Annotated in this window: 86 protein-coding genes and 1 tRNA gene (2 of these 87 cut by a window edge); 35 read left to right on the top strand and 52 right to left on the bottom strand. The window is 59.1% G+C overall.

The features are described from left to right. On the bottom strand, window positions 1-412 hold the 5' portion of the coding sequence (locus DRET_RS00665) for a MarR family winged helix-turn-helix transcriptional regulator (protein WP_015750592.1). It extends 59 nt beyond the left edge of the window; only the first 412 of its 471 coding nucleotides appear in the window; the start codon lies at window positions 410-412; the stop codon falls past the left edge of the window. A 407-nt stretch (window positions 413-819) separates the two neighbouring features. Here DRET_RS00665 and betA point away from each other — a divergent pair, with 407 nt between their 5' ends. From betA to DRET_RS00650, 3 genes are all read left to right on the top strand, one after another. Further along, window positions 820-2463, top strand: coding sequence for a choline dehydrogenase (gene betA / locus DRET_RS00660; RefSeq protein ID WP_015750591.1), 1644 nt, complete (start codon window positions 820-822; stop codon window positions 2461-2463). Between the two features lie 8 nt (window positions 2464-2471). Continuing rightward, window positions 2472-3956: a betaine-aldehyde dehydrogenase gene (gene betB / locus DRET_RS00655; protein WP_015750590.1), complete on the top strand. Its 1485-nt coding sequence runs from the start codon at window positions 2472-2474 to the stop codon at window positions 3954-3956. Between the two features lie 133 nt (window positions 3957-4089). Next, window positions 4090-5043 carry an ABC transporter substrate-binding protein gene (locus tag DRET_RS00650; protein ID WP_015750589.1) on the top strand — a complete coding sequence of 318 codons (954 nt, stop codon included), beginning with the start codon at window positions 4090-4092 and terminating at the stop codon, window positions 5041-5043. A 512-nt stretch (window positions 5044-5555) separates the two neighbouring features. Here the strand turns inward: DRET_RS00650 and DRET_RS00645 are convergent. The 14 genes from DRET_RS00645 to DRET_RS00575 all read right to left on the bottom strand — a co-directional run bounded on the left by DRET_RS00645 (window position 5556) and on the right by DRET_RS00575 (window position 19898). Beyond that, window positions 5556-6332 (bottom strand): ElyC/SanA/YdcF family protein, encoded by a 777-nt coding sequence (locus DRET_RS00645; protein ID WP_015750588.1) that lies wholly within the window; start codon window positions 6330-6332, stop codon window positions 5556-5558. Between the two features lie 652 nt (window positions 6333-6984). Beyond that, window positions 6985-7641 carry a sulfotransferase family protein gene (locus DRET_RS00635; RefSeq protein WP_015750587.1) on the bottom strand — a complete coding sequence of 219 codons (657 nt, stop codon included), beginning with the start codon at window positions 7639-7641 and terminating at the stop codon, window positions 6985-6987. 206 nt (window positions 7642-7847) lie between these two features. Further along, entirely contained in the window at window positions 7848-8615 is a 768-nt protein-coding gene (trpA, locus tag DRET_RS00630) for a tryptophan synthase subunit alpha (protein WP_015750586.1), read from the bottom strand. A gap of 43 nt (window positions 8616-8658) precedes the next feature. Beyond that, a complete protein-coding gene (trpB, locus tag DRET_RS00625; RefSeq protein WP_015750585.1) occupies window positions 8659-9864 on the bottom strand; it encodes a tryptophan synthase subunit beta in 1206 nt (401 codons plus the stop codon). A 238-nt stretch (window positions 9865-10102) separates the two neighbouring features. Continuing rightward, window positions 10103-10756 carry a phosphoribosylanthranilate isomerase gene (locus DRET_RS00620; protein ID WP_015750584.1) on the bottom strand — a complete coding sequence of 218 codons (654 nt, stop codon included), beginning with the start codon at window positions 10754-10756 and terminating at the stop codon, window positions 10103-10105. A gap of 4 nt (window positions 10757-10760) precedes the next feature. After that, window positions 10761-11579: an indole-3-glycerol phosphate synthase TrpC gene (locus DRET_RS00615; RefSeq protein ID WP_015750583.1), complete on the bottom strand. Its 819-nt coding sequence runs from the start codon at window positions 11577-11579 to the stop codon at window positions 10761-10763. Then, window positions 11572-12579: an anthranilate phosphoribosyltransferase gene (gene trpD / locus DRET_RS00610; RefSeq protein ID WP_015750582.1), complete on the bottom strand. Its 1008-nt coding sequence runs from the start codon at window positions 12577-12579 to the stop codon at window positions 11572-11574. The genes DRET_RS00615 and trpD overlap by 8 nt, the downstream gene beginning before the upstream one ends. Window positions 12580-12604: 25 nt before the next feature. After that, window positions 12605-13177 (bottom strand): anthranilate synthase component II, encoded by a 573-nt coding sequence (locus DRET_RS00605; protein WP_015750581.1) that lies wholly within the window; start codon window positions 13175-13177, stop codon window positions 12605-12607. Then, the gene (locus DRET_RS00600) at window positions 13158-14579 is read right to left on the bottom strand and encodes an anthranilate synthase component I family protein (protein WP_015750580.1); all 1422 of its coding nucleotides are present in this window, start codon (window positions 14577-14579) and stop codon (window positions 13158-13160) included. Before DRET_RS00600 ends, DRET_RS00605 begins: the two co-directional genes overlap by 20 nt. Window positions 14580-14814: 235 nt before the next feature. Beyond that, complete coding sequence (locus tag DRET_RS00595; protein ID WP_083777249.1) at window positions 14815-15594, bottom strand: prephenate dehydrogenase/arogenate dehydrogenase family protein; 780 nt, start codon at window positions 15592-15594, stop codon at window positions 14815-14817. Window positions 15595-15602: 8 nt separating this feature from the next. After that, entirely contained in the window at window positions 15603-16937 is a 1335-nt protein-coding gene (gene aroA, locus DRET_RS00590) for a 3-phosphoshikimate 1-carboxyvinyltransferase (RefSeq protein ID WP_015750578.1), read from the bottom strand. A 2-nt stretch (window positions 16938-16939) separates the two neighbouring features. Then, on the bottom strand, window positions 16940-18073 hold the full coding sequence (gene pheA / locus DRET_RS00585) for a prephenate dehydratase (protein WP_015750577.1): 1134 nt from the start codon (window positions 18071-18073) through the stop codon (window positions 16940-16942). Window positions 18074-18076: 3 nt separating this feature from the next. Then, window positions 18077-19048 carry a 3-dehydroquinate synthase II family protein gene (locus tag DRET_RS00580; RefSeq protein ID WP_015750576.1) on the bottom strand — a complete coding sequence of 324 codons (972 nt, stop codon included), beginning with the start codon at window positions 19046-19048 and terminating at the stop codon, window positions 18077-18079. Between the two features lie 46 nt (window positions 19049-19094). After that, complete coding sequence (locus tag DRET_RS00575) at window positions 19095-19898, bottom strand: 2-amino-3,7-dideoxy-D-threo-hept-6-ulosonate synthase (protein WP_015750575.1); 804 nt, start codon at window positions 19896-19898, stop codon at window positions 19095-19097. 575 nt (window positions 19899-20473) lie between these two features. Here DRET_RS00575 and DRET_RS00570 point away from each other — a divergent pair. Beyond that, window positions 20474-21850: an ammonium transporter gene (locus tag DRET_RS00570; protein ID WP_015750574.1), complete on the top strand. Its 1377-nt coding sequence runs from the start codon at window positions 20474-20476 to the stop codon at window positions 21848-21850. Window positions 21851-21861: 11 nt separating this feature from the next. Beyond that, window positions 21862-22203, top strand: coding sequence for a P-II family nitrogen regulator (locus DRET_RS00565; RefSeq protein ID WP_015750573.1), 342 nt, complete (start codon window positions 21862-21864; stop codon window positions 22201-22203). A 143-nt stretch (window positions 22204-22346) separates the two neighbouring features. Here the strand turns inward: DRET_RS00565 and DRET_RS00560 are convergent, their stop codons facing one another. The 5 genes from DRET_RS00560 to DRET_RS00540 form a co-directional block, all read right to left on the bottom strand. Next, the gene (locus DRET_RS00560; protein WP_015750572.1) at window positions 22347-23138 is read right to left on the bottom strand and encodes an alpha/beta fold hydrolase; all 792 of its coding nucleotides are present in this window, start codon (window positions 23136-23138) and stop codon (window positions 22347-22349) included. Window positions 23139-23225: 87 nt separating this feature from the next. Beyond that, window positions 23226-25340 carry an AsmA family protein gene (locus DRET_RS00555; protein WP_015750571.1) on the bottom strand — a complete coding sequence of 705 codons (2115 nt, stop codon included), beginning with the start codon at window positions 25338-25340 and terminating at the stop codon, window positions 23226-23228. Between the two features lie 254 nt (window positions 25341-25594). After that, window positions 25595-26170: a flavodoxin family protein gene (locus DRET_RS00550; protein WP_015750570.1), complete on the bottom strand. Its 576-nt coding sequence runs from the start codon at window positions 26168-26170 to the stop codon at window positions 25595-25597. A gap of 225 nt (window positions 26171-26395) precedes the next feature. Then, window positions 26396-29497, bottom strand: coding sequence for an efflux RND transporter permease subunit (locus DRET_RS00545; RefSeq protein ID WP_015750569.1), 3102 nt, complete (start codon window positions 29495-29497; stop codon window positions 26396-26398). Further along, window positions 29494-30741: an efflux RND transporter periplasmic adaptor subunit gene (locus DRET_RS00540; protein ID WP_015750568.1), complete on the bottom strand. Its 1248-nt coding sequence runs from the start codon at window positions 30739-30741 to the stop codon at window positions 29494-29496. The genes DRET_RS00545 and DRET_RS00540 overlap by 4 nt, the downstream gene beginning before the upstream one ends. Window positions 30742-30861: 120 nt before the next feature. Between DRET_RS00540 and DRET_RS12785 the strand changes: the two genes are divergently transcribed. Next, window positions 30862-31557, top strand: coding sequence for a MerR family transcriptional regulator (locus tag DRET_RS12785; protein WP_015750567.1), 696 nt, complete (start codon window positions 30862-30864; stop codon window positions 31555-31557). 535 nt (window positions 31558-32092) lie between these two features. Here DRET_RS12785 and DRET_RS00530 read toward each other — a convergent pair. Further along, the gene (locus DRET_RS00530) at window positions 32093-32542 is read right to left on the bottom strand and encodes a MarR family winged helix-turn-helix transcriptional regulator (protein WP_015750566.1); all 450 of its coding nucleotides are present in this window, start codon (window positions 32540-32542) and stop codon (window positions 32093-32095) included. 206 nt (window positions 32543-32748) lie between these two features. Between DRET_RS00530 and DRET_RS00525 the strand changes: the two genes are divergently transcribed. The 5 genes from DRET_RS00525 to nifS all read left to right on the top strand — a co-directional run bounded on the left by DRET_RS00525 (window position 32749) and on the right by nifS (window position 37975). Then, window positions 32749-34068: an OmpP1/FadL family transporter gene (locus tag DRET_RS00525; protein WP_015750565.1), complete on the top strand. Its 1320-nt coding sequence runs from the start codon at window positions 32749-32751 to the stop codon at window positions 34066-34068. 516 nt (window positions 34069-34584) lie between these two features. Next, window positions 34585-34929, top strand: coding sequence for a DsrE family protein (locus DRET_RS00520; protein ID WP_015750564.1), 345 nt, complete (start codon window positions 34585-34587; stop codon window positions 34927-34929). 2 nt (window positions 34930-34931) lie between these two features. After that, a complete protein-coding gene (locus DRET_RS00515) occupies window positions 34932-35801 on the top strand; it encodes a DMT family transporter (RefSeq protein WP_015750563.1) in 870 nt (289 codons plus the stop codon). A 123-nt stretch (window positions 35802-35924) separates the two neighbouring features. Continuing rightward, the gene (gene nifU, locus DRET_RS00510; RefSeq protein ID WP_015750562.1) at window positions 35925-36776 is read left to right on the top strand and encodes a Fe-S cluster assembly protein NifU; all 852 of its coding nucleotides are present in this window, start codon (window positions 35925-35927) and stop codon (window positions 36774-36776) included. After that, a complete protein-coding gene (nifS, locus tag DRET_RS00505; protein ID WP_015750561.1) occupies window positions 36773-37975 on the top strand; it encodes a cysteine desulfurase NifS in 1203 nt (400 codons plus the stop codon). Before nifU ends, nifS begins: the two co-directional genes overlap by 4 nt. A gap of 188 nt (window positions 37976-38163) precedes the next feature. Here nifS and DRET_RS00500 read toward each other — a convergent pair whose 3' ends face one another. The 6 genes from DRET_RS00500 to DRET_RS00475 all read right to left on the bottom strand — a co-directional run bounded on the left by DRET_RS00500 (window position 38164) and on the right by DRET_RS00475 (window position 48042). Continuing rightward, complete coding sequence (locus DRET_RS00500; RefSeq protein WP_015750560.1) at window positions 38164-39276, bottom strand: protein-tyrosine phosphatase family protein; 1113 nt, start codon at window positions 39274-39276, stop codon at window positions 38164-38166. 169 nt (window positions 39277-39445) lie between these two features. Then, window positions 39446-41881: a PEP/pyruvate-binding domain-containing protein gene (locus DRET_RS00495; protein WP_015750559.1), complete on the bottom strand. Its 2436-nt coding sequence runs from the start codon at window positions 41879-41881 to the stop codon at window positions 39446-39448. 160 nt (window positions 41882-42041) lie between these two features. After that, window positions 42042-43388: a sigma-54-dependent transcriptional regulator gene (locus DRET_RS00490; protein ID WP_015750558.1), complete on the bottom strand. Its 1347-nt coding sequence runs from the start codon at window positions 43386-43388 to the stop codon at window positions 42042-42044. Next, on the bottom strand, window positions 43385-44962 hold the full coding sequence (locus DRET_RS12780; RefSeq protein ID WP_015750557.1) for an ATP-binding protein: 1578 nt from the start codon (window positions 44960-44962) through the stop codon (window positions 43385-43387). The genes DRET_RS00490 and DRET_RS12780 overlap by 4 nt, the downstream gene beginning before the upstream one ends. Then, on the bottom strand, window positions 44959-46548 hold the full coding sequence (locus tag DRET_RS00480; RefSeq protein ID WP_052293244.1) for a PhnD/SsuA/transferrin family substrate-binding protein: 1590 nt from the start codon (window positions 46546-46548) through the stop codon (window positions 44959-44961). The genes DRET_RS12780 and DRET_RS00480 overlap by 4 nt, the downstream gene beginning before the upstream one ends. A 594-nt stretch (window positions 46549-47142) precedes the next feature. Further along, on the bottom strand, window positions 47143-48042 hold the full coding sequence (locus DRET_RS00475; RefSeq protein ID WP_041281793.1) for a hypothetical protein: 900 nt from the start codon (window positions 48040-48042) through the stop codon (window positions 47143-47145). A 421-nt stretch (window positions 48043-48463) separates the two neighbouring features. On the opposite strand from DRET_RS00475, the gene queA reads away from it, so the two are divergent. From queA to aroE, 6 genes are all read left to right on the top strand, one after another. Beyond that, on the top strand, window positions 48464-49555 hold the full coding sequence (queA, locus tag DRET_RS00470; protein ID WP_015750554.1) for a tRNA preQ1(34) S-adenosylmethionine ribosyltransferase-isomerase QueA: 1092 nt from the start codon (window positions 48464-48466) through the stop codon (window positions 49553-49555). A gap of 191 nt (window positions 49556-49746) precedes the next feature. Next, window positions 49747-49989, top strand: coding sequence for a 4Fe-4S dicluster domain-containing protein (locus DRET_RS00465; protein WP_015750553.1), 243 nt, complete (start codon window positions 49747-49749; stop codon window positions 49987-49989). Next, entirely contained in the window at window positions 49979-51058 is a 1080-nt protein-coding gene (locus tag DRET_RS00460) for a 3-methyl-2-oxobutanoate dehydrogenase subunit VorB (protein WP_015750552.1), read from the top strand. The genes DRET_RS00465 and DRET_RS00460 overlap by 11 nt, the downstream gene beginning before the upstream one ends. Next, complete coding sequence (locus DRET_RS00455; protein WP_015750551.1) at window positions 51051-51821, top strand: thiamine pyrophosphate-dependent enzyme; 771 nt, start codon at window positions 51051-51053, stop codon at window positions 51819-51821. Before DRET_RS00460 ends, DRET_RS00455 begins: the two co-directional genes overlap by 8 nt. Next, window positions 51818-52375 carry a 2-oxoacid:acceptor oxidoreductase family protein gene (locus tag DRET_RS00450; protein ID WP_015750550.1) on the top strand — a complete coding sequence of 186 codons (558 nt, stop codon included), beginning with the start codon at window positions 51818-51820 and terminating at the stop codon, window positions 52373-52375. Before DRET_RS00455 ends, DRET_RS00450 begins: the two co-directional genes overlap by 4 nt. Before the next feature lie 77 nt (window positions 52376-52452). Then, on the top strand, window positions 52453-53268 hold the full coding sequence (gene aroE / locus DRET_RS00445; RefSeq protein WP_015750549.1) for a shikimate dehydrogenase: 816 nt from the start codon (window positions 52453-52455) through the stop codon (window positions 53266-53268). Between the two features lie 177 nt (window positions 53269-53445). Here the strand turns inward: aroE and DRET_RS12775 are convergent, their stop codons facing one another. Further along, window positions 53446-55308: a LysM peptidoglycan-binding domain-containing protein gene (locus DRET_RS12775; RefSeq protein ID WP_015750548.1), complete on the bottom strand. Its 1863-nt coding sequence runs from the start codon at window positions 55306-55308 to the stop codon at window positions 53446-53448. Between the two features lie 129 nt (window positions 55309-55437). On the opposite strand from DRET_RS12775, the gene rlmB reads away from it, so the two are divergent. Further along, window positions 55438-56172, top strand: coding sequence for a 23S rRNA (guanosine(2251)-2'-O)-methyltransferase RlmB (rlmB, locus tag DRET_RS00435; RefSeq protein ID WP_015750547.1), 735 nt, complete (start codon window positions 55438-55440; stop codon window positions 56170-56172). A gap of 559 nt (window positions 56173-56731) precedes the next feature. On the opposite strand, the gene DRET_RS00430 is transcribed toward rlmB, so the two are convergent. After that, window positions 56732-57439: a YggS family pyridoxal phosphate-dependent enzyme gene (locus tag DRET_RS00430; protein ID WP_015750546.1), complete on the bottom strand. Its 708-nt coding sequence runs from the start codon at window positions 57437-57439 to the stop codon at window positions 56732-56734. A gap of 27 nt (window positions 57440-57466) precedes the next feature. Next, window positions 57467-58405, bottom strand: a complete 939-nt coding sequence (era, locus tag DRET_RS00425; RefSeq protein ID WP_015750545.1) for a GTPase Era — start codon at window positions 58403-58405, stop codon at window positions 57467-57469. A gap of 49 nt (window positions 58406-58454) precedes the next feature. Here era and topA point away from each other — a divergent pair, with 49 nt between their 5' ends. After that, window positions 58455-60710, top strand: coding sequence for a type I DNA topoisomerase (gene topA, locus DRET_RS00420; RefSeq protein WP_015750544.1), 2256 nt, complete (start codon window positions 58455-58457; stop codon window positions 60708-60710). 84 nt (window positions 60711-60794) lie between these two features. Here the strand turns inward: topA and DRET_RS12770 are convergent, their stop codons facing one another. The 3 genes from DRET_RS12770 to DRET_RS00405 form a co-directional block, all read right to left on the bottom strand. Continuing rightward, window positions 60795-63635, bottom strand: coding sequence for a PAS domain S-box protein (locus DRET_RS12770; protein WP_015750543.1), 2841 nt, complete (start codon window positions 63633-63635; stop codon window positions 60795-60797). 267 nt (window positions 63636-63902) lie between these two features. Further along, window positions 63903-65669 carry an aldehyde ferredoxin oxidoreductase N-terminal domain-containing protein gene (locus tag DRET_RS00410; RefSeq protein WP_015750542.1) on the bottom strand — a complete coding sequence of 589 codons (1767 nt, stop codon included), beginning with the start codon at window positions 65667-65669 and terminating at the stop codon, window positions 63903-63905. Next, window positions 65659-66093, bottom strand: coding sequence for a 4Fe-4S dicluster domain-containing protein (locus DRET_RS00405; protein WP_015750541.1), 435 nt, complete (start codon window positions 66091-66093; stop codon window positions 65659-65661). The genes DRET_RS00410 and DRET_RS00405 overlap by 11 nt, the downstream gene beginning before the upstream one ends. A 434-nt stretch (window positions 66094-66527) precedes the next feature. Here DRET_RS00405 and DRET_RS00400 point away from each other — a divergent pair, with 434 nt between their 5' ends. From DRET_RS00400 to DRET_RS00385, 4 genes are all read left to right on the top strand, one after another. Next, entirely contained in the window at window positions 66528-67706 is a 1179-nt protein-coding gene (locus DRET_RS00400; RefSeq protein ID WP_015750540.1) for a pyridoxal phosphate-dependent aminotransferase, read from the top strand. 275 nt (window positions 67707-67981) lie between these two features. Then, window positions 67982-69409, top strand: coding sequence for an ATP-binding protein (locus DRET_RS00395; RefSeq protein WP_015750539.1), 1428 nt, complete (start codon window positions 67982-67984; stop codon window positions 69407-69409). A 24-nt stretch (window positions 69410-69433) separates the two neighbouring features. Next, window positions 69434-70807: a sigma-54-dependent transcriptional regulator gene (locus DRET_RS00390; protein WP_015750538.1), complete on the top strand. Its 1374-nt coding sequence runs from the start codon at window positions 69434-69436 to the stop codon at window positions 70805-70807. Next, window positions 70807-73695, top strand: a complete 2889-nt coding sequence (locus DRET_RS00385) for a DEAD/DEAH box helicase (protein WP_015750537.1) — start codon at window positions 70807-70809, stop codon at window positions 73693-73695. The genes DRET_RS00390 and DRET_RS00385 overlap by 1 nt, the downstream gene beginning before the upstream one ends. Before the next feature lie 476 nt (window positions 73696-74171). On the opposite strand, the gene DRET_RS00380 is transcribed toward DRET_RS00385, so the two are convergent. After that, a complete protein-coding gene (locus DRET_RS00380) occupies window positions 74172-75266 on the bottom strand; it encodes an NAD/NADP-dependent octopine/nopaline dehydrogenase family protein (protein ID WP_015750536.1) in 1095 nt (364 codons plus the stop codon). Window positions 75267-75537: 271 nt separating this feature from the next. Here DRET_RS00380 and DRET_RS00375 point away from each other — a divergent pair, with 271 nt between their 5' ends. Continuing rightward, window positions 75538-77433: a sigma-54-dependent Fis family transcriptional regulator gene (locus tag DRET_RS00375; RefSeq protein WP_015750535.1), complete on the top strand. Its 1896-nt coding sequence runs from the start codon at window positions 75538-75540 to the stop codon at window positions 77431-77433. A gap of 472 nt (window positions 77434-77905) precedes the next feature. Here the strand turns inward: DRET_RS00375 and dctP are convergent, their stop codons facing one another. The 4 genes from dctP to DRET_RS00355 form a co-directional block, all read right to left on the bottom strand. Continuing rightward, entirely contained in the window at window positions 77906-78898 is a 993-nt protein-coding gene (dctP, locus tag DRET_RS00370) for a TRAP transporter substrate-binding protein DctP (RefSeq protein WP_015750534.1), read from the bottom strand. 26 nt (window positions 78899-78924) lie between these two features. Continuing rightward, window positions 78925-80223, bottom strand: a complete 1299-nt coding sequence (locus DRET_RS00365) for a TRAP transporter large permease (protein WP_015750533.1) — start codon at window positions 80221-80223, stop codon at window positions 78925-78927. Further along, a complete protein-coding gene (locus DRET_RS00360; protein ID WP_015750532.1) occupies window positions 80216-80704 on the bottom strand; it encodes a TRAP transporter small permease in 489 nt (162 codons plus the stop codon). Before DRET_RS00360 ends, DRET_RS00365 begins: the two co-directional genes overlap by 8 nt. Before the next feature lie 968 nt (window positions 80705-81672). Then, window positions 81673-81960 (bottom strand): cysteine-rich small domain-containing protein, encoded by a 288-nt coding sequence (locus DRET_RS00355; protein ID WP_015750531.1) that lies wholly within the window; start codon window positions 81958-81960, stop codon window positions 81673-81675. Window positions 81961-82503: 543 nt separating this feature from the next. Here DRET_RS00355 and DRET_RS00350 point away from each other — a divergent pair. From DRET_RS00350 to DRET_RS00340, 3 genes are all read left to right on the top strand, one after another. Then, window positions 82504-83130 (top strand): anaerobic ribonucleoside-triphosphate reductase activating protein, encoded by a 627-nt coding sequence (locus tag DRET_RS00350; RefSeq protein WP_015750530.1) that lies wholly within the window; start codon window positions 82504-82506, stop codon window positions 83128-83130. Window positions 83131-83266: 136 nt separating this feature from the next. Continuing rightward, a complete protein-coding gene (locus DRET_RS00345) occupies window positions 83267-85360 on the top strand; it encodes a ribonucleoside triphosphate reductase (RefSeq protein ID WP_015750529.1) in 2094 nt (697 codons plus the stop codon). 947 nt (window positions 85361-86307) lie between these two features. After that, window positions 86308-86847 carry a ferritin-like domain-containing protein gene (locus DRET_RS00340; RefSeq protein ID WP_015750527.1) on the top strand — a complete coding sequence of 180 codons (540 nt, stop codon included), beginning with the start codon at window positions 86308-86310 and terminating at the stop codon, window positions 86845-86847. A gap of 263 nt (window positions 86848-87110) precedes the next feature. Here DRET_RS00340 and DRET_RS00335 read toward each other — a convergent pair whose 3' ends face one another. The 3 genes from DRET_RS00335 to DRET_RS00320 all read right to left on the bottom strand — a co-directional run bounded on the left by DRET_RS00335 (window position 87111) and on the right by DRET_RS00320 (window position 91429). Then, on the bottom strand, window positions 87111-88220 hold the full coding sequence (locus tag DRET_RS00335) for an NAD(P)/FAD-dependent oxidoreductase (protein WP_015750526.1): 1110 nt from the start codon (window positions 88218-88220) through the stop codon (window positions 87111-87113). 868 nt (window positions 88221-89088) lie between these two features. Continuing rightward, window positions 89089-90153 (bottom strand): IS110 family RNA-guided transposase, encoded by a 1065-nt coding sequence (locus tag DRET_RS00325; protein WP_015750518.1) that lies wholly within the window; start codon window positions 90151-90153, stop codon window positions 89089-89091. A 442-nt stretch (window positions 90154-90595) separates the two neighbouring features. Further along, on the bottom strand, window positions 90596-91429 hold the full coding sequence (locus DRET_RS00320) for a rhodanese-like domain-containing protein (RefSeq protein ID WP_015750523.1): 834 nt from the start codon (window positions 91427-91429) through the stop codon (window positions 90596-90598). Window positions 91430-91828: 399 nt separating this feature from the next. Between DRET_RS00320 and DRET_RS00315 the strand changes: the two genes are divergently transcribed. Both DRET_RS00315 and DRET_RS00310 read left to right on the top strand, forming a co-directional pair. Continuing rightward, complete coding sequence (locus tag DRET_RS00315) at window positions 91829-92653, top strand: MBL fold metallo-hydrolase (protein ID WP_041281790.1); 825 nt, start codon at window positions 91829-91831, stop codon at window positions 92651-92653. 41 nt (window positions 92654-92694) lie between these two features. Continuing rightward, window positions 92695-92770, top strand: a tRNA-Ala gene (locus DRET_RS00310). Between the two features lie 448 nt (window positions 92771-93218). On the opposite strand, the gene DRET_RS00305 is transcribed toward DRET_RS00310, so the two are convergent. Next, entirely contained in the window at window positions 93219-94991 is a 1773-nt protein-coding gene (locus tag DRET_RS00305) for an ABC transporter substrate-binding protein (protein ID WP_167317775.1), read from the bottom strand. 432 nt (window positions 94992-95423) lie between these two features. Here DRET_RS00305 and DRET_RS00300 point away from each other — a divergent pair, with 432 nt between their 5' ends. The 4 genes from DRET_RS00300 (at window position 95424) to DRET_RS00275 (ending at window position 102505) form a co-directional block, all read left to right on the top strand. Beyond that, window positions 95424-95846 carry a CBS domain-containing protein gene (locus DRET_RS00300; protein WP_015750520.1) on the top strand — a complete coding sequence of 141 codons (423 nt, stop codon included), beginning with the start codon at window positions 95424-95426 and terminating at the stop codon, window positions 95844-95846. A gap of 525 nt (window positions 95847-96371) precedes the next feature. After that, window positions 96372-98024, top strand: a complete 1653-nt coding sequence (locus DRET_RS12765) for a GGDEF domain-containing protein (protein ID WP_015750519.1) — start codon at window positions 96372-96374, stop codon at window positions 98022-98024. 249 nt (window positions 98025-98273) lie between these two features. Next, window positions 98274-99338, top strand: coding sequence for an IS110 family RNA-guided transposase (locus DRET_RS00285; protein WP_015750518.1), 1065 nt, complete (start codon window positions 98274-98276; stop codon window positions 99336-99338). Between the two features lie 1967 nt (window positions 99339-101305). Further along, window positions 101306-102505: a putative sulfate/molybdate transporter gene (locus DRET_RS00275; RefSeq protein WP_015750517.1), complete on the top strand. Its 1200-nt coding sequence runs from the start codon at window positions 101306-101308 to the stop codon at window positions 102503-102505. 451 nt (window positions 102506-102956) lie between these two features. On the opposite strand, the gene DRET_RS00270 is transcribed toward DRET_RS00275, so the two are convergent. Together DRET_RS00270 and DRET_RS00265 are read right to left on the bottom strand one after the other, a co-directional pair. Continuing rightward, window positions 102957-103973: an FUSC family protein gene (locus tag DRET_RS00270; protein ID WP_015750516.1), complete on the bottom strand. Its 1017-nt coding sequence runs from the start codon at window positions 103971-103973 to the stop codon at window positions 102957-102959. A gap of 208 nt (window positions 103974-104181) precedes the next feature. Further along, the gene (locus tag DRET_RS00265) at window positions 104182-105450 is read right to left on the bottom strand and encodes a PAS domain-containing protein (RefSeq protein WP_015750515.1); all 1269 of its coding nucleotides are present in this window, start codon (window positions 105448-105450) and stop codon (window positions 104182-104184) included. A 332-nt stretch (window positions 105451-105782) separates the two neighbouring features. On the opposite strand from DRET_RS00265, the gene DRET_RS00260 reads away from it, so the two are divergent. Continuing rightward, complete coding sequence (locus DRET_RS00260; RefSeq protein WP_015750514.1) at window positions 105783-106211, top strand: DUF4079 family protein; 429 nt, start codon at window positions 105783-105785, stop codon at window positions 106209-106211. Window positions 106212-106555: 344 nt separating this feature from the next. Then, window positions 106556-106897: a MerR family transcriptional regulator gene (locus DRET_RS00255; RefSeq protein ID WP_015750513.1), complete on the top strand. Its 342-nt coding sequence runs from the start codon at window positions 106556-106558 to the stop codon at window positions 106895-106897. A gap of 416 nt (window positions 106898-107313) precedes the next feature. Here the strand turns inward: DRET_RS00255 and DRET_RS00250 are convergent, their stop codons facing one another. The 8 genes from DRET_RS00250 to thrS all read right to left on the bottom strand — a co-directional run. After that, window positions 107314-107916, bottom strand: coding sequence for a LysO family transporter (locus DRET_RS00250; RefSeq protein WP_015750512.1), 603 nt, complete (start codon window positions 107914-107916; stop codon window positions 107314-107316). Further along, entirely contained in the window at window positions 107916-108209 is a 294-nt protein-coding gene (locus DRET_RS00245; RefSeq protein ID WP_015750511.1) for a LysO family transporter, read from the bottom strand. The genes DRET_RS00250 and DRET_RS00245 overlap by 1 nt, the downstream gene beginning before the upstream one ends. A 443-nt stretch (window positions 108210-108652) precedes the next feature. Further along, on the bottom strand, window positions 108653-111049 hold the full coding sequence (gene pheT, locus DRET_RS00240; protein WP_015750510.1) for a phenylalanine--tRNA ligase subunit beta: 2397 nt from the start codon (window positions 111047-111049) through the stop codon (window positions 108653-108655). Window positions 111050-111510: 461 nt separating this feature from the next. Continuing rightward, on the bottom strand, window positions 111511-112563 hold the full coding sequence (gene pheS, locus DRET_RS00235) for a phenylalanine--tRNA ligase subunit alpha (protein ID WP_015750509.1): 1053 nt from the start codon (window positions 112561-112563) through the stop codon (window positions 111511-111513). Between the two features lies 1 nt (window position 112564). Continuing rightward, window positions 112565-112918: a 50S ribosomal protein L20 gene (gene rplT / locus DRET_RS00230; RefSeq protein WP_015750508.1), complete on the bottom strand. Its 354-nt coding sequence runs from the start codon at window positions 112916-112918 to the stop codon at window positions 112565-112567. 40 nt (window positions 112919-112958) lie between these two features. Beyond that, window positions 112959-113156 carry a 50S ribosomal protein L35 gene (gene rpmI, locus DRET_RS00225; RefSeq protein ID WP_015750507.1) on the bottom strand — a complete coding sequence of 66 codons (198 nt, stop codon included), beginning with the start codon at window positions 113154-113156 and terminating at the stop codon, window positions 112959-112961. A 108-nt stretch (window positions 113157-113264) separates the two neighbouring features. After that, window positions 113265-113825, bottom strand: a complete 561-nt coding sequence (infC, locus tag DRET_RS00220; protein WP_052293242.1) for a translation initiation factor IF-3 — start codon at window positions 113823-113825, stop codon at window positions 113265-113267. Then, on the bottom strand, window positions 113758-115343 hold the 3' portion of the coding sequence (gene thrS / locus DRET_RS00215) for a threonine--tRNA ligase (protein WP_015750505.1). Its footprint extends 364 nt past the window's final position; only the last 1586 of its 1950 coding nucleotides appear in the window; its start codon lies beyond the right edge, outside the window; its stop codon occupies window positions 113758-113760. Before thrS ends, infC begins: the two co-directional genes overlap by 68 nt.

The raw sequence follows: 115343 nt of genomic DNA, 5'->3' as shown, positions 1-115343 counted from the left end.
ACCGCCACAACTGACGGACCTCCTCGTCACTGAGGCCGGCAAACACCTGGTCCCCGAAATCCTCCACCAGGGGCACCAACTCCTCCTTGATCTCCCGGCCCCGCTGGGTCAGAAAAATATTCGATCGACGGCTATCCAAGGGGTCCGGCTCGCGCCGGATGAGACCGTTTTTTTCCATCAGCCCCAGAATGCGGTGCATATTATGCCGATCCCGGGACGTCTTCTCTGCCAATTCGCTTTGGCACAGCCCCTCTTTTTCCCATAAACGATTGAGAATCGACCACTGTTCCGGTGAGACCCGGAGCCCGGACCCGAACAAGGTCCGGTACAAAGCGGTCTTCATGCGCATCGCCGTGCGCAGGACCAGATAATCCGGCGAGTTCTCCAACGGAACCACTTTAAAACGCGCCATAGCCCCTCCTTTTGTTGCCTTAACAACAAACTAGCTAAGCCAACCAGACCACGTCAACTCCCCTTTTCCCTTACGAACTGAAAAAACAGGTTTTTTTCTCCTGGAAACCCTCTGCCGCACACAAAGACTGTGTTGCTTTAGCAACTGAAAAAATTCACTATCCCCCCTTGACCCAATCTTGAATTCATGTATAAACAAAGCTCCTTTTTCAGCAAGTAGCTTGTATTTTGGCGCCAAAAAAAACTCTATACGTATTGCTACTTTGCAAACCTAAAGTGGATAGACTTCCTAAATTTCCGTTTTGATTACAGGACATCAGCAGCACAGTAGACCAAGCCTAAAGACATTTTGCACTGTATAACTGCTGCAAACGTGCAAAAATAAAATGTATTTTCCAGGAGAAGCGAATGGCTCAAAAAAAATACGATTACATCATCGTTGGCGGGGGTTCTGCCGGAAGTGTGTTGGCCAATCGGCTGAGCGCCAACCCCAAAAACAAGGTCCTCGTCCTCGAAGCGGGGCTTCCCGATTACCGTCTTGATTTCCGCATCCACATGCCCGCGGCGCTGACCTACCCCTTGCAAGGGAAGACCTACAATTGGTGGTACGAATCCGATCCCGAGCCGTACATGCACAACCGGCGCATCTATCAACCCCGCGGCAAGGTCCTGGGAGGGTCGAGCTGTATCAACGGCATGATCTATATCCGCGGCAACGCCATGGATTACGAAAAATGGGCCAGCTTTGAGGGATTGGAAGACTGGGATTACGCCCGCTGCCTGCCCTATTTCAACCGCGCCGAATACCGGCTCAGTGGTGCGGACGCCTACCAGGGCGTCGGCGGCCCCCTGTACCTGACCACGCCGGAATGCGACAATCCCCTGTTCGAAGCCTTTTTCAAGGCCGTCCAGCAAGCCGGGCACCCTGTTGTGGACAATGTCAACGGCTACCGGCAGGAAGGATTTTCCAAATTTGACGCCAATATCTACCGCGGCCGGCGGTGGAACGCGGCCCGGGCCTACGTGCACCCGGTCAAAAACCGCAAGAACCTGGACATCAGGTGCCGGGCGATGAGTACCCGGATCCTGTTCGAAGGCAAGAAGGCGATCGGGGTAGAATACAAGAAGGGCAACACTACCCATAAAGTCTACGGCGGCGAGATCATCAGCTGCGGTGGGGCCATCAATTCGCCCCAGCTCTTGCAGCTCTCCGGCGTCGGCGCCGGGGATCACCTGCGCCAGCTCGGCATCGACGTGGTCCAGGACCTGCCCGGAGTCGGTGAAAACCTGCAGGACCACCTCGAACTCTATGTCCAATGGGCGGCCAAAAAACCGGTCAGCATGTTCCCAGCCCTGAAGTGGTACAACCAGCCCAAGATCGGCATGGAATGGCTCTTTGCCAACAAGGGAGCGGCCGCGACCAACCATTTTGAGGCTGGCGGCTTTATCCGCGGCAACGACCAGGTCGACTATCCGAACCTGCAGTTCCACTTCCTGCCCTTGGCGATCCGCTACGACGGCACCGCACCCAACGAAGGACACGGCTTCCAGCTCCACGTCGGCCCCATGAACTCCGACGTCCGCGGTCGGGTCAAGATTACCTCGGCCGACCCCGGGGACTATCCGAGCATCCTGTTCAACTACCTCTCCACGGAACAGGAACGCCGTGAATGGGTTGAGGCCATACGCGCATCGCGCCACATCGTGGAACAGTCCGCTTTTGACGAATTGCGGGGCAAGGAACTCGCTCCGGGCAGCGACGCCCAGACCGACGAGGAGATCCTGGACTTTGTTGCCCGGGAGGGCGAAAGCGCTTACCATCCGAGTTGCACCTGCAAAATGGGCTACGACGATATGGCCGTGGTCGACAGTGATCTGCGCGTGCACGGCGTCGAAAACCTCCGCGTTGTCGATGCCTCGATCATGCCCACCATCACCAACGGCAATATCTACGCTCCGACAATGATGCTCGCGGAAAAGGCGGCGGACAAAATCCTGGGCAACACCCCCCCGGAACCGGCGCAAGCCCCGTTTTACAAAACCGAAGTCTAGGACAGCGGATGATGCGCACGACGCCGATGTATATCAACTCCACCTGGACTGAGGCCCTCTCCGGCGACAGCCGGGAGATATACAATCCGTTCGACGCCTCGGTCATCGCCCGCGTTCCCGAAGGGGGGCGCGGCGATGCCCATAAGGCGATCCAGGCCGCCCGGCGGGCCTTCGACACCGGGCAGTGGCCGGGGCAACCGGCTGTGGAACGGGCCAGGCTCGTCTTCACACTCGCGGAGGCCATCGACCGCGACCGGGAAGAACTGGCCCGACTCGAGAGCCTTGACTCTGGCAAGACCGTGGAGGAAAGCCGGTGGGACATGGAGGAGATCGCCGGTATTTTCCGGTACTATGCTGGCTTGGCCGATAAGGAGCACGGTGAGGTTATCGCCTCGCCGTTTCCTCAGACGACAAGCAAGGTGGTCCGGGAACCGGTCGGGGTCTGCGGTCTGATCGCTCCCTGGAACTATCCGCTTTTGCAGGCCTCATGGAAAATCGCTCCGGCCTTGGCCGCTGGGTGCACCATCGTGGTCAAGCCAAGCGAAATCACGCCATTGACGACGCTCAAACTCGCAGAACTCTGCCATGAGGCCGGTTTCCCCCCCGGAGTCGTCAATGTCATACTCGGCCCCGGTGCCGAGGTGGGGGCACAGCTCGCAGAAAGCCCGGATGTCGACCTGATTTCCTTTACCGGGGGGATCGCCACCGGGAAGACCATCATGCGTGCTGCCGCCGGGAACGTGAAGAAAGTGGCCCTGGAACTCGGCGGCAAAAATCCGAACATTATTTTCGACGATGCCGATTTTGACCTTGCTGTCGATTATGCCTTAAATGGAGTGTTCTTCCACGCCGGGCAAATCTGTTCCGCCGGAGCGCGCCTGCTCGTGCAGGACGCCATCCACGACCGATTCGTGGCCGCCCTGCGGGACCGGATGTCCCGCATTGTGCTCGGCAACGGTTTTGATGCCCAAACGGAAATGGGGCCGGTGATTTCCCAGGAACACCTGGACAAGGTCGAACACTACGTCGAAAGCGCGTGCCAGGAAGGGGCCAGTCTGCTTCTTGGGGGTCAACGGCCTTCTGCGCCGGAACTCCAAAACGGCTATTTCTTCGAACCGACCCTGTTCAGCGAATGCACCAGTGACATGCGCATTGTCCAGGAAGAGGTCTTCGGCCCGGTGGTCACCGTGGAACGATTTACCACGGAACAAGAGGCCATCGATCTGGCCAACGGGACGATCTACGGCCTCTCGGCCGGCTTCTGGACCCGGGATCCCGACCGGATGGAGCGCGTTGCACAGGGCTTGCGGGCCGGTACAGTCTGGATCAACGATTTCAACGTCTATTTTGTCCAGGCTCCGTGGGGCGGGTTCAAACAGTCCGGAATCGGCCGGGAATTGGGACGTTCGGGTCTTGAGGAATATACCGAGGTCAAACACATCTACCACAATTACGCCACCCGTCCGGTGCACTGGTTTGGAGCCGCTCGATAGACCGGGCCCCTGTTCGCATCAAGCACAAAGGGGAGACGTGCCCCATGACATATACCTAGTGGTGGCTGACAACGCCGCACCCCACCTCGGGGACCGTGCTGTCGGCACCCGAACTACAGACAAGGAGCTCCGCATGTCTGGTTTTTCCAAGAAAGTTCTTGTTGCATTGATCGCTTTTGCCGTTCTCACCATGAGCGCTTCACAGGTCCTGGCGGCCAAAGAAGTGCGCTTCGCCAGCGTCAGCTGGACCGGCGTGACCACCAAGACCGAACTGGCTGTGCGCATCCTGCGCAGCCTGGGCTACGAGGCCTCGAACACCATGGTTTCCGTGCCCATTGCCTTCAAGGCCCTGGACACCGGGGAGGCCGATATTTTTCTCGGCAACTGGATGCCCACCCAGGCCACAATGGCCAACAAATACTTCGACAAGGGCACCATCGAACCGCTCGTGGCCAGTATGCCCGGAGCGAAATACACCCTGGCCGTGCCCACATACGCCTATGAAGGCGGCTTGCAGCACTTCAAAGACATCGCCAAATACGCCGATAAGCTGGGGAATAAAATCTACGGCATCGAGGAAGGCAACGACGGCAACCAGATCATCCAATCCATGATCGACAAGGACATGTTTGGACTGGGCGATTTCCAGCTCATCCCTTCCAGTGAGGCCGGGATGCTCTCCCAGGTGCAGTCCTTCACCAAGGACGAACGCTGGATCGTCTTTCTGGGCTGGGCCCCGCACCACATGAACGAAATGATCGACATGAAGTATTTGGACGGAAGTACATCAGAGACCTTCGGCAAGAACGACGGTACGGCCACGGTCTACACCATCGTGCGCGACGGGTTTGTCGAAGAAAACAAAAATGTCGCCAAGTTTTTGAAAAACCTCATCTTCCCCATCTCCATGATGAACCAGATCATGACCACCCTCCACGAAAAGGACGGGTTGAAACCCGTGGATGCCGGCCTGGATTGGGTCAAGGCCCATCCAGAGGTCTACAAGGGATGGCTGGAAGGCGTGACCACCATTTCCGGGGAACCGGCTCTGCCGGCCTTTGAACAATACCTGGAAACCGTCAACTAAGATGCTTGCCGGAGGCAATGCTACAGCCTCCGGCACCAACAACACAGCCCCCCGTCGGACGATGTCCGTCGGGGGGCTGTGTCGTGAACGACGATCACACCACCGCATCGCTGCCGGGATACGAAAAAAAGGCTCTTCGTCACAGGGCATGGAATTTCAGACGCAAAAGTTTGCCGTCTCTTCTGTGTGCTTCGAGCGAAAGGCCCGCACATTTTCTTGGTCCCGCCAAAAGGGGGAAACCGGACCGCGAACTGAATGCTCCCAGGCGGATTTTGATGCAACAAGGGCCATCTTCGACACTTGGAGTTCTTTTCCACTTGAGAGTCCGGAGGGGGCAAGGATCCCCCTTTGACGGGATTGAGAAAATACCGGGCCGAAAGTGGGCACACAGAAGAGACGGCAAACTCCAAAAATCCACAGGATCCGTCAAAGAACCGAAAAAAATCGCCACAGCGTCAGGGAAGAACCGAGGTAAAAATCCCAAACACCGCCTTGCTCCCCCAGGGCGATTGTCATACGGGCTGTTCGAGTTGCCCCCGCAACCAGGCCCACCCAAGTCCAAGATATTCATAGACAGCGCGTTGGAGGCAATAGGCGTCTTGGGCATTGGGAAACCAGTCCCAGGCCTGTAAGGCTTCTCGGGGCGCCAAATGGCCGGTGGGCGCGGCAATCGGATGGGAGCCCTGTCCCTGAAACAGGGCCATGGCTCGTGGCATATGCGAGGCAGAGGTCACGAGCACGAAGGGGGCCTGGCCGAGGCGCTCGGTGATCATGGCCGCCTCTTGGGCCGTATCCCGCGGTCTTTCCTCCAGAACCAGCGGCCCTTCGTAGCCCAATGCCTTGGCCAGGTCCGCCTTGATCCGGGCATTGGAAACCGCCTCCTTGCCGGCATACCCGGAAAGCAGCAACGTGGCCCCCGGGAGTTGGCGGACGATCCGCACCCCCTCCACCAGCCGATACATGGTTGACGTTCCGACTTTGGCGCTGACCGGAAGCCCCGGGTCCGAGGCGTGCCCACCCCCGAGAACCACGACCCATTGCGCATCAGCGGCTTTGGCCGCAGTCATATCAATGGCGGGAAACCGTCCTTCCAGAGTCCGCATGGCCCATTGCGGCACCGCCGGAGTGGTGCTGACAAGCAACACTGCCGTCCCAGCCAGGACCAGCCAGCGTCCGGTTCGTTGCCAACGGCGGAAGCCAAACAGGATCACGAGCCCAGCGACGAGGAGTTCAAAAGCCAGAGGCAAGGGAAACACGAGCCGGGCCACCATTTTTTTCAGGACAAACACGCCTCCTCCTTGTGTTGGATATTCTCAGGAGGTCTATCGCCTCTGGGCGAGGCTTTTGTCCAGTCTGGCCGGTTGCACCGCGCCCGAGCACTGCTTTGAAAAACAGGGCAACGATGAAACACCCGCCCCCACTATACTCCGGGTGGGGAAAATTTACCGCAAGCGGACCCTGAATCGAAAAGGCACGTTCTATGCATTCCACAAAGAGGGTCTATCTCACACCTGTTTTTTGACCTTTTTGTCAAAAAAACAAAACGGAGAACCCGCCCAGGAGGCACCTATGAAACCACATCGCCCACCCCAAAAGGGTCCATCCTGCCAGGCTCAAGACAGATCAAAAGCCCGGTCCGAGCGCGCCAGCATGCCGGGAAAACCGCAATTTTCGCCGCAATGTGTGGAGACGATGCAGCAAGCGTTGCTTTCAGAAAAATGGAGTCAGCTCGTTTTGCATGGCGACTTTATCGCTTGAGCCGTCGGCCCGGCGGGAAAAACTCTTATATTCAAGAACTTACGCCTAAAAACCACACTTTTGGCAGACAAAAAACCCGGGATGTCCCGGGTTTTTCCATTTCTGCAACCCTATTTGCAATTTTGTCATTACCCCCTCCCTGCCACGGCCGGAGAGGCGCTCTCCGGTCGTAAAAACAGGGGATCAAACAGACGGATAGCCGAAGAAGTCCATTTCCGGACCAATGAGACGCTGAAACACGGCCCGTTGGGGCCCCGGCATTTTCGTTCTGTACCGCCCCACCGAACTCGACCGGACTCCGCTGGACTGGCAGATCTTGTAGTCGCCGCCATTGAGAAGACGAAAACGCTCAAACCGGTCCAGCCGCTCGTAGGGCAGTTCCAGATACTCCAGGATCGAGTTCATGGTCGCCTCTGGGCGGGTCACGAGATCTTCATACCGCACGAGGTGCCACTTTTCCGGGGCTTTCAGATACTGTCGCTGGATGCGCTGCCACCGGTCCACAAGACCGAGGTCGACGCCGGACATCCGTCGGCCCCTGGGCCAGAGCAGATACGCGTATCCAGATTCAATACTCGAGAGATAGGCGTCCCGCGGATCCCGCACCAGCCAGATAAAGCGGTCGAAGAACCGGCTCATAAGCCGCCATTGCTCCAAGAACAGGATATCCATGGGTTTGACACAGACCGCGCCCTGTTTGGGCCCCAGTCCGGTAAGCAGGCGGCTCAGCATGAGCCAGGACGAAAGATCGCTGGTCGAGCGAACGGCCGAATGTTGCCCCAGCATATGTTGCAGCAGGGTGCTGCCGCTACGCATGGAATACCCGATCAATATACGCATGGAGTCCTCCGTGTCGGCGCGATGTGCGGGTGTGTTTGCCGTAAGACCTGAAAGACGGCTGCTGTAGGCCTGCCCCCTTCTTCGCAGACGAGAGGTCTTTGGCCCGGGGGGACGAAAAGCTCCTTCGAGGTCTTCGACAAAAAGGGCCGACCATGTGCATGGTCGGCCCTTTTTGTCGTGAACGACAGTGACAGCTCCATGGCAAATCAGTGCCATCTCTGCAAAAATGTCCTGACCTCCCCGCCGCCTTGCACATGCCGGATCAAACTGCTGCCGAAGACCACCGCATCGACCAGGTCGCGTATCTCACCCAGTTGTTCCTTACGCTCCAATCCGAACCCCAGAGCAATGGGATCGTCAAAAATGTCCTGGGCACGGGAAAGCGCCTGAGGCAATTGCGGCGGGAACCCGGCTTGTGTGCCAGTGATGCCCAGTGCCGCAACCATATACACAAAACCGCTGCCATTTTTGGCATAGGCTCGCATCCGCTCTTCAGAGGTATTCACGCCGATCATGCGGATGAGGTCCATTCCTTGTGCATTGAGTACCTCTTGAAACGGCCCGGCCTCCTCCAGCGGCAGATCCGGGACAATGCACCCGGCCACCCCCGCCTGGGCGGCTCGCTCCGCAAAACGGGCCATGCCGTATTGCCAAAAGGGATTATAATACCCCATACACACGATCGGGGTCGCCAATTGCCCCGCCATACGCTCCAATCCGTCCAATATCCAGTCCAGATCAACGCCGTCGGCCAGGCACTGCAACGAAACGGCCTCAATAAGTGGACCATCGGCCACGGGATCGGAAAACGGGACTCCTATCTCAATAATATCTGCACCTTGCGCGTCCAGCTCCCGCAAAACCTCCCAAAACCGTTCCGGGTCGGGAAATCCGGCCGGAAGAAACGGGATCAGGGCGTGGCGCCCGGCCTTGTGAGCCTTGTCAACGGCCTCGGTCAACACTGATGTATGCATGACACGCTACTCCTTGTGTTCATGTCCTCGTTGGATCTTTTGCCTACGCCTTGGTCTCCGCAGCGCCTTCGCGCTCCCGGACGATGCCCAAATCCTTGTCCCCGCGCCCGGACAGCGTGACGACCACGCGGCTGCCGGATGGGATTTCTCCTTGCAGCGCCATGGCGTAGGCCAGGGCATGGGAACTTTCCAGGGCCGGAATGATCCCCTCGTCCCGGGAAAGGGTATAAAAGGCTTCCAGGGCCACATCGTCGCAGACACAGACATATTCAGCCCGACCTGAGGTCATGAAGGCCACATGTTCCGGGCCGACCCCTGGGTAGTCGAGCCCCGGGGCCACGGAATGCGAGGGCAGGATTTGTCCGGCCTGGGTCTGGAGCAGATAGGTTCGCGCGCCCTGCAACACCCCTTCGGTCCCCTGGCTCAACGTCGCGGAATGGGTGCACCCCTCTTCGCCGCTGCCCGCGGCTTCCACACCAATCAGGCGGACCTCCGGATAATCGGTGAACGGGTGGAACATGCCCATGGCGTTGGAGCCCCCACCAACACAGGCCAGCACCACGTCCGGCAGCCCGCCCATTTTCTTCTGGCACTGCGCAATCGTTTCCGTACCGATCACCGACTGCAGGTCGCGGACCAGGGCCGGGAAAGGATGGGGGCCGACGACGGAGCCGATACAATAGTGCGCCGTGGCCTGGTCCCGGATCCAGTGCCGCAAGGTCGCGCTGATGGCGTCCTTCAATGTCTGGGTCCCGCTGTCCACCGCTTCCACCTTCGCCCCCAGAAGACGCATCCGGTGAACGTTATGGGCTTGGCGCTGCACATCTTTGGCCCCCATATACACGATGCACTCCATACCCAGCATGGCCGCAGCCGTGGCTGTGGCCACCCCGTGCTGCCCCGCTCCGGTTTCGGCCAACAGGCACCGCTTGCCCATATGCTTGGCCAAGAGGGCCTGTCCGATGGTGTTGTTGATCTTATGCGCGCCTGTATGCGCCAGGTCCTCACGTTTGAGCCACAGGTCGAATCCAAGTCGCTTGGAAAGATTACGGCATCGATACAACGGCGTCGGTCGCCCCACGTAATCCTGGAGGACTTCAGCCAACTCCTCTTGAAACGCCTGACTGGGCAGGACAGACTGCATCGCCTCTTCCAATTCGATCAAGGGCGGCATCAGCAATTCAGGGACAAACTGGCCGCCGAATCCGTCGTAATATCCGGCATCCGGGAATTCTGTTTTTGTGTTCATTGTCGGTGTTCCTTTGTTCTTAAGTTTTCCACAGGATGTTCTTTTCTTTTATAACATATTGATATTCATTAACTAAAAACGAACATAGCTTGTTTTTTCCCACCCCACACCGCGTAGCTCGCAAAGGCCAATGCGCTGGCACAGCTCTGAGTGGAAAAGCATTCACCATGAAAAAGGGAGCCTACGTTGCCGTCAAACAGCAGGGCACCAAGCCATGTTCAAAACCCCCGGAACCGGTTCACTCCCCCAACTGGACGCATGACCGGCTCTGGCGCATGGTTTGGACCGCGGCGATGAGCTGCCCCCTGTTCTTTTCGCCGGGGGCGTTTTCAACACCGGAGTTCATATCTACCCCATCTGGCTGGAATTTCGTGATTTTTTTACGAACATTTTCTGCACCAATTCCGCCGGCCAGCAGCCAAGGACGGGGAAAAACGATCTGCTGCAAGGCCACGGCACTCTGCAGTTCCCGCCCGTGCCCGCCACCGGCAACCCCGCTATCGCACAGAAAGTACCGGCACGAATCCGCCCAGGCATCCAGATAGGCCTGTAACGCCGCTTTGGAGGCAAACCGCTCGGGCCAGACCACTCGGATGACCCGCTGCGGCCCGATCGCCGCTGCGTCGTGGTGATCCTGCTCGCCATGGAACTGGACCAGATCCAGTTCGGCCCGGTGCATGATATCAGTGATCGCCGCTGTCCTTTGCCGGACTACGACCCCAACCCGCAGAAATCGTCCCCGCGGCAACTCGGCGACCTGCTCGGGCCGGATGCTGCGCAAAGAGGGCTCATGAAAAATAAACCCCACCATGTCCACGCCCAAGGCGCCGCAGAGTTCAACATCCTGCTGCCGCTTGAGCCCACAGACCTTGATCAGCAACGTGTCTGCCATGATGTTATCCTTGTTCAAAAAACGGGGTGCTTTTGGCCGTAGCCATCCCCGGGCCAACACCGCGTAAATACCGCAGCGCAGCGGCTGGCTCCTTGTGTTGCATCAACCAAGTGCCCACCAAAACAGCATCAAAGCCGCGTTCGCCCAGGGCGACACAATGCTGCGGTGCATTGATGCCGCTGGCGCTGATCCAGACTTCACCGGCCTGCTTGCGCTTGCCCAAGGCGTAGGAGCGATCCAGGTCAACCTGCAGCGTGTCCAGATCGCGATTGTTGACCTGGATGATATCCGCGCCCGCCTGCCGCGCCAGGTCGATTTCAGCTTCGCTGAAAACCTCGACCACTGTCTCCAGACCATAGGCCTGTGCCTGCTCCACAAGCGTTTTAAGGGTCCCCGGAGTCTCCAGAAAATAGCGAACGATCAACAATACGGCGGCTGCCGGCGTCGCGGCCGATTCCGCAATTTGCAGCGGATGGAAGAGAAAATCCTTGCGCAATAGCGGCAAGCCCGCCACCTGGGCCCGTTCCAAAAAGGCCAGCGAGCCATGGAAATGCGCTTTTTCGGTCAAAACGGAAATCGCGGCCGCTCCGCCGGCCGCATAGGCCTCGGCCGCTTCCTTGGCCCCGAGCCTGGGGTTAATAATCCCCTTTGACGGGGAAGCCCGTTTATATTCGGCCACCACAGCCACGGACGGTGCCTCTTGTAACTGGCGCTTGAGCGAGGGGCGGTCAATCTCCAGCGGCGCCGGCAGAGTCCCGTTGGCCTCCTGCAGGCGCAGACGCTCGAGTTCCTCTTTTTTGGCCTCAATGAACCGGTCAAGCACAGGCCACCTCCTTGCTGATGCCCCGGCTGACGGCCTCGCAGGCCCTGGCTACGGCGGCGTCAAGGGACAATTCCGGCTCGAGAAGGAAAAGGGCCACACCCAGATTCAAGGCGAGCATACCCTGCATCGCCTGGGGCCCGCGTCCCTGGAGCAGGGCCCGAACCACTTCCAGGGCCTCTGTCTTGTCCCGGCAGGCCAGGGCCGCCTCGTCGCAGGTGGCAATGCCGAATGCGGCCGGGTCGATATCCCGGCGCACCACTTCGCCATTATCCACAACAAGGCACCGGTTGGGCCCCAATGGGGTCAGCTCGTCATACCCTCCAGCGCCATGCACCACCGCGGCGCGCTGGATGCCAGACAGGGCCAGGGCGTCGGCTACCGGCTGCATGAACTGGCTCCGGGGGACGCCGAGCAATTGGTGGGTCGGGCGAGCCGGATTGAGCAGCGGGCCAAGGAGATTGAACAGCGTCCGCACGCCGAGATCTTTCCGGATGGGCCCGAGCTTGGCGAACGCGGGATGGAAATGGGGAGCGAAAAGAAAGACGAACCGCGACCGGGCGAGCCCGGAATGGACATCGTTTTCCTGCTCGGCAAAGGGCAATCCCAAGGCCTCAACCACATCGGCACTGCCGCAGGACGAAGAGACGGCCCGGTTGCCGTGCTTGACAACATCGTATCCCATATCGGCCAGATACAGGGCCACCACCGTGGAGCAATTGAAGCTGCTCTTATTGTCTCCCCCGGTTCCACAGGTATCGATCCTGGGACGGGTCAGTCCGCTGACGGTCCGAGCCTGTTGCAAAGCCGCTTGCACCGCGGCGGCGAGTTCCAGCCCGGTTTCTCCTTTGGCCCTAAGCGCGAGCAAAAGCCCGCCAGCCTGAGCCGGTGGGCAATGGCCGGAAAACAGATGGTCAAAACAGGCCCGGGCCATCTCCGGCGCAAGATCCTGCCCGTCCGCGACATGGTCCAAAATGGTATTCATGGCAACAGCTGCGTTCATGATCCTTTCCTTTTCAGATTACAAGCTAACTGGATACGGCGAGAAAATTGGCCAACAAACGCTGTCCGTCAGGGGTCAACACGGATTCCGGATGGAATTGGACCCCCATCCAGGGCCGGTCGGTATAGCGCAGGCCCATGAGGTCGCCGTCTTCGCTCTGACAGGTCCTGGTCACGGCCGGACTCTTTTCGAGCCCGGAAACAAGAAGCGAATGGTAACGGCAAGCTTCAAAAGGATTGGAAACCCCGGCGAACAGCGGATCACCATTGTGGTGAATACGCGAGGTTTTGCCGTGCATCACCCGGGGCCCCTTGCCCACAACCAACCCAGCATGGGCCGCCAGGATCTGATGGCCCAGGCAAACGCCCAGCACCGGTGTGGCCGCGGCAAGGGAGCGGAGAAACGGGAGGCACAGGCCGCTGTCCGCCGGTCCCCCGGGGCCGGGAGAAATGACCACCCGTTCCACCTCGCCCGATGCAGCCAATTCCAGAAGCTCCGGTCTGTTGTTACGCAACACCACCGGATCAGCCCCAAGGACCTGAAATGCCTGGACCAGATTGAACGTAAACGAATCAAAATTATCGATGAGCAAAAACATCACTTTCCCCTTCTTCCTGAAGGACTTCCCGCAAAATGCGGGCCTTGTTCTGGCATTCCTGCCATTCCTTTTCCGGATCCGAGTCGGCCACGATGCCGGCCCCGGCCTGCCAGAAGATGGTCCCGGACTGGATCCACAAAGTCCGGATACAGATCCCGGTGTCCAGGGCGACCTGATCCGGATCAAGCCCGATCCAGCCCACCGCCCCCGCGTAGGGCCCCCGGGGCTGGCTTTCATGTTCTGCGATGGTCTCCATAGCCCGAATCTTCGGGGCTCCGGAAACAGTGCCGGCAGGAAACGTGGCCGCAAGGACATCCACGGCGTCCAAGCCAGTCTTGAGCTCGGCCTCGAGATACGAGGTCAGGTGCATGACATGGGAAAACCGTTCGACCTGCATGAGCCTATCGACACGGACACTGCCCGCTGCAGCGATCCGGCCCAGATCATTGCGGCCCAAATCCACAAGCATGACGTGCTCGGCCCGCTCCTTGGGATCGGCCGCCAACTCGTCGGCCAGGGCTGCATCTTCCTCCCGGGTGGTTCCGCGGTGCCTGGTCCCGGCAATGGGGCATTCCTCGACCCGTCCCTCCGAACACCGCACCAGGACCTCCGGTGACGAACCGACGATAGTCGTGCCCGGCAAGCGCAAAAAATACATATAGGGAGAAGGGTTGTACTGACGCAGGCGCCGGTAGACAGCAAAGGCTTCTCCGGAGAAGGAGGCCTGAAACCGGGTCGAAAGGACGACCTGGATAGCCTCTCCATTGTGGATGTCCTCCCGGATGCGACGCACGCTCTGACAGAATTGTTCCTTGTCCGGTCTGGTCTCCACCTGTCCCAGCCGCGGCTTGGCATCGAGGCTGGCGCCAACTTGCCGCCCGCCGCCGTGTTTGGGGAAGGTGTCGTCCAGGCTGAGTTGAACGCACCGGTGGTGCAGATGGTCGAATAAAAGGACATGGGCCGGCAGAACCAGACAGGCTTCAGCCTTTTCAGGAGGGAGCTGGTCGGCCAAGGCGGGCTCAAAACACCCGGCCAGGCCGTAGCCGAGATATCCGTAGACACCGCGGGAAAAAATGGGCAGATCGGCTAGCTCCTCTGGAGGCTGTACCGCCAGATCGGCCAGGAGCGCGCGCAATCCTTGTTCGAAAGGCAACCCCGTATAGCTCCGGAGCGCCTCAAGCCGGGCATCCTTGACCGTCAGCTCGAGATTTCCCTCATGGCAGGAGGCCACAAGGCGAAAATCCCAGGCCACAAGGCTGTAACGCCCCCAACGACCGTCGACTTCAGCACTCTCCAGGAGCAGCCCTGGTTTTTTGCCCACCATCTGCTGGTACAGACTGATCGGTGTCTGTGTGTCCGCCGGAAGAGTCCGGCCTTGTTGCTGTAATACCACCTGCGGCATTGATTCTCTCCTTTTTCTGCACATCCATGTCTGAAGACTGCAGCGTTGACGATTTCCAGGTTTACCGGCCGCGGTGCGAAATTGGTCCCCTGGGAGGAAAACCGCCCTCAGGCGTTTGTCCAGGCCAAAGCCACCTTGTCGAGCCGGGCTGCGGCTGCAGCATTGGCTATAAAAAAAGCCGCGCTCCCTTGAGAGGAGCGCGGCTTGGGCCATCATGATCGCTATTCGAACTGGACTAGATCTCGTAGCACTCCTCTTCATATGACGCACCACGCCACCACCAGGCGGCCTTTTCCACCAGAATGTCCATATCCCCAGCCGCGGCCAGATTGAGGTAGGAACGGAATTGGCGTACGGCGTCCTGGCTGTAGGGATTGGCCTCAAAAAGGGCCGTAAACAGAGGAGAATCTTCCAAAAGCATCTTTTTCGCCGCCTCCAGGCGCCGGGTAAACGAAGGGGTCATGAAGGTCGCCACAGCCTCCTGATCAGCGCTGCAAGCCAGGTAGGCCACCGACGTCACAAAATTGAGCCCCTGCAAAAGGGCCACACTGCGATCGTGGGCTTCAGCCGTGGACTCAAAGCAGACGAGCCCGGCGCGTTCAAAAACATCACGCACCCGCTCCAAGGCGTTCGCCCCGCGGCCGGGAACCAGAACTGTGCGCAGGGGAGTGGCCGCATCCGGAGCCGGGCCGAAAAGAGGATGGGTTCCAACCACATCCCCGGAAAAATAGTGGAGCATGTGCCGCAGGGGGGCGTCCTTTACCGAGCAGATATCCGCGAGGATGGCCCTGGCCGGCACAAACGGGACCACCTTGGCAAGTACTTCTTCGACCGCGGGCACCGGCACAGCCAGAATCACCAGATCCACCCCGCTCGCGGCTGTCCGGAGTTGCTCGCCGTCCAAGGGTTTATCCACGCCACGCACCGCATACCCGGCCTCTTCAAGCCGCGGTTGCAGAAAACGGGCCATGGCGCCGTTGCCGCCGATAAAAAGGATGGTCTGGATAGCACTCATGGCAGACATCAATTTCCAGGCCTTTCGGACGTTCCTTCCGATGCCTGACGGACCTTGTCCCATTGTTCCCAGAAGCGGGGAAAGGATTTGGCCACGCAACCGGGATTGTCTAATTGGAGATGCAACCCGGCCAACTGGAACAGGGAAAGGGCCATGGCCATACGGTGATCATCATAAGTCGACAATCGCAGCGGTTTGGTCCCCAGCGGACAGGGGATGATCGTCAGGGTATCCGCTTCAACGGTGACCTCGGCCCCGGCCTTGCGCAACTCATTGGCCACGCCATTGAGACGGTCGCTCTCCTTGAGCTGCAGATGCGCGATATTCTTGATCACCGTGGGGCCTTCCGCCAGACTGGCCATCACCGCCACCGTCGGGACGAGATCCGGGCAAGGGCCCATGTCCAATTCCTGCCCCTGAAGAGGTCCAGGAGCGACGACCAGCGACTCCCGCCCCCACTCAACGTACGCACCGAATTGTTTGACGATGTCCACAATGACCCGATCGCCCTGGCGAGAATCCTTATACAAACCACGCAACCGCACAGGGCGGGGCCCGATGGCACCAGCGGCCACGAAATAGGACGCGTTGCTCCAGTCGCCCTCGACCCGATAGCGTTGCGGCGAGTAGACCCCGGGATGGCAACGAAACCGCGTTTTACTTGGCTCGATGGAGGGATTGCTCTCAAAGGGCACGGAGTGCCATCTCTCGCCGTGCGCTTGTTCCAGGATCGGCTCCTGTCCAAAAAAACGCATCACTTCAAGAGTCAAGGCCACATAGGGCCAGGAGACGGCCCGCTGTCCGCCGATCCCAATAGTCAGAGGATCACAGGCCAGCGGCGAGGCCAGCAGCAACCCGGAGAGAAATTGGCTGCTTTCATCCAGGGCCACTGTCGTCTGCCCCCCTTTGAGCCCTGAGCTATGCACCCGGCAGGGCAGAAAGCCGTCCGCCTCGAGCCATTCAAAGCGGCATCCGAGTTGGTGAAGAGCCGAAGCCAGCGGCGCGATGGGCCGCTGGTGCATCCGACCTTGCCCGGCAAGGGAAAACACCCCTGAACCGGCTGCGGCCACAGCCGTGAGCAGGCGGCAGGTGGTGCCGGATTCGCCGACATCGAGACTCGCCTGATTGACCTGGCCGATACCGCCGCGCCCTCGGACCACAAGTCCGTCGGCCTCGACCTCGAATTGGGTGCCCAGCGCTTCGAGACAGGCACGGGTCCGGTCCAGGTCCTGACTGTCCAGGACGTTTTCCACCCGACTGACTCCAAGTGCCAGACCAGCGCAAATCAAAGCCCGATGGGAGAGGGACTTGCTTGCCGGGACCGTGACCTCCACATGGTACATGCCTATTCCTCCCGCCCCATATCCAGGGCTTGGCCGTTGGGGTAACTCCCCAGAACGCGAAAACTGTGACAGTTGGCCTCCAGGGCTTGCAAAAGCTGGGTATACTCCTCCCGTCCCAGGTCGCACTCCAGATCAGCGAAAAAGACGTATTTCCACCGTTCACCGCGCATGGGCCGAGATTCCAGCTTGCGCATATTCACACCTTCACGGGCCAAAAGATTGAGGACCCCGGCCAAGGCCCCGGGTTTATCCGGCACCGAAAACAGCAGAGAGGTCTTATCCCTGTTCCCTGCCGGCGGAGCGCCACGGCCGATGACCAAAAAGCGGGTCCAATTCTCCGGCAGATCTTCAATATGGGAGGCCACGACCTGGAGCTGGTACAAACCGGCCAGAGCGCTGTGGCCGATAGCGGCTTCTGAGGCGTTTTTCACTCGGGCCGCAGCCGCGGCCGTGCTTTCCACTGGCACGACCTTGGCCTGAGGGAGATGTTGGCGCAACCAACCGCCGCATTGCTGCAATGCCTGTGGATGCGAATAGACGGTGGTGATGCCGCCCTTGTCACCGTTGCAGCTGAGCAGGCTGTGGCTGATACGACAAAAGACTTCGGCCTGGATAAAGACTTCGTACATCAAAAACAGGTCCAGGCTTTGCCCCACCGTGCCCTGCAGGGAATTTTCCAAGGGAATGATCCCCAGTTCCGCGCGTCCGCAGGACACGGCGTGGAAGACATCCTCGAGTGTCGGCTGGTCATGAAATTCAGCACTGCCGCCCAGGGCATGCACCCCAGCAAAATAGGAAAAAGTGCCTTCCGGTCCGAGATAGACGACCCGTTGCGGTCGTTGCAGGGCGCGCGAAGACGAGAGAATCTCGCGATAAATGGATTCCAGATGGTCCTGGGGCAATGGGCCGGGATTGTGCGCGGACAGCCGCTCTAAAACGGCCTTCTCCCGAAACGGCTTGAAAATGGCGCCCTTGGTCGTGGATTTGGCCTCACCGACCTGCAGACTCAATTGCGCGCGCCGGTTGAGCAGGTGCAGCAGTTCCTGGTCGACACCGTCAATGGCGTCGCGCAAGGTTTCAAGAGAGATAGTGGAAGTATCGGTCATGGTCATTTCGTCCTGGTTGTTCAAACCCATGGCTTAGTGTTCCACAATCTCTTCGTCGATGCGCATCCCGAAATGGCGACCCGCCTTGTCCGTGCGGCACAAGATCTCATCGCCTTCGCGCAGGGAGACCACGCTCACCGGACTGCCGTCGGGGCGCACCAGACGGATCGTCTCCGCATTTTGCAAAAAAACCTGTCCGGAAGAACCGCCAACCTCGGCGGTGATCAGCAGCAACGGGCGGACTTCGGTCTTCACCCGTCCCACCGTAGCCACCTGTGTGGTCCCGTCATGTCCGACAACAAGGACCTCACTTCCAGCACGCAATTCTTCGAGATAGGAGGTCGTGTCCCCCGGCATGCTGACATAGGCGTGGACCCCGCCGGCATTGATCCGAAAAGGCCGCGCCGCAACGTACGGGTTCGACTCCGTCTCGGCATTGACGAGAAAGGTCAGTGCGGCCGAATTGCCGACCAAAAGCCCCTGGCCGGTGCGCATTAAACTGCAGGTATCCACGCAGACCCGATGCCCGAGGCCGACCTGGGCAATGGAGGTGATCCGGCCGATCTCCAGGTCCAGCTGCCCCTGACTGCGCTTCATCCCATCGACAATCGGCTTGATCGCCTCGCAGGCCTCCTGGGGCACGACGATAAAATCGACGCCCCGCTCCAGGATACCGGCGGCCAGCCGCGCCTGCTCCAGGCTGGTCACTTCCAGTCCCAGACGGCCGCCCTGGGCCAGAAGATTTTCAACAGGGATGATCTCCCACCCCTGGCGCAGAACAACATTTTTGCCGGCCCGCAATGCTGTGGCCGCTTCCTCCTCATCACCCTTGTCCGCAAGCGTGATTTCCTCCATCTCCTCGGGCGTGACCACGGCGGTCCGTCCCAGAGAGAGGACCTCCTCCTTATGCTCCTGGGCGACAAAGAGCCCATCAACACCGGATTCCAGGGCCAGGGTCACCACCTGCTTGTCGAAGGGCATCGCCTTTACATACACAGTCATCATACGCTTTCCACCACTTCCCAATACGTAAATACCATTTTTGTAAAGGCTACTCGCCGCTTTCCAGCAGGCTCAAGGCCTGTTCCACGCTGTAATCCTCATGCACAATCTGATGCAGGGCCCGTACCAGACGGTCCGGCGCTTCGGCCTGGAAAATGTTCCGGCCGACCGAGAGCCCGGCCCCGCCAGCTTCAATGGAATCGTGGACCATCTGCACCAGCTGGCGGGTATTTTCCAGCTTGGGGCCACCGGCTATAACCACCGGCACACAGCAGGCATCCACAATCTTTGAAAAACTTTCAATATCCCCGGTATAGACCACTTTGACCACGTCAGCGCCGAGTTCTTCGCCGAGGCGGGCGCAATGGGCGACGACCTGGGGATCGAATTCGTTTTCGATCTTTGGCCCCCGGGCATAGACCATTGCCAGCACTGGAATACCCCATTCAGCGGCCCGGCTCGAGACATTGCCGAGATCGGACAACATTTGCCGTTCCGATTCGTCCCCTATGTTCACATGCACGGAAACCGCATCAGCCCCAAGTTTGATGGCATCCTCGACCGACCCCACCAGAGTCTTGGCGTTCGGATAGGGTGACAGGGCGGTGCTGGCGGAGAGGTGGACGATCAGCCCGACATCGCGGCCGTGCTCCCGGTGGCCGCAACGGACCAGCCCCTTGTGCATCAGTACGGCGTTCGCTCCGCCCTCAGCCACTTTATCCACTGTTTCCCGCAAATCGACAAGCCCATAGATGGGCCCCACGGTCACGCCGTGGTCCAGGGGCACAATGATCGTCCGCCCGGTGTTCCGATTCACAATCCGCTCTAATCGCAGGGCTTTTCCCAAATGCATGGCATCCTCCTTTTGCCCCGGACCGAAACCGGCGCCCCTTGCCTGGATACAAAAAAAGGGCCGCCGGCTGTTGCCTGCGGCCCTAGGGTATCTGGGTATTTGGTTCTTTCTATGAAACCACGCCAGCACCTGGACCACAGGCCCTCATAAAAAACCAATACCAAAAATAGAAACCGGAGCCGGTTTCAGAAATGGAAGTGGCAATCATGGAGGTGTGGTCCTTGTGTGTCGTCATGGCTTAAGTACTAGCGGGCCCCTGGATTTTTTGTCAAGGCCAAATACGCCTCAAAACACGAAAAACAGACATTCCATTTTTGTAACAAAATATTAGAAAATCATCTCAATATCTTAGGTATTTTGCAATCAGAAGGCAACCCTTTTGCTTCCGGCCATCTGTACTGAACAACCATTCAGCGCCCCTTCGTTTTCAATTTTGTCAAAAGCTATCTGCGCCCCTCCGGGGCTTAAAAAACGATAAAAGCTTATATTTCAAGCTATTATAAAAATTGGCCCCATCCTTGCTACCTCCCTTTCGACACACCACACCGCAAAACATCTTCTAGGGAGGTACGACAATGCGGTCACGAAAAACTTCACTTTGCAAATCGAACGTGCTTCGCCCCTTGGCGTTTGCAGCCGTTCTGGGGTTCGTGCCCACGATGGCCCTGGCGGCCGAGGCCCCATTAAGTCAGTTCCACGGCAACATCCTTTGGACCCTGATCGCAGCCATCCTGGTCATGTTCATGCAGGCCGGATTTGCCGCGGTCGAGGCCGGCTTCACTCAGGCCAAGAACGCGGGCAATATTTTGATGAAAAATGTGCTCGACTTTTCCGCCGGCTCGGTCATGTTCTTCTTTTTCGGATTCGCGCTGATGTTCGGCACTGATGTCGGCGGCCTTCTCGGCGGCAGCGGCTTCGCCCTCGGCGGCGTCGACGCCACCTCTCCTGACGGACAGTGGACATTGACCTTCTGGTTTTTCCAGTCTGTTTTTGCCGCCACCGCCGCGACCATCGTCTCCGGGGGCGTCGCTGAGCGCACCAAATTTCCGGCCTATATCCTGATCAGCATCATTGTGACCGGTTTGATCTACCCCATCTCCGGACACTGGGCCTGGGGCAGCCTCTGGCTTGGTGACGCTGGTGCGGGTTGGCTGGAAAGTCTCGGCTTCGCAGATTTCGCCGGGTCCACAGTGGTCCATTCGGTAGGGGCCTGGATCGCCCTGGCCGGGGCCATCGTAGTCGGTCCCCGTTTGGGCAAATACACCAAGGACGGAACCGCCCGGGCCATCCCCGGCCACAACATTCCTCTGGCCGGTCTGGGTGTGTTCATCCTCTGGTTCGGCTGGTTTGGTTTCAATCCCGGCTCCACAACCACGGCTGACGGCACCATCGGCTACATCGCGGTCAATACGAGTCTGTCCGCCGGCACCGGGGCGCTGGGCGCCATGATCATGGCCTGGCTGCGTTTCGGCAAACCGGACGCGACCATGAGCCTGAACGGCATCCTCGCCGGGCTCGTGGGTATCACCGCCGGCTGTTACGAACTCTCCCCCATCGGCGCCATGATCGTTGGGCTCGGATCCGGTATCCTGTGTATCCTGTCCGTGGAATTCATCGACAAAGTCTTGAAGGTCGACGACCCGGTGGGCTGCGTCTCCGTCCACGGCACCTGCGGCGCTTTCGGAACCTTGTGTGTCGGTCTTCTGGCCGCACCTGGATACGGTGGACTGACCGGGCTGTTCTACGGCGGCAGCATCAATCTCCTGGGCATCCAGGCCTTGGGTGTCGCCTCGGTCTTCGTCTGGGCCTTCGGCGTTGGTTTTATGGCCTTCAAAGGAGTTGACGCCCTTATCGGCATCCGCGTCGATGAAGACGAAGAACGCAAGGGCCTGGATATCACGGAACACGGCATGGAATCCTACAACGGCTTCCAGATCTTCAGCACCGAGTAAGGAGACCCACTATGAAACTCATCATAGCCTATATCAGACCAGAGCGCCTCAATCCGGTCAAACAGGCCCTGTATGCCAAACGGGTCTACAATATGTCCGTGACCAACATCCTCGGTAGCGGTCGCCAGAAAGGGTTCACTGAAACCTACCGGGGCGTGGTCATGGAAGTGAATCTGCTCAAGAAAATCCGCCTGGAAATCGGCGTCAACGAGGAGTTCGTGGATGCGGCCCTCGACGCGATACGGGAAGGGGCGCAAACCGGCAGAGAAGGGGATGGGGTTGTTTTTGTCCTGGATATTGCCAAGTCCATGCGCATCCGGACCGAAGAAACGGGACCTGACGCCATCGGTTAATACACCCGTGGCCTCCTCTCATCCAGACGCCCCTGCGGGAAACCTTCCGCATGGGCGTCTGCCTATCGTGAAAGCGGCTCCATCCGGAGCCGCGAAAGGAGCGAACGGCTGTGCAAGCCTCCCATACGGCCTTCCCGGCCCCGTTAGCTCCTCCCGTCCCAAAAGGCGAGCAATTCCCGGACAAAGGCCTCGCTTTGTTCAATATTGCTCAAGTGTAATGCTTCGGTCAGGGTCGCCACCCGGGCTCGGGGCATCATGCGGGCCATGGCCTCAGCCTTGTCCCTGGGCATAAGGCCGTCCTGTTCCCCATGCAGGAGCAGACTCGGCACCGTGACCGACGAGAGCCGCTCGGAAAAATCGAATCCCTTGATGGCCGCGCAGCATCCGGCAAACCCTTCCACCGGAGTGGTCTGGACCATGTCACGGATACGCTGAGTCTCCTCCGGCCGCTCGGCCCGAAAGGCGGGAGACAACCACCGTTCGAGATTGGCCTCGGCCAAGGGCGCCATTCCCTGGCGTCGCGCGATTTCCGCCCGCTTGTCCCATTCCTGGGCGCCGCTGGCCGGAATGGCCTCCGTGGTGTCGCACAGGGCCAGCGACACGAATCGCTCCGGATACATCGCCCCGAGTACTTGGCCGATCATGCCGCCCAGCGAGAGCCCCACGAAATGGACCCGGTCCAGGTCGAGCGCATCCAGAAGGGCGATGGTGTCCTGAGCCAACTCAGACATGGAATAGGGGCCAGGCACCACCTCGGATTCGCCGTGTCCCCGGATATCGTAGCTCACCACCCTGTAGTCCTTTTTCAGGGCGTCCATCTGGGGAGCCCAAAGCGTCCGGTTGCCGGCCAGACAATGGCTGAAGACAACAACCGGAGCGGTTGCCGGCCCCTCCAGGTGGTAGGCTGACCGTATCGTTGCTGTTTGCACCTGCATGCAGACGTACTCCTTGTACAGATTTGTCGTTCAAAGCAGGAGGCTGGCCTTGTTCAAAACAAGGCATTGCACCATGCGGTTTGCGCCTCACTCAAAGAGCTTTTGCAGTTTACCGCCCAAATCTTCGAGCCCTTTTTCCACTTGCTCCTGGGGCGAGGAGGGTTTTTCTGCCTGCTGCTCTTGGGCAGCATCCGCCCCCTCCAGGGCTTGCAGACACGGATTGTCGGACGTATCGCTGGAACCCAGCAGCCCTGCAGCGGCCCCGGCCGGACCAAAGAGCAGTGTCCCGCCGATGCCTTTGCCCAAGGTCTCGATCGTTTTCGTCTTGTCCAACGCCAATGACGGCTTGGCCAAGGTCCCCCCGAGGCGGAAGGCCTGGGCCAGTTCGCTGAAGCTGAGGCTCAACTTGCCCAGAACCCCGGTCTGCAATCCTTCCTTGGGCTGCGGATCCAGCCCGATATCCAGGGCTTCTGTGCGCAGATTGACGGATCCCTGTCCCCGCAGGAGCATGCGCGGCGTATCCACGACCAAGGCCTGCACCCGGGCCAGTCCGGAATCGATCGGCACGACAAGAACAGCGCATTGGATGGGGGTAAATCGTCCGCGCTCTTCCAGCGGATTCAGGAGACGGAACAGACTCGCTCCCAGATCAGCGCCCCACTTCTCAAGCCTCGCATTCGCCAGCCGGCCCTCGCTCATGCTCGCCTGCAACTTGCCGTCCAGACCGGCCATGATCGCTGCCACGGAACGGCCCTGTCCGGTGACCGCCAAGTCGGTACTCACCGTGCCCTGGAGGAAACTGTCGGATTTCGTTTCCCGCAGGACCTGCTCCAGGGCAAAATGCTCGATCCGTGCCGCACATTCCAGCCGCGGCTGCTTGGAACGGGCGTCCACTGTCATTGTGGCGTTCAACGTCCCTTCGGCGCCGGAGCGGGCCGTCAAACGGGAAAGAGTGAGCAGACCATCTTTCAAGCCGAGTTCCAGCTGGGTATCAACAAGCTGCAATTTGGGGATAACCAGCGTCCCAACCTGGAGGGAACATTGGGCATTGATCTGCCTGAGCGCCTCCCACGGCAGTTCTGTGTCCGGAAACACGCGCTGGTCGCCGGCGGCGGACGAAGCCCCCTGTTGCTCCTGAGGAGGTGCGGTATCGCCAGAAGGCTGGGTGGTGATGGCGGTCACATCCAGAAGCGGACTGGTCAAATCCGCGGTCACTGAAAGGGGCGGTCCGAGAGCGAGGGAAACGGTGCCGCTCAAGCGATTTTCCCCTTGCCGCACCTGCAAGGAGTCGAGGCGAAACGTTTTTGCCGCGGTGTCGGTCAGCGTGGCTGTACACTCGATGGGCCCGGCCACCGGAATCTCCTGGCCAACAAGCGGCTTCAGGGCCGCTGGCTCGGGAATCGTCGCCGAAAGGTCCAGATCCAGGCCACGCTGGGCGAAGACGTCCCGAATAGCTCCTTCCAAAGCAACAGAAGCCGAACCGGATTGCACGGCAAGATCAACGGGCCATTGCTGCTGGGCATCGGTCAGTCCCTGCAGGGGACCGACGGTGCCGCTCATCGAAAGCGGCTGACCATTGAACTGGCCGTCAAACGTCATTTGGACGTCTTTATTGGGCAGGGTCTGCAACGCCAGACGCTGCACCGAGAAGGAGGTCACGGTTTCACCAGCAGCGTCGCGCACATCAATGGACCCGTTTTCCACAAGAACATTGTCGAGTTCCAATCCGGGCAGAGGGCCCTTTTGGGAAGCAGCATCGCTTGGCGCTTCGGGGCTGGTTTCCTGCTCGGGTTCAGCTGCGGCCTGCGGTTTGTGCAGCGTCAGATTGGAAACACCCTGTGTATTCGTCTCCACGAGAACCGAGGTGTCCCGGAGGACAACACGCTGGATCTCCACGTTGCGCTGAAAAAGGGGCAGCAAGGCCACCTGGAGTTCAAAGCGGCCCACTTCAAGCATCTGCGGCTTCGATCCCCATTGCGCATTGGCCAGGGAGACATCCTCGACCACCAGGGCCGGGGTCAGTCCGAGGGCCAGGGAGATATCCCCGTCCAAGGTCAATTTGCGGCCCGTGTTTTTCTCAACCGCGGCCTCAATTTGCGGCTTGAGGGCGTTGTAGTCATAGGTGACAAGAAAGACGGCAGCTCCGACCACCACCAGAAGAATCACTCCCAATACAATTGCTGTTATTTTTTTCCAGCCCATAGGTCCCTCCTGTGGTTTTAGCGCAGCCGCCGTCAGGGCTCCGAAAGGAGGCATTTCCTCCTCCAGGGTGCTGGGTGGCGGAGCCTGTCTCGTTTCAGAGCTTCTGCTCAATGAGCGACACATCCTGGTCCGAGTTCGCTTCCCGGATCGTGCCCCAGGGCTGGGATCTCTCCAGGCGCCAAGGAGGCGCCCACGTCCGTTGTCCAGGCCGAAGACACACTTCCGGGAAGCGGCTCACCGATTCGGATTGTATATCAATCGCGAAGCTTTTTCAAAAGCCAGGCCATGTTTTCTCCCAACAACTCCATTGTCTTGACCCCTTCAGCGTCCTTCATGACATCGCCTTCCTGGAGGCCGCAGGCGAGGTTCCAATAACTGGAACCAGGGACAATCATTTGGGAGATCAGGAAAAAATAGTTGATCGAACTGAAAACATGGGTCCCGCCGGCCCGGCGCATGGCCACCACAGGGGCGCCCACCTTGCGCCGCAGGGTGAATCCGCTGACCCTGGAGACACGTCCGGCCCGATCCATTAGCGATTTCATGTTTGTGGTCACGTTCGAGAAATAGGTCGGGGAGCCCAGCAAAATCCCATCTGCGGCGTTCATTTGAGCCAGGATGGTGTTCAAGGGATCGTCATCATAGACACAACGACTGTTTTTTTCTTTCTTGCACACACCGCAGTCCACGCATCCGCGCAATGGCTCGGTACCCAGTTGGATCGTTTCCGTCTCGACTCCTTGCGTATTGAGCTTGGCGCAAACGGTCTGCAATAATTGCGCGGTATTGCCGTTTTTACGAGGACTTCCGTTAATCGCCACAACCTGCATTGCCATTCTCCTTGTCTGTTTGACATCCTTTCAAAGACGAGGCCGATTCCCCGTCCTCCTCCAATTCAGCACAGAGTGCCTCCTTGTAGGCCTCCAGTATCTCCCGGCAATCCGCCAGCGGTCGCTCCCAGCCACATCCCGTGCAGCGCAGGCGGGCAGTGGCTCAGCGACCGCTGATTTCAATCGCAGCCCCACAGAGGTCACAAGAAATTGTTGTCTCGTGTATCATACCGTCCCCTTCCGCCGGCGCCGAAAATGCAAAGCGATATCATCGGTCACCGAATACATGGCCGGAACCACGAGTAAGGTAATGAGTGTAGCCATCATGAGTCCAAAAAAGATGGACACGGCCATCGGCGATAGAAATTGGGCCTGCCCTTTGGCCAAAAAGGCCAGGAAAAAGAGCCCGCCCATCGTTGTCAACGACGTCAGAAGCACCGGGCGAAACCGGATCATCCCGGCCTGAACCAGAGAACTCCGTCGGTCCTGGCCCTGCCTGCGCAAGCGGTTGACGAAATCGACCAGCACCAGTGAATCATTGACCACAATACCAGAAAGCGCCACAAGTCCGATCATGGACAAGATCCCCAATTGTTTGCCGGTCAGGATATGGCCCAGCAAAACACCGTCTATGCCCAAAGGGATGGCGGCCATGACGATAAGCGGCTGAACATAGGACCGGAACTGGGTTCCCAGAATAAAATAGATCAGGAACAGGGCCAATAAAAAGGCGAACTTGAGCGCCGTCATGGAGCGGTTGATATCCTGGACTTCACCACGCTGCGTGGTCAGACGGTATCCGGGGAAGCGTTCCGCGACATCGCCAAAACGGTCCTGCACGGCCTGGGCGACATCCGACGCCGTGGTCTTGGCCTGGTCCAGATCACCAGTGATGGCCACGGAGCGCTGTCCGTTGTCCCGTAAAATAGCGCTCTCGCCCCGCACCGGAGCCACGCGGGCCACCTCGGACAACGGAACCAACTCCCCGCCGGGGAGCCGCAGATGCATGCGGTACAAGGTTTCCACCCGATCTGCCACGGCTTCCGGGAAGCGGACCCGGATATCAATATCTTCAGCCGCGCTCTGCATACTCGTCGTGGAGGCGATGCCTGCGAATCCTGAACGCAACTGCCAGGCCACATCCCGTTCGCTGAGCCCCAGCGTCCGGGCCAAGGGGGTCAGTTCGACCTGAAACTCGGTTTTGCCCGGCTCCAGATTGTCGCTCAAATCGCGCACCCCTGGAATCTGACTCACAAAATTCTGAATCTCAAAGGAAATTTCCTGCAATACGTCAAGACGCGGCCCGGTCACCAGGATATAAATCGGCTTGCCTCCGGGACCGCTCTGGAGTTCCTGGACTTCGATGTGCCGTCCACCGCGCTGGAGATCCGCAAGGGCATCGCGCACATCGGAACTGACAACTTTGATCGGCCTGTCTCGCCCCTTTCCAAACTCCTTGAGTTCAACAATGATCTGGCCCAGATGAGGCCCAGAACGAAAGCTGTCCATGTCATCCATAATCGTGCCGACATTGGTCACCAGTGAAATAAGTTCCGCCTCGGGTATCGTCTCTGCTAAGCGTTCTTCGACTTGCTTGATATACTCTTCGGTATCTTCCAGAGAAAAGGACAGTGGGCATTCGACGTTGACGTAAAATTGGGCTCCCTCGAACTCGCCAAAGAGAATAAACGGCAGATGGACCGCACTGTATACGATTAAAACCGCGCTGAAACTGATCACCGCTGTCAAAAAGACATAGCGGCATTCAAGCACCAGATCCAAGAACCTGCCGTAGACATCAATCGCACTATCCACCCCCGCATTGAGTTTCCGGCGCAGGCGCGACGGCGGCTTCGGCCGCGCCGGCAAAAATTCCGCCAAGTGCGAGGGCAAAATGACCAAGGCCTCCAGCAGCGAAACCAGGAGGGCAAAGGTGACCACTTTGGGGATCACCCCCAAAAAAACGCCCATAGTTCCGGGGATGAGCAACATGGGTAAAAAGGCGGCTATGGTCGTAGCCACGGCGGAAACCACGGGCCAGGACACCTCTGAAGCCCCGCGCACAGCCGCCTCCGCCGGAGAAAGCCCCTGCTCGTAATGCCGGTAAACATTCTCCCCGATCACCACGGCGTCATCCACGACGAGTCCCAGCACAACAATCAGAGCGAACATGGCGATCATGTTCATCGTCATGCCGACATAGTACATCAGGACAATCGCCCCAAGAAAAGACACCGGAATGCCGAGGGTAACCAGTCCCGCCACCCTGGTATTCAGGGCCAATAGCAGCAAAATGAAAACAACGATCAGCCCCTGAAAACCGCTGGTTTTCAGGACATCAAGCCTGTTTTTGATATACACGGAGAGATCGTTGAACAGGCCGATTTGCACCGTCGGGGGCAGTTGGCCCTCGAACCGCTCGGTCACTTCCGTGATCGCCTGAGTGATCTTGATGGCGTCGCCGTCGTCATTTTTAAAAACGCTGAGATTGATGGCCCGCTGCCGATTGAACCGTCCCAGGGTGGATTTGTCAGCGAACCAGTCCCGCAAGGTGGCGATGTCGTCCAGGACCACCTGCCCCCCGTTGGGGCCGGTGGCCACGACAATCTCTCGCAAGTCTTCCAACGTGGCCGCCTTGCCCTTGGTCCGCAGCAGATAGGCTCCCTCGGTGGTGTCCATTGTCCCCCCAGGCAGATCGTAATTCTGTGCGTCGAGAATGCGTGTGACATCCTGGAGGGTGAGCTTATATTGCTTGATGGTTTCCGGCCGGATCTCGACCCAGACCTCCCGCTCCGGCAGGCCGCTGCGATTGACATTGGCCACGCCAGGCACTGCGGCGATGGCGTCCTCTAGATCCTCGACAAGGCGTTCCAGTTCCAGAAGATTGATCCCCCCGTAGAGGGAGACCGTGATGATGGGCAGATCGGAATCGAGTTCCTGGACCACCGGGTCTTCGGCGTCTTCCGGTAGATCGTCGATCTGGTCGATGGCCTGTTGGACATCGTTGAGCAGTTTGGCGGTATTCGAGACCTCTTTCGAGACTTCAAGCCGGACCGTGCTCCGTCCTTCCTGAGAAGTGGAAAAGATGTCCTCAATATCTTCCAGGTCCGCGAACGCATCCTCGATCTTCATGGAGACATTTTTCTCCATCTCCCGGGCCGAGGCCCCTCCGTAGACCGTCGTCACCTGGATAATATCCTGCGAAAAGGCCGGGAAAATCTCCTTCGGCATCCTGGTCACATACAGGACCACGCCCATGATCAGAATCGTGGCCATGATCAGATTGATACACACCGGATTGCGCACGGAGAAGGAGGCGAGGTTCATGACCGCCCCACTTTGACAGCAGTGCCTGAGCTCAAATCCGCCTGCCCTTCAACGACAACTCGGTCCCCGGGCTGGAGGCCGGTGACCAGGACCTCGCCGTCCTGAAACCAGAGCCGTTGAACCGAACGTCGCACCGCCCTCAGGGGATCCCCCTGAACGACAAAGACGTAATCCCCTTCGTCATCCTGGCCGATGGCGCGTAAGGGCACGGCCATATACCGTTTTGGGTCGCGCTCCGCGCACTCGACGGCGACGAATTGCCCGCCGAGCAGAAGCGGGGCAGTTGTGTTCTCCACCGCCACTTCAGCGGGGAAAAGGCGGGTCTCGGCGTCGCCCGACGGTGCCAGATGCACCAGTCGCCCCTCCCATTGGCGGGACGCCTGTGGTAAACGGACCGTGGCCTTCACCCCTTTATGCACCAGAGCGAGCCGACTGGACGGGATCTCCACCGCGACCCGGACTTCACGGAACTGCCCGAGATGAAACACTGGCTGTCCAACCGTCACCCGGTCGCCCGTATCCACCTCCCGGCGCATGACCCTGCCGGAGAACGGGGCCCGGATCGTGGTCCGTTCGAGGTCAGCCCGGGACCGGTCCTGCCGGGCCCTGGCCCCGGCCAACGCGGCTTCGGCCCGCTCCAATTGCGCAGCGGCCGTGCGAACCTGCTCGCGTTGCTGCACAAACCGGCTGACGACATCACTGACACGTTCCTGCTCCCGGTCGAGTTCCGCCTGAGAGATGGTTTCACGCTGGCGCAGGGTCGTAAACCGCTGCAGGCTGGCCCGGGCGGCCTGGACCTGCTGACGCAATTGTTCGAGGATTTTTTCCTGCTTGGCGTTGTCCAGGCGCTGCAGGGCCAGCGCGGCTTGCGCCTCGGCCACTTGCGCCCGGGCTTCTTCAAAAACGGCCCGGAAGGTTCGCTCGTCCAGACGGAGCAGGGCTTGCCCGGCCTCCACCATTTCCCCCGGTTCGCATTGCGGACTGACCCATTGGACGTCGCCGGCGACACCGGCTGCAACAGCTGCCTGGCGCTTGGGGTGGACAGTCCCCCACAACGTAAACTTGCGCTGGAACACGCGGGGTTGTATGGCTTGGACCTGCACTTCCACGCGAGGGTCCATGGCCTCGCCGGGAGTGGGTTGCTTGGGCGGGTGACGCAGGATATACAGGGCAACGGCGATACTGATGACAATCAGGCCGGCAATGAGCACCACACTGCGGACCACTTTACTGGAAAGAGCCATGGCGTGCACCTGTAGCTAGAAGGTGAAGTGGGCGTCTGCGAATCACAGCGACCGGCTGACACCAATGCAGGGGAAGGCCCACCAATCGCGTCGGGAGAACAGGCCGCCAGGGGGATGGATATGGAAGATGACCTGCTCAGTATCAAAGAAATCGCGCGTCAGCTCGAAGTACCGGAGAGCAATGTCCGCTATTGGCGGGATCGTTTTGAAGATTATTTACCGGTGGTTGGCGAAGGACGCAAGCGGCGGTACAAAAAGCAGGCCCTGGATATCTTCCAGGCCATTCGTGATGGCTATCAGGCCAATCAATCCACCGAGGACATCGCCCGAGACTTAGCCAGGAATTACCCGCGCACCATGCGGGTCGCGCCGGACGAGCCCGCCCAGGATCCCGCAGCAGAAATCCAGTCCGTCCACTCGCCTTTCGAATCCGTCCAGACCCTCGTCCAGAGTCAGGCCAAGACGCTGGAACATCTTGCCAGCTCCCTGAATGCTTCGCACAGCCTCGATCCCCGCCTCAAAGAACTCCAACACCGCCAGGAAGTGCTGCACAAGGCCCTTGCTTCACTCTGGAAACACCACAAGATGCAGCGCCGCCAACTCCATGAAGCCAGGATGGAAAGTGCCCAGGCCCGGGCGGAGCAGCAAAAATTGGAACAACGCCTGCAAAGCCTGGAACACGTAGTGGCAGAACACGCGGAGGCCCAGCGTGAGGAGCGGCACAAACTCGAAAAAGAAATTGGCCAATACCGGTATTGGCTCAAAAAACTGGTGGCCCACCTCGACCCGGAACGCCAAGGGAATTCTTGCTCATAATTTCCTGCCTGGCAATCTTTTCCAGATGACAAAGCCAGATCCTCTTTATGCAGGCACGTTCCTTTTTTGTCCGGGGCCGGGAGATCGTGGTCTTCTGCTTTTTGGTGCTTCAAGCCTCGCGGACGCTGCAATACGCCGCGCGCCTCCAGGCCAGATGATAAAAAAGCACCCCGAAAACCTGTTCCGGGGTGCCTCTTTGATCAGGAAACGGGACTCGTGTGTTCAAGCGGGGTGCATGGCCGGGATCCAGGCGCACAAGCCACTCACAAATCCCAAAGAAACGGCAATACCACCTCGCTGACTGGGAAAAATACCGTATCCTGCAGGTCGTTCACATATTCCAAAAGTCAAGATCCCGCGCACCTCTTCGTGCGCACGAATGTGAACGTCTTGCAGTTGTGCTGCCATTGGGAGATTTGCCACTCCCTGCCAGGAACACAGTCGCCACCTGCAAACCGCTTTTCTTTTCTGCAGGAGCGCAGGAATACGCCCCAGGCTGAGCGTCCGGGGCACAGCAGATGTTTTGAACTGCCAGTCAAGCGTCGCTTAAATTCGCGTAAACCAGATTCAATACTCGCCGCAATTCTTGCAGGTCGCTCTCGTCAATACCCTGATAGGCGTCGCGCCCCAGTTCGCTGGCAATGGCCGTAATCTTATCCTGCAAACTTGTGCCCTGCTCGGTCAGATACACGCGGCTCATCCGGCGGTCGTGTTCATCGCGAACGCGCCTGACCATGCCGCGGCGCTCCAGACCGTCCAGGATGCGGGTGATATTGGTGATATCCTTAAAGGTCTGTTCCGCCAACTCACGCTGGAAACACCCCTCCCGGCGCCACAAACTCCACAAAACTGCGCATTGCTCGGCCGTGACATCGAGCTCGGCTGCGGAAATGCGCCGCTGGAAATCCTTTTTGATCCGCAGCGCGGTGCGGTTGAGCAGAAAGCCCGGCGAGTCCTCTAAAAGGAATTCTTTGTCTTCGTACATGCCTGCCTCGTTCCTTGTAGATCCAATTGTGTCCCCATCAAGCATTTATTGACATTTTTGCGTCAATCAATCAAGGAGTGCCAAGCTCGGTCGTTGCGCTTCCGGAAAGGCCATTTTCAGGAACGGCAGGGACCTGGGGAACATTTTCCGACACATCCACAGACCACCAGAACACACAGGCCAATTCACAAGGGGAGGAGGGTTCCATGCGTAAGGTTGTGCTATTCACATTCGCGTTGCTCACACTGAGTTTTTCCACAGCCAACGGCGCCGGCTTCGCCACGTACGAGTGGAGCGCCCGCGGCAACGCTCTCGGCGGCTCCGTAGTCGGTATGGCCGACGATCCGGCCGCGGTGGCGTCCAACCCAGCCGGTATCACCCAACTCGAGGGCGGCCACGGCCTGTTTGGCCTGACAGCCATTTATCCCCAGGCCGAGGTGACCACGAAACCCCAAGGGGGACCTGAACAAACCACCAGCGGCGAAGACAATATCTGGACCCTGCCCCACGCCTATTACACCCGCCAGCTCTCCGACCGCTACTGGCTCGGCCTCGGCGTGTTCACCCGCTTCGCCCTGGGCACAGAATACCACGACGACTGGCCCGGCCGTTACAACACCCGCTACACCGGCATCAAGACCGTCTCCTTCAATCCCAACCTGGCCATGAAACTCACGGACACGGTCTCTCTGGCCGTGGGCGTTGAAGTGATGCATATGGATTTCCAGCAGCGGAAAGTTAAGGACGCCTCAGCTTTGGCAGGACAAAAAACTGATCCTGAAACAACCACATACGACTTTAGCGCTGACCTTAATGGTCAAAGTCAAGGTGTTGGATTTAATATCGGTTTACATTACAAGCCCCTGGATTGGATCCAAGCCGGGATTATCTACCGCAGTCCGGTAGATCAAAAAGTGGAAGGGGAGGTTAACTTCGATCGGTCTAATTTATCTAAGTTAACAGCCATTAATCCAGCATATGGTGGTTCTTTTCAAGACATGGATGCATGGGGAGAGATCACCTTACCCGACAGTTTTCAGGCCGGCATAGCCTTTAATCTTACCCAAAAGCTGACTGTGGAAGTGGGTGGAGCTTACACCTTTTGGAGCAAATACGACGAATTGACTTTCAATTACGAAAAACCTGTGATCTCAGTCAAACCTTCTTCAGATACATCAACTACCCCAAAAAGCTGGGAAGACACTTGGCGATTCAATATCGGCGCGGAATACGCCGTGACCCCGTGGTGCGATCTGCGGGCCGGGTATGTCTACGACCAGTCTCCTGTTCAGGATGAATACGCCGATTATCTCATCCCGGCTGATGACCGCCAGATCTTCTCCTTTGGCACCGGCTTCGCCCTGAACGAGCAATGGACCCTGGATCTTTCCTACAACTACATCATGATCCAAGATCGGACCGTTGATTACGACGAAGTACGCGTCGAAGACGAAGGCGTCTACGCTGCGGAATTCGACAACGCCAACGCCCACATGGTCGGCATGAGCCTCGGCTACGAATTCTAATCCAGCGATCGCCACCCACAACAGACCTGCCCAGCGGGACCGGTACCGGTCCCGCTTTTTTTTGAGGCCCTTCGTCACAGGGCATGAAATTTCAAACGCAAAAGTTTGCCGTCTCTTCTGTGTGCTTCGAGCGAAAGGCCCGCACATTTTCTTGGTCCCGCCAAAAGGGGGAAACCCCGCGAACTGAATGCTCCCAGGCGGATTCCGATGCAACAAGGGCCATCTTCGACACCTGGAGTTCTGTTCCTCTTGAGAGTCCGGAGGGGGCAAGGATCCCCCTTTGGCGGGATTGAGAAAATACCGGGCCGAAAGTGGGCACACAGAAGAGACGGCAAACTCCAAAAATCCACAGGATCCGTCAAAGAACCTTTTTTGAGCTGGATCAAGGCCTTCGGTCCACTTATGGGGCAATTGTCCTTGACACGGCCGCAAAAAACAGCTGCCGTGCCCAAAACGTCAAGCAACACCCCGACAAACCGTCTGCAACACGACCACGAGCCCACGCCAGGAGAGACCATGCCGAACACGCCCAATCTCGTACTCCTCTGGAGCAGCCGCGATCCGGAGGTTTTCCAGCAGCTCGTCGCCATGTACGCTCGCAACAGCCTGCGCAACGGATGGTGGGATCGGGTCCGCTTGATTATCTGGGGCCCTTCAGCCCAGGTCGCGGCAGAGGATGCGCCGGTTCAGGCACTGCTGGACGAGTTGCAAAGCGACGGCGTCGAGCTGTTGGCCTGCCAACGGTGCGCTGAGAACTACGGTGTGAGCGCTACCTTGGCCGATCTGGGGATCGATGTGCAGTACATGGGACAGCCCTTGACCGACATGCTCCAATCCGGCTGGCACTGCCTGACCTTCTGATCATGTCCGGCATCCTCGCTATCCTTACCGCCGCCGCCCTTTGGGGGCTGATCGGACCGTTGGCCAAATACGCCTTTGCTCACGGCTTCACGCCCATGGAGGTCGCCTTCTGGCGGGCGGCCCTGGCCTGGGGCTTTTTCGCCACCCACGCCGGTCTGCGCGGACAACTCCGCATCCAGTGGCGCGACCTCGGCCCGACAATCGTCTTCGGTTTTTTTTCAGTCAGCGTTTTTTTCGGCGCCTACCAGGTCGCTGTCGCCCGCAGTGGCGCCGCCGTGGCCGCAGTGTTGCTCTACACCGCGCCCTCCTGGGTCGCGCTGCTCTCCCGTCTGCTGTTCAGTGAGGCCCTGACCCCTATCAAACTCGCGAGTATCGCCCTGTCCACCCTGGGAGTGGCGGCCGTGGCCTTTGGCCGCGCCGATCTCGGGCCGGTCAACCTGGACTGGATCGGCGTCACCGCAGGACTTACCGCTGGCCTGACCTACGCCATCTATTACATTTTCGGAAAACACTACCTCGGCAGCTACCCCTCAGGCACCTTGTTCTTCTATGCCCTGCCCGTTGGGGCCTTCTTTCTCTGGCCTCTGGCCGATTTCGGATACCATCCCTTTCCGGCCTGGCTGGCCGTCGGGGCCATCGCCTTTTTCTCGACCTACCTCGCCTACGCCATCTACTGCCACGGGCTGAAGCGCCTCCAACCCGCCCGCGCTGCGGTCCTGGCCACCTTTGAACCGGTGGTAGCCGCGATTTTGGCCGTGATCTGGTGGGGCGAACGGTTTACACTGCTGGGCATCATCGGCGGGCTGTGCATTGTCGGCGGCGTCGTCTGGATGAGCTGCGCCAGAGAGCCTGGGCCGAAGAGTCGCCACTGAGAATCCCCCGGCCGCGTCCGCTGCCCCCTGTTCCAATGCACCCCCAGCCCAATCCGGCAACGAATTGACCCTATCGGCACACCGCCGTAGAAACAAAGAAATGATCCGAACCAAGGAGGTCCTATGTGGGAATATACCGACGCGGTCAAAGACCACTTCCTGCACCCCAAAAATGTCGGGGCCATGGAAAATCCCACGGCAGTGGGCGAAGTCGGCAGTCTGGCGTGCGGCGACGCCCTCAAGCTGTATCTGAAGATAAACGACGACGGCATCATTGAAGACGCGACATTCCAAACCTTTGGCTGTGCCAGCGCCATTGCCTCCAGTTCTGTGCTCACTGAACTGATCAAAGGCAAGACCATTGAACAGGCCAAGTCGGTGACCAACAAAGAAATCGCCGACGCCCTCGGCGGCCTGCCCAAAGAAAAGATGCACTGCTCGGTCATGGGCCAGGAAGCCCTGGAAGCGGCCCTGAAGCACTATTGGGGCGAAGTCGTCCCCGAAGTGCCGCTGGAGGGCGAGATCGTCTGCACCTGTTTCGGGGTCACCGACCAGCAGATCCTGCGGGCCATTGAGGAAAACGATCTCAAAACTGTCGAGGACATCACCGCCTACACCAAAGCCGGGGGCGGATGCGGGGAATGCCAGTCCAAGCTCACCGAGTTGCTGGAGAACAAACGTTTGAGCGAGCCCGCGCAAGTCCCCACCGGTCCCGCCGCTTCCACAAAAAAATTGACCAACATCCAGCGCATGCAATTGGTCAATGACGTTATCGAAAAAGAAATCCGGCCCAGCCTGCAAAAAGACGGCGGCGACATTGAACTCATCGACATCGAGGGCCGGGAGGTTCAGGTCGCCCTGCGGGGGATGTGCTCGGGTTGTCCCTCCAGCCAGCTGACCTTGAAAAACGTTGTCGAGCGCCGCCTGCAGGAACGGGTCGAACCTGAGATCACCATCAAGGAGATTGTCGAATGAACCCGGTATATTTAGACAACAACGCCACCACCAGAGTGGCCCCTGAAGTCGAGGAGGCCATGCGGCCCTACCTAGGGGAGTTGTACGGCAATCCCTCGAGCATGCACCGCTTTGGCGGACAGGTGGGCAAGGATTTGCGTATCGCCCGCGAACAGGTCGCAACAGGCCTCGGCGCCGATCCGGAAGAAATCATTTTCACCTCCTGCGGCACGGAAGGGGACAACACGGCCATCCATGCCGCCTTGGAAAGTCAGCCCGACAAGCGCCACATCGTGACCACCAAAGTCGAACATCCGGCCGTGCTCAATTATTGCAAGCACCTGGAAAAAAAGGGGTACGAGGTCACGTATCTCGGCGTCGACACCCACGGCCGCCTCGACCTCAATGCGTTGAAAAACAGTCTGCGCCCGGATACGGCCATTGTCTCCATCATGTACGCCAACAATGAAACCGGGGTCATTTTTCCGCTGGACGAGATCGCCCCGCTGGTCAAGGAACGGGGCATTCTCCTGCATACCGATGCCGTGCAGACCCTGGGCAAGATCCCTTTTTCAGTCGCCGATCTGCCGGTGGATTATCTCGTTGTCTCCGGCCACAAAGTGCACGGGCCCAAGGGCGTCGGCGTCTTGTACGTGCGCCGCTCCGCCCCCTATGCTCCTTTTGTCATTGGCGGGCACCAGGAGCACGGTCGGCGGGCCGGAACGGAAAACACGGCCTCGATCATCGCCATGGGCAAGGCGGTCGAGTTGGCCACCACGGATATCGCCGCGGAACAAAGCCGGATCAGCGCCCTGCGCGACCGGCTCCAGAGCGGTTTGCTGGAGGCGATCCCGGACACCGTGGTCAACGGCGAGGCCGCAGAGCGCCTGCCGAACACCCTGTCCATCGCCTTCAAATATATTGAAGGCGAGGCCATGCTCCTGCTGCTCGACGAGTTCGCCATCTGCGCGAGTTCCGGATCGGCCTGCACCTCAGGCAGCCTGGAGCCCTCCCATGTCCTGCGGGCCATGGGGGTTCCGTTCACATATGCCCACGGCTCACTGCGCTTTTCCCTTTCGCGGTACACCACCGAGGAGGAGATCGACACCGTCCTGCGCGAACTTCCGCCGATCATCGAACGCTTGCGGGCCATGTCCCCCTTTCGGCGCGGAGAAGAGGCTTTCGGAGTCTCCTGTGGTATCGAGCGGGACACGGTGTAGCACACTGCTCTGAAAACTCCCTTCCGCCCGGGCAGGGCACCAATCCCGCTGACGCTGGGGATGTGCTTCGTGACGAGGCTCCTGCCTCGTCACGCCATCTCCCGCGGCTCCTGCCGCATTTCGCCTTTCCCAACGGCAGATGCTGCTTGAGTCGGACGGCACCGCCGCAACAAATGAGACCCAGGGATTCAATCCGTCGCGGCTGTCTGCTCAGCCTCTTTGCGGGCGAGTTCGAGGAAGAGATTCTGGACAAACTTCCCGGAGACCACCGCATTGAGGTCAAACTCGAGTGGCGCCCCGGGCATGAAGTGTTCGGTCAAAGCCATAAACAGATTGTCTGAAATGCGTTGGAGCCCGCGTTGCAGGGGCACGCCCGGACCGGAGTTGACCTGGCGCAGATCAAACACCCGGCACGCGGCCGGGCGATAGGCAAAAAGCTGGCACTTGTTTGCTTCGCCGAGCAAGGGACAGGGAATGTCCAGGGCCTCGTACCGGGCATCCAGAGCGGCCTGCGACAGGCCGGGATTCTCCCTGACCAGGGCCTGACGGGTCTGGAGGGCCTCCAGGGCCGCGGCCATGCTCTGTTTGCGCTTCTCGCTGGTCACCGACTTATTGAACATATGGTGGAGGTAAACCGCCTCAGCCAGACTCATGCGCACTGTTTTGAAACAACATTTGGCGTGCTCCCGGCCACAACGCTCCGTTGCACTCTCCGCCCGATCCTCAATCTGGGCAAACAAGGCCTCGATATCGTCGAAAAACGGACTCAGATCCACAAGACACCGCGATTCAAGACACGGCTCACGAATGGTCAACTGCCCCTGGGCCTTGCCGTATTGGCGCAGAAAATGCCACTGGGTGAGATTGGAGGGCTTTGACCGCAGATCCTTGAGGTGCTTGTTGACCAATTTCTGGCCCAACCCTTTACGCAAGAGGTAGGAAGAGACCACCGTCCCGGTCCTCCCGATACCGTGCCGGCAATGGATCAAGGCCTTCTTGCCGAGATAGACGCACTCGTCCAGCCAATCCAGGGCCGCGTCCGTGGCCTGGACATCCGGGGGTTCCTCATTGGGCACCGGCAGAAAATAGACCTCGAATCCGGCGTCCCGCTCCAAAGTGACCAACGCATCAAGTTCTGCGCAGAGATTGAGGATGGCTGTAATGCCCTGGCGCTTGAGCGAATCAAACTCTTCGTAGGACATGGGCGCGTGCCCGACTGCGACCTGTCCCGTAACCCAGGACAGTTCATAGGTTTCCTCGGAATCGTTGCGCCCGAACATTTTTTGCAAAAAAGACCACATAACACGCTCAATGGTTTTGATTCGCATTCACAGGCCAAGAACCCCACACTCTTTTTCCAGGCCGGGGGCGCAATTCCAGGATCGGGGCCAGACCCCGCACCTGAACCCCCCGGTTCTGCGATTGCGCACATGGCCTGGAAGCTGCCTTGAGCGCCTGAGAGAGCGGGGATCAACGCTCAGGCAGGACGTTTTGGATCTCCTCCACCAGGTCGGCCACATCCTGATCAGAATGCAGACGCATATCCAGTTGGACGGTCTTGCCCAAAATAATCCCCAACTCATGCAGGGCCATCTGGAGACGGTGTTTTTCCTGGCGCGGCAACACACCTTCCAGCAGATCACCAGTGGTTTTCACCGAAAATCCGTGCCCGGTCAAAAGCTGCCGGAGCAGTTCAAGCCGATGCAGGCGCTGCTCGTCCAACCCGCCCCCGCCCTTGAACCTGACGTGGAGATAGTTGTGTTCCGGGACCTCCCCGACCACACAATCCACCACCGCGAAATGGAACCCGAACCGGAACAGGCCGTGCAGATAATCGTCGCCCAGCACGGCATAACTGCTGAACATGGTCGACTTCTCCACGTTGACAAACGAGGCCTGGCTCTTGTTGTAGGCGTCCCAATCGTAATGGACCACATTCGGATTCCAGGCCACCGCCGGGTCGGCAAGTCCGGCCCACAGCCAACGCATGGGGCGGTTGACGATATCCTCGGGGGTGATCTCCTTGCGCTTGCGGGCTTCTTCCTGCAGCCCCCGCTCCACATCCAGGACATGCAGGACCAGCGGGACATCGGAAACCAAACGCTTCACACCGGTCTGATTCAAGCCGCGCCCGCCGATCAGATCAAACATTTCCTTGACCCCGGCTTCGTGGGTAAAGCGGATGATATCGTGCATGCTCCTGCACCGCCGCAGGGAGAATTCCTCGTCATCAGGGTTGGTCAGGTGCAACGGCGAAATGTGTTCCAGGGCCGCAGCCAGTTTGCGCTGTACCGGTGGAAGATTGTCGTCTGCCTCCTCCCGCTCCCGGGGTTCCGGCTCAAAAACCACTGCATCGTTGAGCACGACACCGGCGTGGCTGTCCACGCTCACCGTGCGCCCTCCATCCAGCTGGTTGGCGCAGGCCGCCCCGTAAACAGCCGGCAGGCGCTGCTCGCGCGCCACCGAAGCGAAATGGCAAGTCGCACTGCCTTTGGCGGCGACCACCGCACAGATACGCCCGGCCAGGACGCTGAGATCCGGAGTCATGTGCTCGACGACCAGGACACTCCCCGGAGGCACGGCTTCCGGCTGACCATCATAAAGATGCACCGGCCCAGTAGCCCGGCCGGGGCTCGCCGAACGGGCCTGACAGAGCACCGCTTCCGGGGCATAGGAAAGGGCATCGGTGTCCTGCTCAGTGAACACCGGCTCCGGTGTCCCCCCAGGAAGCGGTCGGGATTGCAGCACCACCACCTCCCCCTCCTGGTCCACGGCCCATTCAACATCCTGGGGACCGGCAAAGACCGCCTCCAAGCCCTGACCGACACGAGCCACTGCGGCCACCGTAGAAGGCGCCAGGACCGGTTCCGCATTGTCGAACCGGACCTCCTCCTGCCTCGACACCGTGGCCTGTTGCCCGGACTCCCGGCCGTCGGCCAGATCAACGCCATACCCCGGGATCATGGACAGCTGGCTCTCGGTGCCCTGCTCGCCAGGCGTATACATGATACCGCTGACCCGGGGATGGACCATACCCATAACCACCACGGCCATGGGGACCATGGTGTCGGCCATACCGCTGCGGATACGGTAGGCGACGGCATTCGGAGCGTATTTGCTGGCCAGAATCGCTTTGTAGGTCTCCGTCCAGGAGGCGGGGTCCACGTTGAGGACACTCATGTATTGCCCGGCAAATGAGACCAGACTGTCCTCACCCACCGCACTGCTGCGCAAGGCGAGGGACATGGTCTGCAGCCCGGCACCGCTCATGGCTTTCTCGACTTCCCGAGCCACGCTGACCGGGACCTCGCCTGCGAGAACAGTCTGCTGCATCCGGTCGCACAATTCCCGCAAGGCTTCCGTGTCCTCCAGATCGACCTGGGCCAACAGGGCGTCGAGCTCGTGGCGCAGGTTGTTGACTTCCAAAAAATAGTGAAAGGCCCGGGTCGTGATGACAAAACCCGGTGGAACCGGGTAATCGGTTTCCCGTTTGATCCGGCTCAGATTGTTGCCTTTGCCGCCCAGCAGGTTTTCTTCGCTCTTGTCACCGATGCGCGCTACATACGGAGGCGAACAGCGGATTTCATCCGAGAGCAGGGCCAGTCGGACATAAAAATCCACCTTGGCCAGATAATCGCGCAGGGCGCTGTAGCGAAGCGGGTGCAGGACCACCAGATCCTCGACCATCCCTTCCACTTCCCGGCTCAAGGCCTTGGCCAGCGACTCGATACGAGCGAAATCCACCGGACGGTGCGACAGGGCGATGTCCTCCAACTCGGCCATGTATTCCAACGCCTTTTGATCGCGTTGCAACAGCTCTTTGAAGGCCTCGTATTTTTGCCGCACCAGCGTGCCGGGAGCAAAAACCTGATAGGTCCAGCGCTTGAAAAGTTGGGTGACAAACACGTTCTCGTTCTCCTGTGCCCTGAATCCGTAAAAATCCTTTGCGAGGGCCGGTTCAGGAATTCTGCCCGCGGTCTGAAAACTGGCTCAGCACAAAAACCGGCGACCTCCCGCCGGAGTGACGCCCGGCGGCGGGACGACTGTGTGCCCCGCGCAACGAGGCCTACAATAGACCGTGGTGCTTCATCTTGGTCCGCAATTGCTTGCGGGAAATCCCGAGTTCCCTGGCTGCGGCCGACTGGTTCTGCTCTGTCTTTTCCAAAGTCTGGACAATGAGCCGCTTCTCCATCTCCATGAGATTGACCCCGTCTGTGCTCGGTGCCGGTGCGCTGCGCTCCTGAAGCTTCGGGGGCAGACAGCTCATGGCGATGCTGTCGCCCATGCACAGCACGACGGCCCGTTCGATCACATTTTCCAATTCACGGACATTGCCCGGCCAGTCATAGGCCATGAAGACCTCCATGACCTCCCCGGTCATCCCCTGGATCGCCTTGCCGTTCTGGGCGTTGTATTTGGCCAGAAAATGGTTCACCAGCGGTGGGATATCGTCTCTGCGCTCCCGTAACGGCGGGATCTCAATGCTGATGACATTGAGGCGGTAAAAAAGATCCTCCCGCCATTGCCCGGCCGCGATTTCAGCTTCAAGATCCCGGTTTGTCGCCGCGATAATCCGTACATCGACCTTGCGCCGCCGCGTCTCGCCCAGGCGGACGATCTCCTTTTCCTGGAGAAAACGGAGAAATTTCTTCTGCAGTGCAAGCGGCAGTTCCCCGATTTCGTCCAGGAAAAGGGTGCCGCCGTGGGCCAGTTCGATCTGGCCTTTTTTCTGCTCCGCCGCTCCGGTGAAGGCACCGCGGCTGTGCCCGAACAACTCTGATTCCAGCAGGGTCTCCGGCACGGCCGCACAATCGATGGGCACGAACGGCAGATTCTCTTCCTGCCCGGCATAATGGATGCCGCGGGCCACCAATTCCTTGCCGGTCCCGGTTTCCCCGGTCACCAGGACATTGGCTTCGTACTGGGCCACCTTTTCGATCAGGTTGAAAAGCTCCTGCATGGCCTTGCTCTTACCGACCATGTTGCCCAGGCTGTAGCGGTCCCTGAGCTGACGGCGCATGGTCTGGTTCTCTTCCAGGAGCTGGCTGCGTTCGAACACATTCTGGACCAGCAACAGGAGTTCGTCGGGGTCGACCGGTTTGGTCAGGTAGTTAAACGCCCCGAGCTTCATGGCCTGGACCGCGTTGGAGATACTGCCGTAGGCCGTGATCATCACCACTGGTAGCTTCGGCCAGGTGGCCTTGACCTGCTCCAGGATGTCCAGCCCGGTGATATCCGGCAGCTTAAGGTCGGTGATCAACATATCCCAACCGCCTTCCTGGAGGTGATTGAGGCCACTGCGGCCGTCTTTTGCCGTGCCGACCTCATACCCCTCCTTCGTCAAAAAGGCCGAAAGGACCTTGAGGGTATTGGGCTCGTCATCGATAAGGAGAATGCGTTTCTTGGTGCTCATCGTGGATCAAAGGGGAGGGTTATAATGAAGGTCGTGCCCTGACCGGGCTGGCTGTCGACGTCGATGGTCCCTTTATGGGCCCGGATATATTGTTCGACTATGGACAACCCCAAACCGTTGCCTCTGTTTTTTGTGGTATAAAACGGCTTGAAAATATTTTCCAATTCCTGGGCGGTGATACCCTGCCCATCGTCCTGAATAACCAGTTGGCCCCGGTCTGGTTGCGCGATCGTGCTCACCTGGACCGTGCCGCCTTCGCGCACGGCGTGGACCGCGTTGAGGACCAGATTCAAAAGGCTCTGCCGCAGCTTGGCGTAGTCAAACCAAAATGGGGGCAATTGCGGGTCCAGAGTGGAATCGAGCCGGACGACGCCGTCCTGGGTGTCGCGGCTGGCCAGTCGCAGAGTATCGCGGACCAGAGCATTGAGATCCTCCCGTTCGAAATGCGGCACTCCTGGTTTCGAAAAATTCAAAAAATCCGTTAAGATATCACTGAGCCGCTCGCTTTCTTCCTCAATGACATGCAGGAATTCGTGCAGGATCCGCCCTTCAAAATTGGCCTTGAGATAGTGCGCCGATCCCTTGATCGAATTCAAGGGATTCTTGATTTCATGGGCGACCTGGGCCGCCATCTGCCCCAACAGGGACAACCGCTCCAGACGGTTCTTCTCCATGTCCGCCTGGTGCAGCTTGTCCAGATTGCGCTTGAGATCCCGGACCATCTGGTTGAAAGCGATGTGCAATTCTCCGATCTCATCGCCGCAGGCTCGCTTATAGACCAGGCATTCAAGGCAGTTTTTCTGGGGTTGCAAAAAGGACTGCCCCTGGGCCCAGCAGGCATCCGAGCCGTACCCGGGACACTCCTTGAGAGGGCAGTCCCAGAGGTCTTTGCATGAGGAGGCCCTGGGCAGGGGCAACTGCACGTTGAGGTCGCCCTGCTGCACCTGGCGCATGCTCTGTTTGAGATCCCCGATCCGCCGGGTCAGTCGCGAGGCGAGATAGGAGGCGGTCAGGGCGGTAAAAGCGAACAGGCTCACGGCTACAATCAAAAGCCGCAGACGCAGTCCATGCAGACTCTGCTGGATAACGGCCGTCTCCTTGTTGCGATCGATGCCGACCACGGCATACCCCAAAAGCTCGCCCCGGACCCGGATCGGCAGGAAATAATCCTGGTACATGACCCCAGCAACCTTGCGGTCCCGGATATATTGTTCCTCAGTGGAGGGGGGGGAATATTTCTGGCCCAGCCTGGACTTGTCGGAATGGGCCACGACACGGCCGTGGTGATCAAGGATATACGCGTACTTGCACAGCAAAGCTTCCTTGGTGCTCTGCACCAGGACGTCGAGTTGGAGATAATCGTGGATAAGCAGCGGATCCACCGACTCCCGGGCCATATTCCGGGCCAGACTGAGGTTGTTCTCCTCCTGGTTCTGGCTGATCCGTTTCTTGAAGTAATCGTCGACCACAAACGAAAACGCGGCCAGGACGACAATGATATTCGCCAGGGTAATGACCAGGAATTTATTCTTGAATTTGAGTTGATTGAAACGGTCAGCCACAAAGGACATCATTCCAGGACCACCTTCTCTTTGAGCTGCTGCAGCCGTTTCATCTGGCTCTGGGTGAAACCGTTGATCCGGGCTTCCTCAAGGAAAGCGGGGTCCTCGATGGCCAGCAGGGCCGAGCGGACCTTGGCCACCAGATCGGCATCGGTTTCGGTATACGCGGCAAAGGGCCAGTTGGGATAGTATTCCGTGGTCGCCAGGACACGCAAATCGCTGGTATCCACAATATCTTTGGCAACCTGCAAGGCGGCTTCGCGGACGAAACCGGCATCCGCCTCACCGCGGTAGACCGAAAGCACGACCTCCTCGTGTTTTTTGCCCTCTTCAAGACGCGCTTCTCGGGCGATGTCGATGCCGTGCTGGCGGAGCAGAATTTTCTGGAACCGGTACCCCCCGGCAGAACGGCGGGAAACGATCATGATATCCTTGCCCTTGAGGTCTTCCAGGCTGGAAATCGCCGAATCCTTACGCACCAGGATGACGCCCCGGAATTCTTCCCGTGAGGTCTCGGGTTCGGGACTGATCGTCGTCACCAGCGACTGGAGTTTGCCGCGCTGGCCGAGCAGGAGATAGACATAGGGATTTTGATAGGCGAAATCGACTTCGCCATTGCTGACAATGGAGACAAATTCCTCGAAATCCCGGGGGATAACCAGCCGGAACTCCCGCCCGGTCTCCTGCGTCAGATATTCGGCCAGGGGAGCGAACATCTTATCCAGGGTGATCGGGGAGTAGAGGGGTAAAAGCGCCAGTTTGACCGCTCCCTCCGGGTAGGCCAGATAGTCTTTGCCGGTGATATTTTTGAGCATGATCCGGACGACGTTGTATTCGCGGTCTTCGGCTTCAGCAAAGGAAACCGTATCGAAGTCCTGGGGCGTGTATTCCAGAAGCGCGGTCTGCAACGCATTACGTTCCTCCACGTCCATCTGCGGGGCGGACGAGATAATAAATTGCGGCAGTTTTTCGGACTTTTTAATAATCCGCAATCCGTAGGGCAGGTATTTCCGGGCGACCTCCTGACTCATGGCCCCGACATCATAATCGCGGACCAGAACCGACAAGGCCACCAGGTCTTCCTTTTGCAGGAAACCGACCTGGGAAAAATCTTCAAGGTCCAGCTTGATTTCCTGGAGCATGGCCAAGGGCATGAGATAGGCCGAGGAGGAGCGTGTATTGCCCAGGGCCAGACTTCTGCCCGGGATCTGCACGATTTTTTCCACCTGCGAATCGTCTCGCACCACCAGGACCGAACGGTATTGCCCCTCACCGTTCTTGACCACTTTGGCCACCGGGTGCAGCTGGTACATGCTCTTGCCCTCGCAATACGCCGAGGGGTCGAGGTAGGCCAGATCGACCTGCCCCTGCCCGAGGCGGTCCAGGGCCGCCTCGGCGTTGTGGGCGATATCAAGTTCCACGCGGCGGTTGAGACGCTTTTCGAGGTAGTGTTTCACCGGCAAAAATTGCCGGAAGACGACATTCTCCTCCTCCACCGGCACCAGGAGCAGGGTCAGCGGATCGTCCGCCGCCACGGCCCGGCTGGCTGGCAGAAAAAGAAAAAGGGCCTGCATCAGCCCCAAGATGCCAATACACATTTTTTTTCTTTGCATAGTATTCAACCTGGATACGGAAACGGCCATCCGGTCCTTAAGCCCGGAAACACGAATGCACTCCCGGCCTGAAATCTGTTCGAGGGACGCGGCGCCTCTGGAATCGTTTATGGGCACCGACTGTTGAAAAATTTCGTCTACCGCAACTCAGTCAAAACGTCCAAATACCAACACAAAAAACAGGCTCTTCGTTACAAGGCATGGAATTTCAGACGCAAAAGTTTGCCGTCTCTTCTGTGTGCTTCGAGCGAAAGGCCCGCACATTTTCTTGGTCCCGCCTAAAGGGGGAAACCGGACCGCGAACTGAATGCTCCCTGGCGGATTCCGATGCAACAAGGGCCATCTTCGACACCTGGAGTTCTGTTCCTCTTGAGAGTCCGGAGGGGGCAAGGATCCCCCTTTTGCGGGATTGAGAAAATACCGGGCCGAAAGTGGGTACACAGAAGAGACGGCAAACTCCAAAAATCCACAGGGTCCGTCAAAGAACCAAAAAACATTCAAGGTCGCTGTGTTCGTATCCTAGGCAAGCGTTTGAACGTCGTGCGACTTTGCTACCGCTGGGCGATGTGCAACGGCCTGTTACGAGAGCATACGCATAAGGGTAGCGACATCGTCCGCATTATCGGCGTCAAAGGCCCCCATATTCCATTGGAGTGGCTCCTGCGGCGCCGGCAATACAGCGCCGTACAATTGCAGGGCCAGTGTATCGAGCAGACCGAGCCGGTCCCGGTAGGCGCGGCGGTCAATAGCCAAGACCCGATTCCCCGCGCCCATCATCTGCTCCATGGTTTGTCGCTCAAGGAGCTTTTCCTGAAATTGATCGTGTTCAATGGCCTGCCGACACCGCTGACCTTCCTCGACCAGCAGGGCCCATAACCCCACGTCCGCATCGCGCTGTTGCCAGAGCTCGAGCAAAAGACGCAGTGCGGCGACAATATCTTCAGACGGCACGCCCTCGATGGCCTTGCGGCAAACCGCGATCTGCTCCGCACTCAGGGCAGCGGACACGGTGCGCAAGAACCGCTGCAGCGCCAGGGCCTCGCGGGGGGCCAAACGGTGTTTTCCCGCCTCGGCCAGGCTGGTGGGGATCTCGCTTTGCAAGCGCAAGCGGCGCACATAGGCCTCCAGGATATCTTCAGGAAGCGTGAGCTGGACCCTCACGGTGCCACCCAGCCCCACCGTGCGCTGTGGACGGGCGCAAAACCAGTGCTGCACGGCAGCACCCTCTGCTGCACTCAGTCCCGCCAACGGCAGGACCTCTTCCACGGCCGTCACCGTCTCCTTTTCGGGGAAGCCCCAGAAAGCGAGCAGGATATCGTGTTCGTCATGGTCTGGATCGGCCAGGACCTGGCGCACGGCCTCCCTGTCGAATCCTCCCCAACTCTGTTCCACATAGGCGCGCAGGGCTGAAGGGAGATCGTCGCCGGAAACAACCCGCTGGGCAAGGATTTGCTGAATACGTTCAACGTGGTTGGTCATACTTTCGCCCGTACTTTTCTTTGCAGACCTGATACATCCGTGGCTGGACACATATATCATCAGCCCTCTGGCATCCTCTTGCGCTTCCGATACGCCATTGCTATAGCTGCCATCCCTGACTCCCTTGGTTCTGGGCCGTCCGCATCCACCCTCCGCTTTGGAGATTCTCCAACCCCCTGGAGGGCCTTGGACAACGACCACAACGGCGCCACCAGACGCCCCGGCAGCTCGCAGCAACCGGTGCTTTTTCGACGATGCCTCCCGAACGATATATGAGGATATCGTTTCTGAGGCAGATCAATCAAGGCTTGAAAGGCGGACACCGGGAAAGGACGCCCCGTCTCCTTTCCAAGTTGGACGTATTTTCCCCCTCCCGGGCCATTGGCTTTCCCTGTGGAGCGAGACGAGTAGAACAACGAGTATGAACACCATCCCCCGTGATTACGACCTGGACGCCTACCAGTTCGAACTTCCTGCTGACCAGATCGCCCAACACCCCCATCCCCAACGTGATGCGTCCCGCCTGCTGATCCTGGACCGCTCTTCGGGGCAGCGGCAGCACGCCACGTTCCGGGATCTGGTTGACACCCTGCCGGATGGCGCCTTGCTTGTGGCCAACACCAGCCGGGTCCTGCCGGCCCGACTCAAGGGGCAAAAACGGGCCACCGGGGGCAAGGTCGAATTCCTCCTGCTCACCCCGCTGCCGCTGGTCACCCCGCAGCCGCTGGCCGACGGCCGCAATGAGGGGTTTGTCAGTGGCCTTCTCCGCTCCTCCAAACCGCTTGCCGTGGGTCAGAAAGCCGATTTCCCCGGAGGTATTGAGCTGACGGTTATCGAACGCGAGGAATTCGGACGTGTCCAGGTCCGATTGTGCTGGTCTGGAGACATGGCCGAGGTCTTTCAAGCCTACGGGCACATGCCTTTGCCGCCGTATATCCAACGCGAAGACGATGCGACGGATCACGGCCGCTACCAGACGGTCTACGCCGATTCGGCCAAAACCGGTTCTGTCGCCGCCCCGACCGCCGGCCTCCACTTTACCGACGATGTTCTGCACGCCCTGCGCGACAAAGGCATCCAATGGGCCGAAGTCACCCTCTATGTTGGCTACGGCACCTTCAGCCCGCTTCGCTGCCGGGATATCCGGGAACACCATATGCATCCCGAATACATCGAACTCGACGCCGCCAACGCCGAGACCATCTCCCGGGCCCAGGCTGAGGGACGGCCTGTGGTGGCCGTGGGTACGACCACCGTTCGCACCTTGGAAAGCATCGCCCACCACTGCGGGCGGATCCAGCCCTTTGCCGGGTGGACCGATATCTTTATCTATCCCGGGTTTTCATTCCGCGTGGTTGACCATTTACTCACAAACTTTCATCTTCCGGGCTCTTCGCTTATACTTATGGTCGCCGCATTCGCGGGGCGCCGCCTCGTGCTTGAGGCCTACGAAGAGGCTGTTGACGAAGGATACCGTTTTTTCTCTTACGGCGACGCCATGTTCATTGTCTGAGCCGCGAAAGGGAACCGGTCCCAAAAGGGGGCTGCCAGCCTCCGCAGGAGTGCGTTGACGCCTCGTCTGTGTATTTCCTGAGTCTGTGAAAATTCCGAACCAATCCGGCTTCGGAACTGGAGTTGGCAACACCATACCGCCGCTAACACCGGGTGGTCCATGAAGCCGCCCCGATTTGCCAAGGAGGCAATATGTCCAGAGTTGTCTTTCGGGACGAGCGGTGCAAAGGGTGCCTGTTGTGCACCGCCGCCTGTCCCAGCGAAATCATCGTCCAATCCCAACGCTTCAATCAGCAAGGGTATAAAGTCGTGGAAGTCGCCGACCAGGACATGGACAAATGCAAAGGGTGCGCCTTTTGCGCCATGGTCTGTCCGGACAACGTGATCACCGTCTTCCGCAGTTCGGCCACAAAGGAGAACGACAATGCCGCATAGTTCAGGCGAGCGAATCTTCATCAAGGGCAACGAAGCCATCGCCCGTGGCGCCCTGGCTGCCGGTTGCCAATGCTTTTTCGGCTATCCCATCACGCCACAGAATGATATCCCGGAATTCCTTTCCACGGCCCTGCCCGAAGCCGGAGGGGAATTCGTTCAGGCCGAGAGCGAGGTCGCGGCCGCGAACATGCTCCTTGGCGCCGCCGCCTGTGGCAAGCGGGCCATGACCTCTTCCTCGAGCCCCGGCATTTCGCTCAAGCAGGAAGCCATCTCCTACTTGGCCGGCAGTGAGCTGCCGGCGGTCATCGTCAATATCAGCCGCGGCGGCCCCGGACTCGGGGATATCGGCCCCTCCCAGGGCGATTATTTCCAATCCACCCGTGGCGGCGGGCACGGCGACTACCGCCTTTTGGTCCTGGCCCCCGGCAGTTGCCAGGAGGCCTACGACATGACCGCCAGGGCCTTCGAGCTTGCCTTCAAATACCGCAATCCGGTCATGGTCCTCGGCGACGCCATCCTGGGCCAGATGAAAGAACCGGTGACCGTCGCCGCCCCGCATACTCCTGATCCCGGGGAAGCCGCTGACTGGGCGCTCTCCGGCGCGCAGGGTCGCCCCAAACGGCTGCTCAAATCCCTTTTCCTCAAGGACGGCGAGTTGGCGGACCACAATCAACGGCTGCAGGACAAATACCTCCGCATGGCCAGCGAGATCGACGCTGAGACCTACGCCCTCGAGGACGCCGAACTCGTTGTCGTCGCCTACGGCTCCATCGGCCGCATCGTCAAAAGCACGGTCCGCCGCCTGCGCGAGCAGGGACGGCGCGTCGGGCTTTTTCGGCCCTTGACGGTCTTCCCCTTTCCGTCCAAGCCGCTGCAGGATCTGGCCCGGAAAGGGAAACACTTTTTGACCATCGAGCACAACCTCGGTCAGATGGTCGAGGATGTCCGCCTGGCGGTGTGCCCCCACGGCAGTTCTGCGCTGCACTGCTGCCTGCCCGGAAATCTGCCGACGCCCGAGGATTTTGAACAGCCCATCGTCAAGGCCCTGGAGGACACCATCCATGTCTAGCCATGAAAAACAAGTCTTCGCTGTCACCGATGCCGTCATCGATGTGCCGACCCACTATTGTCCCGGCTGCCAGCACGGCACCATCCACCGCCTTGTCGGCGAATGTTTGGACGAAGCCGGGTTGACGGAACAGGCCATCTGCATCGGCTCCATCGGGTGTTCTGTATTTATCTACAATTATCTCAATGTGGACGCTGTGGAGGCCCCGCACGGCCGCGCCCCGGCCGTGGCCACCGGCGCCAAGCGGGCCAATCCCGAAAATTTCGTCTTCGCCTACCAGGGCGACGGCGACCTCGCCTCCATTGGCCTCGCGGAAATCATGCACTGCGCCAACCGCGGCGAGCGGGTCTCGGTGGTCTTCGTCAACAACACGGTGTACGGCATGACCGGGGGCCAGATGGCTCCGACGACGATGGTCGGCCAAAAGACGACCACCTGTCCTGGTGGCCGCTGCGCCGAACGCGAGGGCCTGCCCATGAAGATGGCCGAAATCATTGGCGGTCTCGGTGGCACGGCCTATTCGGCCCGTGTCGCGGTGGATACGGTCAAGCACCTCAAGCAGGCCAAAAAAGCGCTCAAAAAGGCCTTTGAGGTCCAGACCCAGGGCAAAGGTTTCGGGTTCGTGGAACTCTTGGCAACATGTCCCACCAACTGGCGCATGTCCCCGCTTGAGGCCAACGCCCGCATCAGCGAGGAAATGATCCCCTATTTTCCGCTGGGCACATACAAAGACATCGAGGACGAGGGGGGACAGCAGTCATGAGCCTGTACAAGGACGTTATCATCGCGGGTTTCGGCGGTCAGGGCGTCATGCTCATCGGCAATCTCCTGGCCTATGCCGCCATGGATGCCGGATTGAACGTGACCTATATCCCGGTCTACGGACCGGAAATGCGCGGCGGCACGGCCAATTGCACCGTGGTTATCTCGGACGAGGACATCGGCTCTCCGATCATCCATGCCCCGCAAAGTCTCATCGCCATGAATCGGCCCTCTCTGGAAAAATTCCAGCCCCGGGTTCAGGACGGCGGGATCCAGATCGTCAATGACTCCCTGGTGGAGGAACAATTGGCGGAAAAAGTCCGCGTCCGGAGTTATTTCGTTCCGGCCAACGACCTGGCCAACGAGGTCGGCACCGCCAAGATGGCCAATATGGTCGCCCTGGGGGCCTATATCCAGGCCACTGGAGTCCTGCCTCTGGAGCGGGTCAAAAACAGCCTGGAAAAGGTCATCGCCGCACACTACGCCCATCTGATCCCCAAAAACCAGGCCGCGCTCCAGGCCGGCGCGGACCACGTCCAGAAACAATTGCAATAAACACCCGACCCGCCCCGTCGGAAGCCACGCGCGCGGCCGACGGGGCGGGTATTCTGGCCTTTGTGCAAGGAATTGCCATGCAGGACCCCCGCCTTTTCGGTATCATCGGCCACCCCCTCGGCCACTCCCTGAGCCCGGTACTGCACAATTGGGCCCTGGAGGCCCAGGGGATCCCGGGCAGCTATCTGCGCTGGGACATCCCGCCGGCGCGTCTGGCGGACTTCGTCACCGCGGCCCGGCTCCTGCCCATCCACGGCGCGAGTGTGACCATCCCGCACAAGGTTGAGGTGATCGACTATCTGGACCGGATCACCGACAGGGCACGCCAAGCCGGGGCAGTCAACACCCTCTACTGGGAGCAGGACCGCCTCTGCGGGACCAACACCGATAGCGAAGGATTCCTGGCTCCCCTGCTGGCCAGTTCCCGCTTCCCCCGCTCGGCCTTGATTCTCGGCAACGGGGGTGCGGCCCGGGCCTGTCTCGCCGCTCTTCTCGAACACGGGACCGAGGTCTGGATCTGCGGGCGCAGACGGGAACAATCCGAGGTCTTGGCCGCTGCCTTTGGGGGGCATGTCCTGGACTGGGAAAGCCGCTCTACCGCCTCGGCCGAACTCCTGGTCAATTCCACGCCCTTGGGCATGGCCGGTCAGCGGGAATCCCTCTCGCCAATGCCGCAAAACGGATCCCTGCAGAACTTTGCGACCGTCTACGAACTGATCTACAACCCCATGGACACGGTCTTGATCCGCCAAGCCCGCGAGGAAGGCTTGCAGACCATCACCGGTCTGGCCATGTTCGTCCACCAGGCCGCGGCCCAATTCCGACTCTGGACCGGCCGGGAGATGGACATCCCCGCCGCCTGGGAGCGCTGCACCTCAGCCCTTGGGGCCTGATCCCCCGCCTGCCGCCTCTTCAGCGCCAAGCGGACAAGACCGCTTGCGCCCCCCCACGATCCAAATCCTTTCTTCTTCCATACCACTAGAACAGTACACCCTCCCCCTCAAACGGACAACGGCCCGGCAGACCGTTTGGTCTGCCGGGCCGTTGTCTCATCGTCAATCACGATCCAGCTATTGAATATAGACCCGAAGATTGTCGCCAGGGTGGATCAATTCGTTCTTGCCCAGGTTGTTCCAGTCCTGCAGGGCGTCGGCACTGACACCAAAACGGCGGGCAATGGTCCACAAATTGTCGCCCTGGCGGACCGTGTACCGGACCAGCCGTTGATGGGCGGCCTTCTCCCGGGCCTTGGCCACTTGCGTCGTCCGGCCGCGGTCCGGGATGTACAGCTTCTGCCCGACCTGCAACGCGCTCGACCTGCCGATACCGTTGGCCTGAACCAGCGTATTGAGGCTGAGGCCGAAACGGCGCGAAAGTTCCCAGAGGGTGTCGCCTTTTTTGACCGTATAGTTGGAGCGGCGCTGGGCGATCTGCCGGGTCTTGGCCTTCTGGGAGCCCCCCGGAATGGTCAGGCGCTGCCCCACGCGAAGGGTCGTATTCTGCAAATTGTTGGCCCGGCGCAATTTGGTGACGGTGGTGTCCATCCGGCGGGCAAGCTCCCAGAGGGAATCACCGCGTTGCACGACATATTCCCCGTCCTGTGCTGCGACGCGGGCCCGGGCCGCCTCCCCGGAAACCGGGATAAGCACCGAGTCCCCGGGATGGAGCATCTTCGACCGGGTATTGTTCAAGCGCATCAGCGCGGTCAGCGGCACGTCAAAACGGCGGGCGATACGCCACCAGGAATCGCCGCTGCGCACCCGGTACCGTTTGCCGCCGGCCATTTTCTGGGCCCGGGGGCCGTCGAGATAGGCCTTGGCCTGCGCCACCTTGGGGGCCGGGATCTGCACCTGATAGCTCGCGTCCGGGGGGCTGACCGTACGCCGGAATTTCGGGTTGGCTTTCCGAAATTCGGACCAGCTCATACCCGTGGCATCGGCCAAGCCCATGAGATCAGTGCCCCCTTTAATGGCCACCTGCGAGGGCTCGGGAGACGCGTCCCAGTCGATGGGCTCGAAGCCGAGTTCCTCGAGATTGCGAACGATCTTGAGGATAGCTTGAAATTTGGGCACATAATTGCGGGTCTCGGATTTGAGGTACCGTCTGCTCGAGGCGAGATCGTAGAAATTGTCGCAGCCGCTGCGCTCCAGGGCCCGACCAACATTGCCTTCACCGGCGTTGTAGGCGGCAAGGGCCAGGTACCAGTCCTGGAATTGACCGTAGAGGCGGGAGAGGTATTCCGCCGCCGCCTGGGTAGAGGCGTAGGGATCCCGGCGCTCATCCATCCACCAGTCAACCCGGAGATCGAAATGGCGTCCGGTGGCGGGCATGAATTGCCACAACCCGGCCGCACCGGCCCGGGAATAGGCCCACGGGTTGAAGCCACTCTCGGCAAAGGGCAGGAAAACCAGGTCCTGCGGCAGCCCCTTTTCCGTGATCACCTTCCGGATGTGCGGCAGATACGGTTCGGCCCGCTTGAGCCAACGCTGAAAGGTCTTGCGGTGTTTATGGGTATAATAGCGGAAAAATTTCTGCATCCGTTCGGTTTCCCGAACGTCGAGGTCGAACTGGATTTCCGCTTCCGACTCCAGGGCCTTTTTTTCGGCCTGGGTCAACGCAGGCTCTTTGTCAGTGGCGTTGCTGGAGACATCCGCCTGGACCTCTTCTTCCAGAGGCTGTTTCAGATCGGCATCGCTTCCGGTAGCCTCAGCCGCAAGATCCTGCTGCTCAGGCTTCGACGCATTTCTTGCCGCTTTCTCAGTCACGGCTGACGGCGCAGCGCTCACAGGGCAACTCGCATTGACCGCTGTGTTCTCCGGAGTGGCATTTTGCATTTTCCCAGTGTGCTGCGACTGCGGGGAGTTGGTCAGCGGTGCGCAGCCAACGGCCAGCAACAACACGAGGACAAAGGCACGGGGGAATACATATGGCATAAATTTTGTCACGATCTTCCGTATTGCTTCATAGCAGGTTCTGGGCCATAGTTTGAGGCCCCATTACGTTAATTGTCGAGTGCTAGCGTAAGGTCGATTCGATTGCAAGTATCTTTACGGGAGCCCAAAGTGACCGAATACAGCCACGTTGTTGCCGGACTCCATCCGGTCAAGGAACTCCTGGAACGGACACCGGACCGGGTGGAAACCGTCTTGCTCCAAAAAGGGGGGAGACAGCAAAAAGAGATCAAAGATTTGTGTCAGGCAACCGGGATCCGGTTCCAGATTTTGCCCCGGGCCCAGCTCGATAAGCTCATATCAGCCCACCACCAGGGCATCGCCGCCCGTGTCTTCAGCCCGGGGTTCGTCGATCCGCAGGTCCTGCTGGAAACCGTTGCGGACGCTCCTTTGCCCTTGCTCATCGCTCTGGACCAAGTCCAAGACCCCGGCAACATCGGCACCCTGGCCCGCACCCTCTACAGTCTGGGGGGCGCCGGCCTGGTTTTGCCCAAAAACAGGAGCGCTCCCCTTGGTGGCGGCGCCTTAAAGGCCTCCTCCGGGGCGCTCAACTATTTGCCGGTGGCCCAGGTCACCAATTTGGGGCGGTTCCTGGAACAGGCCACGCAAGCCGCTCTCCCGGTCATCGGCACCGGCCTGACTCCCGATTCCCTAAGCGTCTACAAGGCGCGACTCTCCACGCCTGCCGTCCTGGTGCTCGGCAACGAACACAAGGGCATGCGCCCCGGGGTGGCCAAAAAATGCGAAACCGTGGTCTCCATCCCCTTGCAGCGCCAATTCGATTCCTTGAACGTGGCTCAGGCCGGGGCCATTTTGATCAGCGAATTCCTGCGCCAGCGGGGCTGATCGCGAACCCTCGCCCCCTTCGCGACGCGGCTCCTGGCAGGGAGCAATTGTCCGTTGTCACGCATCGGTTATCTGGTACCTGTTCCCCCTTTCCGATGCCTGACACCTCATTCCTGATACCTGATACCTGATTTCTGATAACTGATTTCTGATACCTGATACCTGATACCTGCTTTCTGCTACCTGATACCTGCTGCCTGCTCCTCTGGACCAGGCTTCCCCAAAAGCAGACCTTGACCAATCCCTACAGGGCTCTTCGTCACAGGGCATGGAATTTCAGACGCAAAAGTTTGCCGTCTCTTCTGTGTGCTTCGAGCGAAAGGCCCGCACATTTTCTTGGTCCCGCCAAAAGGGGGAAACCGGACCGCGAACTGAATGCTCCCAGGTGGATTCCGATGCAACAAGGGCCATCTTCAACACCTGGAGTTCTGCTTTACTTGAGAGTCCGGAGGGGGCAAGGATCCCCCTTTGGCGGGATTGAGAAAATACCGGGCCGAAAGTGGGCACACAGAAGAGACGGCAAACTCCAAAAATCCACAGGATCCGTCAAAGAACCTCCCTACAGGCTCTTTTGCGGCCGCGGCCCGAAAATCCGGGTCCCGACGCGCACCAGGGTCGCGCCCTCAGCGATGGCCACCTCAAAATCCCCGCTCATGCCCATCGACAAATGCGGCAACTCCCTGCCCAGCTGGTTTTGCGCCTCGTCACGGAGTTCGCGCAGACGGCAAAAGAGAGGACGGACCCGTTCCGGGTCATTAAAATACGGCGGCATGGTCATAAACCCCTGCAGTTGCAGGTGGGGCAGCTGCCCCACCGTGTCAAGGGTCTCCTCCAATGCTTCCGGTGCCAGCCCCGCCTTCTGCTCTTCTCCGGCCAGGCTGACCTGCAGCAATATGGCCTGCACCACACCAGCTTCCGCGGCTTTTTTATCCAGCATCTGCGCCAGGCGCACCGAATCCACGGTGTGCACCAGATCAAAGCGCCCAGGCACGAATTTGGCTTTGTTGCGCTGCAAATGGCCGATGAAATGCCACTGGATGGGGGAGATGTCGCATTGGTCCTGTTTATCCAGGGCCTCCTGAATGTAATTCTCCCCAAAATGGGTCTGCCCCGCGGCATGCACGGCGGCAATGGCCTCTATCGGTTGATATTTGGAAACAGCGACCAGGGTCACTTCGGCCGGATCGCGGTCGGCCGCGCGCGCTGCCGCGGCCATCGTTTCCTTGATCTCTTGCACCCGCTCGGCATAGGGCGTCTGTGTATCCATGGCGTTGTGTCTCTTCGGTTTCGCTGGTTATTCCGTAAGCCCGAGCTCGCCCAAAAAGGACATGTCTTCGTGCCACCGCTTCTTGACCTTGACCCAGAGGTCGAGATGCACCGGTTTTTCGATCATCTCGGCAAGTTCCAGCCGGGACTGCTGACCGATCTCCTTGAGCAACCGTCCGCCTTTGCCGATTACTATGGCTTTCTGGCTTGGGCGGGCGACATAGATGGTCGCGTAGACCGAAATCCCCGTGGGCCGTTCCTCCCATTGTTCGACAATGACCGCCAGATTATAGGGCAATTCCTTTTCCAGGGCCAAAAAGAGCTTCTCCCGGATAATCTCTGCGGTCATGAACCGCATCGGCAACGTCGAGATCTGGTCTTCAGGATACAGCGGCGGCCCTTCGGGCAAAGCCCCCAACAACCCGGACAGCAGAGCATCCGTCTCATTACCGCGCAGGGCGCTGATAGGATGGAGTTCGGCCTCGGGCCACAGCTCGCTCAAGCGCTGCAACAGCGGCAGCAAACGGGATTTATCCTTGATCGTATCGGTCTTGTTCAGGGCCAGGAAAACCGGATTGCCGCTTTGTTGGACCCGTTTGCGCATCAGGCTCGTGTCCCGCTCCAGCAGCTGCGGCCGCGCGAGATAAAGCCCGGCGTCCAAGACCAGCAAGACCGCTTCGGAAGCGGTCAGCGCCCGCCAGGCCGCATCGACCATGTAGCGGTTAAACCGCTGGCCGGACTTGTGCACACCCGGGGTGTCCAGAAAGACCACCTGGGCCTCATCCGTACTCAGGATGCCGCTGATCTGATTGCGGGTGGTCTGGGGTTTGGGGCTGACAATAGCCACCTTCTGGCCCAGAAATTGATTCAAAAGTGTTGATTTTCCAGCGTTCGGCGGACCAATAATGGCCACCAGGCCGCTACGATACGTCCCGCCGTAATCCTCCCCAAAGGAGCTCTCGTCCATAATTCCCCCTTGCGCTCACTCTTTGCTCTCGCTATAGGCTTGAGCCACTATGAGCACAGACCTGATTATCGTTGAATCGCCGGCCAAGGTAAAAACCATCCGCAAGTTCCTGGGGTCCGACTATCTTGTCGAGGCCTCGGTCGGACACGTCCGCGACTTGCCCTCAAGCAATCTTGGGGTGGATGAAGACAACAATTTCCAGCCCCAATACCAGATTATTTCCGGAAAACAGAAGGTCGTCAGCCGCCTGAAAAGCGCGGCCAAAAAAGCCACGACCGTCTATCTGGCTCCCGACCCGGACCGGGAAGGGGAAGCGATTGCTTGGCATGTGGCCGAACTGCTCAAAAAAACAAATACCAATCTCAAACGGATCCAATTCAATGAGATCACGTCCCGGGCGGTCAAAGACGCCCTGGAGCATCCCCGGGATCTAGACGAACGGCTGTTCTATTCCCAGCAGGCCCGGCGCATCCTGGACCGCCTCGTCGGCTATAAAATCTCACCGCTTCTCTGGAAAAAGGTCAAGCGGGGTCTGTCCGCCGGACGGGTCCAGTCGGTGGCCCTGCGGCTTATAGCCGAACGCGAACGTGAACGCCAGCAATTTGATCCTCAGGAATACTGGGTCCTCAAGGCCCATGTCCAGGCCGCGGCCCCGCCGCCGGTGGTCGCCGAATTGTGGAAAATCGGCGGCAAAAAACCCCATGTCGCCAACGAGACCCAGGCCCTGGAAATAGAAAAGAAGGTCTCCGAAGCCGGTTTCCATGTCGAATCCGTGGAAGAAAAGGAACGCAAACGGCACCCCAAGCCGCCGTTTATCACCTCGACCCTCCAGCAGGACGCCAGCAACCGGCTCGGGTTCGCCGCCAAACGGACCATGCGCATCGCCCAGCAGCTCTACGAAGGGCTGGATCTGGGCGACAAGGGCACGACAGCGCTGATCACCTACATGCGCACCGACTCCGTGCGTATCTCCAACGAGGCCCGCAATGCGGCCCAAAAATGGATCGTCTCCACCCTGGGCGAGGCCTACTATCCCGAAAAGCCGCGCTATTTCAAGACCAAGGGGTCAGCTCAGGACGCCCACGAAGCCATCCGCCCCGTCGATCCGACCCTGACCCCCGGATCCATACAGTCCTACCTCTCCCGGGAGCATTTCCGGCTCTACAAACTCATCTGGGAACGGTTCATGGCCTCGCAGATGGCCCCGGCCCGGTTCTGGGATACCCAGCTCACCCTCGCCTCGGCCAACACCTTGTGGCGGGCCAAAGGGGAACGGCTCATCTTTGACGGCTACCTCCGGGTCTATTCGGCCGACAAATCCCAGGAAGAGGTCGAACTGCCCAAGGTCCAGGCGAAGGACGCCCTGACCCTGGAAAAAATCGACAAAGAACAGAAATTTACCCAACCGCCGGCCCGGTTTTCCGAAGCCTCGCTGGTGCGCAAACTCGAAGAGCTCGGTATCGGTCGCCCCTCGACGTATGCCCAGATCATCTCCACGTTGCTCGACCGCAACTACGTCCAGCTGGCCAAAAAGCAATTCGTGCCCACGGAAATGGGCTTTGTGGTCGCCGACCTGCTCACGGCGCATTTCCCGCAGCTCTTGGACGTCGGCTTCACGGCGGAGATGGAAAAGAAACTCGACAGTGTCGCCGAGGGGGACCAGGACTGGACGCAACTCCTGCGCGAATTCACCGAGAGCTTCTATCCCACCCTGGAAAAGGCCGAACAGGAGATGCAGCAGGTCAAGACCGGGGTCGAAACCGGGGTCAGCTGTCCCAAATGCGGGAAGCCGGTGGTCATCAAATTCGGCCGCAACGGCGAATTTCTGGCCTGTACCGCGTATCCGGACTGCGACTTCACCTCGAACTTCACCCGCGACGAGGCCGGCACTATCGTCATCGTTGAGCCCGAACCCCAGGAGCGGCAAAAAGTGGGCACCTGCCCCGAGTGCGGCCAGGACCTCGTGCTCAAAAAGGCCCGCACCGGCAGCCGCTTTATCGCCTGCACCGGCTACCCCAAATGCAAATACACCCAGTCCTACTCCACGGGCGTCAAATGCCCCAAACAAGACTGCCCGGGCGAACTGGTGGAAAAAAGCTCCAAACGGGGCAAGGTCTTCTACGCCTGCAACCAGTATCCGGACTGCAAGACCGCCTATTGGAACTGGCCCATCGCCGAAGAGTGCCCTACCTGCGGCTCACCGATCCTCGTGCGCAAGGAGACCAAGGCCCGTGGCGAGCATGTCGCCTGCCCGGAAAAGGGCTGCGGCTATTGGCGGGAATTGCGCGACGACGAAAAACACTAGCCGGGGAACGAAGCCAACAAGGAGAGGCCTGGTGCCGCTTGGAGGGGCGGGCGGCGCACGCCCCTTTTCAGGCTGGACCCGAGTTCAGGCGTCAAGCACCTGTCGCACGCTCCGGGCCAGTTCCTGACTGGTAAACGGTTTTTGCAAAAAGGCCGTGCCCGCTTCCATGCCCCCGGTATTGGCGATGTGATTGTCAGTGTACCCGGAGATGAACAAAGCGCGCAATCCGGGCCGGTCGGCCTGCAGCTCTTGGTACAATTTCCTGCCGTCCATATACGGCATGACCACATCGGTGACCAGCAAGGCAATCTCCTCCTCGGTCTGGCTGGCCACCCGCATCCCTTCCCGGGGCTCGGCGGCGGAGACGACGCTGTAGCCGAGCGAAAACAGGACCTCGCAGGTCAACTCCCGGACCATCTCATTATCTTCGACCACGAGCACCGTCTCACTGCCGGAGACAAATGTCTGCTCCTGCAGGGTCTGCGGTCCCTCACTGCGACTGGAGTCCTCATCCACCCGCGGCAAAAAGAGTTTGACCACCGTACCCGCGCCCGGCTCGGAATAGATTTCGGCGTGCCCGCCGTGCTGTTTCAAGATGCCGTGCACTGAGGACAATCCCAGACCGGTCCCTTCTTCGCCCTTGGTGGTAAAAAAGGGGTCAAAGGCCTGGCGCTGGGTTTCTCGGTCCATCCCCACGCCGGTGTCAGCCACACTGAGTTGGATGTACCTGCCGGGAGCGATCTCCGGATGGAGCTTTTGATAGCCAGCGTCGAGTTCGATCGGGGCAACCGCGACCTGGATCGAGCCCCCCTCAAGCATGGCGTCCTGGGAATTGAGCACGAGATTCATGAGCACCTGCTCGAGTTGGTGGGCGTCACCCATGACCCGGCACGGCTCTTCACTGAGCGTGAGTTCGAGAAAGATGTCCTCCCGCACGCCCTGGCTCAGGATATCCCAAAACCCCTGGACCATTTCCCGGAGATCCAGGTGGGCTTTGGCCAGGACCTGATTGCGGCTGAAAGCGAGGAGTTGCCGGGCCAATTGCCGAGCCCGCTCGGCCGCAGCATGGATCTGTTCCAGCTTGGCGGCCTCTTTGCCCCCTTCAGGGGCCCCGGCCAACAGGATCTCGGCATACCCCAAAATGGGGGTCAGCATATTGTTGAAATCGTGGGCGGCCCAGCCCGCCAGCCGTCCCACGGACTCCAGGCGCTGCGAGCGGCGCAACTGCTCCTCCAATTGGCGTTGGGCAGTCACATCGGTCACAAACCCTTCAATACTTTCCAGATCGCCCCCCTCGGACCAGACCCCGCGTCCCTGTTCCCAGACCCATTTCACCACGCCATCGGCGTCCTGGATGCGATACGTGACTTGAAACGACTCCTTTGAGGTCAAGGCCTGCTCCACAGATTCCAGGACAAAAGGCTTGTCTTCGTCCAGGATAAGGTCACCGTATTCCGGGTCCATGCGGGTCGTGAGCGTGGCCTCGTCGTAGCCCGTCAAATCCATACACCCGCGGCTGACATATTCCATCTTCCAGCGCGGGTCGTCGGAACATCGGTAGACCATCCCCGGCAGGTTGGCGAGCAGCGTCGAGAGCATGCGCTCGTTTTCCTCCAGCGCCTGTTTGGCCTGGAGATACGCGGTGACGTCCCGTCCTTCAACGACCAGATAGTGCGGTGTCTCTTCCTCGCCGAAAACCGGCTTGACCGAATAATCGATCCAGACCGTTCTGCCGCTCGGCGCAATATTCCGGGTCCGGCCGTGGACCACCTCACCTGTGGCCGCAAGACGGATGGCCGCCGCCATTTCCTCGTTGTCGTCCTCCACCCCCGTCCACCACGGCAGGGCGGTCAGCTCATGGCCCCGCAAAAACGCCCGGTCAGCCCCCATGAACTCCAGAGCCCGGTCGTTGGCCTCAATCAAGGTCCCGTCCACGCTCAACAGCGCCATCAGCTGGTGCGATTGCTCGAAAACGGAACGAAACTTGTCTTCCGAGGTCTGCAACTGCCGCGTCCGCCGGCGGATCTTCTCGCGTTGCAGTCCGTACAGGGGAACAAACACGACCAGGACCACGAGCAGGGTCGCACCCAAAACCTGTTTCCAAAACCAGGAATCGCGCAGCAGTTCGCTGTGGTCCAGCCCGATCCACTTCCGCTCCAGGGCGCGGCGTTGCTCGTTTGCAATACCGGCCAGAGCCGCTTCGAGACGGGTGTAAAGTCCGGGCGCGTCACGCCGGACGGCAAAGGAGAGGGGGTAACTGTAGTCCAGGGTCTCGACAAACCGGAGATTGCTCAGCCCCAGTTTGCTCTGCAGGAAGGTCGCGGCCGGGAGTTCGGTGACCAGGGCCGGAAGGTGGCCGAGGGACAGTTGGCGCAGACCGGTGGCGGTATCGGGTACCAGATGGAGGGTCAATTCCGGGGCAGTGCGGCGCAGATACTCGGCCACCGCATACCCGCGCACGGCTCCAACGGCCTCAAGATCGCCAAGAGAGGTGATTGTCCGGTCCCCCTGGCGAACCACCAGCACAGTGGGCACCTCATAAAACGGCTGGGTAAAGCGGGCGAAGCGTTCCCGTTCTGCGGTCTTGCGGGCCGCCCCCAGCACATCGGCCTCGCCGCTGCGCACGGCGTCGACGGCCTGAGCCCAATTGTCCAGCCGCCGGACCCGCAACGACAGGCCGAGTTCTTTGGCGGCCAGGCGGAGATAATCGGCGGCCAAGCCCTGGTAACGGCCCTGGGCGTCGAAAAATTCAATCGGCGGCCAATGCGGGTCCGGGGCGACAACGAATTGCGCCGTGCCGACTGCCCATTGCTCCCGGGCGGCGAAGCCGTTGTCCGCAGCCGGAACAGAGGGCACCATCCCGAGCAGCACCAGAAGACAGGCCACCAGCGCCCCGAAATGACTCAACCCCGATCCACCGCGCATGCGTCCCACACGTTTGCTGCAAGTTTGTCAATCCCCGCCATGACATGGCGTATTTCCTGTATTCCACAGATACGCCTACCGGGCAAGGCATTGCCGACTTGTCTGCACAACGCCCCCCTCTTCGGCCCTCCTTTGCCGCCGCAACACACGTGCTGGAGACCTCCCAGACAGGGCAACGGGCACGTCCTTGCCTCCGAGCTGCTTGCTGAAAAATCCTTTTTGCAGCTGTGCGGCCCTTGGACGACCTTGAGCGGGCCTCGATGGCGGCTATTCCTCGTTCCAGCGGGGCGCGTTGGCGGCCATACGCTGAATAGTCCGGGCATAGGCCCGGCCCAGTTCGTTCATGTACGCTGGGTCCATCGCTCCTTTCCAGGTGGTGATTTCCTGGAAACGCCGGGGGATGACCACCGTGTCGGGATCAAATCCGGTTGCGCACTTCAGGGCCCACCGCTTGGCCTGCACCGCGGCCGCCCGATCTTCAAGCCCTGCGGCCAACGCAGAGTAACCGAGCACATCAAGACAGGTCTGGAGCTGTTCGGCCGTGTAGACCTTGCGGGCGAAGAGGCAGCCAACCATGCAACTGACCATGATCCGCTGGCGTTCGTCATCCACCAGGGCCGTGACGGCCGTGTCCACGTCCCGCTCGCCCTCGTTCTGGTCATAGGCGTAGCCGCCGCTGTCGAGGTGTGAATGGCGGAACCCATAGGCCTGGCTCACAAAATAGTTTTCCCCGGTGGCGTACCCGGCCATTTCCTGGCCCAGAACACAGGCAAAATCCGTTCCCCCGTACTCTGCGGCCGCCCGGGCCGCTCCCCGGCCGAGGGCGTGGTAGAACTCGTTGCTACGCAAGGCAAGATGGCCCAAAGCGGTCCGGTACGGCTCCAGGGTGTTGAAGGCCAGAGGCGCCAGGGTCTCCTTTTCGGTCACCACCCCTTTTTCCAGGGCTTCCGTGGCCCAAGCCAGAGCCACACCGCAGGAGATCACGTCCAGGCCGTACCGTTCGGCATCCTCCAGTAAGGTTAAGATCTCCGAAGCCCGCTCCATGCCGAGCATGGAGCCCAGGGCGAAAATCGGTTCGTAATCGTAGCTGACCTGGCGGTAGAAAAATTCATGGTCTGAACCGAACCGTTCCCGGAGCAGGCCGACATGGATACACCCCACCGGGCACCCGGCACAGGCCGTCTGGCGCAAAAGGAGATCCCGGGCGAAGGTTTCCCCGGAGATACTGGAGACCGCCGGATCGTTGGTCGCCTGGAGATTGCGCCAGGGCAGGGCTTGCAGGGCGTTGAGCGGCTCGAGATTCTCCGGGGTGCCCAAATCGTGGTATTTGCGCATCACATCCTGGCCAGTGATCGCATGGTGCACCTGGGTATAGGTCTCGTTGTAGGATTTGCGGCGTTCCTTGGGGAGATCGAGACTCGCATCCCCGGCCACAATGATCCCCTTGAGGTGTTTGCCCCCCATGACCGCTCCGGCGCCAAGACGTCCGAAATGGCGGTAGGTATCCACGTTGATCGCCGCGTAGGCTACTCCCTGTTCCCCGGCCGGGCCGATGCGCAAGATGCTGCGATGGCCGGAATGCTGGCTGTGGATCTGGCGCAGGAGCTTGCCGGTGCTAAAGACGTCATGGCCCCAGAGATAATGGACATCCTTGATCTGAAGCTGCCGGCTGCCGACGATGAGGCAGGAGGGGGTCGAGGCCCGCCCGGTCACGACCAGGGCCTCAAATCCGCTGAAACGCAGCGCAAGCCCCAGCCGCCCGCCGGCGTGGCTCTCGGCGTACTGACCGGTGTACGGGGACACGAACCCCGCGACCACCTTGCTTTGCAGCGGGAAATACCCGGTCAGCGGCCCGATGGCGAAGATCAGCGGCTGGGCGGGGGCAGACGGGGGCTGTGCCGGATCGCCGAAGCGTTCAAACAAGCAGGCCGCAAGACCGCAGCCGCCGAGCCACATTTCCCGGCCCGAGATTTCCTGGATATCACTCTCGCCGCTTGAGAGATCGACGTGCAAAATTTTCGCACTAGTACGCATGGGGATCCTCCTTGGACGCACTCGGCACCGTGACCATCTCCAAGCAATCATGGGGGCAGAACTCAACACACCGGCCGCAATGGATGCAGACCACCGGGGCATTGGTCTCCGGGTCCATATAGATGGCGTCCACCGGGCAGGCCCGGGCACAATCGCCGCACTGGATGCACAGCGATTTTGTGTAGACCACCCCGCCGCCCTTGCGCTGGCGCATGGCCCCGGTGGGACAGGCCTCGGCACACGGGGCGGGATCACAGGCCAGGCAGACCTGCGCTTCAAATCCGGTGCTCAAGCCCCCGGCGGAGTGGATCCTGATGCCGGAACGCTTCCAGGACAGGCTGCCGTGGACCAGGCGGGCACAGGCCAACGAGCAGGAATAACATCCGATACACCGTTCCATGCGCAGGGCACGGAGAATCTTCATGGTTGTCTCCTTTTGTGACGCGATTGCGTATCGTGCTTGCAGTATCCTATCCGGCTGTCCCCATCTGCTTTTTCCCAAACGGGACACCGAAGATTGCACTACAGCCGCGGTTCTGCGGGGGTGTTTCCGGCCTCAAAACTGCCAGCGAGCGCGTTTTTTCAGGCCGGGGGAAAGATCCCAGAACCGTGACCCCTGCAACAGATTCTGGTCGAGAGCTGTGGTGCTCTTCTCGCGTATGGACCAGGCTCAGCCCCCCAAACGCCACCGCGTTCTCGCCCCGCCACATCCCGCGTCCCGATTGACGAAAAGGGTAAACCGGGGCTAAGTGGTTCCGACCGGGCTCACAATGCGCCACACAAGGGAATACCGCCCTTGACCACGGCGCTTCACTTCAGACGCACCACGACGACCACGCTGCAGGAGGACACCGATTCATGCGCATCGCCACACGCCTGTCTCAGATCAAACCTTCCCCCACCCTCGGCCTCAACGCCCAAATCCAGGAGATGAAAGCGGAGGGCCGTTCCGTTGTCAGCCTCGCCGTGGGCGAACCGGACTTTCCCACGCCGGCGCACGTTTGCCAGGCTGCCAAGGCCGCTGTGGACGAGGGATTTACAGGCTATACCGCGGTGCCAGGCATGCCCTCGCTGCGCCAGGCAGTGGCTGGATACTACCAGACCCAATACCAGGTGCAGGCCCAGGCGGACAACACCATCGTCAGCAACGGCGGCAAGCAGGTCCTCTACAATCTCCTCCAGGCCTTGGTCGAACCGGGTGACGAAGTCCTGCTCCCGGTCCCCTACTGGGTGAGTTATCCCCCGCTGGTCGCTCTTGCCGGCGGCATCGTCCAGGAGGTCCCCAGTACAGCCGCGGACGATTTCCTGGTCACCGCAGACCAATTGGAGGCCTGCCGCACCCCGCAAAGCCGTTTCCTCATCCTCAACACCCCGTCGAACCCTACCGGCAGCCACTACAGCCAACAGCAGCTCGACGCGCTGATCGAATGGGCGCTCAGTCACGATATCTTCGTCATTTGCGACGAAATCTACGACCAGCTCATCTATCCACCAGCCGGACCGGCTACTGCAAGCCGCTGGTGGCAGCAGGCCCCGGATAAAATCGCTGTGGTCAACGGGTTGTCCAAAAGTTTTGCCATGACCGGGTGGCGGATCGGTTTCGGGTTGGCTCACGCCGATTTGATCAAGGCCATGACCAAACTGCAAGGCCAATCCACATCCAATATCTGCTCCATCGCCCAACGAGCCGCAGAAGCCGCCCTGACTGGCACCTGGGACCAGGTGCGGACCATGCGCGACTCCTTTGCCAAACGGCGCGATCTGGCCCTGGAATATATTGCCGCCTGGCCGGGAACCACGTGCCCCCGCCCGGCCGGGGCCTTTTACCTCTTCCCCCACCTTGGCGACTGCCTGGAAGGGTCCGCTATCCCGGATTCGGCGGCGCTGGCTTCACACATCCTGGAACAGACCGGCATTGCCGTGGTGCCCGGCAGCGCGTTTGGCGACGACGCCTGCCTGCGCCTGTCCTATGCCGTCGACGAAACCACATTGACCGACGCCCTGGAGCGCATCGGAAAGGTCCTGCAGCAACTCTAGCTGACTGTTGAAAAACTCCTGATACTGCAGCTCGTTCAATAATCCCAAGGGATGGCCCACTACACGTTCAAGGTCGCAGCGTATGTATGCGTCCGCAAGCGCTTGAGCGTATTGCGGCTGTGCTGCCATTGGGAAACTTGCAACGCCTTGCTCAAGTTTGCCTGTTCAGCAACGCACAGCGCTTTCGAGGCAGCCTGGTCAGCACGGCTGCCCACTGGTTGCGCCCTGCATGACCACCACCGGCCGCTTCGGCGCTGTATATTCTGGAGGACGACGTGCGAACTCCCCTTCGGCCCAATCCGGCCCACCCTTTTCAGCTCGTGAAATTCCTGTCCTGGAGTTCGCTGTTTATCATCCTGGGCTCGATCTTTTTCCTGGCTCTGACCATCGGCAATTCAGCCAAGCAGGCGGTAATGCAGAAGCACCGCGATTTTGCCCTGTTGCTGGCCGAAAATCTCAACCACCAGATCTACCAACGGTTCACCCTGCCCACGGTCCTCGGATTCGGACGCATCCAACTCAAAAACGAGGCCCAGTACCAGCGCCTGGAAGAAACCATCCAGTCCACCATCCACAGCTTCCATGTCCTGGATGTGCGCATCTACGACTGGGAAGGCATGGTCGTCTATTCCACGGACAAGACCCTGGTCGGCAAGGCCGGCCTGGCTGGACCTGAAGTCAAAAAAGCGGTCGACACCGGGGAGCCCTCGTTCACCGTCCAGGGCGAACTCTCGTTCTGGCGGGCCATGTTCGACTTCGATCTGCCTGCCAAGACCTTTGTTCTGCGCACGACCTACCCCCTGCGTGCGGAGCGGACCCTCCAGCCGTCGCAAAAGGCCGGGCCGATCATGGGCATCCTCGAATTCCGCCAGGACATCAGCAAGGACTACGAGACCATCCTCCGCTTTCAGTGGGTGGTCGTCTTTCTGGCCCTGGGGGCTTCCCTGATACTTTTTCTGCTCTTATATATCATCATTAAACGGGCCGATCGCCTTCTGGCCGAGCGAATTCAGGAAAAGGAACGCCTGGAGCGCGAACTGCTGCAAAACGAAAAACTGGCCAGCATGGGGCGCATGGTGGCCAGTATCGCCCATGAGATTCGCAACCCGCTGGGGATCATCCGCTCCAGTTCGGAAATGCTCTACAAGAAGGCGCTGCGCGATAACAGCCAGAACGCCCGGTTGCTGCACGCCGTCTTCCAGGAATCCAAACGCCTCAGTCAAACCGTGCATGAATTTCTCGACTACGCCCGGCCCAAACAGCCAGCCATGCGCGAGGTGGATTGCAGCCAGATCCTCCAGCGGGCCCTGGCCTTTCTGGAACAGGAATGCGCCGCCCACGAGATCCAGGTGACCACTGCCCTGCCGGAAACTCTGCCGAGCCAGGGTGATGACGACCTGCTCTACCGCGCCTTTTACAACATCATCAGCAACGCCTTGCAGAGCATGGACGGCGGCGGAGAACTGGACATCAGCGGCGGCAGGGAGGAGGATCAGATCTGGATCTGCATCCGGGACACTGGCCCCGGGTTCGACGCCACCATGCTCGACAAGTACCTTGAACCCTTCTATACCACCAAGGATCAAGGGACCGGTCTCGGTCTGGCCATCGTCAAGAATATTGTCGACAGCCACGGCGGTTCCCTGAACATCACCAACACCGAGACCGGAGCCGAGGTCTGCATCCGGCTCCAGGCGGGTTGATACCGCCGCAAGAAGGCACCCACTATGGCGACCCATATACTCATTATCGACGACGAAAAGAACTACCTGCTTTTGCTCGAGACCATGCTGGCCGAAGAGGGTTACGCGGTCACGACCCAGCAGGACCCGCAACTCGCCCTGGATTACCTCGGCGAGTCCGAGGTCGACGTGGTCATCACCGACATGAAGATGCCCCATGTCAGCGGGCAAAAGGTCCTGGAAGAGGTCAAAAAGCACTCCCCCCATATCCCGGTGCTGATCATGACCGCCTTCGGCTCCATTGACGGCGCTGTAGAGGCCATGAAGTGCGGGGCCTTCGACTATATCACCAAGCCGTTTAGTAACGACGAACTGCTGCTCTCCGTGAGCAAGGCCGGCAAACTCGCCCAGGCCGAGCGGGAAAACCGGCTTTTGCGCCAGAGTCTGGAGGACCGTTTCGGCGTGCACCAGATCATCGGCCGCAGCAAAGCCATCCGAGATGTTCTGGACATGATCGGGCGCGTTGCCGCCAGCCGCAGTACGGTCCTCTTGACTGGCGAATCCGGCACCGGCAAGGAATTGGTCGCCCGCGCGGTCCACTTCGCGTCCGACCGCGCCGGTGGGCCGTTCGTACCGGTCAACTGTATGGCGCTGAACCCCGGGGTCCTGGAAAGTGAACTCTTCGGGCACGAGAAGGGGTCCTTTTCCGGGGCGGTCGCCCGCCGCCGGGGACGCTTTGAGATGGCCCACACCGGGACCCTGTTTCTCGACGAGATCGGCGAACTCTCCCAGGAAACCCAGGTCAAACTGCTGCGGGTGCTGCAAGAACGGACCTTTGAACGCGTCGGCGGCACCACGCCCGTCCAGGTCGACATCCGGCTTATTGCCGCCACGAACAAGGATCTTGCCGCTGCTGTAAGTGCCGGCACCTTCCGCGAAGACCTCTACTACCGGCTCAATGTGGTCCAGATCCCGCTGCCCGCTTTGCGTGAACGGCGCGAGGACATTCCCCTGCTCGCCGCCCATTTTCTCAAACGCTACGCCGAAGAAAACAACGCCGAGGTTACCGAATTCGCCTCCGACGCCATCGACTATCTGACCGCCTTTGAATGGCCCGGTAACGTCCGGCAGCTGGAAAATGTCGTCGAACGGTGCGTGGTTCTGGCCCGCTCCTCCCAAATCTCCGTCAACGACCTCCCCCCGGAAGTCAAAGACGAAGAGTCGCAATTCAAAAGCGCTGTGGACCTGCTGCCGTCCAAACTCAATCTCGGTGAGTCGCTGGAAAAGATCGAGGCCGCGTTGATCCGCCGGGCCCTGGCCAAGACCAACTTTATCCAGGTCAAGGCCGCCGAAATGCTCGGCATCTCCAAATCTCTTCTGCAGTACAAGCTTAAAAAATATAATATTTCCGGAAAATAATGTCTTCTTCCGCCCAGGTCGACGCCTACCTGCGGGCCCTGAAGGACTCCGGCCCTTACGGGAGTCTGGTCCGGCACCACGCCACCCTCCCCGCCCGAGCACCGTCCTATAGCACCCCGCGCGAGCCGTGGCCGGCGCCGGTCCAGGAATTATGCCGCCAAGCCGGCATAGACCGCCTCTTCAGCCACCAGGCCGAAGCTGTGGATCACATCCGCGCCGGGCGCCACACGGCCATTGCCACCCCCACGGCCAGCGGCAAGAGCCTGACCTTTGCTCTGCCCATTGCCGAAGCCCTGTGCCAGGACCCGGAGAGCAGGGCGTTGCTGCTCTATCCGCTCAAAGCCCTGGCTCAAGACCAGCTGCGGGCCCTGCAGGCCTTCACCCAGCCGTGGCCGCTGGAACAGCAGCCCCGCGCCGCCATTTACGACGGGGACACGCCACAGGCCGAGCGGGGGAGGATCCGCGCCAACCCGCCCCATTTGCTGTGCACCAACCCGGACATGCTCCATCTCGGTCTGACCCCGCACCACCACAGCTGGGGGGAGTTTTTCAGCCGCCTGCGGTTCGTGATCGTGGACGAGGTCCACACCTACCGCGGGGTCATGGGCTCGCACATGGCCTGGGTTTTCCGGCGCTTGCGCCGCATCTGCCGCTATTGGGGCAGCGACCCCACGTTCATCTTTGCCTCGGCGACCATCGGCAATCCGGCCCAGTTGGCGCAGAACCTGGCCGGCGTGCCGGTCGAGGCCGTAACCGAAAACGGGGCCGCGCAAGGCAAACGGCACATGGTCTTTCTCGACGCCCTGGAAGGTGCCCCGCAGACCGCCCTGGGCCTTCTGCAGGCCGCCCTGGCCCGGGGACTACGGACCATCGTTTACACCCAGTCACGCAAATACACTGAACTCCTCGCCATGTGGCTGTCCCAGCGCAGCCCCCGGTTCGCGGACCGTGTCAGCGCCTACCGCTCCGGTTTTTTGCCCGAAGAACGCCGGGAGATCGAGACCGCCCTGGCCAACGGCTCCCTGCTCGGGGTCATTTCCACCAGTGCCCTGGAACTCGGCATCGATATCGGCAACCTCGATCTCTGCCTTTTGGTCGGCTACCCCGGCTCGGTCATGGCTACCTGGCAGCGGTCCGGACGGGTCGGACGCGGCCGGCAGGACAGCGCCACCATCCTCTTGGGCGGTGAGGACGCCCTCGACCAATATTTCATGCACCATCCACAGGCCTTTTTCGCGCTGCCGCCGGAGGCCGCGGTCATCAATCCCGACAACCCGGTCATCCGCGACCGCCATCTGGTCTGCGCCGCCGCGGATCTCCCCTTGCAGCACACGGAACCGCTTGTAACCGATCCCGTCCACCGCCGGGCCGTGCACCGTCTTGAACAGCGCGGCGAACTGCTGCAAAGCGGCAGCGGCGAGGAGTGGCTGTCGCACCGCAAGACCCCGCACCGTCAGGTCAGCCTCCGCGGCACCGGGCGGACCCTGCCGATCCTGGACAGCGATTCCCGGGAACATATCGGCAGCGTTGACGGCTATCGCGCCCTGCGAGAGACCCATCCCGGAGCGGTCTATCTCCACCGGGGCCAGACCTATGTCGTCGACCGCCTTGACCTCGAAGAAGGCATGGTCCTGGCCCGCAAGCAGACGGTGCAATATTTCACCCGGGTCCGGGCCCACAAAGAAACCACGATTCTGGAGACGACCGAATGGGCCCATGTCTGGGGCAGTCGCATCCACCGCGGCCGCCTGCGGGTCACAGAGACGGTCACCGGCTACGAAAAACGCCATGTCCGCGGCCAACGTCTGTTGCGCATGCATGAACTCGACCTGCCGCCCCACGTCTTTGAAACCGAGGGGATCTGGCTGGAGATCCCGGACACCGTGCGACAGGAGCTGGAAAAACGGTACCTCCATTTCATGGGCGGCATTCACGCCGTGGAACACGCCCTGATCGGGATTATGCCCCTGCTGGTCCTCGCCGACCGCAACGACCTCGGCGGCATCTCCACGGTCGGCCACGAGCAACTCACCACCGCCGCTGTCTTTGTCTACGACGGCACTCCCGGCGGGGCCGGACTGACCCGTCAGGCCTTCCAGCGTGCCGGAGAACTTTTGGAGCACACCCAGCGGACCATCCGCGACTGCCCCTGTGAAACCGGTTGCCCCGGCTGCGTCCATTCGCCAAAATGCGGCTCCGGCAACCGGCCCATCGCCAAGGACGCGGCCTTGGCGGTGCTGCAAACCCTGCACACCAGCCAAACGCCCCGCTCCGAACCAGTTATCGTCCAACCCGCCGAGGAGCCCGACATGACCGTTACAACGGACATCCCCGACAACGCGGGACTACCCCCGCTCCATTACACCGTCTTCGACCTCGAAACCCAGCGTTCGGCCCAGGAGGTCGGCGGCTGGAACCGGGCCAAGGACATGGGCATCAGCTGCGCGGTGGTCTACGACTCGGCCCTGGACACCTATGTTGAATACGAGGAAAAAGATATCCCGCAGCTGGTGGAACACCTGCACAAGTGCGACCTCGTCATCGGCTTCAACATCCTGCGCTTTGATTATCAGGTCCTCTCCGGCTACAGCCGGGCCGATTTCCAGGCCCTGCCTTCGCTGGACCTGCTCCGTGTGGTCCACAAGCAATTGGGCTATCGCCTCTCCCTGGACAAATTGGCTCAGGCGACCCTGCAAGCCCAAAAAACCGCCAATGGCCTCCAGGCCCTGCAATGGTGGAAGGAGGGCCGGATCCGCGACATCATCGACTACTGCCGCCAGGATGTGGCCGTAACCCGGGATCTCTACCGCTTCGGCCGCGACAACGGCTACCTCTTGTTCCACAACAAGGCCAAGCAGCTCGTCCGCGTCCCGGTCCAATGGGAATAGCTCGCGGCAGGCAGACGCCCTGCGTTGCCTGTGAACGAGTTTTTCCAGGCCGTATTGCCCAATCCCGGAACCGCGCCCCCGTCCCAAACGCAAGAGCCCCCTTTCCCGGAATCGGAAAAGGGGGCTCTCCTAAGGAGGGTTCCACACCACCGCCACTGGCTGGTTGGGAAAACAGGCACGAGGAAGTTTGGCTGGGGACGCAAAGGGGACCAGCGTGCCTGCTCGGCGGTTGAGGGAAGCGCGTATCCAGCCGGAAATCCGGCCGGCCGACACTCGTTGGAGAAGCCTGAAAACAGCTGAAAGGCTGGTTCAGGGAAAACGGTTGAACTGCTTGTCGAAAAACCCCCTTATACCGCAGCTCGTTCAAAAGTCCCAAGGGACGGCGACAACAAATTCAAGATCGCAGCGCACATATTCGTTCGCAAGGGTTTGAACGTATTGCAGCTGTAGGCCATTGGGGGATTCTCAACGGCCTGTTAGGCTTTGACGCCGGTTTGCAGGTACTGCAAGAAATCGTCCTTGCCCATGCCGGCCAGCCCGAGATTCTTCAGGGTCCGGCCCTTGGCGAAGAAATCTTCCTCCAAAAGACTGGAACCGAAGCGGGCCACCAATTCCATGCGCGGGGTATCCACCCCCATCAATTTCCCCATTTCGATCATGGGCACCAGACCGGTGGGGATGTCCTCTAAGAGGTACCGGGTCCGCAGTTCTTTCTGCCCCCGGATCTCGGCATAGGCCGGGTTCTTCTTGACCGCTTCGGACAGGGTCTCCGCTTCAACGCCGTAGGCAACACGATACCATTCCCGGATGGTGATCATATCCAGGCCAAAGGCTTGGGCCAAGTTGACCCGTTCTTTGTCCAATTCTTCGACAAAGGCCCCAATGCTTGGGGTGATCCCTTCACGGTAATAATACCAATCGTGCCGGGATTCGATCAAAGAGGTATTCAAAAGCGTCGGCGCGGGGTGCATAATGGCGTTGGCGTTGCCCAGACTGCTTTGCATGACATTGGCGCCGCCAACGATCTGGGGAAAGGCTTCCTGCAGGACGCCCAGAACATGCTCGTTCTTGGCCGCCGGCAGGGTCGACAGCACCAGATCGTCCTTGATGCCGTGGATCACGGCATGCCCGGGTTTTGGCGCCCGGCAGGCATAGATGAGACTGTTGGTCTCGGCCACAGCCAGATCCGGCGTGCAATTGCATTCGTCCAAGGTATGCCGGAACTCCAGGGCGCCGCAGGTGGCTCCCGGATGCAAGATATAGGTCTGGCCGGCAGAGACATACGGCGCGCACTGTTTGGCAATCGTCTTGTGCGCCACGGCCGGAGCCACGATCATGACCGCATCAGCCCCTTTGACAGCCGCCCCGAGATCGGTAGTCACCAGTTCCGGCTTGCCGAATCCTTCAACGACTCCGGAGACCTCAATCCCTCCCTGGGCGTTGATGGCATCAACCGTCTCAGTAAATATATCATAGAGGCGGACAGGATATCCCATGAGTGACAAATGGCCAGCCAGGGATTGACCGCCGTTGCCACCACCCACAATGGCCCAAACTGTTTCTCTGCTCATAGCACATCTCCACTGTATTGCGTTACATATCCCTTCTTACTGCAGAGAATAAAGCAACTGACGTGCCATTGTGAGCAAACTCCCGGCACCAAACGGCTCTCCTGGAACCAAACTTGAATACAGGGAATGAGCGCCCGGGAACGGTCCGCCCACCTGTTTCAACATGAAACAGGTGAGTCTCAATTTGGACCGCTTTCGTGACCAGAGGTCGACCAGCGCCTGTTGTATCAAAATTTTACATGTTCTATTCTGAGAACTGCAGGAGAACCCCATGGAATGCACGGCCATTCTGGATTCCACCATACTTCGCCAAGAGATCCAGGCCTCCCATGCCCGGTCCAAGGAATATGGTGTCAGCCGCACGACGCGCAAAAACCAGGTCAAGCTCACGCCCCTGGAACTCAGCCAGCGTCAGGCCCAGAACAAAATTTTCCTGGAAGCGGTCATCGCCCAGCTCTCCGAACTCTTTGACCTTTTAAGCCCCGACGATTTCATGGTCGCGGTCGTCGACGGTGAGGGGTACATCCTGCACATGTTCGGCAGCGACAATATCAAGGCCAAATTCGCCGAACGCAATTGCGCCCCGGGATATCGGTGGACAGAGCGCGATGTGGGCACCACCGCCATCAGCCTCTGTCTGGAGCGCCGCATCGCCGTCCAACTCAACGACAAGGACCATTATTGTCAGCGGGCGCACGGCTTCACCAGTTCCGCAGCTCCGGTCTTCGGCCACGCCGGCAATTTGCAGGGTATTCTTGTGGTTTCCGGGAATTCGCAACTGGTCCACCCCCACACCCTGTGCATGATTTCCTCTGCAGCGCGCTCCGTAGAGCGGCAACTGCGCATCCTGCGCCGCAATTCCGAACTGGCCATGCACATCGGCCTCTTGGACGCGGTTCTCGAGTCCACGACCTCGGGCCTGATGGTCATCGACAGTCAGGGCGTTATCTGGCGGGTCAATCGCAAGGGGGGGCAGATTCTAAAAAAGACGGATCTGGCCGGACAGGAAGTCTCGGTCTTGCAGGGATTGGACCTTGATATCGAGGACATCCGGGCGAACCCGAATGCCTGGGTCAACCGGGAATGCACCCTGAAAAACGGCCGCCAGAATATCCACATCCTGTTTTCGGCCCAGCCGGTGCTGGCCGGCGATCAATCCATGCTCGGCGTGGTCCTGGAATTCGAACCCATCGATTCGGTGCGCAAACTGGCCAATAATATTGCTGGAACCAAAGCCTTCTTCACCTTCGAGAGCATGATCGGCTCCAGCGAATCCTTTCGTCGGGCCCAGGAGATGGCCAAACGCGCGGCCCATTCCGATTCCACCGTCTTGCTCCGCGGCGAAACCGGAACCGGCAAGGAACTCTTCGCTCAGGCCATTCACAACGCCAGCCGTCGTCGCAGCGCCCCGTTTGTTCCTATCAACTGCGGGGCGATTCCGGGCGAACTCCTGGAAAGCGAACTCTTCGGCTATGTCGACGGCGCCTTCACCGGCGCTCAGAAAGGCGGCCGCCCCGGGAAATTCGAACTCGCCCACCGCGGCACCATTTTGTTGGACGAAATCGGGGATATGCCCCACGATATGCAGGTCAAACTCCTGCGCGTCCTGCAAACCGGCGAGGTCTACCGCATCGGGGCCCGCAAGCCGACCCTGGTCGACACCCGGATCATCGCCTGCACCCATGTTGATCTCGGCAAGGCGGTCGCCGCCGGACGCTTCCGTGAAGATCTCTACTACCGGCTCAACGTCCTGCCCATCGTCATCCCGGCCCTGCGTGAACGGGGACGGGACGATATCCTGGCCTTGACCGAATTCTTCCTCTCCCGCAACCGGGTCACCCCTCCACAGCTCACTGTCGGCGCTGTCAAAGCCCTGGAGAACCATCCCTGGCCGGGCAATGTCCGGGAACTGGAAAACACCATCCAACGCGCCCTGCACCTGTGCGAAGAAAATGAAATCGACGCGGCTTGCCTCGGGGTTCCCGAAACCGCTGCCGCGGCCTCCAGCTCCACGCCCCGCGGGACGCTGGAAGAAATCGAGCGCTTGGCCATCGAGCAGACCCTCGAGGATACCAAGGGCAATATGGCGGAAACCGCCAAGACCCTCGGCATTTCCCGGGCCACGTTGTACCGGAAAGTCAAACGGTATTCGCTGGAAACAGGGTAGACTCCACCCTGCCCCGATCGAAATCGCTCTGCCCGAAACGCATTCCTTTGGAGTCGGACGAGTACAACAACACAGCCCGTAGTGCTGGCTGATGACTGCAGCAGGGATCAGAACGCTCTGTATCGCTGTCTTCCCTTCCCGGACCGCCAGGCGCCGGCCTGGCTCTTTGGTTTTGTCGAAAGAGCGAACGCAACTCTCTGCAATCTGGTAACCGGTTTCCCTGTGCATCTTGACCGATACCTGATTACCGACAACTGATTACCGATAACTGACAACTGATACCTGATAACTGATCCATTCCCATCGCTATCGGGATCGATCTGTCCTTTTCGACCCCGGTTGCGATAGCCATTTCGAACCGCCCACCTGCCCGACTCCCCACTCTCCGCCAAAAACAAAAAAGGGCAGCGGGGAAAACCCCACTGCCCTGTTCCGTAGAAGCTCTACAATAACCCCCAAAGGAGCTTTACGGCTACTCCTTGATGTTATCCAGAACGGATTGGCCCCATTCGGTGCCAACGTCGCTCAGGATTTCAGGCCAGACGTTTTCGCGCACGATTTCGGCGGTCTTCGTCAGGTCTTCAGGAGTAATTTCGATGATTTCAGCACCGTAATCAGCCAGGCGCTGTTCATTTTTCTTCTGGTCTTCGACCACTTGGTCCCAGCGGTTTTCTTCAAAGCGCTGGGCAGCGGCTTTCAAGCCAGCCATTTCGTCCTTGTCCAGCCCTTCCACCATGCGTTCATTGGCGATGAGGTACCAGACTTCAAAGTGGGTGTTCATCGGGACATAGTAGTTGGTCACGTCGCGGAAGGAAGCATAGTACCCTTCAGCACCGGAACCGATCACGCCGTCGACAACACCGGTTTGCACGGCGGTGAAGGCTTCCGAGAACGGCAGCGGTGTCGCCATGTAGCCAATGTTATTGGCCAGCATCTGGAAGGTCTTCATGGGCGGAACGCGGACCTTGAGACCTTTTTTGGCCGTGGGGTCACCGGGGTTCTTGGGTTCTTCTTTCAGGGCGATGCCGCCGAAGTACACCGGCCAGGCAGCCAGAAGTTCGATGCCCTGCTCACCGTAGAGCTTGCCGATTTCTTTGCGCAAGGGGCCGTCAGGGCCAAAATTCTTCTTGGCTTGGTCGTAGTTTTTCACCAAGTATGGGAAGTATTGGATCTGAAACCGCTTGTCCGCACCGGTCGCCGGGGGCTGGCAGGCCATTTCCACAGCGCCGAGGCCGACCCGTTCCTGCACGACGGTGTAGTCACCCAAGGAACTGGCAGCGTAAACTTTGATGTTGATTTTTCCGTTGGTGGCCTCGTCAACGTCCTGCACGAAAGCGTTGAGATCTTTGTCAATGGCAGTGTCCTGGGGGCGAACGTGGGACACTTTCCAGGTCCGGGCCTGAGCCGCAGTACAGAGGCTCAGGGCAAGTCCGACGATAAATACCGTCCAAAGCGCCTTTTTCATACAACCGTCTCCTTACTGTCTTAGGGTTAGTAGCCCAAGAGACTCGGCAGAAAGAGCGAGAGCTCGGGCCAGAAAGAGGTCAAAAAGACTACTGGGACGTAACCGAAAATGATCAAAGTCATCGCCGGTTTAAACACTTCACTGAACTCCACGTTGCCGATACGCATCCCGAGATAGAGGATACTGGCGTAGGGAGGAGTCACCCCGCCCATGGCCGTGTTCACGCCCATAATGGCCGCAAACTGGATGGGCGAGACGCCGATGGCGTTCATCAGGGGCAGCAACAACGGTGCTGTGAGGATGATGGCCGTGACGTCGTTGACGATCATTCCGATGAAAAAGAGCAGGAAATTCACCAGAACGAGCAACAACACCTTGTTGTCAGTGATATTGAAGATCCCTTCGACCAGGGCCTGGGGGACCTGCTCCATGACAAAGATCTGGCTGAGCATGAGGCTGAAGATAATCATGATCATGATCGCGCCGACCGATGTCGCGGAGTCCTTAGCCGCCCGGAGAAATGTGTTGAAGGTCAATCCTTTGTAAACGAGCACCCCAACAGGGATGGCGTAGACAACCGCCACGGCGGCCGCTTCTGTGGGGGTCATGATGCCGCCGTAGATGCCGCCGAGGATGATCGCCGGCATGATCAGCGCCGGCAGTGCCCGCGAGGTCAGTGTCACGCCTTCGCGCGTCTTTTCCGGCCACGTCTTTTTCTCTTCAAGAATGAGCGGGAAATTGCGCGAGAGGTACATGTTGACCAAGGCAAACAAGAAGGTGATCAACAGGCCCGGACCGACTGTGGCCAGGAAACAGGCCAGAATCGAGGTGTCCGTGACCCAGCCGTAAATAATCATGGTCACGCTAGGCGGAATAAGCAGGCCGAGGATCGAGGAGTTGGCAACCAGAGCGGTGGCGTAACCACGGGGATAGCCGCGCTCGGCCATTTCCGGAATAAGCAAGGGGCCGGTGGCCGCAATCCCGGTCAGCCCGCTGCCCGAGATGGCGCCGATAATGGCGCAGCTGACCGAAGCAACCACCCCAAGGCCGCCGCGTATGCGGCCGACAAAAAAGTTGACAAATTTCAGCAGACTCGAAGCGATACCGCTTTCACTCATGATCGCGCCGGCAAAAACGAAGAGGGGGATACACAAAAGCACCGGATTGGCCAGCTGGCTGAAGCCCCACAACATGGTACCGCGCATGGTGGCTCCCCCGAAGAGATGCATGACCATCAAGGCACCGCCGAAACAATACGGTAGGGGAACGCCGAAGCTCAGCAATACGACCAGCGTCCCCAAGGCAAACATTGAAATCTCAATCACGGTCAAACCCTCCCTTGCTCGGGGCGGTGACAAACAGACGAACACTCCGCATCAAATGGTACGCCGCATAGATGGTCATCAACAAGAGTCCTATAAACAATGCGCACTCTGCATAAAACGTCGGTATATACAGTGTCGGACTCTCTTTCCAGACCCGCAGGGCATATTTGAAATACAAAAACGCCCAATAGGTCAGCCAAGTAGAAATGATAACGCCAAAAACATCAGCGAGTATCCTGACAATCATTCGACTTCTAGGCGTTTTCATAAAGACATCCAACACATTAGCCTTGATCTGCGTATCCTCACGGGAGGCATTGACGCTCCCTAATAGATAGAGCCACAAGGTTGGATAGACGAGCACTTCCTCGAGCCCCATCAGCGGGGCTTGCAGGACATAGCGCATCATGACCTGAATAAACATGAGCACTGCCACTGTCGTAATCAACAACGTCAGGGCATATTTGTAAAACCGTTCCATGCACACCCTCCGTTAGGCTCTGCCGTGATGCGGCAACGCGGCCGTAATTTATTGTCTCATTCTGCAATGGCCATACCAAGACCACCGTTTCCGATCGAATTTCCTAGAAAAAGTCGCTTTCATTCGCTGGATCTTTGGGAAGCCCGCGATGGGAGCGGTTTTTTCAGCACCGTGTTTTTCCGATTGCCAAACACCCATTTTTCTGGCGCCTCGGCCCGAGACCACTCCAGCCCGGTGGCCTGAAGGGGGCTTGTCTAATTTTGATACACACTGACGGAGAGCCGGAATCAGAGATGGCGGAAATCGTGGTGGGAGCGCTTTGTGGGCCCAACGACGTCTCAATTCAAGACATGTCTAAAAATGAAACAGACGCGACAAAGCAAGACAACGCAGACGAGCTTGCACTAAAAATCTAATTATTACAAATTCTTAAAAAAAGCCGGAAAGACGGCCACCACCCCAGCGGGAGTCTGATTTTCGGGACCCCAGGCACCAGCCGCAAAGCTCGCCTGGTGGGAACGTCTGGTTCCTGATTACAGCAGCGTCCCCGCCTGTCGCAGACCGTTTCGAAATTCCGGCTCTTCGTCACAGGGCATGAAATTTCAGACGCAAAAGTTCGCCGTCTCTTCTGTGTGCTTCGAGCGAAAGGCCCGCACATTTTCTTGGTCCCGCCAAAAGGGGGAAACCGGACCGCGAACTGAATGCTCCCAGGCGGATTTTGATGCAACAAGGGCCATCTTCGACACCTGGAGTTCTGTTCCACTTGAGAGTCCGGAGGGGGCAAGGATCCCCCTTTGGCGGGATTGAGAAAATACCGGGCCGAAAGTGGGCTCACAGAAGAGGCGGCAAACTCCAAAAATCCACAGGATCCGTCAAAGAACCGAAATTCCGAACAAGGCCGCCCCTGTGCTAAAGACCATAGTCCCGCTCAGGGCTTCCTCACATCGCCAGAGAGGCGCAGAAAAGGGTTAGCCTTCAGCAGGCTTGACCAGTGCAAAATACTCTCGGAGTTTTTCGAGGATATACTCGTGCCCGCCGGGTTCATGGGGCAGCAGACAGGCCGAGCAATCTTTGACCCCGTTGCCCAGAATACGAAACGTCCCCCCGCAATCGGTCCAATAAATAAAGTACAGGGGGCAATAGCAATGCTTGCAATTAAAGGTCTCCGGATCAGCGCCCGGGTGGCAAGGGAAATACTGGCATTGCCGATTCTGGTTGAAGTCGTGGGTGCCTAATGGGCACAACACATCGCGCATGGTCGCCTCTCTTGCTGCGAAGTTCGTATTGACGTTGCCGGGGACAAAGCGTACTCCCGCCCTCCTCCATCGTCATCCCCTTTTCCGGGCGGCCTTCCGGCAGGTCTTAGAAAAACGTGAGCCGAAAGCACGGCATAGAGAAAAGATTTGCTGAGCAGCTACAAATTATCGCCTTTTTTCACGGCATGTTATATCGAGAGCTCTGATTTGACGCGCCTTTCCACTCTCTGGACAACTTCCCAGGATTTTGTGTAACCCTGTTGACCAGATGACGTCTGCCCGGAGCCACTCCGAGGCCTCAGAGATATACACTCCCTGATGGTGCGGTACGGTCTAGATGATCACCACACTCAAAGATGTTCCCGTCATTGCCCGGCCCCATGCATCCAGTACAGCGCATGCCCCTGGCACCGGGCAATCCAGCGGAACTGTCTGCGTTGCCGCATGCATGCCATTTCAGGTGCCTGCGGGGGAGAGGCGGTGGTGCCACCAGAGCAGACTCCCAGTCCATACAAAACCCACAACCGACATCGACTGCCAGTCATGAACGATCCACACACGCCCTGGAACCATATCCGCGGCATGCAGCCGCAAAGCTTCTGCGACTGGCCCGGCCATGTCAGTGCCGTCCTGTTTACCGGTGGTTGCAACCTCCACTGCCCGACCTGTCACAACGCTGGGCTGGCTTGGCATCCAGAAGAGCACCCGCTCGTGGGCCGCGAGACCGTCCTGACCCATCTGCAAAGCCATCGCAACTGGCTCGACGGGGTGGTCATCACCGGCGGCGAACCAACCCTGGTCCCTGGACTGGACCAATTGTGCCGGGACTGCCTCGACTGCGGCCTGCCCTGCAAATTGGACACCAACGGCATGCGCCCCGACGTCGTGGCCGAGTTGCTCGAGCAGGACTTGCTCTCCCTGGTGGCCGTGGACGTCAAAGGGCCGTGGTCCAAATATCCCGAACTCACCGGCAAGGCCTGCACCCCTGAGCAGGCCCAATCCTGCCTGGAACAGATATTCGCGTTGAGCAAGCGCTACCCAGGCCGTTTCGCCTTCCGTTGCACTAAAGTGCCGCCCTTGAGCGAAGACGACCTTGCCGCCACCAAGACCTTGATTCCGACTGGAATGGAACTGACATTCCAAGATTATATTCCACCCCGGCCGCATTGACCACAACGACAACATCTCGATGCTGAACCCATCTTGCTGTGCACTTCGGACACCAGTTCTGTCTGAACCTGCAGCATGTCCTTGCGTCGTCTATTCTTGATCGGCTCGAACCCGGTTGAGCCCAAAGGAGGAAACCATGCTCTTAGAAGACCGCCCTGTTCCCCGTTCGTCCACTACCAACCCTCCAAAATATATCCGCAAACGAGACGGGCGCCTTGAGACCTGGGCCTTGGACCGCATCGGCGAGGCCATCCTCAAGGCCTTGAAGGCCAGCGGAGTCAAGGATCCGCTACTGGCGAACCGGCTCGCTCGCAAGGTCGAGCAGAAACTCGAGGGCATTGAGACACCGGAGCAGGAACAGGTCCAGGACATGGTTGAGTTGGTGCTGATGGAGTCACGGCTGTATCAGGTCGCCCGGCGCTACATCGTGTACCGTGAAAAACGCCGCCAATTGCGCAGCCAACAGGAGGCGTTTCTCGACATCCGGGAAACCATCGACAGCTACGTGAACAAGGAAGACTGGCGGGTGGCGGAAAACGCCAATATGGCCCACTCTTTCCAGGGGCTCATGCTCCACCTCTCCGGTTCGGTCCAGGCCCGGTACTCGTTGGAAAAATACCCCGAAGAAGTCCGCATGGCCCACGAGCACGGCTATTTCCACATCCACGACCTCTCCTTCGGCCTGGCCGGATACTGCGCCGGCTGGAGCCTGCGTGATCTTTTGCTGGAAGGGTTCAACCTCGAAGGACGGTGTTCCTCGGGCCCGGCCAAGCACCTCAATTCGGCCCTGGGACAGATGGTCAATTTCCTCGGCACCCTGCAAAACGAATGGGCTGGGGCGCAGGCCTTCAACAATGTCGACACCTACTTGGCCCCTTTTGTGCGTTTCGACGGTATGGACTACGTCCGGGTCAAACAAGCCATCCAGAAATTCGTTTTCAATCTGAACACGACCTCGCGCTGGGGCGGCCAGAGCCCGTTCACCAATCTGACCTTCGACCTTGTCCCGCCCAAGCACATCGCCTCCGAGGCAGTCATCTACGGCGGCGAACTGCTGGACGTGACCTACGGCGACTTTGCCCCGGAAATGGAAATGATCAACAAGGCCTTTTTAGAGGTCATGCTCGAGGGGGACTACCACGGCCGGATCTTCAGCTTTCCCATCCCGACCTACAATATCACCAAGGATTTTCCCTGGGACGGCGAAGTCGGCCAACTGTTGCTCCGGCTGACCGCCAAATACGGTGTCCCCTACTTCCAGAATTTCATCAATTCCGATCTCAAACCAGAAGACGTCCGTTCCATGTGCTGCCGGCTGCAGATGGACCTGCGCGAACTCAAACGGCGCACCGGGGGGCTGTTCGGAGCCGGGGACCTGACCGGTTCCATAGGCGTGGTCACCCTCAATCTGCCCAAACTCGGCTACCTCGCCCAGGGCGAAGAGGATTTCCTCGACCTTATTGAGGAATACGCTGAAATGGCCAAGAACTCCCTGGAATTCAAACGGAAATGGGTCAGCGACAACATGGACCGGGGCATGTACCCCTTTTCCCAGCGCTACCTTAAAAACGGCTTGAGCGGCCACTTCAGCACCATCGGGCTCATCGGTGGCCACGAGGCCTGCCTCAACCTTCTGGGCAAGGGCATCGATTCCACGGCCGGGGTCCGGCTCATGAATCGGGTCCTGGAGCACCTGCGCGACCTGACCAGCCGCTATCAGGAAGAGACCGGCCACCTTTACAACCTTGAAGCCACACCCGCCGAGGGCACCAGCTACCGTCTGGCCAAGATCGACAAGCAACTCTATCAGGACATCGTTGCCTCTGGCGAGGACGTGCCCTACTACACCAACTCCACAGCCCTGCCCGTGGACGCGACCACAGACGTCTTCGCCGCCCTGGAGCACCAGAACCAGCTCCAGCCCCTGTACACCGGCGGCACGGTCTTTCACACCTTCCTTGGCGAAGCCGTGGCCGACACCGAGGCCCTGAAGTCGTACATGATCAAGGCCATGAGCCAGACCAAACTCCCGTACATCTCCATCACCCCGACCTTTTCCATCTGCAAGGAACACGGCTACATCAACGGCGAGCATTTTGAATGCCCCCACTGCGGACAGGACGCCGAGGTCTACACCCGGGTGGTCGGCTACTACCGGCCGGTCAAGATGTGGAATCGGGGTAAACGTGAAGAATACAAGCAACGCAGCGAATACGCGCCCGTGGATTAACTGACTGTTGAAAATTCCGCATGACGCGGCGGTCAAAAATCCCAGGGACGACAACAAACAGCAGCACTGGCTTTTGCCCCCTCCCCCTTGGCAAGGGGGAGGGGGCAAAAGCCAGCTTACCACACCTCGGGTAGGGTCTTCTACATCAGCGCAGATCAGCGTGATCAGCGGACAGAAATCTTACAGGTTCCGTCAGGAACCAGAAGCTCCGATCGTGAATGGACAATGAACGAGGGCCCCTTGCCCGGCCAGGTATCCTCTCCCTGGACGGGCAAATTCAGCCCCGCTTAGGCTTTCCTTCGTGCAAATTCGCGTCCCTTCGCGGACAAACGCCTTGGCCTTTGCCTCTTCGAATTCCCCAATACCTCAATCCTTCAATTCACAAATCTTCCTAGCCCCTTCGCGCCTTCGCGACTTGAGGGCGTCCCCGCCCGGGCGTGAGGCATCTCTTGTTCTTCGGACCGCCAGGCGCTGGCCTGGCTCTTCATTCCGTAGTCGCCGCCGTCTTCCGTCCTCTGTCCACCGTCCACTGTCATCGGCCGCTTCGAATTCCTCAATGCCTCAATTCTTCAATCCCTCAATTTTCCTGCATACTTCACGCATATTCGCGTCCCTTCGTGGACCCAAATCGATTTCGATCCCGATCCCGATTTCGATAGCGATGAATCAGCGCTCCGTCATCTGCCCTCCGTCCATCGACTTCATCCTCCCCCTTCCCCGCCCCTTGACGGGACACCATTTTGTACCCACTATGCCCAATACTGAGGCGAAGGTGTTGTGCGCCAGCGTCCCTGCAAAAATTCGCATTCCAGACAGGGAACCATCACAACACCTTGATACACTTCTCGTTGATGGACGGCACCTCTCTGGATCCTTCTGGTTCCACAGAGAAATCCTCCCAAAAGAGAAGGCATTTACCCCACACCAGACACGACAGGAGGTCGAACATGGCTGCACAGTCCCGAGAAGAACGTCGCGCAAAGGTGATTGAAGTCCTCAATACCGCCCGTGAAATGGAACTCCACGCCATCTACCAGTACATGAACCAGCATTATGGTCTGGACGACATGGACTACGGAGAACTGGCCAAAAATATCAAACTGGTTGCCATCGACGAAATGCGTCACGCGGAGATGTTCGCCGAGCGGATCAAGGAACTCGGCGGCGAACCTGTGGCCGCCTCCTCGCAAAAAGTCCAGCGGGGCCAGGAAGTGGGAACCATCTTCACCCACGACTCCAAACTCGAAGACGACACCATCGACACCTACAACCAGTTCCTGCAGGTCTGCCGCGACAACGGCGACAGCATCACCGCCAAGCTCTTTGAGCAGATCATCGACGAAGAGCAGGAACACCTGAACTATTTCGATGACGTCGGAGACCATATCAAGGAACTCGGCAGCACTTACCTCGCCCGCATCGCCGGCACACCGGCCAGCACTGGTGGCTATACCCGCGGCTTCACTGCTGAAGGCGGCGGCGAATAGAGCATAAAAGGCCCGGGGCTTTTGGCCCCGGGCCTTTTATGCTCTACTCTAATGGACAATACATTCTTCTGGATTCCGGCTTCCGCCGGAATGACGGAAGACGGCTTTGCGTCTTGAGCGACCACCGGGAGCGGACGTGAGGCATCTCTTCCTCTTCGGACCGCCAGGCGCCTGCCTGGCTCTTCATTCCGTGACATGTCATGACTTCCGTAGTCGCCACCGTCTTCAGCCCTCTGTCCACTCTCGTCTATCGTCCTCCAGGCTCACGCCTTTTGGAACCGCTTCATGAACCGCCTGTCGATGAAATCTTTGAGCCAGAAAGCCGGGCGACCGTGAAAGATGGTCTTCTTGCGCCAGAAGATGCCGGTGCCGTCGCCAAGGTTGAAAATGAGCAGATACCCGTCCCCAGGATCAAAGGGGGTTAGTTCCTTGCCCTCAAGTTGGGCCATGAGATTGGCCTTCAAAATCGGATTTTCCCGCACAGCATAGACACCGACCTTGTCCAGCGGCTCCGGCTCGAAATGGATGCAGTCGCCGCCCCCGAAAATGGATGGCTCTTCGGTGGATTGGAGATATTCGTTGACGGCCAGCCCTCCGTTTGGCCCCACGGCTACGTCCGAGGCCCGGAACAAGGGAGAAGGCCGCACACCCTGAGCCAAAAAAACGAGATCGACATCAGCGCTGGAACCGTCCTCCAGAACAATACGCGAGCCGGTCACTTTGTCCACATAACTGCCCTGAACCAACTCGATTCCGCGTTGTTCCAGGGACATGATGGCAAACTGGCGAACCTTGCCCGGATGGCGGCGCAAAAATTCCTTGCCTCCGAATACGGTCACCTTCGGCGAGGAGGCGTTGACCCGGTGCGCCCAACTCAGGGCATTGCCGGCGACCTCCAACGCTGCCGGGCCACCACCGACAACACCGATGCGGAGTTCACTCTTGGAAGAGGCCAAATCTTTGATCCGCTTTTGCGCCGCTAGGAGATTGGCGATCGGTTTGACAGTATACACATTCGTCGCGTCCGGGGCCGCCAAGCGCTGATCAACGACGCTGCCGGTATTACAGGACAGAACATCGTATTCCAGGTGTTGCCCTGAAGCCAGATGGACCACGCGGGAGGCCGCATCGATCCGCTCGGCCTTGTCCTCGACAAAGCTCGCTCCCTTGCTCTCAACCATGCGCCGGATATCGAAACGGATCTCCTCTGGCGTATAATGGCCGCCGAGCATCCCCGGCCCCATACCGGAATAATAGTGATACGGCTCCGGCCCAACGACACGTACTTCGTGTCCACGGTCCAGAAACTCGTTCAGGCTGGCCATGACTGTCATATGAGCGTGCCCGCCACCTAAAAGGACCAACCGCGCCATACTGCCTCCTTTTGCAATCCCGGTTTCAATACCGCAAATCTGCTGCCCGGGTAGCTGTGTCAGGTATTCAGGTATCGAAAATCAGGTATTGGAAATCGAGTATCAATGCTGAACCCGAGGAACTGATAACCAATAACGACCGCACCTCAACACTCCCCGGCCCTTATTTCCGTGTCATTTCGTGGTCAGTTCTGTTCTTCTGGAACAGACATCTCACAGGTCTGGGTTTGATCGCTGTCCTCAAGCTGGTGTGCCCGCGACTGGGACCCCACCCCTGCCCCTCTCCTTCGCAAGGGCGGGGAGCAAAGGCCAGTGCCGTAGTTCGAGCATGGAGGCCTCAATCAGCGCAAATCAACGGTCAAAAACTCTTACCGGCTCCGCTAGGAACCAGAAGCTCCGATCGTGAACCAGGGCCCCTTGCCCGGCCAAGTTCCTCTCCCTGGACGGGCAAAAGGCATCGGCCTCACTTCGCGCAGCTTGGCGTGACTTCGCGGACAAACGCCTTGGCCTTTGCCTGTTCGAATTCCCCAATTCCCCAATTCCCCAATTCCCCAATACCTCAATCCTTCCATGAGAAGGCATGTCAACGTCCGACGTGGCGGACCACCGTATTGCCCTATAGTCCCAAGCAAGTCGCACTTCCATACGCACTCTTCGAGGATCGTTGCCATTTGATCCGGTGTCTCAGTACTATTCGCTTGGTGGAAGCTGCCACCTCAATTGCGGCCTTGTGTGGTTTTGCCGGCAAGCAAAGAGGCCTAGGAATTTGTCGCAGTCTTCCGAATGAGACTTTATTTGGTGCTAGCGGTGGTTGACCACGAGGCCGTTGCTGGGCCCCCTGGAAAATTTATTTCTACGTGGTGAAGCGTTATGCAGCTTCGACGGTGGAATCCTTGTGGCAATAAAATGGGTGATACTCCTCCCCCGTCACCCACAGTCGGTGGAGCAAAACCGCCAGTTTGCGCGCCACAGCTACCACAGCCCGTTTCTTGGCGATCGTGCCCCCTCTCGCGGCAATGCGCTGCCCGAATCGTCGCAGCTCACTATCAGCCCCAAATGGGCCCAGGACGTAGTGAGCGACATTGACCAGCAAGGTGCGCAACTGGGAGTTACCGCATTTCGTGATGCGTAGCTGCTTGTCGGTATCCCCGGATTGGTCCCTTTTGGGAACCAAGCCTAGAAATGGCCCTACATCTCGGCTCTTGGTGAAACGGTCCTTATCTTCGAGCGTCAAAACGAACGCCAAGGCTGTGATCGGCCCAACGCCGGGGACTTGTCGCAACACTTCTGTCTCAGGGTAGTGGGTGCGGCTGAGGTGTGTCACTTCGTGCTCGTATTTTTTTATCCCTTCAGTGAAATTGGCAATTTGTTCTATCAACGGCAGCAGGGCTGCTTTGAGTTCACTGGGGATATGCTCCGGTGCTTTTTTGTGGAAGCTGGCGGCGCTGCATTTCGGCAGGCGTTCCCCGGCGCATTTTACGGTCCCTCGAACGTGGTTGATAAGAGAGGTCCTGCTTTTTACCAGCGCATCACGGGCTTGCAGGATGGCCAGCCTGGCTTGTGCATCTGCGCTTCGGTGCTCAATGGGGCGCAAGAGTTTGGGATCCATCTTGGCCACCCGGGCCAACATCTCAGCGTCGCGAAAGTCTGTTTTGATCGGCTCCTGCCAAATGCAGCGGAGTTTGCGAGGGTTGCCGACGACAACTGCGCAACCAAGCTCTTTGAGCAGGCGGCTGATCCAGGCAGAGTGTGTCCCCGCCTCAATGGCAACAAAGGCTCCTGAGTAGGCAGCAAACCGTTTACGCATCGCAGTCTTGGTATTGGTCACCTTAAAGGTGGTGGCAATGTCCCCGTTCCAGTCCAACACGCATACGACGTTCTGCTTGTCACCGAGATCGACACCGATGGTATGATTTGCTAAATGGCACTTCATGGCTGGGCCTCCTGGTTTGCAGCATATGACTGCGTTGTTTTGGTGAGCATAGCTCTAAGCTATAGCTCGTCAGGTGGTCCAGCCTTCTCATCCTACCTCAATTCACAAATCTTCCTAGCCCTTCGCGCCTTTGCGACTTGAGGGCGTCCCCGCCCGGGCGTGAGGCATCTCTTGCTCTTCGGACCGCCAGACGCCGGCCTGGCTCTTCATTCCGTGACTTCCGTAGTCGCCGCCGCTCTGTCCACCGTCCACTGTCATCGGCCGCTTCGAATTCCTCAATGCCTCAATTCTTCAATTTCTCAATTTTCCTAAACACTTCGCGTAAATTCGCGTGCCTTCGTGGACATAAATCGATTTCGATACCGATCCCGATTTCGATAGCGATGAATCCGCGTTCCATCATCTGCCTTCTGTCCACCGTTCTCTGAAGTGCCCTCTCTCTTCACGCCCCCAGCATACGGTCCAGCATCTGGCCCAACTGCTGCAGATGGCCTTTCTCCTCCAGGGCCATCTGCTCCAAAAACTCTCTAGCATCTCCGCTCTCACGCTGCGCGGCCCGGGTGTACAGATCCATGGCCTGGGCCTCGATCCCCATAGCCAGTTCCATGACTTCCTCCGGCTTGTTCCAATCCGGGGCAAAACGGTCGATATAGTCTTGCGAGGTCTGGCCGCCCTCCAGGGCCTGGGGCACAATCTGCTCGGAAAACGTGGATTCATCCACCTGGTCGTCGACTTTCTGGAGGTAGGCCTGAAAGACCCTTCGGGTATGCTTTTCCTCAATGCGGGCTAGGGTTTCGAACAGCTCGCGCACGTCGCCATCGTCGACCCGCGAGGCGATGGAAGTGTAAAATTCCCGAAGCCCCGCCTCCATGCCGTAGGCCGTCTTGAGCAGTTCGGCAAAACTCTCCAGTCCGTCAAACAATTCCAAACCCAGCTCTTCAGCACCGATTGCCTGATGGCCGTTCCAGGCCTTAAAGCCCCCTTTCATGTTCATGACCTCGGCAAAGCCCTGTGAAGAGAGCATCTGGGCGGCCACGCGACTGCGTCCGCCCACGGCGCAATAGACATAAACCGGCTTGTCCGCGTCGATCTCCTGCAGTCGGTCCTGCAACTGGGGCAATGGAATCAGCTTGGCGCCGGGGATATGGCCCTGGTCGTACTCCTTGGGCTGCCTGACGTCGATGATCTCCGCGTCGACGCCAGGTGCCTGCAGAGAGCTGCGGGCCGTTTCCGCGTCAACACTATGAATCGGGGTCAAAAATTGCTTCCAGCGCATACACTCTCCTTTCTATCTGGAAACCAACAGCGCTTGTCTCTTATATACATTGCGGCTACGCTTTGGGCGCCACAACACGAACTGACTGCTGAAAAATCTGTATAACGCAAACCTCTCGAAAACCCCAAGGAACGGCACAAGAAAATTCAAGGTCGCAGAACACTTATCCGCAGGTAACAGATTGAACGTATTACAGCTATCTGCCAGTGGGAGATTTTCGACAGCCTGGCAAGGTCCTGGACAATGAGCTGCAAACAGGCGCCACAACCCTGCTTCTATTCGAAACGCAGAGTACTGGCCTGTTCCAGTCTTGTCTAGCGACTGAAAATCGTCCAACCATTTCCTTACAACGAGAAAACCATGCGAATCACATGCTGGGGCGCAAGGGGCTCCTTTCCTGTGTCCGCGCCAGACACGGTGCGGTACGGGGGACAAACCACCTGCTTCGCTCTGCAATCCCATCCAGGGCACGACGAACTGCTCATCGTCGACGCAGGCACAGGAATCTATCCCCTTGGCCGACAGCTGCAGAAAAACGGCCCCCGCCGTATCCATCTGATCCTCAGTCATCTGCACCAGGACCATGTTTGCGGCTTTCCCTTCTTTGCTCCCTTGTTCGACAGGCGTTTCGAGATTCGGGTCTCTGCCCCTTTTGTATCGCCGAAGGAGGTGTCAAACGCGTTACACGCCCTTCTGCATCCTCCACTTTCTCCAGTAACTTGGGCCAACGTTGCAGCCCGTCTCCAAATCTGCCCCGCTCCAGGCCCAGAAGACCGGTTGGCCGGCTTAACGGTCACAGCCATCCCCCTGGCCCATCCCGGGAAGGCGGCCGGTTTGTGCTGCACCTCGGCTCAAGGCCGTCGGGTCGTTGTGGTCCCAGATAATGAACTCGCCGCCATGACTGCGGAACAGCGCCTCGCCCTGCACACGGCCTGTAGCAGCGCCGATCTGCTCATCCACGACGCCCACTTCCTCGACGCAGAGCTTGATGGCGCCCGCGGCTGGGGCCATTCCTCTCCACTTGAGGCCGCCAGACTCGGTCTGGAGACCCGAGTGCAACAGGTGGGGCTAACCCACCACCATCCCGACCGGAACGACGACTCTATTGAAGCCATTGAAAAGCAGACCCGGGACTGGCTCAGCGGATTTCCAGACAGTCCCGAGTGTACCGCCCTTGCCGCGGGCTGGTCCTTGAACCTGCCGGAAGCGGAAAAAAAGTATTGACAGGAGCACCAAGTTTGCCTAAAAAATGGAACTTCAACGGCGGGGCTGTAGCTCAGCTGGGAGAGCGCCTGAATGGCATTCAGGAGGCCAGGGGTTCGAGCCCCCTCAGCTCCACCAGAAGATTTCAAGGGGTTAAGTCAAACGACTTAACCCCTTTTTGCGTTTGCGACGGGGCAGGGAACAAAAATAGCAACATAAAACAGAGCACAAAGCCTGGCGATCCAAGGAAAGAAGACAGCTGAAGAACGTCCTGATCCCTGCTTCACTTATGAGCGGCAATCCGCGGGCAGCGTTCTTACAGGTTCCCTCCGGAACCTGAACCTCCAATCGTGAATGGGCAATGAACGAGGGCCACTTGTTCGGCCAGGTTCTTCTCCCTGGACGGACAATTTGTACCCTTTCTTATGCCTTCCTTCGTGCTCCTTCGCATGACTTCGTGGACAACACATTCTTCTGGATTCCGGCCTCCGCCGGAATGACGGAAGGCGGCTTCGCGCCTTGAGCGACCACCGAGAGCGGAGGTGAGATACCTCTTCCTCTTCGAATTTCTCAATACCTCAATCCTTCAATCCTCAATCTCCCCAGCCCCATAGGTCAGTGCCAAGCGGTAGTTGGTTCCGTGCAGGCCAATACTCGTCCAGAGGAGCTGTTTCGCTACGGCGTGTTCCATATGTCGGTCCTGAAAGCGGTACGTCCCCTCGCCCTCGGCCTGAGAGACCATCTTCCGGGCTATCCGCTTGAGCGATGGGAACGCATCGTAGATTGGGTCAGCAAAAGCGTTCTTGCCGATCTCCTCGGCATTGACATCATAGATAGTCGTCCCATCGCGTTGCAGGACAAAGATCTCCACCGGAAAATTATGGACTTTGCGGGAAATGATGCTCCCGAAAAAATCTGGCTGGGTGAGCACGCTGACCGATCCGATAAACCCGCCGTCCTGATCGAAGACCGGGTGTTCCAGGTCAATCCCCACAAAGCCTTCGACCATTTTGATGGCCTGACTGAGCACCGGCTGGTGCGTCTCGTGCAGCCGGATGATCTGTTCCTGACCGCTGATATCCTCGCCGATCACCGAACTGTATTGCTTGGGCGCCACATTGACGATAGTGCCCGTGGCATCCACTGTTACGCAATTATAGGCATACTGATTCTCGTTGAAGAGTGTTTCCAGAATGGCCGAGGCCCGGTCTCCCCGCAGGCCTGTCGTGGAAAGCTGTTCGGCAGCGGCGGCCACACTTCGGTCCATATCCTTGAAAATCGCGTTGAGTTCCTGGGCCGTTTGCGTCAAGAGCATGGGGAACTGGAACTCGGCTACCCGGAAGCCGGATTCTGTCACTTTTTTGAAAATATACGGATACGAAGCGTCCCCATCATTGGCAAACGTCACTTTTCCCAGGGCGCCGGTGAACGTGTTTCCGGCATACCACTCGAAAAGCGCTTTTGGCGTCTGCCGTCCCTGCTCCAGGGCCCGGCTCAGGGTGGTACACAGATCATAGGCCTCGACCCCAAAAAATCCGGGCTCAAGACCATAGCGATCCGTAAACGCGCTCATAAAGGGATGGTCCTGATTGTATGAAGGGTAGGTATAGACGAGACCGTTCGTGAAGGCTGAGGCCGCCAACACCTCCGCGCGCTGGATGGGGCGTGTGCCGACTAGCTGGGCCTTGATGCCGGCCTGCCGCGCCTGTTTGGCGATGGTGGCCGCTTCCCCGGCACTGATAAGCACCAGGGCCTCAGAGTCCCGGGCCTTGATGGTCGCGAGTTGGGCCGCAATATCCATCTGCTGCGGATTGTACTCCTGCGCGGCCACAACCTGCTTTGGAAAACGGTCCTCAAGCATACGGATCCAGCTGGAGCCAAGATTGTTGTCCATCGCCAGGACCGCGATCCGTTCAAAGTCCGTCAAATAGGCGGCCAATTGTTCCTGTTCCTGCTGGACACCCACAGTCAAGCGGATGGTGTGCCCCGGTTCGGTTCGCTTCAAGGCCGCGCTGCCGATGGCGACATGAAAGATGTCCTTTTCAGCGGCCAACGGATGGATCGCGCTTGAAGCCCAGCTCGAGCAGCTGACAACCGCCGCCAGGTTCTCTTGCGAACGCACCAGATCCTGAAAGGCCTGCACCGCTGTGTCCACGTCAGCCCCGCCGTCCTTGAAGACGATCTCGAACGCCGAGCCGCTCTCGGCCAGGGCCAATTCCACCGCCCGCTGCTGCTCAACAGCAATATCCTCAAACGCCGAGGAAAAGGGGAGAATGACCCCAACGACAGGCTTGTCTTGAGCCTCAGCCGTCTGGGCGCAAAGCGAACCCACCCCGATCATGAGCTGTACTATGGCCACGAAACACACCAATCCCCAATTTTTCATTCCATCCCCCGGTCTTTTCAAGGTTGCCACCTGATGCGTCCCACCTTTTGGGAAGCACCTGTTCTTGCAAAACGCCGTTTTCGGACCGGCCGTTTTTCAAAAAAAATTGTGCGAGCTTTTAGACACGATTTTGCCTGCGAAGCAAAAGTACTGAATTCCTAATCAGTTTTCGTATCGGGCATCGCTTCGTGTGGGCATACCGAGCCAAAGCGCTTGATCCCAGGCGTCAAACAGGACACCTTGCAGATTCGAACAACCGAAAATTCTTGCCCAGCCCATGCCTTTGCTGCCAAAAAGCCGGAAGGGGGGAGGAGGTATTCCCTTGCCACGCCCTTCGGAAATAAACACCAGTGGCGGTTGATCCGATACATTCCTACAAACAGTGCCCAAGCGCGGAGGACCACAATGCGCATTATCGATATCATGACCAAAGGCGTCTGCACAGTGCAGATGGACGACTTTGTCCGCTACGTGAAATCCCTGTTCGAAGAACATGAGTTCCACCATCTGCTGGTCGTTGATGGCGGTATGCTTCAGGGGGTCATCTCCGATCGGGACCTGCTGAAGAACCTGAGTCCGTTTTACGACACGCCCTGCGAACAGAACCGGGACCTGGCCATATTGAACAAACGCGCCCACCAGATCATGTCTCGCAATCCGGTCACTGTCACGGCCGAGACCTCGGTCAAAGACGCCTTTGAATTGTTAATCGAAAAGCGCATTTCCTGCCTGCCGGTAGTCACTGAATCCGGGCGCGTTGCCGGAATCGTCACCTGGAAAGACCTTATCCGGGCGGCGTTTCGAGAAGTCGACGCCTCGTGCTGGTGAGAAAGAAGAAAGGCCGGAAACAGTGGACGGTGGCAGAAGACGGGGGACGAGTAGAAGGGGCCAAGCACAGGCCCTCCAAATCGCTATCGGTTTACAGTTTCCCCCATTGTCTAGACAAAATTTGGGCCCAGTTAAGATGGAAGCCCTCTAGCTCTGGGAGGGTAGAGAGCCTGGCGGTCCGAAGAGTGAAGACGGTGAACTGAAGACGGAAGACAGCGATAGAGAGCGTCCTGCTCCCTGCTTCAGCCATCAGCGGCCATCGGCGGACACAACTCCTGTCGGCTTCGGCTCCCCCGTAGCCGACCTCCATGATCGCCGACAATTCCCCCCTGCCCCCCCCCAGGCGATTTCGACCCCGATACCGATTTGGATGTTGACCGTTGTTGCCCTTTTTTCGTCCTGCCGTCTTCAATCCACCGTCCACCGTCATCTGTTCATCGCCCGCCCTCCCCGCTTGCCGCCTCCGCTGAATTTTCCTAAGCTCTACTCAGCCTTCACCCAACCACCCCAACCGGGAATTTTCCCATGACACAGCTGATCGACGTCCACTCCGAGCTCCTGCCCGTCTTTCTGGAGCAGATCGAAGACGCCATCGCCATCGTCAACACCGAACACATCTATATCTTCGCCAATGCCGCCTACTGCCGACTTCGGAGAACAGACCCGGCGACTATCATCGGCAAGCACGTCCGGGAGATTGTGGGCGAGGATTTCTATCAGCTCCTGGTCCGGGAAAAGCTTGAAGAGGTCTTGCAGGGGGCCCAGGTCCAGTACGAATCCCCCGTCACGTCGGACGCTGGGCACACTTCGCATCTGGCAGTCAGCTACTTTCCCCTTCCCGACGCCACCGCTCCGGCCTACGTCGCCGCGGTCCTGCGCGACATTTCCGCGCCCAAAGAGCAGGAGGAGGTCCTGCGCTTTCTGGTCGAAAACATCAACGAAGTCTTTTGGCTACGCGACCTGAACCAGGACCGGGTCATTTATGTCAGCCCGTCGATCAGCTCAGTCTTCGGCATCACGCCCGAGGATATGTATTCCGACAGTCGCGCCTTCATGCGCATGATCGACGAGCGGGATTTGGCCAGGGTGCAGCGGGCCTTTCAGGCTGTGCGCAACGAGCGTATCGACTTCAACGAGGAATACCGTATCGTCCACCCCGAAAAAGGAGTGCGCTGGATCCACGCCCGGACCTACCGCTTTGAAAGCGATCACAAAAAACTCTTCGTCGGCACGGCAGAAGACATTACCGAGCGCAAGGTCCAGGAAGAACATGTCCTCAAGAGCAAACAGCACGTCGAAGCTCTGTACCGCGGCATCCCGTTGCCGATCTTTACCTGGGAGCGCCGCAACGACGACTTCATGCTCTCGAGTTTCAACACCGCGGCCGTGGAAATGACTCAGGGCAAAGCCAAGCACCTGAAGGGACGCTGGTTGTCCGAGGTCTACCGCGACCAGAACCCCCAGGTCATCGAAGACATCCACCGCTGCTTCGAGTCTCGATCCAACCTGCGCCGCCAGATGTCCTACACCCTCGTATCCACTGGCGAAGAGAAATATATCGAGGCCTCCTACGTCTATGTTCCGGACCGCCACGTCATGGCAATGGTCAACGATATCACCCACCAACAACAGTACCAGGAACATCTTAAACGGCTTTCGCGGACCGACGAGTTGACCGGCCTGTTCAACCGGCGCCATTTCATCACCCTGATGCACAAGGAATTCAGCCGGGCCCGCCGCACGCACGAGAGGCTGACCCTGGCCATGCTGGATATCGACCATTTCAAAGACGTGAACGACAAATACGGCCACGACGTTGGCGACCATGTCCTGCAGCATCTCGGCCGCATTCTGCGCGAGGACGTCCGGCCCTACGATATCGCCGCGCGATACGGCGGCGAGGAATTCGCCATCTGCTTCCCGGACACCGACCTCAGCCAGGCCGATCACATCTGCGAACGCCTGCGCACCTTGTGTGCTGCAAGCGAGGTCTCCCGCAACGGCGGGACCATCGGCTTCACCGTGAGCTTTGGTCTGAGCGAACTCCGGCCGGAACACGAGGACCTTGATGGCTTGCTCAAATCCGCGGACAACGCCCTCTACGCAGCCAAGGCCAACGGCCGCAACCGCATTGAGCACGACGTGGTCTATTGCGACCAGCAAACGGGCTGCTCATAGCTTTTACAAAAGAATTGAACCGCCCCGCTCGCAGACTCGCTCAAGGCGCAAAGCCGTCTTCCGTCATTCCGGCGGAGGCCGGAATCCAGAAGAATGTGCTGTCCGCGAAGGCACACGAAGTATTTAGGAAAATCGAGGGATTGAAGAATTGAGGTAGGATGAGAAGGCTGGACCACCTGACGAGCTATAGCTTAGAGCTATGCTCACCAAAACAACGCAGTCATATGCTGCAAACCAGGAGGCCCAGCCATGAAGTGCCATTTAGCAAATCATACCATCGGTGTCGATCTCGGTGACAAGCAGAACGTCGTATGCGTGTTGGACTGGAACGGGGACATTGCCACCACCTTTAAGGTGACCAATACCAAGACTGCGATGCGTAAACGGTTTGCTGCCTACTCAGGAGCCTTTGTTGCCATTGAGGCGGGGACACACTCTGCCTGGATCAGCCGCCTGCTCAAAGAGCTTGGTTGCGCAGTTGTCGTCGGCAACCCTCGCAAACTCCGCTGCATTTGGCAGGAGCCGATCAAAACAGACTTTCGCGACGCTGAGATGTTGGCCCGGGTGGCCAAGATGGATCCCAAACTCTTGCGCCCCATTGAGCACCGAAGCGCAGATGCACAAGCCAGGCTGGCCATCCTGCAAGCCCGTGATGCGCTGGTAAAAAGCAGGACCTCTCTTATCAACCACGTTCGAGGGACCGTAAAATGCGCCGGGGAACGCCTGCCGAAATGCAGCGCCGCCAGCTTCCACAAAAAAGCACCGGAGCATATCCCCAGTGAACTCAAAGCAGCCCTGCTGCCGTTGATAGAACAAATTGCCAATTTCACTGAAGGGATAAAAAAATACGAGCACGAAGTGACACACCTCAGCCGCACCCACTACCCTGAGACAGAAGTGTTGCGACAAGTCCCCGGCGTTGGGCCGATCACAGCCTTGGCGTTCGTTTTGACGCTCGAAGATAAGGACCGTTTCACCAAGAGCCGAGATGTAGGGCCATTTCTAGGCTTGGTTCCCAAAAGGGACCAATCCGGGGATACCGACAAGCAGCTACGCATCACGAAATGCGGTAACTCCCAGTTGCGCACCTTGCTGGTCAATGTCGCTCACTACGTCCTGGGCCCATTTGGGGCTGATAGTGAGCTGCGACGATTCGGGCAGCGCATTGCCGCGAGAGGGGGCACGATCGCCAAGAAACGGGCTGTGGTAGCTGTGGCGCGCAAACTGGCGGTTTTGCTCCACCGACTGTGGGTGACGGGGGAGGAGTATCACCCATTTTATTGCCACAAGGATTCCACCGTCGAAGCTGCATAACGCTTCACCACGTAGAAATAAATTTTCCAGGGGGCCCAGCAACGGCCTCGTGGTCAACCACCGCTAGCACCAAATAAAGTCTCATTCGGAAGACTGCGACAAATTCCTAGGCCTCTTTGCTTGCCGGCAAAACCACACAAGGCCGCAATTGAGGTGGCAGCTTCCACCAAGCGAATAGTACTGAGACACCGGATCAAATGGCAACGATCCTCGAAGAGTGCGTATGGAAGTGCGACTTGCTTGGGACTATAGGGCAATACGGTGGTCCGCCACGTCGGACGTTGACATGCCTTCTCATGGAAGGCATTGAGGAATTCGAAGCGGCCGATGACAGAGGACGGAAGACGGCGGCGACTACGGAATGAAGAGCCAGGCCGGCGCCTGGCGGTCCGAAGAGCAAGAAATGCCTCACGCCCGGGCGCGGACGCCCTCAAGTCGCGAAGGCCCGAAGAAGAGGAAAGAATTGGGTGCGCGAAGTAAGACAGATGCCTTTGCCCGCCCAGGAAGAAGCACCTGGCCGGACAAGGGGCCCTCGTTTACCCTTGGTTCACGATTGGAGTTCCTGGTTCCGTGGGGAACCGGTCAGAACTTTGGCGCAAATACCACTGTGCACTGATCCAGGGCACCAGATCTGACCGCCAGCACTGGTCTTTGCTCCCCTCCCCTTGCGAAGGCTGCGGCACAGTCGTCGGACGGCAACGATCGGACCCAGCACCCCCTCCCCGACCCTCCCCCTTGGCAAGGGGGAGGGAGCCTGGAATCCCAGTTATCGCTACTTTCGACTGCCTGTTGCCAAAGGCAGCCGCAGGTTTGTGGCCAAACGGCTCTTGGGCCCCGCAACGGTCCGCGGGGCTCAAAAATCCGTCCGCCTTTTACGTCGAGAGAGCGGTAGCGAACGGGCGGCCAATAGATCTTGCAAGAGTTTTTTAGCCGCCCGCTCCCTTCGGTCGCTCGACAGGCGGGACGAAAGCCATTCACCGCGGCGGACCGTTGCCGCGGTAAAGGGGCCCTCGTTCATTACCCATTCACGATCGGAGTTCCTGGTTCCGCAAGGAACCTGGCAAACCAAGGCCCAAGGCCACCGATCCTCGAAATAGCAAAGAACAAAACCCTGGAAATAGCTGCAGCGTCGGTGCCCGAACGGGCAGTGAGGGGGCAGCCGCCGGGCCAGCGGGTCTTCTGCCGCTGGGACGGCATCCACACCTCCGCCTTGTCTTCCTTCGCGGCTTCGCGCCTTGAGCGACCACCGGGAGCGGGCGTGAGATACCTCTTCCTCTTCGGACCCACAGGCGCCGGCGCCTGGCTTCTTCATTCCGTGTCCATCCGTACATTCCGTGGGCAATTCCTGTTTTCCCAAGGGGAAGGAAGCGATGCACGATCTTCAGAGATTCATGGCAAACGGCACGTAGCGCTTATTTCTCCTGATCCGCGCCTCTCTGCGTGATCTGCGTCACCAATCTTCATTTGTGCCGCTGAGACAAAGAATCCGGGAAAAGGCAAAGCAATTTTCACCGCTGATTGTACTGATCTTCGCTGATCAAGAACAAGAGGCCCCTGGCATCGGTGCCATTAGGCCCGTCATTTCTCTCCCCCATTGCCAATCGGCGAACTCAGCTTGTGTCGGCTTCTGCTTCGCCGGAGCCGACCTACGGGATCGCTGGCCGGCCGGTCCCCCTCTGTGCTCTCTGTGTCCTCTGTGGTTACATCTTCGGTACTGGGTACTGGACTCAAACCTCTCCAACGCCCCGCACAAACATCGATTTCGATACCGATCCCGATTTCGATGTGGACGGAGCCGTCCTCAGTCACCTGCCCACAGTCGTCCTCTTCGCGTCCTCCGCCTCCTCGAATTCCCCACTGCCCCAATTCTTCAATTCCTCAATTTTCCTAGCCCTATTGCGCTCGCCGCTGGTTTTGCCTATGCCAAAGGCACTCCATCCCTTCGTAATCATTGTGAGGCGTCGCGTATGTCATTGCCGCTGCGATTCAACCGCATGGAAGTCGCCGGTTCCCTGGGTGACCTGGGCACCCTGTTGCCCATTGCCATGGCCATGATCCTGATCAACGGCCTGCCTGCCCTGGGTGTGTTTTTTTGCATCGGTCTTTTCTACATCCTGGCCGGGCTGTTCTATGGCGTTACCGTGCCGGTCCAGCCGATGAAGGTTATCGGGGCCTACGCCATCGCCACAGCGCTGACGCCGGAGCAGATCGCGGCCTCAGCGCTCTTGCTCGGCATTATTCTCCTCCTCGTCGGCTGGACCGGGATCATCGATCTCATCCGCCGTATCACCCCTAAGTCTGTCATCCGCGGCATCCAACTCTCCACCGGCACCTTGCTGCTGTCCAGCGGCATCCGCTTCATGCTCGGCACCACGCAGTTCCAGAACGTGCAACAGGCCGCCGAACCCGCACTTGCGCTCCAGCACTTCGGTCCACTGCCCATCGGGGTAGTGTTTGGCGTCCTGGGCGGCCTAGTGACCCTGTTCCTCATCAATAACCGTCGCTGGCCCGGAGGTCTGGCCGTTCTTGTTCTGGGTACCGGTTGCGGGCTGCTCTTCGGGGCCGGCAGCGGGCTCGGAGACGTGGATCCCGGGCTTTATCTTCCTTCCCTGTTGCCCTTTGGTCTGCCCGGTGGCGCGGATCTGTCCTTCGCCCTGCTGGCCCTGGTCCTGCCCCAACTTCCCATGACCCTGGGCAACGCCTGCCTCGCGTATACCGATCTCGCCGAACACTATTTCGAAAAACAGGCCCAGCGGGTGACGAACAAAAACGCCTGCTTCAGCATGGGGCTGGCCAACCTGACCGCCTTTATCCTTGGCGGCATGCCCATGTGCCACGGCGCCGGAGGCCTCGCGGCCCACTACCGCTTCGGCGCGCGCACGGCCGGCTCGAATCTCATTATCGGCACCCTCTTCCTGGGGCTGGCCCTGGTCTTTGGCCCCCATAGTGTGGCTCTTTTGCAACTGCTGCCGCTGGCAATCCTCGGAGTGCTACTCGTTTTTGCCGGGGCCCAGCTTGCACTGACCATCCTGGACCTCGAAACCCGCAAAGAACTGTTTGTGGCCGTGCTCATCATGGGGATCACACTGGCGGCGAATCTGGCGGTCGGCTTTGTCGTCGGTGTTGGGGTGGCCTGGGTGCTGAAATCGGAGCGATTCGGCATCTAATGGCTTGAAAGCGATGAATATTGAAGAATTGGGAAATTGGAGGATTGAAAAAGGCGAGAACCACGGCCTTCCAAAAACGGCACCAGCCGCCTTCCGTCATTCCGGCGGAGGCCGGAATCCAGAAGAATGTGCTGTCCGCGAAGGCACACGAAGTATTTAGGAAAATTGAGGGATTGAAGAATTGAGGCATTGAGGAATTCGAAGCGGCCGATGACAGAGGACGGAAGACGGCGGCGACTACGGAATGAAGAGCCAGGCCGGCCTGGCTCATCATGTCTTGAGGCAGCAGCTTGTGTCGGCTTCGGCTTCGCCGGAGCCGACCTACGAGATCGCCGATAACGCATCCTTGAAGGTAAAGATCGATCCCGATCCCGATTTGGACAGATCCGTCCTTAGTCACCTCGAATTCCCCAATGCCTCAATACATCAATTCCTCAATCTTCCTAGTATCTTAATGTCTGCAATCCAGCCCGTCTTTTCCGAATCGCATCAAAGCATAATAAAAGGAAAAAAAGCGCAGGACCTCTTCGAGATAATACGTCCGGGTGGCGCCTTGGCCGCGCAGGAGATGCATCTGTTGCTCAGCGGCAGCGATGGCTCGCTCCAGACGGCGCAGGTCTTCCGGGGGCACGTTGTGCCGCGCTTCGACCACTGCCCCGGCAGCAGCGGCAAGCTCGCGGAGTTCATCCTGCATGATGTCCGGCGGCGCTCCTGGCTCGGCCCGCAAAATCGTATGCATGGATCGCAGATTCTCGGCGCAGCGTGACAGGGTCGACACGTTGCGGTTCAGCCGGGCCGTGTCTTCATTGTACAGCCGCCGCTCGTGACGCATGACCTTGTCCAGCAGTTCCCGCAACTCAGCAGCTTCGCTCTCCAGGGCCTCAATCCGGTTGGTACCAGGGAGTGATCCTCCGCTGACAAACGTGTGCGTCAAAAGCTGCACCTCCCGCGCCGCGACCTCGAACTGGGCGTTCAGCCGCCGGCGCAGATCCTGTCCCGCCCGCCGCGGCCAGACCAACACCGTGACCGCAAAAGCGCAGAAGACCCCGATGCCGATTTCCAAGACCCGATACAGGCTGAACACAACCCGGTTCGGCTCCCCGATACTGGCCAGGACCACGATGCAGACCGTAATTGCAGCCATACGGTAGCGCACGTCGTACCGGGTCATGTAAGCGCAGAAGCCGGTGGTGATGAACACCGCCATCGCGGTCCAAAAGGGCTGGACTGGAAAAACGAGAATAGCACCGATACCGAGCACGGCGCCAAGGGCGGTGCCGAAAAAACGGTAACGGCACATGCGGATGGAGTCGGCCACATTCATCTGCATGACGATGACCGTGGAGAGAACGGCCCAGTAACCGAACTTGAGTCCGAGAACGAGGGTCGCCAGATAGGCCAACGTCGCGGCCAGACCGGTCTTCACCCCGTGACGGAGATGAACCCGGGAGGTATCGGAAAAATCCATAGAAAATGTTACTCGTTGCTGTCGAGGATTGGCGGGCGCACACGGCAAGGCTGTTCAGGATCAAGCCGAAAGAGGCGCACCGCAAAGAGGGGCGGCGCCCGTAGCCGTGGCACACCTGCAGTGAGGGCGATCCGGTAAGGGAAATGAGTATACGCGGGCTGGTAGGACCCGTCCAGTGCCCGACAATGCGGGAAATCGTCGCCTTGGATCAGTCCAGATGAGGATACCGACCTGTGATGTCGGTATAAAAAACCAACGCGGCAGGCCGATCGTTCCACTCAATCTTGACCACCGAGGCCTGGAGCCAACGGACGACCCCATCTTTGCGCACGATACGAAAGGGATAGACCTGCTCCGGATCGGGTTGCTCGGGATCGAGTCGTTGCCGGAAATAGTCCCAGACCCAGTTTTGGTCCCGCGGGTCGACGAAAGTGGTTGTCCTGTGCTTGAGCAGTTCCTGTTCAGAGAACCCACAAATACGGCACAGGCTGGGGTTAACCCAGCGAAAGAAGCCGTCGGGACCGTTGACGCCAATGCCGTCGTTGCAGTTTTCGAGGATGAGACGGTACTTGCTCTGAATGTCGTCGAGTTCCTGCTGGCGCTGGATCTCCTCGGTCACCTCCCGTGCCGCGCCCACGGTGCCGATCATGGCTCCATCTTCGTCGAAAAACGGCGCCTTATGAACATCGAGCACCAAGTATCGGCCGCGGACCTTCCCGTCTTCCAGGAAGCGGCCGCTTTTGCGGTTGGCCTTGACCACTTGGTCCGAGTCGATACAGATCTCACCAAAGGTGTGGTCGTGACCCCAGCGACGCTCGCGCTCAGCGAAATACAGATCCGTTTTGCCAAGGGGCAATTCAGGGTCTGAGCAACGCAGCAATTGCTTACAAATGGCCTTGTTGGCGAACAAATATTGGTCGTCCAGATCCTTGGCCCAGATCAGGTCCGGGACGTTGTCGGCCATGAGCCGCAAGAGCCGGTTCATCCGCCGGTATTTGCGCTCACTGCGTCGATAGGCCCGAGCTGTTTCGTGGGCCTCAGTTGTGTTCCGGGAAATGTGCAGGACCGCCGGACGGCCGTCCTGCCAAGTGATGCGGCGGGCGATGTGCTCGAACCAGCCGCCGGCGGCGAGATTGTAATCTTCCCAGCGCACTGACGGGACCTTTGGGTCATCCAACTGCTCGACCATGCACCCCGGGCAAGGCGAATTCGCGTTGCGAATGACATCCCAGCAATGGCGGCCGACGATGGTCCCCGAATAGGTCGTGTACATCCGGGCATTGGCCATGAGAATGGTGCCCTCGTGACTATCGGTGATATGGATATCCATATCGATGCCGTCCAGGACGTCCTGGAGCATGGCCGGCGGGGCGTCGGATTCCTGCCGCTTTTCCAATGCGGCAAGGCGTTTCTTGGCCGCGGCCAACTCAGCTTCCAATTCCCGGATGCGGTCGTCTGTAGCGTACTCTTCGGACATACACAGACTCCTTGAACAAGAGACAGCGGGCTGGGGGCTGCCCGGGAAACGGACTTCAAACAGTGGTCGAATCGTTGGTTGGGCCTGATCGGAAACGGACCGGCGGACGGCGCGGAACAAAACTGTCTGAACCAGGCTCTCGCGAGGGAAAATACACTTTTCTATGGCATTGTCCCTTTTCATTGCCTGAAAAGCGCATCAGGAGCAAGAGTCCCTCCGGAAGCACTCCGGCTTGACCACCGTTGTGTGTCGTGCTCCACTCTCTTTTCTCATTGAGAAAATGGATTCTTGCTGCCGTGTGACGGCTGACTCTGTGTCCCTGGAGGTCGCGTATGCTTTTTTTCCATCCCCTGCTCCAGTTCGGCGTCATTCTGCTGGCCTTGTTCGTCCTCTGGCTTGGCTGGCACCGGTTCCAGTCTCTGCACCTCCACCGCCGCGGCGTTGTCTTTCGCCGTCGGCGTCATGTCCTGCTGGGTCGCCTCACCCTGCTGCTCATGCTCGCGGGCCTGTTCGGTGGATTGAGCATGGCCTGGTTGACGTGGTCGAGTGTCTTCATCACCGGCTGGCATGCCCGCGTGGCAATGGTCATTGCCGTTTTGGCGGTCACCGGCTACGCCACCGGCAGCCACATGGAGCGGGTCAAAAAACGGCGGACCTGGCTGCCCCTGCTCCACGGGATCACTAATGCGGTGCTCGTGTTGCTGGCCCTTTTTCAGATCTACACCGGCTGGCGCGTGCTGAGTATGTACGGGATTATCTGATTGAAAATAAGGACGGTGGGCGGAAGAGGGTGGACAGTGGACGAAAGACTGAAGACGGTGGACTGAAGACAGAGGGCGGAGGACGAAAAGCGGCGTAATGAATTGCGTTCGGGTCCAAATTGGGATCGGTATCAGGATCGATTCCTGGTTTTCGGTTTTCAGGGAGAAAGAACTGGAGCAACCAGGGCATTAACGAATTGCAGCGGTGAAAAATTTGAAAAAGCAGCACCAACGCCAGCCCCTTCAGTCCTCCGCCTGCCGTCCTCTGTTTTCTGATTGCCGTCTTCAGTCTTCTGCCCTGCGCCTCCCCCCCTCTTCCCGCGGGAGTTGCCTGAGCGGCGGGTTTGGCGTACGAAGGGGCCATGAAAAAAGGGGGCGAAAAACGATATAAAATTGGGCAAGCTGCCAAACTTCTCGAACTGGAATCCTATGTGCTCCGGTTCTGGGAGAGCGAATTTCCGCAGTTGGATCCCATTCGAACGCCCACCGGACAGCGGCTGTATACCGAGCGCCATCTCCAGCTTTTGCGCCGGATCAAGTTTTTGCTCTATGAAGAAGGCATGACTATCGACGGCGCCCGCCGTCGTCTCGAGGACACCGACCGCTACACCAACGTGCTCGAGGAGGTCACCGCCGAACTCCAGGACTTGCGTGATTATCTGGCCAACGGGCCTGCAGGGCGATAACAGGAAAACGAAAAAAGAGTGGGCAAGGGTTTGTCGGCTTCGGCTCCGCCGGAACCGACCTACGGGCATTGCCTTCCTTTCCGTGTCATTCCGTGCATTCCGTGGGCAATTCTTCTTTTCCCAAGGGGAGGGGAGCAAAGGCCAGCGCCGTAGTTCACGCGTGGTGGCCTCTATCAGCGCAGATCAGCGCAATCAGCGGACAGAACTCTTACCGGTTCCCTGCGGAACCAGAATCTCCGATCGTGAATGGCAATGAACGAGTCGCCCCTTGACCAGCCAGGTTCTTCTCCCTGGACGGGCAAATTCAGCTCTTCTCAAGCCGACCTTCGTGTGCCTTCGCGGACCCAAATCGATTTCGATCCCGGTCCCGATTTGGATGGATTCACCCCTCGTCCCGCCCCTTGCCTTACGGCTTCCTATCCCCACAATAACGCCGGGACCAGAACCGGGACCAGCAGACTGAGCACGATGCCGTTGATGACCGCGATCATGGCGTAGTGTTTGCTGGTCGCCTTGTGAATAATAGGCAAGGTCGTGTCCATCGTCGTGGCCCCGCCTGAAGCTATGGGAGCCAGCGAGCCCCACCATCGGACCAAAAACGGCGCCAGAAGGATAGTCAGGACTTCACGCATGATATTTGAGAGCAGGGCCACTGTGCCGAGTTGCTCGCCGTGGATCTGGGAAATAAGGACCGAAGAGAGGCTGTAGTAGCCGAACCCGGCGCCGACAGCCATGCCTTCCCTGAAATTGACCCCAAACAGAACCAGAGCAACCAGCCCCGCTCCAAGAATGGACCCCACGGCTACCGCCACAGGCATGAGCGCTGTCTTGATGTTCAGCCTGACGATAGCGCGCAACGCCCCGGTGTCGCAGCCGATGCCCAGTCCGACGAGGACCAGGAGGCCGTACAGGGTATATAAGGCCATCTTGGGATGCAGGATCCATTGTGGCAACAGGTCGGCCAGCCCCAGGACCACGCCGGCGATAAACACTCCCACCAGAATGCCGCTTTCCTTCATCAGGTCCTCCCACCGGACTCGGGCACTTCGCCCTTGAGGAGCCGCTCCAGTGGGCGCACGGCGAGCAGGCTCCCAAGCACCGCTCCCAGGGTCAGCCACAGCGCCTCCCACCCCAATTGGCCGAGGTTGTCCATAACTGTCTCATTGGCCCCCAATTTGGCCCCGAGAACAAAGAGCAGAAAGCACACAGCCGCATCCGTGAGCCTGCCCACGGGTTTGAGCCGGTGCTGCTGCCGACGCATGGCGAATCCCACGGCCAAGCCACCAAGAAAACATCCGAGAATATACAGCATAGGCACGCCAATCCTTTTCTTGCACTCTGACAGGCGGCAGAAAAAGGGAAAAGGGGCGTGGTGTCAAGGGAAGGGGGGAAGTCCGAAGACAGATGACTGAAGACGGAGCGCGAAGGAGAGGAAGACCGTGGACAGCTGGCAAAGGGCGGAGGTTGAATCCATCCAAATCGGGATCGCTATCGGGATCGAAATCGCTGCGTCGAGTGTAGCAACGCAGACGGTGGTGCTGGATTGCCCGGTGCGCAGCGTCTGTGCAGCACTTCAGGTCAGGGGCCGGGCAATGACGGCGAGACCAGGGCCTGTGCCATTCCCCCTCTACTCACCGCAAGTCTTCAGTCATCAGCCCGCAGGGCTCCCTCCGTCATTCCGGCGGAGGCCGGAATCCAGAACGGCTCTCCACGAGGGGCGCGAAGACGGAGGATTAGGAGATTTGCAACACCCTGTTAGGAAAATCGCACCGGCAACTGGGAAAGCAGATATTCCCCGAGACGGGTGTGGACCTTGTCCACCTCCTTATCCTTCAGGGTCTTCTTGGGATGGCGGTAGGTCAGGCGCAGGGTGAACTTCTGTTCATCGCTGTCCTCGGGCTGATAGATGTCCACCAGGAGCATGTCCTGCAGGAGCTGCTCCTGGGCGCTTCGCACGGTGTCCAGAATGGACTGGAGTTTGACGCCAGGCGGAACGATAACCGTCATGTCCCGGTGGACCGGCGGAAATTTCGGCAGATCCCGGAAAACGACCTCATGATCGGCGGCAAAGGATTCCAGAACCGGGATATCGAGTTCCGCGAGCCAGACATCGCTTTTGGCCCGGTACGCCCTGGCCACCTCATCGTTCACCCGGCCGATGATCCCCACCTCCTGCTCGCCGACGCTCACGCGCACGCACGGTTCAAGATAGCTGTGTCCTTCCTGCAGCGTGAACTCCGGACGTTGCCCGAGCCAGGCCACGAGGTGTTCGACCAGCCCTTTGATATCGGTGTAATCCAGTTCCTCGTCGGGATACGGCCACCCCTGCTCATGGCGGCGGCCGGTAAGCATCAGGGCCAGACGAGGGATCTCCTCGGCCGTGGTCTCGGAATGCGGGTCGGCGTGGAAAGTGTGGGCGATTTCAAAAAGCCGCAAAGTGGTGTTGCCCTGACCAAGGTTGTGGCGCAGGGTCTGCAGAAGTCCCGGGGCCAGGGCCGAACGCATGGTATCCTGTTCAGCTGAAAGGGGGTTGCAGACGAAGAGCCGGTCATTTTCGGGCAGGCCGAGGCAATTGAGGTCGTTGGCGCCGACAAAGCTGTAATTGACTGCTTCGTTGAGGCCCAGTCCCGAGGCCCAGGTCTTGAGCTGCTGTAAAAAATCGAAGTGGGTGTCGCGCAGGGCATCAGACTCCAGGGACTTGCTGACCCGGGGCAGCGAAGCCGGAATCTGGTCCATGCCGTAGACCCGGGCGATCTCCTCGGTCAAGTCGACCTCGCGTTCCAGGTCGAGCCGGTAACTCGGCACATCGACCTGCCACACGCTCGGGTCCGCAGTCTCCACAACACATCCCAGGCCGGTCAGGGTCTGGAAGCAAAAGCTGTCGTCCACGTCCAGGGCCAAAAACCGTTTCGTGCGCTCGGGGCGAAACGGCAACCTGACCGGTTCCCACGGCAACGGCTCACTGCTGGCAACCCCCTTGACGATGCGCCCTGCACCGTATTCGGCCATCAGGGCGGCGGCGCGGTACATGGCCCGACTGGATCCCGGCTGGTCCACACCACGTTCAAACCGGTAGGAGGACTCGCTGGACAAGGCCAGACGTCTGGCGGTCTTGCGGATCGTGCCCGGGTGGAAGACGGCGCACTCGAGCAGGACCCGGCTGCTGCCAGTCTGCATCTCGCTGTTCGCGCCACCCATCACCCCGGCCAGCGCCACGGGCTTTGCCGCGTCCCAGATGAGGAGTTCGCCAGCCTGGAGGGCCCGCTCCTGCCCGTCAAGAGTAGTGATGGTCTGCCCCTCTTCGGCGGGTGCGACCTGGATCCGATCGCCCTCGAGCCGATCGCGGTCAAAGGCGTGCAGAGGCTGACCCTGCTCCAAAAGGACATAATTGGTGATGTCGACGATATTGTTGATCGGACGTTGCCCCACGGCCAGGAGCCGATACCGCATCCAGGCCGGACTTGGCTTGAGGGTGATCTGCTCGATACCCATCGCCTGATACAATGGGCACAGACGGCCATCACTGATCTCAAGATCGATATCCAGGGAACTCTCGCCCTCGTAGGGAGTCGTGTCGCCCTGCGGGATGTGCAGGGGCAGATCATAGGCCGCAGCAACTTCCCGGGCCACCCCGAGTACACTCAGACAGTCGGCGCGGTTGGGGGTAATGCCAATGTCGAAAACTGTAGTCTCCAGGTCCAGGGCTTCGATCAAAGAAGTGCCCGGTTCCAGATCCGCGTCGAGGACCATGATCCCGTCGGCGCCCTCACCGAGTCCGAGTTCCTTCTCCGAACAGATCATGCCCTCAGAACGCTGGCCACGGATCTTGGCCTTCTTGATCTTGAAATCACCGGGCAGGGTCGTACCCACCGGCGCTACTGCGACCTTCTGACCCGCCGCCACATTCGGCGCACCGCAGACTATAGTCGGTTGCACACCACCGCCGAGATCCACACTGCACACGGACAATGTATCCGCATCCGGATGGGGCTCGCAGGTAAGCACATGCCCGACGACCACCGACTCCAGTTCGGCAAACGGATTCTGGATTTCCTCGACCTCAAGGCCAAGCATGGTCAATTTATGGGCCAAGTCCTCGACCGAGACCGTAAACGGCGTCAATTCGTGCAACCACTTCAGACTGAGGAGCATTATTGCGATGTCCTTACAACAGTTATCAGTTATTGGATATCAGATAGGAGCAATGCCATTGGAAGTTGCGACTGCGATCCCGGTACAATCTCTCGGGCAGCATGGGGAGGGAGTGACACTGGTCTTGCCCAACGGGCCCGAAAAATTTTACAAATACGGAATGAATTGATCTTACCCTCTATCAGAAAAGGGTTTTCTTTGAGCATTCCCTTTTTTCGGAACGTTGTAAGACCTTTGTCCGAAAAACAAAAATCAGTTTCTATCCCGGCCCCGATTCCAGCGCATGCGGCCGCTCCTTCGCTCATTTATCTGCCTTTAAGGAGTCCGCTTCCAGGCTTCCTGCCCCTGTCACAATGGTGCAAAGGAGGGATGTTGGGTTCTGCTCTTCGTTCGATGATCTCCCATCTTCGAATTCCTGAATTCTTCAATCCCTTAATCCCTTAATCCCTTAATCTGGAATTCTATCCAAACTGCCGCAGAAAGCGAAGATCGTTCTCGAAAAACAGGCGCAGGTCACCGATACCGTATTTGAGCATGGCCACCCGCTCCACGCCAAGACCAAAGGCGAAGCCGGTGTACTGGTCCGGATCATAGTCCACGGCCTGGAAGACGGCGGGATCGATCATGCCGCAGCCCAGAATCTCCACCCAGCCGGTCTCTTTGCAGACCCGACACGTCGAATTCCCGACGCGGCCGGTGCCGCCGCACATGACGCAACTGATATCCACTTCGGCACTGGGCTCGGTGAAGGGAAAAAAACTGGGGCGAAAACGGACCCGGGTGTCCGGAGAAAAAATCTGGTGGACAAAGGAGGTCAAGGTGCCGCGCAGGTCAGCCATGCTCACCTCGCGGTCGACCAGAAACCCTTCGATCTGATGGAACATCGGGGTGTGGGTCAGGTCGGCGTCGCGGCGATAGACCTTGCCCGGCGCAATGGCCGCCACCGGCGGGGTGCGCTTTTGCATGGTCCGAACCTGAAGGGGCGAGGTGTGCGTGCGCAGGACCACGGAGTCGGAAATGTACAGCGTGTCCTGCATGTCCCGGGCCGGATGGTCGGCGGGGATGTTCAGGGCCTCAAAATTGTAGAAGTCGTTTTCGACTTCGGGACCGCTGACTACCTCAAACCCGAGTCCCTTGAAGATCTCGCAGATCTGACGGGTGACCCGCGTCACCGGATGGAGGCTGCCCTGCCACGGAGTGCGTCCGGGTAATGTAGGATCGAACTGCGCCAGCCGGTTGCTGCGCTCGGCCTGTTCCAGGGCGTGTTTAGCGCCCTCAAGCAGGTCGTTGAGTTCTTCCTTGGCCTTGTTGGCTGCCTTTCCGGCAGCTGGGCGCTCGCTGGAATCCAAATCGCGCATGCTGGTCATCGCCTGGGCGAGTTTGCCCTTGCGGCCCAGATACTCTACGCGCAGGGTTTCCAGATCCTCAAAAACAGAAACCTGGTCCAAAGAGTTGCGGAACTCTTGAACCAGGTTTTCTATGCGTTGCACGACATCTTGTGCGGAAAGAGACACCTTAGTGTACCTTTTCTTTGGCCAATTCTGCGACTTTAGAAAACCCGTGCTTGTCTTTGACCGCGAGGTCAGCCAGGACCTTCCGGTTCAGTTCCACACCAGACTTCTTCAGACCGCTCATGAAACGACTGTACGACATGCCGTTTTCCCGGGCGGCGGCATTGATCCGCTGGATCCAAAGCTTACGAAAATCACGCTTTTTCTGGCGGCGATCACGATAGGCATAGCACAGCGATTTTTCCACAGCTTCGCGGGCGGTACGATACAAACGGCTCCGCGAACCACGAAAACCTTTGGCCATCTTGAGATATTTCTTGTGACGCCGTCTGGCGGTCACACCGCGTTTGACACGCATGCGTTCCTCCTTGTCAACTCACTGCTTGGCAGTTCGGCAATTAGCCGTAGGGCATCAACCGCTTCACGGCCTTGGTGTTGGCCGAATCCACTACCGGCCCGGTGCGCAACTGACGTTTCCGCTTCGGTGATTTTTTGGTCAAAATGTGGCGGCGGAACGCCCGATTGCGGCGAATCTTTCCGGTTCCCGTAGTGCGAAAGCGCTTGGCGGCGCCCTTATTGGTCTTCATCTTCGGCATAGTTTCCTCCAGCTCGTCTCTCCCCGGACGCAAATACGACAGAGGGCAAACCGGAATCCTTACCCGTTGCCCTCGTATTCGTCAAGACCGCAATGCGGTGAAATTCAGCTACCGTTTCGCAACCGGCGCCAGGGTCATACTCATCGTCCGACCCTCGACCCGGGCCTGTTGTTCCACCTTGGCTTCCTCGGCCAGATCCCGTTGGACCCGATCCAGGATTTCCTGACCGCGATCCTTGTGCACGATCTCCCGGCCACGGAAGAAAATCGTCACCTTGCAACGGTCGCCTTTTTCCAGAAACCGCTGGATGTGGCGGACCTTGGTCTGGTAATCGTGCTCATCGGTCTTGGGGCGGAACTTGACTTCCTTGAGTTGGACCTGGGTCTGCTTTTTCTTGGCTTCCTGAGTACGTTTCTTTTGCTCGTACTGGTACTTGCCATAGTCCATGACTTTGCAGACAGGCGGACGTGCCTTGGGGGACACTTCCACCAGATCAAGCCCCTGCTCCTCGGCCATCTGCCGGGCTTCATTTGTAGGCATCACGCCAACTTGTTCTCCATCCGAGTTGACCACCCGAACTTCGGGTACCCGGATTTGATGGTTACGGCGTGCTTTCGTAGGCGAAGCTATAGCGCATTCCTCCGCGTTTGAATGGTTCCAGACAATCATGCCGGATACGATCAATGATGTCGTCGACCGGCAAGACCCCGATATTTTTCCCGCCGCGCAAACGGAGGTTGGCGCCGGAAGTAGCCACTTCCTGTTCACCGACCACCAGCACGTAGGGGATCTTTTCCATTTGGGCCTCGCGCACCTTGTACCCCAGCTTCTCGTTGCGCAAGTCGGCTTCGGCGCGAATACCGGCGGCACGGAGCTGGTCCACGCACTGCTGGGCGTATTCAGCGTGATCATCAGTAATATTGAGGACGCGAGCCTGTTCCGGCATCAGCCACGTCGGCAACGCCCCGGCGTAGTGCTCCAGGAGTACGCCCAAAAACCGCTCGATGGCCCCGAGCATGGCCCGGTGAAGCATGACCGGCCTGTGGCGCTGTCCGTCTTGCCCCACGTATACCAAATCAAAGCGCTCTGGCAAGGTAAAATCACATTGAATGGTCGTGCATTGCCACTTCCGCCCCAGGGCGTCCTTGAGCTTCATATCGATTTTCGGCCCGTAAAAGGCCCCGTCGCCAGCACAGATCCCGTACTCGACGCCAAGCTCGTCCAGGGCCTTGGTCAGGGCGTCCGTGGCCCGGTCCCAGGCGTCGTCCGAGCCGATGGACTTTTCCGGCCGCGTGGAGATTTCGACCTCATAGTCGAAGCCGAACAGACCCAGCACATCCTGAACGAAACGAACGATCTTGGAGATCTCGTCCTGGAGTTGGTCCGGGCGGCAGAGGATATGGGCGTCGTCCTGGGTGAACTGGCGCACACGGAGCAAGCCGTGCAGGACCCCAGATTTCTCATGCCGGTGGACTGTGCCGAGTTCGAAATACCGGATCGGCAGGTCCCGGTAGCTCCGGATCTTGGTGTTGTAGATGAGCATATGGGCCAGGCAGTTCATGGGCTTGATGCCGTAGGCCTGGTCGTCAATCTCCGTGAAGTACATGTTCTCACGGTAATTGTCGTAGTGCCCGGAACGCTGCCACAACTCCTGCCGCAAAAGGGTCGGTCCCTGAACGAGCTGATAGCCGCGGCGCAGGTGCTCCTTGCGCGAAAAGTCTTCAAGGATGGTCCGGATCAAGGCGCCCTTGGGGTGCCACAGCGGCATGCCGGGTCCAGCCTCCTCGGAGAAGCTGAACAGATCGAGTTGTGCCCCGAGTTTGCGGTGGTCGCGCTTCTTGGCCTCTTCGAGCTGCTGGAGATAATTCTTGAGGTCCTTTGGACGCGCCCAGGCCGTGCCATAAATACGCTGGAGCATAGTCCGGTTCTCATCACCGCGCCAATAGGCTCCGGCCACTTTCATCAGCTTGAAGGCCGAGAGATAGCCGGTGGAAGGAACATGGGGACCGCGGCACAAGTCGGTGAACCCGTTGTGGGTGTAAAGCGTGACCCGGTCAGCGTCCATCTCCTCCAGGAGCTCGATCTTGTAGGACTCGTTTTGGTGCAGGAAAAACTTCTTGGCCTCGTCCACGGAGACCTCCCGGCGCTCGAAAGGCATATCCGCACCAACGGATTTCTCCATTTCCT

Origin of the sequence: Desulfohalobium retbaense DSM 5692, assembly GCF_000024325.1 — a bacterium.
GTDB lineage: Bacteria > Desulfobacterota > Desulfovibrionia > Desulfovibrionales > Desulfohalobiaceae > Desulfohalobium > Desulfohalobium retbaense.
The sequence above is the reverse complement of the archived record's forward strand: the minus strand, read 5'-3'. Positions and strand labels throughout refer to the sequence as shown.

Bases quoted from the DNA above. Each gene is read 5' to 3' on its own strand.
- DRET_RS00325 (WP_015750518.1), bottom strand. From the start codon at position 90,153: ATGAAGTGCCATTTAGCAAATCATACCATCGGTGTCGATCTCGGTGAC.
- DRET_RS00540 (WP_015750568.1), bottom strand. From the start codon at position 30,741: ATGGCTCTTTCCAGTAAAGTGGTCCGCAGTGTGGTGCTCATTGCCGGC.
- DRET_RS00265 (WP_015750515.1), bottom strand. From the start codon at position 105,450: ATGTCCGAAGAGTACGCTACAGACGACCGCATCCGGGAATTGGAAGCT.
- DRET_RS00405 (WP_015750541.1), bottom strand. From the start codon at position 66,093: ATGAAGATTCTCCGTGCCCTGCGCATGGAACGGTGTATCGGATGTTAT.
- DRET_RS00650 (WP_015750589.1), top strand. From the start codon at position 4,090: ATGTCTGGTTTTTCCAAGAAAGTTCTTGTTGCATTGATCGCTTTTGCC.
- DRET_RS00390 (WP_015750538.1), top strand. From the start codon at position 69,434: ATGGCGACCCATATACTCATTATCGACGACGAAAAGAACTACCTGCTT.
- DRET_RS00515 (WP_015750563.1), top strand. From the start codon at position 34,932: ATGTCCGGCATCCTCGCTATCCTTACCGCCGCCGCCCTTTGGGGGCTG.
- era (WP_015750545.1), bottom strand. From the start codon at position 58,405: ATGGACGAGAGCTCCTTTGGGGAGGATTACGGCGGGACGTATCGTAGC.
- DRET_RS00460 (WP_015750552.1), top strand. From the start codon at position 49,979: ATGCCGCATAGTTCAGGCGAGCGAATCTTCATCAAGGGCAACGAAGCC.
- infC (WP_052293242.1), bottom strand. From the start codon at position 113,825: ATGATTGTCTGGAACCATTCAAACGCGGAGGAATGCGCTATAGCTTCG.
- DRET_RS00245 (WP_015750511.1), bottom strand. From the start codon at position 108,209: ATGCTGTATATTCTCGGATGTTTTCTTGGTGGCTTGGCCGTGGGATTC.
- trpA (WP_015750586.1), bottom strand. From the start codon at position 8,615: ATGCATACATCAGTGTTGACCGAGGCCGTTGACAAGGCTCACAAGGCC.
- DRET_RS00595 (WP_083777249.1), bottom strand. From the start codon at position 15,594: ATGAGTGCTATCCAGACCATCCTTTTTATCGGCGGCAACGGCGCCATG.
- DRET_RS00410 (WP_015750542.1), bottom strand. From the start codon at position 65,669: ATGCGTACTAGTGCGAAAATTTTGCACGTCGATCTCTCAAGCGGCGAG.
- DRET_RS00565 (WP_015750573.1), top strand. From the start codon at position 21,862: ATGAAACTCATCATAGCCTATATCAGACCAGAGCGCCTCAATCCGGTC.
- topA (WP_015750544.1), top strand. From the start codon at position 58,455: ATGAGCACAGACCTGATTATCGTTGAATCGCCGGCCAAGGTAAAAACC.
- aroE (WP_015750549.1), top strand. From the start codon at position 52,453: ATGCAGGACCCCCGCCTTTTCGGTATCATCGGCCACCCCCTCGGCCAC.
- DRET_RS00555 (WP_015750571.1), bottom strand. From the start codon at position 25,340: ATGGGCTGGAAAAAAATAACAGCAATTGTATTGGGAGTGATTCTTCTG.
- DRET_RS00500 (WP_015750560.1), bottom strand. From the start codon at position 39,276: ATGTGGTCTTTTTTGCAAAAAATGTTCGGGCGCAACGATTCCGAGGAA.
- trpB (WP_015750585.1), bottom strand. From the start codon at position 9,864: ATGAACACAAAAACAGAATTCCCGGATGCCGGATATTACGACGGATTC.
- DRET_RS00340 (WP_015750527.1), top strand. From the start codon at position 86,308: ATGGCTGCACAGTCCCGAGAAGAACGTCGCGCAAAGGTGATTGAAGTC.
- pheT (WP_015750510.1), bottom strand. From the start codon at position 111,049: ATGCTCCTCAGTCTGAAGTGGTTGCACGAATTGACGCCGTTTACGGTC.
- rpmI (WP_015750507.1), bottom strand. From the start codon at position 113,156: ATGCCGAAGATGAAGACCAATAAGGGCGCCGCCAAGCGCTTTCGCACT.
- betB (WP_015750590.1), top strand. From the start codon at position 2,472: ATGATGCGCACGACGCCGATGTATATCAACTCCACCTGGACTGAGGCC.
- DRET_RS00465 (WP_015750553.1), top strand. From the start codon at position 49,747: ATGTCCAGAGTTGTCTTTCGGGACGAGCGGTGCAAAGGGTGCCTGTTG.
- DRET_RS00575 (WP_015750575.1), bottom strand. From the start codon at position 19,898: ATGCATTTGGGAAAAGCCCTGCGATTAGAGCGGATTGTGAATCGGAAC.
- DRET_RS00260 (WP_015750514.1), top strand. From the start codon at position 105,783: ATGCTTTTTTTCCATCCCCTGCTCCAGTTCGGCGTCATTCTGCTGGCC.
- DRET_RS00545 (WP_015750569.1), bottom strand. From the start codon at position 29,497: ATGAACCTCGCCTCCTTCTCCGTGCGCAATCCGGTGTGTATCAATCTG.
- DRET_RS00490 (WP_015750558.1), bottom strand. From the start codon at position 43,388: ATGAGCACCAAGAAACGCATTCTCCTTATCGATGACGAGCCCAATACC.
- DRET_RS00355 (WP_015750531.1), bottom strand. From the start codon at position 81,960: ATGCGCGATGTGTTGTGCCCATTAGGCACCCACGACTTCAACCAGAAT.
- DRET_RS12780 (WP_015750557.1), bottom strand. From the start codon at position 44,962: ATGATGTCCTTTGTGGCTGACCGTTTCAATCAACTCAAATTCAAGAAT.
- DRET_RS00570 (WP_015750574.1), top strand. From the start codon at position 20,474: ATGCGGTCACGAAAAACTTCACTTTGCAAATCGAACGTGCTTCGCCCC.
- DRET_RS00520 (WP_015750564.1), top strand. From the start codon at position 34,585: ATGCCGAACACGCCCAATCTCGTACTCCTCTGGAGCAGCCGCGATCCG.
- DRET_RS00560 (WP_015750572.1), bottom strand. From the start codon at position 23,138: ATGCAGGTGCAAACAGCAACGATACGGTCAGCCTACCACCTGGAGGGG.
- DRET_RS00335 (WP_015750526.1), bottom strand. From the start codon at position 88,220: ATGGCGCGGTTGGTCCTTTTAGGTGGCGGGCACGCTCATATGACAGTC.
- DRET_RS00635 (WP_015750587.1), bottom strand. From the start codon at position 7,641: ATGCGTATATTGATCGGGTATTCCATGCGTAGCGGCAGCACCCTGCTG.
- queA (WP_015750554.1), top strand. From the start codon at position 48,464: ATGAACACCATCCCCCGTGATTACGACCTGGACGCCTACCAGTTCGAA.
- nifU (WP_015750562.1), top strand. From the start codon at position 35,925: ATGTGGGAATATACCGACGCGGTCAAAGACCACTTCCTGCACCCCAAA.
- DRET_RS00580 (WP_015750576.1), bottom strand. From the start codon at position 19,048: ATGATGACTGTGTATGTAAAGGCGATGCCCTTCGACAAGCAGGTGGTG.
- DRET_RS00455 (WP_015750551.1), top strand. From the start codon at position 51,051: ATGTCTAGCCATGAAAAACAAGTCTTCGCTGTCACCGATGCCGTCATC.
- DRET_RS00380 (WP_015750536.1), bottom strand. From the start codon at position 75,266: ATGAGCAGAGAAACAGTTTGGGCCATTGTGGGTGGTGGCAACGGCGGT.
- DRET_RS12770 (WP_015750543.1), bottom strand. From the start codon at position 63,635: ATGCGCGGTGGATCGGGGTTGAGTCATTTCGGGGCGCTGGTGGCCTGT.
- DRET_RS00345 (WP_015750529.1), top strand. From the start codon at position 83,267: ATGCTCTTAGAAGACCGCCCTGTTCCCCGTTCGTCCACTACCAACCCT.
- DRET_RS00475 (WP_041281793.1), bottom strand. From the start codon at position 48,042: ATGACCAACCACGTTGAACGTATTCAGCAAATCCTTGCCCAGCGGGTT.
- rplT (WP_015750508.1), bottom strand. From the start codon at position 112,918: ATGCGTGTCAAACGCGGTGTGACCGCCAGACGGCGTCACAAGAAATAT.
- DRET_RS00375 (WP_015750535.1), top strand. From the start codon at position 75,538: ATGGAATGCACGGCCATTCTGGATTCCACCATACTTCGCCAAGAGATC.
- trpD (WP_015750582.1), bottom strand. From the start codon at position 12,579: ATGAACGCAGCTGTTGCCATGAATACCATTTTGGACCATGTCGCGGAC.
- DRET_RS12765 (WP_015750519.1), top strand. From the start codon at position 96,372: ATGACACAGCTGATCGACGTCCACTCCGAGCTCCTGCCCGTCTTTCTG.
- DRET_RS00430 (WP_015750546.1), bottom strand. From the start codon at position 57,439: ATGGATACACAGACGCCCTATGCCGAGCGGGTGCAAGAGATCAAGGAA.
- DRET_RS00285 (WP_015750518.1), top strand. From the start codon at position 98,274: ATGAAGTGCCATTTAGCAAATCATACCATCGGTGTCGATCTCGGTGAC.
- DRET_RS00360 (WP_015750532.1), bottom strand. From the start codon at position 80,704: ATGGAACGGTTTTACAAATATGCCCTGACGTTGTTGATTACGACAGTG.
- aroA (WP_015750578.1), bottom strand. From the start codon at position 16,937: ATGTACCATGTGGAGGTCACGGTCCCGGCAAGCAAGTCCCTCTCCCAT.
- DRET_RS00600 (WP_015750580.1), bottom strand. From the start codon at position 14,579: ATGCCGCAGGTGGTATTACAGCAACAAGGCCGGACTCTTCCGGCGGAC.
- DRET_RS00605 (WP_015750581.1), bottom strand. From the start codon at position 13,177: ATGTTTTTGCTCATCGATAATTTTGATTCGTTTACGTTCAATCTGGTC.
- DRET_RS00350 (WP_015750530.1), top strand. From the start codon at position 82,504: ATGAACGATCCACACACGCCCTGGAACCATATCCGCGGCATGCAGCCG.
- DRET_RS00550 (WP_015750570.1), bottom strand. From the start codon at position 26,170: ATGCAGGTTGTGGCGATTAACGGAAGTCCTCGTAAAAACGGCAATACC.
- DRET_RS00480 (WP_052293244.1), bottom strand. From the start codon at position 46,548: ATGTGTATTGGCATCTTGGGGCTGATGCAGGCCCTTTTTCTTTTTCTG.
- DRET_RS00270 (WP_015750516.1), bottom strand. From the start codon at position 103,973: ATGGATTTTTCCGATACCTCCCGGGTTCATCTCCGTCACGGGGTGAAG.
- DRET_RS12785 (WP_015750567.1), top strand. From the start codon at position 30,862: ATGGAAGATGACCTGCTCAGTATCAAAGAAATCGCGCGTCAGCTCGAA.
- dctP (WP_015750534.1), bottom strand. From the start codon at position 78,898: ATGAAAAAGGCGCTTTGGACGGTATTTATCGTCGGACTTGCCCTGAGC.
- DRET_RS00450 (WP_015750550.1), top strand. From the start codon at position 51,818: ATGAGCCTGTACAAGGACGTTATCATCGCGGGTTTCGGCGGTCAGGGC.
- DRET_RS00530 (WP_015750566.1), bottom strand. From the start codon at position 32,542: ATGTACGAAGACAAAGAATTCCTTTTAGAGGACTCGCCGGGCTTTCTG.
- pheA (WP_015750577.1), bottom strand. From the start codon at position 18,073: ATGGGTTTGAACAACCAGGACGAAATGACCATGACCGATACTTCCACT.
- DRET_RS12775 (WP_015750548.1), bottom strand. From the start codon at position 55,308: ATGCCATATGTATTCCCCCGTGCCTTTGTCCTCGTGTTGTTGCTGGCC.
- DRET_RS00385 (WP_015750537.1), top strand. From the start codon at position 70,807: ATGTCTTCTTCCGCCCAGGTCGACGCCTACCTGCGGGCCCTGAAGGAC.
- DRET_RS00275 (WP_015750517.1), top strand. From the start codon at position 101,306: ATGTCATTGCCGCTGCGATTCAACCGCATGGAAGTCGCCGGTTCCCTG.
- DRET_RS00320 (WP_015750523.1), bottom strand. From the start codon at position 91,429: ATGCGCTGGAAGCAATTTTTGACCCCGATTCATAGTGTTGACGCGGAA.
- DRET_RS00400 (WP_015750540.1), top strand. From the start codon at position 66,528: ATGCGCATCGCCACACGCCTGTCTCAGATCAAACCTTCCCCCACCCTC.
- DRET_RS00250 (WP_015750512.1), bottom strand. From the start codon at position 107,916: ATGAAGGAAAGCGGCATTCTGGTGGGAGTGTTTATCGCCGGCGTGGTC.
- DRET_RS00525 (WP_015750565.1), top strand. From the start codon at position 32,749: ATGCGTAAGGTTGTGCTATTCACATTCGCGTTGCTCACACTGAGTTTT.
- DRET_RS00300 (WP_015750520.1), top strand. From the start codon at position 95,424: ATGCGCATTATCGATATCATGACCAAAGGCGTCTGCACAGTGCAGATG.
- betA (WP_015750591.1), top strand. From the start codon at position 820: ATGGCTCAAAAAAAATACGATTACATCATCGTTGGCGGGGGTTCTGCC.
- DRET_RS00620 (WP_015750584.1), bottom strand. From the start codon at position 10,756: ATGGCAGACACGTTGCTGATCAAGGTCTGTGGGCTCAAGCGGCAGCAG.
- nifS (WP_015750561.1), top strand. From the start codon at position 36,773: ATGAACCCGGTATATTTAGACAACAACGCCACCACCAGAGTGGCCCCT.